Origin of the sequence: Actinomycetospora chlora (assembly GCF_039542135.1) — a bacterium.
GTDB lineage: Bacteria > Actinomycetota > Actinomycetes > Mycobacteriales > Pseudonocardiaceae > Actinomycetospora > Actinomycetospora chlora.
The window spans coordinates 1-110,474 of the sequence record NZ_BAABHO010000004.1 but is presented as its reverse complement, the minus strand read 5'-3'; the positions used below and the strand labels follow the sequence as shown (position 1 = coordinate 110,474).

The following is a 110,474-nucleotide window of genomic DNA, read 5'->3' as shown; positions in this document are numbered from 1 at the left end:
CAGCACCGACGCGATCTCGGCCTGGGTCTTCTCGTGCACGAACCGCAGGGCGAGCATGGTGCGCTCGCGCTCCGGGAGGTCCCGCACCAGCGCCCGCACCATCGAGCGCACCTCGACGCGGTCGAGCTCGCCGTCGGCGACGCCGAGGATGTCGACCAGCGCCGAGTCGTCCCCGTCGCCGAGCGACTCGTCGAGCGACGCCGGCTGGTACGACCCGTGCGCGGCGATGGCCTCGGCCACCTCGTCGCGGGTCATGCCGAGGTGCTCGGCGAGCTCGTGGGCCGTCGGCGCGCGCCCCAGCTTCTGGGACATGGACGCGGTGGCCGAGCCGACGGCCACGTAGCGGTCCTTGACGCTGCGCGGCGTGCGGACCGACCAGGCGGAGTCGCGGAAGTGCCGCCGGACCTCACCCATGATCGTCGGGACGGCGTAGGAGAGGAAGTCGCGCTCGCGGCCCGGGTCGAACCGTTCGAGCGCGTGGAGCAGGCCCAGGGAGGCCACCTGCTCGAGGTCGTCGGTGGGCTCGCCGCGGCGGGCGAAGCGCCGCGCGATGTTGCGGGCCACCGGCAGGAAACCGACGACGAGCTTCTCGCGCACGGTCTCCCGACGCGGGTGGTCGTCGGGCAGGGACGCGTACTCCTCGAGCAACGGGACGTACTCGTCGTAGTCGCTGCTTCGGCCGGCCATCGGACACCCCCAAGGGGCCCCGGTGCACCAGAGCACTGACTCCGGACCAGGCGGGGCGCTCGTTTCGCGTGAGCTGACCGGCTGGTGTCTGAACCGGAGTTCCTTCGCAGACTGTCAGGTGCCCCGTACGCGGAGCAACCACACCTCCCCCGCCGTGAGGGGCCGCACCCTTGACGGCGTCAGCGGTGACGCAACCCGTCCACCAGGTCGAGCAGCGCCGCGTCTACGACCGCGTGGTGGGTCTGGTTGACGGCGTGGCCGGCCCCCTCGACCAGCACCAACCGTCCGCGCGGGCCCAGCTCCTCGGCGATGCGGCGGCCGTGGGCGGCCGGGGTGAGGCGGTCGTCGGCGGCCGCGACGACCGTCGTCGGCACCCGGGTGAGGGCGGGCAGCGCCCCGGTCTCGTCGTGGGCCAGCAGCGACGACGAGAACGCCGACGTCACCTGCAGCGGCACGCTCTCGGTGACCGCCTGCAGGCGGCGGACCTCCTCGTCGGTGGCGCCCGGGGTGAACGCGATGCGCCGCACGAGCCAGCGCCCGAGCGCCGAGTCCCGCCACGGCAGCTGGTCGGCCAGCGGCGCGGCGAGGCGCGCCCCCTGCAGCACGGCGGGCAGCAGGCCCGCCCGCCGGGCGGCCGCGTGCAGGACGCCGAGCGGCCCGTCCGAGACGAGGTCGCCCGCCGAGGTCGCGACGAGGAAGACCCCGGCCACCCGCGTGCCGAACCACTCCGGGTGCTGGCGGGCCAGCGCGAGCACGCACATGCCGCCCATGGAGTGCCCGCCGAGCACGACGCGGCCGTTCGGGGCGACGGCGTCGACGACGGCGGCGAGGTCGCGGCCGAGCTGGTCGATGGTCGCGTGCGCCGGGTCGCCCCAGCCGGAGCGGCCGTGCCCGCGCTGGTCCCAGGTCACGACGCGGGCGCGCCCGGCCAGCGCGGCGATCTGCGGCGTCCACTCCGCCGAGTCGACGGTGAAGCCGTGGCTGAGCACGACCACCGGACCCTGGTGGCCCCGGATCTCGACGTGCAGGGGCACGCCGTCCCCGGTGCGGACACCGTGGACGGGGCGGGGGCGCGGGAGGCGCCACGGGGCGGGCGCGGGCGCGATCGGCTCGGCGGTGGTCCGCGCGGTCGACAGGACGGCCATGCCCCGAGCATCGACATCGCGGGCGGGCCCACCACCCCGGAAGGCGGTGATGTCGACCAGGGGCACCCCGGCGCCGACGGGCGGTGTGACCCGTCTGCCACCGCGCGACCGCGTCTCACCGTGACGGAGCAGCGGGCCCCCGCTCACCCCGCCGGCAGGACCGCCAGCGTGACGCCGGTGGGGTGGGCCGCGTCGTGCAGGACGTCGCGCGGCTGGCGCACGAGCGTCGACGCCTCGCCGAGCGCCTCGCCGCTGCCGGTGTTGCGGGCGTAGCGGGGGTGGGCACCGCCGGAGACCTGGACGCGCAACCGGTGGCCCGCGGCGAAACGGTGCCCGGTGGGCCACAGCTCGACGGTGACCGCGCGGGTCCCGTCGCCGGCGCGGGCCGGGGCACCGGGGGCCAGCCGGACGAGCCCGTCGGTGACGTTGACCGAACGCCCCGCGGGGTCGACGTCGCAGACCCGGACGAAGACGTCGAGGTGCTCGACCTCGGCCCGCAGGTGCACGGTCGCCGACACCGGGCCGAGCGCGTCGACGTCCTGCTCGAGCACCGCGGAGGTGAACACGGCGACGTCGGCGCGGGCCTCGAGCGCGGCCTGGTCGCGCGGGCCCGAGCGGCCGTCGAGGATCGGCCCGCCGACGGCGGGCGTCGGGTGGGCGGGGTCGTACACGACCGACGTGCCGGCCTGCCGGCCGCCGGCGTCGGCGCGGTCGGGGGGCGCCTCGGTGGTCAGCGTGTGGTCGGCGCGCAGGTACCAGGTGCGGGTCGCGGCCCCGGGCGGTGGCCAGTCGGCGAGGTGGCGCGTGCCGCCGCCGCCCGAGAGCGTCACGGCGACCGGGACGTCGTCGCTGGTCGCGGCCACCGCGGCGTCCCCGGAGCCGTCGCCGAGGGCGCGGTCGAAGGCGGCGAGGGCCTCGCGGATGCCGGCCGCGGTGCCGGGCGGCGACGTGTGCACCCACGGCCCGACGACCAGGCGCGGCCGGGCGCCGGCGGCGCGCAGCGCGGCGTGGTCGGCGAGCTGCCAGGGCAGGAAGATGTCCTGCCAGCCGCCCAGCATCGTCACGTCGACGCCGGCGCGGGCCACCTCGGCGACGCCCGCGGTGTAGTCGCGGCGGGCCCAGTAGGCGGACGCGGGATCGGTCTCGCGCAGCCAGTGCTGGTACCAGTCGACCTCGCCGCCGGTCGCCGCCGTGTCGCCCCCGCCCAGGGGCAGGGCGTCGAGGGCGCGGTGCAGGGTGCCGCGCCCGCCCAGCAGCCGCGCGGTGCGGGCGACGGGCCCGGCCGCCATCGCGCGCATCATCGAGGTCCACGACAGCGCGTTGTCCAGCGAGAACGACCCGCCGGCGTAGGTCTGGTCGCGGAACGACGCGGCGGTCACGAGCAGGCCCATCGCCCGCAGCGCGCCGCCCGCGGCCGGCGCGAGCGCCCACTGGGTGAGGCCGAGGTAGCTGGGGCCGAGGGTGCCCAGGCGGCCGTCGCACCACGGCTGGTCGAGCACCCAGGCGACCGTCGCGCGCCCGTCGGCGCCCTCGTCGAACGGCGAGAGCTCACCGCCCGAGCCCGCCGTGCCGCGCACCGACTGGACGATCACCTGGAGGCCGCGCTCGGCGACCAGGCGCCCGAACACCGTCCCCACCCATCCGGCGCGGCCGTAGGGGCTGCGCACCAGGACCACCGGGCCGCGGTGCACCCCGGCGGGCCGGTGGTGGTCGTGGCGCAGGACGGCGCCGTCGGGCATCGGGACCGCGATGTCGCGGTCGACCGTCACCCGCGTCGTGCGCGGCGGCGGCAGGTGCAGGGCCCGGCGGAGGACCGCCGTCGCGAGGCTCACGGGACGCCAGTGTGCGCTACGCGCAGGTGAGCACTTCGGCGTGCTCCGGCACGCAGAAGTGCTCACCTGCCGGAGGCACACCGTTCACCCCCCGGCCTGGCGCCACGCCCCGGGGGAGGCGACGCTGCCCCCTCGTGACGTACACCCCGCGCGGCGGCGCGCCCGACGTCGGCGTCCCCGCGGACCTCGCCGTGTCGATGACCGTGGCCGAGCAGCACGAGTGGCTCACCTCGTACCTGCGCCGGCACCCGATCAGCCGGCGGACCGCCCTGCGCGGCGGGACCGGGGTCGTCGCGGCGCTGGGGCTGGCCTCGGCGCCGTGGACGCTCGCGGCCTGTGCGCAGGCATCGCAGGCGCCGGTGGCGGTGGTCGGGCGCCACCTCGCGTTCGGCGCCGACCCGCAGCGCCAGATGGCGTTCGGCGGCGAGCTCACCGCCGCGCCGCCGCCGGGCGCGCTCGTCGTGGACCTCGGGCGCGACGGCTCGTTCGGCACGACGCTGCCGGTGGAGGTGCGCCGGCTGGTCTCGCAGGTCCCGCAGGCCGACGGGTCGATCCGCGGCAGCGAGCAGTTCTTCGTGCACGCCCGCGCGGACGGGCTGGCGCCCGGCGAGCGCTACCGCTACCGCTTCCGGCTGCCCGACGGCACCACCACCGCCGAGGCGGACTTCACCACCGCACCCCCGGCGGGCGCGACGGCGCCGTGGAGCTTCACCGCGTTCGCCGACCAGGGCGTCGACACCGTCCCGCCCAGTGGGCTCGGCGGCTTCACCAACGGCTACTACGAGCCCGCCGACACCCGCCGCACGCCGACGCCCGCGACGACGATGGTCGACCGCGTGGCCGCCCAGCGCCCGGCGTTCCACCTGCTCGCGGGCGACATCTGCTACGCCGACCCGTCCGGCGAGGGCCGCGTCGTGCGCAGCAACGGGACGCGCAAGGCGCCCACGGGGTTCGACAGCTTCGACCCCACGGTGTGGACGACCTACTTCGGGATGATCGAGCGCAGCGCCGCGTCGACGCCGTGGATGTTCGCCACCGGCAACCACGACATGGAGGCGCTCTACGACGACAACCGCAGCCCGGGCGGGGCCGCGCACGGCTACGGCGGGCACGCCGCGCGCCTGGACCTGCCGGGGAACGGGCCGTCGGCCTGCCCGTCGGTGTACACGTTCCGCCACGGCAACGTGGGCGTGATCAGCCTCGACGCCAACGACCTCTCGACCGAGATCCCGACCAACGCGGGCTACTCGGGCGGGGCGCAGGCGGCGTGGCTGCGGCAGACGCTCACCGCGCTGCGCGCGGACCCGTCGGTGGACTGGGTCGTCGCGTTCTTCCACCACTGCGCGTTCGCGACGTCGAAGGCGCACGCCTCGGACGCCGGGGTGCGGGCCGCGGTGGCGCCGCTGTTCGACGAGTTCGGGGTCGACCTCGTGCTGCAGGGCCACAACCACCAGTACGAGCGCACGAATCCGATCCGCCGCGGCCGGTCGGTCGTCCAGGCCCCCGACGGGGCGACGGTGCGCCCCGAGACCGACGGCACGACCTACGTCTGCGTGGGGTCGGGCGGGCGGCCGCGCTACAGCTGGCAGGACGGCGAGACCGACCGCTACCGCGGCTTCGCGGGCCCGGACAGCGGGACGGCCGTGGCGAGCTACGTCGCCCTCGGCGAGGAGGACCACCAGCCCGAGCAGGTCGACTGGTCGCAGGCCCGCTACCTCGACTACGCCTACGTGACGGTCGACGTCACCCCGCCCCAGGGGCCGGCCCAGACGACGCGCCTCACCGTCCGCGCCACCACCGACACCGGCCAGGAGATCGACCGCGTGGTGCTGGAGCGCCGGTCCCGTACGTGAGTACTTTCGTGCTCTATAGGGGACGAAAGTACTCACGTGGCCCGATCGGTGGAACGCGCGTGAAGCGGGCATGATGCGCGCGTGCGTGCCCACCCCGTGCTCGACGTCCTCGCCGCCCGCCGCGCCGAGGGCACGGGACCGCGAGACCGCAGCGACCCCTACCGGGTCGCGCTCGCCGTCGAGGGCGGCGGCAGCCGCGCGACCTACTCCAGCGGCATGGTGCTCGCGCTCGAGGAGCTGGGGCTCGCCGAGTGCTTCGACGCCGTCTACGGCGCGTCGGCCGGGGCGCTGGCCGGGAGCTGGCTGGTCGGCGCGCAGGCCGCCCACTGCTGCGCGGGCTGGTACCGGCCCGGGCTGATGGAGCGCGTCACACGCCCCGGGCGCGGGCTGCGCGGCCAGCCCGTCGTCGACGTCGAGTACCTCATCCACACCGTCGGCGAGTCGATCGTCGTGTTCGACTGGCAGCGCGCGGTCGACGCCGAGGTCCCGCTGCACCCGGTGGCCACCGACGTCGAGACCGGCAAGGCCGTCGACCTCCACGACACGATCGTCGACAAGGCCTCGCTGCAGCTCGCCCTGCGCGCCAGCGCCGCGGTGCCGCTGCTCGCCGGGCTGCCGGTGGAGATCGACGGGCGCCGTTACGTCGACGCCGCCGTCGCCGAGCCGATCCCGTTCCACACCGCGCTCGACCAGGGCGCGACGCACGTGCTGGTGCTGCGCACCCGCCGCTCCGACCAGACCGCCATCGACGCCACGCGGCTGGAGAAGGCGCTGGTCTCGCGCCTCGGCGCGGTGAACGTGCCGGGTCTCGTGCACGTGCTCGGCAACCGCCTGGAGAACCGGCGCGCCGACGACCGCCGCCTCGCCCACGCGACGGCGTCGCCGACCGACGAGGCGCCGTTCCTGTTCGAGGTCCGCCCGCCCTCCGGCGCCGACACCATCAACCCGCTCGAGACCGACCCCGACGTCCTGCGCCGCGGCATCGAGACCGGCCAGCACGCCCTGCGCGAGGCGCTGGACCTCGAGGAGCCCGAGCCGGAGCCCGCGACCGCCTGAGCCGGTTACTGGCCCGTCTCGCTCGCTGGGCGAGGGAGACCAGCCGGTGACCCGGGGTCGGGGGCGAGGCGCAGGGGCAGGCCCGCGACGATCCGCGCTGCGTCGGCGCCCACGGTGCGCCGGGTGGCCGGCGGCGCGTCGGCGTCCAGGGTCAGCACGGCGTCGCCGACGAGCGCGTGCCGGACGACGACGCTCCCGTCGCTCCCGACGCCGACGCCCACCGACAGCCGGGACTCCCCCGCGGCGTGGCGGCCCGCCGCGTCGGCGTCGGGACCAGCCGTCAGGATCGCGGTCGGGATGCCCTGCTCCTCGGCCCCGGCGCAGACCTCGCGCACGACGTCGGGCGGCGCGTCGTCGGGCACGGCCACGAGCACGGACGGCGGGAGCGCGGGGTCAGCCAGATCCCGGATCGAGAGAGGGCGGTCGATCCGGCCGTGGCACCCGGGGCCGACCGACGTCGAGACCCCCGACAGCGGGCTGGTCACGACACCGCGACGCGCTCGGGCGCGGGCCCGGCCGACGTGCCCGCGAAGGCGTCGACGAGCCCGGCGGCGACGGCGTTGCGCGGGCCCTCGGTGCCGTGGACGTTGCCGATCCCGCACACGACGCCGTAGGGCGCGAGCGCGTCGGCGACCATGCCGGGGATCTCGAAGTCCAGCGCCGACCCGCCGAGCAGCACCACCGAGCCGAGCAGCCGCAGCGAACCCTGCGGGGCCACCTGCGCCAGCGCCCGCAGCGCGTTGACGACGAACACCCGCCGCTTGGCCGCGCGGCGGACCTCCCGCACCGACTCCAGCGACCCCCGCACCGGCACCACGGCGAGCCCGTCGGGCGTCACCGTGACGACCTTGGCGAACACGTGCGGCGGCAGCGGCTCGGTGAAGAACTGCACCGTGCCGTCCTCGTGGCGCACGTGGAAGAAGCTCTCGACCTTGGCCAGCGGGTGGCGCTTCACCGACTCGGCGGCGTCGCGGTCCTCCAGCCCCAGCTCGGAGTCGATGAGCTTGGTGACGAGCTCGCCCGCCCCGGCCACGTGCACCGCCGAGACGCTGCCGTCGCGGTCGAGCAGCGCCGCGTCGGTCGAGCCACCGCCCATGTCGATGATCGCGATCGGCACCGACGAGCCCGGCGTCGTCAGCGCGCCCCGCACCGCGACCTCGCCCTCGACACCGCCGATGATCGTCCGGCAGCCGAGCTCCTCGGAGAGCGCGTCGGCCACGGCCTGCATCCGGCTGCGGCTGGTGCGCACCATCGCCGCGAGCGCGACGGCGTTCTCCTGCGAGACCTCGCCCGCGAGCCCGCCGGTCACCGTCGCCGGGACCAGCGTGTCGACGGCGAGCACGTCCCGGATGCGGATCTCCGAGGCCGGCTGCCCGGTCACGTCGGTCATCGTGTCGCGGACGGTCGCGAGCATGCCGCCGACGTGCGTGCCGGACTCGCCGTGCACGTCGTCCAGGGGCGCGACCCGCCCGATCGCCTCCATGATCGCGTCGGCCCCGCCGTCGACGCCGACGTCGAGCGAGCGCCCGGAACCCGAGAGCGTCAGCGTGCCGACGGGGATGCGCCGGTCGGTGACGTCGCCGGCCGGCGTGCGGACCACGACGGCCGACCGGTTGCCCGACAGCGCCCGCGCCACCGGGGACACCTGCCGGGTCTGCTCGGCGTCGAGGTCGAACGTCGACGCGAGGCCGTAGGAGTCCGACAGCGTGCGGATGGTGCGCCCCGGCGGCGCGACCTCGACGGCGGCGAGCATCCCGAGCGGCACCCGGTCCACCGCCGACACCTCGTCGACCACGGGGATGCGCCGGCGGAGCCGGTTGACCACCAGCACCGCGTCGTCGCCGTGCATCACCGCCGCGACGACGTCGACGCCCCGGTCGAGCGCCCGGTTGATCAGCTCGGCGACGTCGTCGAAGTCCGCGCCGGCGCCGACCACGACGACCACCGGCGTGCTCTCCTCGACGTCGGCGGCCTCCTCGAGCGTCACGGTCATCCCGACGCCGAGGCCGTCGCCGCCCGGGGTGTCCGGGTTGTGGCCGATCATCGTGGACTCGGTGATGATCGTCTCGGTGATCGTCTCCATCGCCAGGCCGCTGATCACCGGCGTGGCCTCGTTGAGCAGCACCGTCGCCAGCGACCCGGCCGGCCGCCCGGCGGCGTCGAGCGCCTTCCGGACGGCCGTGACGGCCCCGGCCGTGTTGGCCGGGGTGCCCTTGACGCCGGTGGTCGGGGTGAGCGAGGACGCGAGCCTCGCCACGTCCCCGGCCGCCACGTCGGCGATGCACGCCTCCGTCGTCGAGTTGCCGATGTCGACGCCGATGACGAGCTGCACTAGTCCACCCGCGTGATGACGGGCTCGACCTCCACCGCGTTGCGGGAGTGGTCGATGCACTCGAACTCCTTGAGGTGCAGCAGCGCCGCCTTCGCCTGCCAGCGCGGGCGGGCCATCTGGTCGTTGCGCGTCGGCACCGGCCGCGGCGACTGGCCCTGCGCGTACTGGGCCGCGTTGGCGCCGATCATGCGGAACACCTCGGCGTCGAGCAGCGGGGCCTGAGGGAAGAGCTCGAGGTTGCTCAGCCGGGCGAGGTCGCGCTGGTGGAGCACCGTCGTGCCCCGCGACAGCACGCCGACGGCGATGCCCGACCCCGAGATCTTGGCCCCGAAGTGCGCGATCGCCGCCAGGTCGGCGGTCTTGTAGACCTTGATGACCCGCGCCGAGCCGCCCCGCTCCTCGATGCCCGCCAGCAGCTGGCGGATCACCTCGGCGTGCGGGACGTCGACGATCGTCTTGGTGAACGGGTCGCCGAACGCCGGCGAGAGCGCGATGACGACCTCGTCGGCGCGGGTGCCGCGCTCGGCGGGCCCGACCTCGCGCAGGGACAGCGTCCGGACCGGGTCCTGGGTCGGCGTGCTCACGAGACCTCCTCCTCGGGGTTCTCGGCGGAGGTGACGTGGCGGAGCTTCTTGAGCTCCTCCCACCGCTCGCCGGACAGCCGGTAGCCGGTGCCCGGGCCGGCGTAGTCGTTCGCGTCGTTGATCGCCGCGAGCGGCACGAAGTCGGGCGTGAAGATCGCCGCGGTCTGCAGCAGGTCGCCCGAGACGCGCTGGCGCAGCACCTGCAGGTAGCTCTCGGCGACGTCGCCGAAGCCGGTTCGCTCGAGGATCTTCACGAGGTCCAGGCCGGTGACGCCGCGGTCCATGACGCTCTTGGCGCCGTCGAGGTCGGCGAGCACGTCACGGTCGGGGTAGTCGTCGCTGGAGTCGGCGTAGGTGGCCGCCTCCACCTCCTCGTCGGTGATCGCCGGGAGGTCGAGCTCGGCGAACACCGCCTGCAGGGCGCGGGCCGCCTTGTTGCGGACCTGGAGGATCACGTCCTCGCGCACGTGGCGCAGCCCGCCGTCGATCTGCATGTCGCGCTGGATGGTGTTCCAGTCGTCGTAGTCCTCGGTGTCGAGGTTGGAGCCCGCGAACATGTTGTCCTTGTTCGGCACGCCGGAGTAGCCGGAGCACACGAAGTCCGTGCCGGAGAACAGCTGCGGGACGAGACGGCTGGTGCGGCGCATCGCGGAGTGCGAGAACGACTGGTCGTTGCCCGAGGCGCACTCCAGGTCCATCCAGCTGGCGACGAGGTTCTCCGCCGCCACCGCCCGGATGCCGCCGGGCACCGCGCCGGGCACGCCGATGCAGGAGATCGAGCCGTTCTGGAGGCCCTGCACGCCCGCGCCCTTGGCCATGAGGATGCAGCGGATCTCGAGGAACAGCATCGAGCGGCCCTCGGCGTTGCCCATCTGCACCTCGGAGCCGGTGCCCGAGGTGAAGCGCATCTTGATGCCGCGGGAGGCGTACGCCGAGGCGAGGAACGCCTTCGACCAGGGCGTGTCGTCGCCGTCGACGAACACCGACTCGGTGCCGTAGATGGAGATCGTCTCGGCGTAGGCGGTGATGCCGCGCATGCCGAGGTCGAGCTCGGTGGCCTCCTCCAGCGCGCACTGGGTGAGCACGCCGCCGCGGCCGACCTGGCCGCCGACCTGCAGGCCGATCGCCACCAGCGGCGCGTAGCGGACGACGCCGAGCGTGGTCTCCAGCTCGGCGAACCCGCGGACGGCGGCCTCGGCCGCGTCGGCGGCGACCTGGATCGGGTTGTCCTTGGCGCTCGTCGAGTGCGCCTGGTTGGCCGGCGTGCGCCGCGACCGGACCTTCTGCATCGCCATCATGATCTCGACGACGTTCATGAGCTTGACGACGTCGAGGATCTTCGCCGGAGTGAGGCCGCGGCCCAGCGCGACGACCTCGGCGCGGGTCGCGCGCGGGTCGACGAGCATCCGCGCGATGTCCACCGACGGCGTGGCCATGGCCGACTCGCAGGCCTCGATGTCGATCGCGTGGTCGGCGATGTAGGTGTCCATGAAGTCGAACTCGTCGCGCGTGCGGCCGTCGAGCTCGACGATCCGGCCGTCCTCGACGCGCACGCTCGGCTGCGGGTCGAAGTCGGACTCCATCGCCACGAGGCCCTTCTCGGGCCACTCCTCGACGAAGCCGTCGAGGTTCACCGGGCGGTTCTCGAGGACCTCGGTGCGCTTGGAGGCCTGGACGCTGCTCGCGGAGCGGGGTGCCACGGCGGTCATGTCAGTCCTCTTCCGCGAGCAGGTTGCGGGCCGCGTAGACCTGCGCGGCCTCGCGGACCAGGGCGGCGCAGGTGGCCGCGTCGTACGTGCCCTCGAGCCGGGCGGCCATCTCCTCGAGCTGCGCGCCCGTGGAGGCGCGCGGGCGCAGCGCGTTGTACATCGCGAGCACCTCCTCGTCGGGGATCGCGGTCATCTCCGCGGCCCGGCGGCAGTTCTCCCCGAGCTGGCGGCGGCCCACCGACTCGGCGATCTGGCCCTGCAGCACCAGCGTCTCGGGCCGGACCCGCAGGTCCTCGTTGGTCACCTCGCCGGCGACGACGGCGGACATCGTGATGTCGGACAGCGCCCGGCCGGTCGGCGTGGTCAGTAGGTCGGGGCGGTTGATCGAGAGCGGGTAGTCGGCGGGGGTGAGCTCGACGCTCATCGTGGGTCCTTCCCGGGAGGGGGGCTCAGTCCTTGAGCGCCGCGACGGCGGCCTCGGCGACGCGGACGTCCTGCTCGACGGAGCCGGCGCTCACGCCGACGGCGCCCACCAGCTCGCCGTCGCGGTGCACCGGGATCCCGCCGCCGAAGATGACCATCCCGCCGGCGGTCTGCTCGAGGCCGTAGAGCTCGGCGCCCGGCTGCACCAGCGGCATGAGCGCGCCCGTCGGGGCCTCCATGAGCACCGACGTCATCGCCTTGCGCTGCGAGATGTCGATGCTCGCGCGGATGGCGCCGTCCTGGCGGGCGAAGGCGAGCAGGTGCCCGCCGGCGTCGACGACCGCGACGTTCATGGGCTGGCCGATGGCGTCCGCCTCGGCCAGTCCGGCGTCGAGCATCCGGCGGGCCTCGGCGAGGGTCAGTCCCGGCATGCGGGCTCCTCCGCGGCAGTGGGGGTGGACGCCCGCGCCGGTCACCGGGGGGCGGCCGGGCCACCGCCCGGCGCGCTGGACGCTAGGAGCGCCCCCGGCGCCGGGGCCACGGGGACTCTCCCCACCCCGGGGTGTGGGGGATTTCCCGTAGGCCCTTCGGCGGGCGGTCTACCGGCCCACGATGGCAACGCGGGTGGCGTCGAGGTGGACGCGCAGGCGGTGGCGGGCCTCGTCCGCGTCACCGGCGTCGAGCGCGGCGACGATCGCCTCGTGCTGGGCGAGGATCGCGTGCGGCCGCGCCGGGCCCCGCTCGAGCGAGCCGAGGTTCATCCGCAGCTGCCGGTCGCGCAGCGAGGCGTAGAGCTCCTGCAGGATGGCGTTGCGGTTGCTCTCGACGACGGTGATGTGGAAGCGGCGGTCGGCCTCGGCGAACGCGGGGTCGTCGCCGGCGGCCTGGGCGGCACGCTGGACGTCGAGCACCTCGCCGAGCGCGCGCGAGACGGCGGCGCGCTCCTCGTCCGCCGCGCCGCACAGCTTCGCGAGCGCGTGCCCCTCGACCAGCTCGCGGGCCTCGAGCACGGCCTCGACCTCGGCCGGGGACACCGCGACGACCAGCGCGCCGCGCTTGGGGAACAGCCGCAGCAGCCCTTCGGCCTCGAGCCGCAGGAAGGCCTCGCGGACCGGCGTCCGGCTCATCGCGAGGGTCTCGGCGACCTGGCCCTCGGTGATCAGGTCACCGCCCGGGAGCGACCCGTCGAGGATTCGGGCCTTGGTGTCGCGGTAGGCGCGCTCCTTCGCCGACAGCCCCGCCACCACACCGCCCGTCACCGCACCACCCTTGCCCTCGGTCCCGCGTGACCCTACTCTCACTGCATCGATGCATCTTGTATGCATCGGGTGACGATCGTCGAGGAGGGCGTCTGGTGGTCGCCGCGGCAGCCTCGGGCAGGACCCCCGTCGAGGACGGGGAGGCCGACCCGCTGCTGCGCCGCATCGCCGACCACCTCGCGACGCTCACCGGCGGGGCCGGATGGGTCGCGCGCGTCGACGAGGCCGGGGGCTCGTGGGCGACGCTGGTCGCGACCGACGACGACGTGCCCCTCCCCGCCGACGTCGTCGCCCGGCTGCTCGCGACGCGGGCCGCGGTGCGCGACGGCGACGTGCTCGCCGTGCCGGTGCGGCGCGGGCCGCGGGTGGTCGGCGCGTGCGTGGTCGCCGGCGGCGCCCCCGCCGACCAGCACCTCGTCGAGCTGTTCGCCGACCACGCCGCGCTCGCCCTCGCCGACGGCGGCGTGCTCGCCGGCCGCACCCTCGAGCAGGCCGTGCGCCAGGAGCTCGCCTGGGTCGCCGCACGCGCCGACGTCCGCACCGACCTCGTCGCCGTCGGCGCCGGCACGATCCCCGACGGGCTCGGCGACGAGGTCCTGCGCGTCGTCCAGGAGGCGCTGCTCAACGCGACCGTGCACGCGGACGCGGCGTGCGTGCGCGTCGGGGTGGTGCACGGGCCCGGGACGCTGACCGTGCTCGTCGAGGACGACGGGCGCGGCTTCGACGCGGCGGCGGGCACCCGGTTGCACGTGGCCACCGCGGGCGCGCGGCTCGGCCTGCGCGCGATGGCGGCCCGGGCGCGCCGCCTCGACGGCGAGCTCGAGATCGACAGCGCCCCCGGCCGCGGCACCCGCCTGCGCCTGACCCTGCCGTGCTCGGCCGCCCCGCCGCCCGCGCCCGGACGCGCCCGCACCGGCGTGCTCGTCGCCGCGGCCCGTCCCGTCGTGCGGGCGGGCGTCGTGCGGCTGCTCCAGCTCGGCGAGCCGGGGCTCGGCATGGTGTCCGAGGTGGCCGGCGGTGGCGCCGACGACCTCGCCAGCGCCTGCCGCCTCCTCGCGCCCGACGTGCTCGTCGTCGAGCACCGGCTGCTCGGCGACGACCTCGCCGTGCTCGAGCGCCTCGCGGCCCTGCCCAGCCCGCCCGCGGTCGTGCTGCTCGCCGAGGACTGCGCCGACGAGCGCCTGCGCGCCGCGGTCGCGGCCGGGGTGAAGGGCTGCGTCGACCCGGACTCCGACCGCCTCGTCGCCGTCGTCGCGGCCGCCGGGCGCGGGGAGACCCTGCTGGCCGACGACCAGCTCGGCCGCCTCGCCGCCCCCGCCCGTCCCGGCGACCGGGCCATCACCCCGCGCGAGCAGGAGGTCCGCCGGCTCGTGGCCCGCGGCCTCACCGACCGCCAGATCGCCCGCGCCCTGGCCATCTCGGCCAAGACCGTCGAGAAGCACGTGGGCTCGTTGCTGCGCAAGACGAACTCGCGCAACCGCACCATGCTGGCGCGCCTGGCCTGAGCGCGCCCCCTCCCGCAGCGAACGTGCGGTTCGCTGCCTCTACGCGCGCGAACTCCCCGGTGATCAGTACCGGGCGACGGCGTGTCTCAACGACGCGCCGCACTGTCCGCAGAAGGCGCCGCCCGGGGTGTTCGGCCGGCCGCACTGCGAGCAGAAGCGCGCGGGCACGACGACGTCGGCCGGGGTCAGCGGGAGACCGAGCGCCGGGGTGGGGAGATCGTAGGGCGACGGCGCGGACGACCGGGGCACGTCCTGGGGCAACGGCTCGTCGCCGAAGAACCGGCGCGCCGAGCGGGTCACCCAGAGCAGGCCCAGGACCAGCAGCGCCCACGGCACGGAGACGACCAGCAGGACGAGGAACTGGCGGTCCACGGCCACGCCGAGCACGACGCCCAGCACCCGGTCGGCGAGGACGACGGCGGTGAGCAGTGCCCGGGCCGTCCGATCGCCGCGCCCGAGGCGGGCCACGCAGAGGAAGTCGAGCGCCGACAGCACGAGCAGCAGGAGGCCGATCACGACGAGCCAGCCCGCGAGGCCCCCGAGCGTCGTGACGCCGAACGCGCCGAGCTCGTCGGACCCGAGGTCGTTCCCGCTGATGCCGGCGGAGCGGCTCCAGGAGAGCGCGAGGAGCCCGACGCCGACCGCGACCAGCCCCCACAGCACGCCGCTGACGCCCGACAGCGCGATCAGCACCCGCGCCGCCGTGACCGGACCCGGCACCCCCGCGCGCGGTGCCGTCACCGGGCACCCCGTCACGTGGGCCGACTCCCCACCGCAGCCGTAGCACCGCCCCACGGCGTTCCCCCTCCTCGCCGCGGGCGGCTGCCGCCGCCCCGGCCAGGATCGGTCGGGGCGTGACGGCCGTTACGGCGCGCCGGGGTCAGCCGACGCCGAGCTGGGCCCGGGCCACACCCGCGACGGCGGCGAGGCCCCCGACCGGCCGGAACGACTCGGCGGCGGCGGTGAGCGCGGTGTACTCGTCGTCGGCGAGGGTGATCTCGGCGGCGGCGCAGTTGCTCTCGAGCTGCGCCACGCTCGACGCGCCCGGGATCGCGACGACGACGGGGTGGTGGATCGTCCACGCGAGCGCGACCTGCGACGGCGTCGCGTCGTGGGCGTCCGCGACGGCGCGCAGCGTCTCGATGAGCGGGGTCGCGCGGCGCAGGCTCTCGGGCAGGAAGAGCGGGTTGAGCGAGCGGACGCGGTTGGCCGGCCGGTGCTCGGCGTCGAACTTGCCCGACAGCAGCCCCTGCGCCAGCGGGCTGTAGGCGAGGATCGCCCGGCCCGTGGTGCGGGCGTAGGGCAGCAGCTCGCGGTCGGGCTCGCGGGCGACGAGGCTGTACTGCACCTGGTTGGAGATCACCTGGGTGCCGAGCGCCGTCTCGGCGCCCTGCCAGCGGTCGAGGCCGTAGTTGCTGACCCCGACCTCGTCGATCACCCCGGCGGCCTGCAGCGTGCGCATCCCGGCCATGGTCGTGCGGTCGCCGACGACCGGGTTGGGCTGGTGCACCTGGTACAGGTCGATCTTGCGACGGAGACGCGCGGCGCTCGACGTCCCGCGCTGGACCACGACCTGGTCGACCGGCAGCACCGGGAAGATCTTGGTGGCGACGACCGTGGTCGCCGGGTCCGCGTCCGCGCGGTCGAGGGCCTCGCCGAGGATGCGCTCGCTGCGCCCGAAGCCGTAGGCCTCCGCGGTGTCGAAGACGGTGACGCCGAGCTCGACCGCCCGCGCCACGATCTTGGCGGCCTCGCTGTCGGGCCCCTGGGCGTAGTCGGAGCCGTAGCCCCACTCGCGGGAGCCGAACTGCCAGGTGCCCAGGCCGATGGCCGACCACTTCTTCGCCGTCGGGAGCTCGAGGTAACGCATGTCCCCGTTCTACCCGCCGGCGAGCACCTGCTCCCGCACGCGGTCGACGGGGAGATCGAGCAGACACGCGGGCTCGGTCGCGAGCGGGCAGCGGGCGTCCCACCAGCAGACCTGCTCGGTGATCGCCAACGGCTCGCGGTGCGGGCAGCCGGGCAGGCCCTGGAGGTTGGTGCCCTCCTCGAGGCCGTAGCGGGACGCGGCGGTCGGCCCGAAGAGCGCGATCGTACGGGCGCCGACGGCGGCGGCCAGCCGGACCGGGCCGGTGTCCGGGCCGACGACGACACCCCCGACCTCGCCGACCGCGGCGAAGCGGGCCGCCAGCCCGCGCAGGTCGGTGGGCGGGAGCTCCGTGGCGCCCTCGACCGGCCCGATCGAGAACACCGGTCCGGGCAGCGACGCCGCCAGCGCCGCCCAGCGGTGCGCCGGCCAGCGCTTCACGGCCATCCCGGCGTCGGGGACGAGGACGGTCGGCGTGTCGCGCGAGCGAGGATGTGGCGATCCTGGTGCCTGGTGCCAGCAATGCCGCGTTGCTCGCACCAGTGCGTCTCGTCCCGCCGCGCGCTCGTCGTCGCCGAGGACGAGGCGCGGGGGGTGGACCTCGTCGGCGATGACGCCCTCGGCGGCGAGGATGCGCTGGTAGCGCTCGCCCACCAGCTCGTCGATCGGCGGCGAGCGCCAGAGGTTGGCCACGGCCCGGGTCCCGCGGGCGGCCGCGTCGGCCTCGACGAGGTCGCCGATGCCGTCGAAGCGCGTGGTCGTCACCGTCAGGTCGGGCGCGAGGTCGGCCAGGGCCGCCTTGACCGCAGCGCACTCGTCGTGCTTTTCGGCGGTGCGCACGGCGGCGACGGCCGGGTCACGCGCCAGCAGAGGGGCGCCGGAAGCGTGGGTGAGGACGGTCAGCTCCGCGCCGGGGTGCGCCCGCGCGAGCGCGTGCACGCTCGGCAGCACCATGATCAGGTCGCCCAGACCGCCGAGCAGGTCGATCACGAGGATCCGGCGCACGGTCAGCCCACGACCTCGCGGTACACGCCCACGTGCTCGGCGGCCAGCGTGTCCCAGTCCCGCCCGTGCACCAGGGCGTGGCCGCCGGCGGCGACGCGGGCGCGCAGCGCGCCGTCGCCGAGCAGCCGGCGCAGCCCCTCGACCAGCACACCGGCGTCGCGCACCTGGCGGGCCACGACGACGGTCTCGCCGTCGACGAGGTCCGGGTCGTCGGGCGCGTCGGGGCGGCGCGTGACCAGCGTCGGTAGCCCGTGGTCGAACGCCGCGAGCACGGCCCCGCTCTTGAGCGTCGCCCCCGCGGTGAAGGGGAACGCCGCGACGTCGGACGCCTGCAGCGTGGCCGAGACCTCCCGGGCCGGGCGGTGCCCGGTGATCGTCACGCGGTCGCGCGCCCCGGCGGCGTCGATCTGCCCGCACAGCTCGTCGCGGAACGCCGCCGCCTCGTCCTCGGGCAGCGCCAGCGACGTGAACCCGCCGAGGACCAGCAGGTGCGCCCGCGGGTGCTCGGCGGCCAGCCGGGCGACGGCGTCGGCCAGGTAGCGCAGGCCCTTGACCGGGTGCACGAACCCGAAGAACACGATCAGCTCGGCGTCCTCGGGCACCCCCAGCGCCCGCCGCACGGTGGCCCGGTCGGGGGCGTCCGGGTCGACCGCGACGTTGGGCAGCAGCGGCGCGCGCCGCGACGCCACGTCCCACCGGTCGCGCAGGACCGCCGCGTGCTCGCCGTTGGTGGTCAGCACCGCAGCGCTGCGCGGGACGAGCCGCCCGGTGTCGCGGTCGGCGAGCCGGCGCTCCTCGAGGAACGACCACACCGCTCCGGGCACCCGCGGCGCGCAGGACCACCCGCCGTACTCGTGCAGTGTCGTCACCAGCGGCATCCCCGCGAGGTCGCCGAGCAGTCCCGGCGCCCCCGAGAAGCCGAACGCCGAGGGCGCGAACTGGACGTGCGCCACGTCGGCGCGGCTGGAGCGCAGCATCCGCGTCGCGCGCAGCAGCCCGCGCGGGCCGGGGTCGACGGGGACGTCGACGACGTCGAGGCCCTGGCGGTCGAGGGCGTCGGCGAGGTGGAGGGTGTAGTCGGCGACGCCGTCGTGCGCGGGGTCGGCCCGCCCGTGGACGAGGGCCACGCGCAGCGGGAGAACGGGCCGGGCGGTCACCCGGCGCCGTTACCCGATCGCGACCTGCGGCAACCGTGCGCTCAGGACGACAGGTAGATCGAGCAGGCGTCGAAGACCGCCTCGCGGACCGGGTCGTCGTCGCAGTCCCGCGCCGGGCGCAGTACGACCTCGCCGGCCCGCAGCGCGGCGAAGGCGTCGGCGACGTCGCGCAGGTAGGCGCCCTCGGCGACGCCGCGCCCGAAGTGGCACATCAGCACGAGGTGGACGTCGTCGGCGAGGGCGGCGAGCCGCGCGGTCGAGGCCGCGAACGCGTCGAGGTCCGCCTCCGGCGCCTGGGCGTAGATCGGGCCGGTGTTGACGGTGTCGCCGGCGAACAACAGGCCGGCGTGCTCGTCGAGGAAGCAGAGCGAGTCGGGCGTGTGGCCGGGGGTGTGCAGCACGCGCAGGGCGCGCCCGCCGAGGTCGACGACGTCGCCGTCGACGAGCGGGTCGGGCTCCGGTGCCGGGCCCGGCGCCCACGTCCCGTCGACGCCGTCGGGCAGCGGGCGGGGGTCGGCGTCGGCGGAGAGCAGGTGGAAGAACTCGGCGTCGAGCGCCCGGTAGGCGGGCGCGGCGTCGAGCAGCCGCCGGGCGTACGCGAGGTAGCGGCGCCGCTCGGCCGGGTCGGTGCCGGCCCGCAGCGTCGCGGCCCCCGCGGGGTGGATCGCGACGCGCTCGAACTCGGCGTCCCCGCCGACGTGGTCGACGTGCGCGTGGGTGTGGACGACGTCGACGGGCCGGTCGGTCAGCGCCTCGACCACCGGCCGGATCGGCACCATCCCGAGCCCGGAGTCGACGAGCACGGCCCGGTCCGCGCCCTCCACCAGCCACGAGTTGACGTGCCCGGGCTCGGCGACGAGCCAGACGCCGCGCGCGACCGGGCGTGTGCGGAACCAGTCGGACCACTCCACCCGGGTGAGCCTGCCAGCGGCGACGGGTACTCGCGGCCGTGCCCGCCGACCTGCCCGACCTCCGCCACCCCGCCGCCCACCGCCCGGGCCACGGCGACCCGGACTGGTCGGCCATGCGGCGCGTCCTCGTCGTGCGCCCCGACAACGTCGGGGACGTCCTCATGACCGGCCCGGTGTTCCGGGCGCTGCGGGCCGCGGCGCCGCACGCGTCCCTGGACCTGCTCGCGTCCCCCGCGGGCGCCGCCGCCGCCGCGCTGCTCCCGGAGATCGCCGGCGTCGTCACCGCGTCGGTGTCGTGGCAGCAGCTCGATCTCGTGCCGGGCGACGACCCCGACGCCGCGCTCGTCGCCGACCTCGCCGGACGCGGCTACGACGCCGCCGTCGTGCTCACGTCGTTCTCGCAGTCGCCGTGGCCCGCCGCCGAGGTCGCCCGCCGGGCCGGCATCCCGGTGCGGGTGGGCACGTCGAAGGAGTTCGGCGGCGGGCTGCTCACGCACTGGGTACCGGCGCCGCCGGACGAGGAGCACCAGGTCGACCGCATGCTCGGCCTGCTCGCGGCCGCCGGCGTGCCGTCGCGGGGGCACACGCTGCACGCCCGGATCCCCGACGACGCCGCCACGCCGCTGGCCGTCGTCGGCACCCGCTACGCCGTCGTGGCCCCGGGCGCGAGCTGCCCCTCGCGGCGCTGGCCCGCCGCGCGGTTCGCCGCGGTCGTCTCCGCGCTGGCGGCCGACGGCCTGACCGTCGCCGTCACCGGCACGGCGAAGGAGGGCGACCTGGTCGAGGCGGTGGCGGGCACCGCCGGCGTCCCGCTCGCCGGCGGGCTCGGGCTCGGCGACCTGGCGGCGCTGCTCGAGGGCGCCGAGGTGGTCGTCGCCAACAACTCCGGCGGCGTGCACCTCGCCGACGCCGTCGGCGCGCCCATTGTCGAGCTGTTCGCGGGCACCGAGACCGTCGACCAGTACCGGCCGCGCTCCACCCGAGCCGAGGTGATCACCCGGCCCGTGGCGTGCTCGCCGTGCCGCCAGCTCGTCTGCCCGTTCGACCAGGAGTGCCTGGCCGTCGGGCCCGAGGAGGTCGTCGCGGCCGCCCGGCGGCTGCGGACCGTCGCGGTCGGCTGATGGCCGGGCGCCCCGTCGAGCACACCGACGACGGCCGCTACGTCGTGATCGACGGGCGCCGCTGGCGGGCCACCGACCCGGCCATCCCCGAGGGCGACGCCGCGGTCCTGCGGCGCTGGCTGATGGCCGCCCGCCGAGACGTCGGGACGACGAAGCGGGCCGCCGACGGCGACGGCGAGTCGGCCGCTCGGGCGCGGGTCCACGCGGCCAAGACCGCGCTGGGCGAGCGCGGCCCCGCCTGGTGGGACCAGACCGACGAGGAACGCCGCGCGCGCTGGACCGAGGGGCTGCGGCACGCCGAGCAGGAGGGGTTTGCGCCCCGGCCCTGAGTGGGTGCCCCGTGACCCTCCCGAACCCGAAGGAGCGATCGAGACCATGACCACCCCGCCGATCCAGGGCGACGAGAACCCGAACGACCCGAACCCGGCGAACTCCAGCGCGACGCTGGCCGCCTTCAGCGGTCAGGTACAGCGACGCCTCGGGCTGGAGACGCCGTCGGAGGCCGAGGTCCTGGTGCGCAGCACGCTGAACGAGCTCGGCAAGGCGGTCAGCAGCGGCCTGGCGCAGGAGCTGACGGTCAGCCTCCCGCCCGAGCTGTCGGCGGAGCTGCGCGCCCAGCGCCCGAAGGACGACGCGGCCCGCTCGATCACCAAGGACGCGTTCGTCGACGCCGTCTCGGGGCACGTGACGTCGGTCGACGCCGAGACGGTGGAGCACCAGGTCGAGCAAGTGCTGCGGCTCCTGCGCGAGTGGCTGCCCGAGGACCAGGTCGACCGGACCCTCGAGCAGCTGCCGGGCGACCTCGTCGCCCTCATGCGCTAGCCGCTCCCCTCACGGACGGCGGACGGACCAGTCCGCGCCGCCGTTCGCGCACGCCCTCCGGAAACGAACGGCGCTTTCGCTGCTACCGACGCAGCGAAGGCGCCGTTCGTTCGTCCGGGACGGGTCAGCTGGCGCTCGTGGCCACCTCGGTCTGCCGGCCACCGCCGCCCTGGCCGCCACCACCGTTCCCGCCACCACTGTTCCCGCCGCCACCGGTCGGCGGGTCCGGGTCGGGCTGGGGCTGCGGCTGGGGCTCGGGCTGCGGTTCGGGTCGCGGCTGGGGCTGCGGCCGCACCACGACCGGCGGCGGGGTGACGACGCGGGTCGGGCGGCGCGTCGTCGTCGCCTCGGTGCTGCGTCGCGTCGTGCGCGTCGTGGTGCGCGTCGTCGTCCGCTCGGTGGTGACCGTCGTCGCGGTGATCGCCGGCGGCGGGGCGGCCGCGGGCACGAGCGGCGGCGGCACCGCGAGCGCGGCCGGCGGCGGGGCGGCCGTGACGGTCAGCATCGGCGTCGCGCCCGTCGCGACGCCGACCCCGAGCACGCCCGCCACGGCGGTGGACACCCCGAGCGTCGAGCGCACGAGGACCCGTGGCCACGTCCGCGGCGCCCGGGGGGCCGGCGGCCGCAGCGCCGTGGTCGGGCCGGCCACCGTCACGGCCTCGTCCTCGTTGGTCACCTCGGACCAACGACACCACCCGTCCGGGGGTCACGGGTGATCGAACGAGTACCCACCGTCAACGTCGTTACGGCAGCGGTGACCAGTGCACCACCTTGGTGGTGGTCATCTCGTCGAGGAGCTCGGGGCCGTAGCCGAACCCGCTGCCCGAGGCGCCGCGGGGCTCCGCCGCGCCGCCCGGGGCGCCGCCGAACACCGCGTTGATCTTCACGGTGCCGACGGGCAGCTCGCGCCACGCCTGCTGGGCGTGCGCCATGCTCCCGGTGAGCACGGTGGCGGCGAGGCCGTGCGGGTCGTCGACGGCCTCGGCCAGGCCCTGCGCGAAGTCCTGCACCACGCGCACCGGCGCGACGGGCCCGAACGTCTCCTCGCGCAGGATCGCCATCGCGGGCGTGAGGCCCGAGAGCACCGTCGCGGGGTAGAACGCGCCCTCGCCGTCGGGCACGAACGCCCCGGCGTGCACGGTCGCGCCGTCGGCGACCGCGGCCGCCACGTGGCCGTGGACGTGCTCGCGGTGGCGGCGGTCGACCAGCGGGCCGAGGGCCTTCTCGCCGGGCTGCGACGGCCGGTACACCCAGCGGCCGGCCTCCTCGGCGAGCGCGTCGAGGAACGGCTCGGCCACCGCGGCGGCGACGTAGATGCGCTCGACCGAGACGCAGACCTGCCCGCCGTTGGCGTACGAGCCCAGCGCGGCCTGCCCGGCCGCCCATCGCGGGTCGACGTCGGCGTCGACGACGAGCGCGTCGTTGCCGCCGTTCTCCAGCAGCACGTGCGCCCCGGTGCCCGCGGCGGCCTGGCGGATCGCGCGGCCGGCACCGATCGAGCCGACGTGCGCGATGAGGTCGACGTCCGCGTGACCGGCGAGCGCGGCACCCGTCGGGCCGGCCCCGTCGACGATCTCCAGGACGCCCTCGGGCAGGAACGACGCGACGAGCTCGGCGAAGCGCCGGCCCAGGTGCGGGCAGCGCTCGCTGGGCTTGTGGACGACGGTGTTCCCGGTGACCAGCGCGGCCCCGATGAGGCCGCCGGCGACGGCGACGGGGTCGTTCCACGGGGTGATGACGGCGGCGACGCCACGGGGCTCGGGGACCATGAGGTCGGTCGCCGACCACGACCCCTGCAGCGACCGTCCCCGGTGCACCGGGCCCAGCTCGGCGTACTGCTCGAGGGTGCCGGCGGCCGCCAGCACGCCGCCCAGGCCGTCGTCGTACGGGCGGCCGGTCTCGGTCTCGTTGAGCCGGGCGAGCTCCTCGGCGACCGCGCGCACGGCGCCGGCGGCGTCGCGGACCAGGCCCGCGCGCTCGGCGGGCGCCGTGCGGGCCCAGCCGTCGCGGGCGGCACGGGCCCGGGCGACGGCGGCGTCGACCTCGTCCGGATCGGCCGGCCGGACCCGTCCCACGAGCTCGCCGGTGGCCGGGTCGTGGACCTCGATGCTGTCGGTGTCGAACGCGGTGCTCACGGGGCCGGGGGTTGCCCCTCGGGCCCCGTGGTACGCCTACCGTGCCGACAGTCTCGGGGGGAGGACCGTGTGGGCGGACAGCTGGAGGGCACGACGGCCGTGGTGACGGGCGCGTCGAGCGGGATCGGCGCGGCGACGGCCCGGGCGCTGGTCGCCGAGGGTGCCACCGTGGCACTGCTCGCCCGCCGCCGTGACCGGCTCGAGGAGCTCGCCGCCGAGCTGGGCGGGCGGGCCGCCGTGTACGAGGTCGACGTCACCGACGAGGCCGGGGTCGCCGACACCATGAGCGCGGTCGCCCGCGACCTCGGCGCCATCGACGTCCTGGTCAACGACGCCGGCTACGGCTCGATGGTCCCGGCGCTCGAGGCCGACATCGCGGAGTGGCGGACGATGGTCGACGTCAACGTCAACGGCGTGCTGCTCACCACCCACGCCGCGCTGCCGCACCTGCTCGACGCGGCGCGGGGTCCCCGCGGGATCGCCGACGTCGTGACCATCTCGTCGGTGGCCGGGCGCAAGGTGGCCTCGCCGGGCGCGGGCGTCTACGCCGCGACGAAGCACGCCGTGAACGCCTTCTCCGAGGCGCTGCGCCAGGAGCTGGGCGGCCGCCACGTCCGCGTCGGGCTCGTCGAGCCGGGCCTCGTGCGCAGCGAGATGACCGAGCACAGCGGCGCGGCCGCGGACGCCGAGGAGCGTCTCGAGCTCGGCCTGATGGAGCCCGAGGACATCGCCGACGCGGTGGTCTACATGGTCACCCGCCCCCGGCGGGCCGCCGTCAACGAGATGCTCGTGCGGCCCACCGAGCAGACGCGCTGACGACCTCGCGCGACCCACCGAGCAGCGCGGCCGAGCCGCCCTCGGGGGCCGGCCCCGGGTAGGTTGCCGGGGCCGGACCGGCTCGTGGCGAGGAGGCGTCCGTGGCCCTGGACCGCCTCGACGACCCCGACCACCCCGTCTACTCGATGGGGCAGGCCGCGGAGCTGCTCGGGGTCACGCCCGCGTTCCTGCGCAGCCTCGACGCTTCCGGCCTGCTGAGCCCCGGCCGCTCGGGCGGCGGGCACCGGCGCTACTCCCGCCACCAGCTCGACCGAGTCGCCGAGCTGCGCGAGCTGACCGAGCACGGCCACACCCTCACCAGCGCGGCGGAGATCCTCGACCTGCGTGCCGACCTCGACGGGGAGCGCGCCCGCCACGCCGCCACGACCGAGGAGCGCGACCGGGCGGTGCAGGAACGGGACACCGCCCGCGACGAGCGAGATACCGCCCGCCGGGAGCGCGACACCGCCCGCCGCGAGCGCGACGACGCCCGCGGAGGGGCTTGACCCCGCCGAAACCTCTTCCTACAGTTGCAGATATTCCGCGAGTCCACGGCAGGATTTCTGGGTGACCGGAGGAGGTGTCCACCGTGACCGTCGACGTGGTCGACCAGGCGGTCGTCGACGCCGAGTTCGTGGCCATCGTGCTGGCCGAGCACCCGTGGGACGACGGCCAGGGCGAGCCCTCGCCGCGCACCCCGCCGCCGACGGCTCCCACCCGGACCCGCCGCGAGCCGCCGCCGTCCGGCCGGGGCCCCGGGTCCGCAGGCCCGACGCGCCGGGTGCCGACGGTCGCCGCGACGCCGCAGGTCCGGCGACGAACCGGCCCGGGGCCGCGGTCCCCTCCGTCGCGGGTGGTCCCACCGCCCCCGTCCACGAGGAGGTGACCGCCGAGCGCGACGACGACCGGGGGTGGACCCGGTCCCCCCACACCACCCATCCACCGACCCGGCCCGGGGCCGAGCGGGACGACCGACGCAGCGGCCGGACGCCGCACGCTGACGCACGAGACGGTGCCGGTCCTGCTCGGTCCCGGGCCCTCGTCCGTGCGGTGCGCGACAGCTGCACGACAGCTGCACGACAGCGGAGGTACGACGCCATGGGACTGACCCGAGTCTGGATCGAGACGCTCGACGACGGCCTGGTCCGCGCCGACCACGTCGTGGAGGTCCTCGCCCACCGCACCGCGGCCTTCGCGGGCAAGCCCGCCCGCTGGCTGCTCGACGTCGTGCTGCCGGTCGGTCAGGGCGCCGGGACGACCGCGCAGTGGAACCTCGGTGCGTCGCACCGCACGCTCGCCCAGACCGCCGACGAGCCGCGGGGCGCCGCCGAGCGGCTCGTCCGCCTGCTGTGCGAGCTCGACGACTGCGACGCCGCGGGGGTCGTCACCGTCCGCCGGGACCCGGACGGGCTCCACCTGCACTTCCGGCCCTTCGCGTCGGCCGACGCCTCAGCGGCCCCGCCGACGCCCGTTCACGCCTGAGCCCCGAGGGCGAGCACCAGCACGAACGAGATCAGGTTGAACGACGCGTGGGCCGCCGCCGGCGGCCAGATCGAGCCGGTGCGCTCGTAGAGCACGGCGTTGACGACGCCCAGCACGAACGCGGCGGCGAACACGACGTTGAGCCCGTGCGCCAGCGCGAAGACCGCCGCCGTGAGGAGCACCGCGGCCACGCGGCCGAGCCGCCGCAGCACGCCGTAGCCCAGGCCCCGGAAGAGCAGCTCCTCGCCGAGCGGGACCACGAGCCCGCCGATGAGCACGACCAGCGCCGCCGCGACCGGCCCGCTGAACAGCGTCAGGGCCTCCTGCGGGTCGGACGTGTCCCCCGTGACGGCGACGTAGACGATGATCAGGACGCGGCTGAGCAGCCAGACCAGCACACCGAGGCCGACGCCGGCCGCGACCTGCCGCGCCCGCGGGCGCACGAGCCCGACCGCGGACACGCGCCGCACGCGCAGGGCCAGGGCGATCGCGACCGCCCCGAACGCCGACGCCGCGGACACCGCGACGAGGACGGGGCTGGCCGGCGTGCCCTCCGAGAGCAGCCCGACGGCGACCAACAGCGCGAGCTGCAGCACCACGTAGGCGACCGCGCCCACCCCGAGCTCGAGCCAGCCGAGCTCCCGGCGGGGCGCCGGGGCCGGGGCGGGATCGACCGCCGGCTCGGTCACGTCTCCCGGGCCTTGCGGGTCTCCCGGTCGTTGGCCTTCTGCACGGCGTCGACGAGCTCGTCCTTGTCCATCTTGCTGCGGCCCTCGACGCCGAGCTGCTGGGCACGCTCGTAGAGGTGCTCCTTGCTGGCGTTGGCGTCGACGCCGCCCGCGGTCTCACCGCTCGGGTCCGGCCCGCCGCTGCGCGCCCGCGAGTCCGAGGGGCCCTTCTCCTCCTTGGGCTCCCAGTGGTCGCCGACCTTCTCGTGGGTGTGCTTGAGCGCGGAGTACGCCGTCCGGCTGGCGCGCTCGCCCTTGCCGTAGGTCTCCTCCGCCGACTCCTTGGCCTGCGCGTAGGTGTCGCGTGCCTTCTTGTCCGAGCGCTGCAGCGTGGACGGCAGGTCCTCGTACTCGATGGTCGAGCTCCGCTCCGCTTCGTCTCCTGTATCCGACGGCATGCCGTCGAGGTACCCCCTCAGCCGCGCACGCCCACTTCCAGCTCCGCCACCGAGCTGACCACCTGGTTCGGCCGGTACGGGTACCGGTCCATCTCCGCGGGGTCGGTGACGCCCGAGAGCACGAGGATCGTGTGCAGCCCGGCCTCCATGCCCGCGACCATGTCGGTGTCCATGCGGTCGCCGATCATCGCCGTGGTCTCGGAGTGCGCGCCGATGGTGTTGAGCCCGGCCCGGATCATCAGCGGGTTCGGCTTGCCCACGAAGTACGGGTCCTTGCGGGTGGCGTGGGTGATGAGCGCGGCGACCGAGCCGGCGGCGGGCAGCGTCCCCTCCGGCGACGGGCCGGTCGCGTCGGGGTTGGTGACGATGTAGCGCGCGCCGCCCTCGATCAGCCGGATCGCCCGCGTGATCGCCTCGAAGGAGTAGGTCCGCGTCTCGCCGATGACGACGTAGTCCGGGTCGCGGTCGGTGAGGATGTAGCCGACGTCGTGCAGCGCGGTGGTCAGCCCGGCCTCGCCGACGACGAACGCGCTGCCCCCCGGGCGCTGGTCGTCGAGGAACTGCGCGGTGGCCAGCGCCGAGGTCCACAGGTGCTCGGCCGGGATGTCGATGCCGCTGGCCTGCAGCCGTGCCCGCAGGTCGCGCGGCGTGTAGATCGAGTTGTTGGTCAGCACGAGGAACTGCTTGCCGGCCTCGCCGAGGCGACGGATGAAGTCGCCGGCGCCGGGCAGCGCGTTCTCCTCGTGGACGAGCACCCCGTCCATGTCGATGAGGTAGTGCTCGAGGGGCTCGTCACTCACGCGGCCTCCTTCAGGTGCGTCGCGAAGAACCCGAGGATGCGCCGCCACGCGTCGTCGGCGCTGGGCCGGTGGAAGCCGAAGCCGGCGAAGCGCACGAGCAGGCCGTTGGCCGGGAGGTGCTCGAAGAAGCTGTGCCCGGCCTCGGGGTAGGTGCGCACGTCGTGGTCGACGCCCAGGCTCGTCAGCGCCGCCTCGAGCCGCTCCGGGTGCCCGCGCAGCGCGGGGTCGCGCGCGCCGAAGCTGGCGACGACCGGGCAGATGCCGGCGAGGTCGGTCTCGGCGTCGTCGGGGACCATGCCGTAGTTCGGGGCCGCGGCGGCGTAGTCGTGCCGGGCCGCCGAGAGCAGCGCGAACGTGCCGCCCTGGCAGAACCCGATGACGCCGACGCGCCCGGTGCAGTCGTCGCGGTCGGCGAGCCAGCCGCGCGCCGCCTCGATGTCGTCGAACACCGGGCCCTGGCCGGAGTTCATGGCCCGCAGCGTCGCCGCGACGCACGCCGGGCCGCCGCCGCGCGCGGTGTAGATCGCCGGGGCGACCGCCACGTAGCCGGCCGCGGCGAGCCGGTCGGCGTGGTCCTTGATGTTCTCGCCGACCCCGAAGGCGTCCTGCAGGACCACCACGCCCGGGAACGGGCCGTCCCCGACCGGCGGGACGGCCAGGTAGGCGGACTGGTGGCTGCCCGCGGACGCGGGGATGTGCAGGTCGGGCACGTCGGACACCCCAAGGATCATCGACCGGTACTGGCGGCCCCCGAGCCTGGCAGCATCCGCGGGGCGGTGCCGCATCGGAAGGAGCTGTCGCATGGGTGATCCCGCACGTATCCGGGTCGAGCAGGCCGACGGGGTGTGCCGGCTGGTGCTGGCGAGCCCGGAGCGGCACAACGCCGTCGACCACGCGTTCGGCCGGCAGTTCCTCGCCGCGACCACCGGTCCGGCCCGCGACGCGCGCTGCGTCGAGATCGTCGCCGAGGGCGCGAACTTCTGCGTCGGCGGCGACATCGGCGGGTTCGCCGCCGAGCCCGACCGCAGCCTCTCCGAGCTCGCCGACGCCTTCCACGCCGGCGAGCGCGCGCTGCTCGACCTCGCCGTCCCCGTGGTCGTCGGCGTCAACGGCTGGGCGGCGGGGATCGGGCTGTCGCTGGCGCTGTGCGGCGACGTCGTCGTGCTCGGCGAGGGCGCGCGGCTGCGACCCGCCTACACCGCGATCGGGCTGACGCCCGACGGCGGGATGACGGCGACCCTGCCCGCGGCGGCCGGGCGGGCGCGGGCCATGGACATGTTCCTCACCAACCGCCCGATGGGCGCCGCCGAGGCCCTTGCGTGCGGCCTGGCGTCCCGGGTGGTCGACGACGACTCCCTGCGTCTCGCCACCGACGGCGTCGCCGAGCAGATCGCGGCCGGGCCCACCGCGGCGCTCGCCGCGACGAAGCGGCTGGTCCGGCAGGCGAACGGCGTGCTCAGCGCCGAGCACCTCGACGCCGAGTCCGCGAGCATCGGCGAGCGCGGCAAGTCCGCCGAGGGACGCGAGGGCATCACGGCCTTCCTGGGCAAGCGGGCGCCGCGATGGCCGTCGGCGTCGTGAGTGATGTGGGTCGCCATCACGACCCGAATCGCTCACGTGGGTACGCCCACCCCATGGACATCAAGTACACCGCGGAGGCCGTGTCGTCCGGTGACGCGCGCAACGGCCACGTCCGCAGCTCGGACGGCGTCATCGACCAGGACATGACGATGCCGACGGAGCTCGGCGGCCCCGGTGGGGGCACCAACCCCGAGCAGCTCTTCGCCGCCGGCTACGCCGCCTGCTTCCACCAGGCGCTCAAGCTCGCCGGCGGGCAGTCGGACGTCGCCATCGACGACACGAGCGTCGAGGCCCGCGTCGGCATCGGGCCGGACTCCGGCAGCTTCGGGCTCCAGGTGTGGATCACCGCGACGGTGCCCGGGGCCGACCAGGAGACCGCCGACCGGCTGGTCGCCCGCGCCCACGAGCTCTGCCCGTACTCCAAGGCCACGCGCGGCAACATCGAGGTCGACGTCACGGCGAAGATTTGACGGTCGTGGGCCAGGCTGCAGGCGTGCGCCTGCCCCTGTCCCTGCGCCTCGTCGGCGCGCTGCGCCGCCGCCTCGGCGGCTCGGTCGCCCACCTCGACCCCGCCGACGTCCCCGCCGCCCGGGCGGCCGTGCTGCGCCTGCAGCACGGCCTGCTCGGGCGCGCGATCATCGGCACGCCGCCGCGGGACGTCGTCGTGGAGGACGCCCGCCTGCCCACCGCGGCCGTCCCCGACGGGCTGCCGGTGCGCGTCTACCGGCCGCCGTCGACGGACGCGCCGGCGCCGGTCGTGGTGAACGTCCACGGCGGCGGCTTCGTGCAGGGCGACCTCGACCAGTCCGAGTGGTTCTGCGCGCACGTCGCGCGGGAGGCGTCGGCCGTGGTCGTGTCGGTCGACTACCGCCTCGCCCCCGAGCACACGTTCCCGGTACCGGTGCAGGACTGCTACGACGCCGTGGCCGCGCTGGCCGCCGCGCCCGGGCGCTTCGGCGTCGACCCCACCCGGCTCGCGGTGATGGGCGACAGCGCGGGCGGCAACATCGCCACCGTCGTCTGCCTCATGGCGCGCGACCGGCGCCGCGAGGGCCGCGACGCCCCGGCGATCGCCGCCCAGGTCCTCGTCTACCCGGGCGTCGAGATCGTCGACGTGCTGCCCTCGGAGCGCGCGATCCCGGTCGCGCCGATCCTCTCGGCCACCGACATCCGCGGCTTCCACGCGCTCTACCTCGGCGGCGCCGACGGCACGCACCCCTACGCCTCGCCCCTGCGCGCCGACCTCACCGACCTGCCGCCGGCCCTGGTCCAGACCGCGGAGCACGATCCCCTGCGCGACCACGGCGAGTACTACACCGCCGCGCTCGAGGCCGCGGGCGTCCCGGTGCGGCACACCCGCTGGCTGGGCGCGGCGCACGGCTACGTCGCCACCGGTGGGCTGACCCCGCGCACGTCGCGGCAGGCCGTGGCCGAGGTGGCGACGTTCCTGCGCGGCTGGTTCGCCACGGTCCCCGACCGGCACCCGGCGTCACCGGGTTAGCGTGGAGCGCCGTGACACCGGATCGAGCCTCGGCGCCCCGCGCCCTGCTGCTCGGCCTGGTGGCGGCGCTGCTGGGCGCGGCGGCGCACGGCGCGGCCGGGGGCGCGCTCGTCGCCTCCCCCGTACCCCTGGGTACGGCGCTCGCCGTCCTCGCGACCACCGCCCTCGTCGGCGTGCGCCCCCGCGCGGTCGCCACGCTCGTCGCCGTCCTCGCCGGTGGTCAGCTCGCCCTGCACCTGAGCCTGCCGGTGCGCGCGGAGCCCGTGATGCACGCGCATGACCACGGCCCGCCGGTCGACGACCCGACGATGCTCGTCGCGCACCTCGCGGTCGCCGCGCTCGTCGCGGCCGGGCTCGCCCACGCCGACCGCGCCCTCGGGCACGTCGCCCGCCGGGTCGTCACCTGGGCCCGCCGGCTCGCGGGCCCGCCGCCCGCGGCGGCACGGGACACGCCGCCGGCGCCCCGTCCGAGCACGGCCGGGCGCCCCCGCCCGGCCGCCGTCGGCCACCACCCGCGTCGGGGACCCCCGTCGCCGCACCGGACCGGGCACCGCCCGGTCCCCGCCGCGACGCCACCCCGACCCGGAAGGACCCTGCCGTGCACGACCGACCATCCACCCCCGCGCGCCCTGCCCGATCCCGCCCGGCCGGCCTGCTGGCCGTCCTGCTGACCGGCCTGCTCGCCCTCGGCGCGCTCCTGCTCACCACCGGCACCGCCAGCGCCCACGACGTGCTGACCGGCAGCGACCCCGCCGACGGCGCCACCGTCCCGAGCGCCCCGCGGCAGGTGTCGCTGACGTTCGACGAGGCCCCCCAGGCCGAGGGCGCCGCCGTCACCGTCGTCGGCCCCGACGGCGCCCACCACGAGCAGGGCACCCCGACCCTGAACGGGGCCGTGCTCACCGCGGGCGTCGGCGCGCTGCCGCAGGCCGGCCGCTACGAGATCGGCTACCGCGTCGTCTCCGACGACGGGCACCCGGTCAGCGGCTCGGTGGCCTTCACGCTGACGACGCCCTCGCCCGCCGCGGGCGGGGCCGCGTCGCCGAGCGCGCAGGCCGCGGGCCCCAGCACCGCGGGCCCGAGCACCGCGCCCCCGTCGCCGGCCGCCGCGGCCGGGCCCGACACCTCGGGCGGCGGCGTGCCGGCCTGGGTGTTCGTGGTGATCGCGATCGTGGTCGTCGGCGGCGCGATCGCCCTCGTCCTCCGTCGCCGGGCCTGAGGGAAGGCCGGACGCCGGACGGGGCGAGGGGCATCCCCCTCGGATGCCCCTCGCCCCGACGCGCCCGGCCGGACCGGACCAGCTGCGGTCCCCGACTAGGGAACGATCTGCGCGCGGTCGTTCGGGTTGAGGTAGTCGAAGAACGTCTTCGCGTCGTCGGTGGAGAGCCGCACGCAGCCCGCCGACTCGCGGTCGGTGCCGCCGCCGTGGAAGGCGCGGCCGTTGCCGTCGAAGAACACGGAGTACGGCATCGAGGCGCCGTTGTACTCCTTGCTCTTGTGGTACTGGTCCTTCCACTGGATCACGAAGTCGCCGGTCGGCGTCTCCTGACCCTCGGCCCCGTGGCTCACGCGGTAGGGCCCGCTCGTGACGTTGCCGGCACCGTCGAGCAGCCAGGCGCGGTTCTCCGAGAGGTCCACGCACACCTTGATCCGCGCGTCCGTGCACGACGTCCCGCCGACGCCGGCGGCCCCGGCCGGGGCCGCCGACGCGACGCCCGTCAGCTGCAGCGCCCCGAGGCCGACCGCGGCCACCCCGACCGCCAGCCGACCGGACGACACCCGCGTCGCCCCTCTGCGATGCCTGCCCGCCATGCGTCCTGCCCCTCGCTGTGCCGAACCCGCTCTGCCGGACCGTCCCCCCGACGGCCGGGACGGGAACGGCAGGCCCCACGGCGCCGTCCGCCGGTCACAACGAGCCGGTGACGGACAGGTCACGGAGGGTGGACGTGGTCCGGCGCACGTCACCGGGACCGGTTCGGAGCACAACCGGTGTGGGTTTGCAACAACGGGTGGAGGAGGTCCCGGACGTAGTGGGACGATTCACCCAGACGATGCGACCGCTCGGGCGAACGCGTCGTAGACCTCGTCGCTGAAGAGGACGAAGCGAGCCTCACGAACAGCACTGTCCGTGGTCCGCACCGTCGTGACCGCGATCCGGGCCGCGTCGCCGAGCGGCCATCCGTACACGCCGGCCGACACCGCGGGGAACGCCACGGTCCGCGCGCCGAGCTCGTCGGCCACCCGCAGCGACTCGCGGTAGGCCGAGGCGAGCAGCTCCGAGCGGTCCTCGTTCTTCGCGTGGACCGGACCCACCGTGTGGATCACCCATCGCGCGGGCAGGTCACCGGCGGTGGTGGCGACGGCCTGCCCCGTCGGCAGCCCGTCGGGCAGGGAGGTCCGGCGCAGTTCCCGGCAGGCCTCGAGGATCGCCGGCCCGCCCCGGCGGTGGATCGCGCCGTCGACACCCCCGCCGCCGAGCAGCCCGGAGTTCGCGGCGTTGACGACGGCGTCGACCTCCGCCGTCGTGATGTCGCCGCGCTCCAGGGTGATCTCCGGTGTCCCCATGCGCGCGGAGTACCCGCCGCGCGGGCCGGCCACCGGCGCCCCTGGGACGATCGGGCGGTGAGCGACACGCAGATCTCGGTGACCGGCACCGTCGACGCCCCCGTGGAGCGGGTCTTCGCCCTGCTCGCCGACCCGGACCGGCACCCCGACCTCGACGGCAGCGGCACCGTCCACGCCTCGCACACCCACCTCGCGATCACCGAGGTCGGCGACGTGTTCGTCATCGAGATGGAGCACCCCGCCCGCGGCCGCTACCGCGTCGAGAACCACGTCGTGCGCTACGAGCCCGACCGCGCGCTGGCCTGGATGCCCGCCGCCGTCGGCAAGCCGCCCTCGGGCCACGTCTGGGGCTGGGAGCTCGAGTCCACGGCCGACGACCGGACCGCGGTCCGGCACTACCACGACTGGGCGGACGTCACCGACCCCGAGCTCCTCGCCCGCGTCCGCGAGGTCCCGCCCGAGGCGATGGAGGAGACGATCGCCAACCTGGCGGCGGCCCTCGCCTGATGTGCGCCACGCGCGCTGGTGACACTCTGGAGAGATCGTTCTGGAGAGGTGCTCGCCGGTCCGTCGGTGGCGATCCGGCCGCGGCCGACCGGCGAGGGTCGAGCGCTCGGGCAGCTCTCCATTTCGATCTCTCCAGAGTGCCGCCAGCGTCGCGAGCGCCGAGTCACGGCGCGAGGGCGCGGAAGTCGTCGCCCGGTGGGGCCTCGAGGTCGTGGCGGGTGCCGTCGGGGCCGGTGAAGGCCAGGCGCCAGGCGTGCAGGCCGGTGCGGGTGTCCGGGTTCTTCGTGAACAGCGGATCGCCGACGAGCGCGTGGCCGATCCACGCCAGGTGCACCCGGATCTGGTGGCGGCGGCCCGTGGTGGGGGTGACGGCCAGCAGCGTCCGGTCGGTGCCCTCCCCGAGCCGCTCGAACGTCGTCGTCGAGGGGTAGGTGTCGCCGGGCAGGACGGCGTCGGCGGGCACCGACCACACGCCGTCGGCGACCGTGATCGCCTCGCGCGGCGCCGCGATGCGGACGCGGTTCTTGCGCCCGACCGACAGCGGCAGCTCGATCGTGCCCCGCGCGGGCAGGCCGGTGCCGGCGGCGACGGCGAGGTAGGTCTTGGCCACGGTGCGGTCGGCGAACTGCCGGGTCAGGCCGCCGTGGACCTCGAGGCGCCGGGCGAACAGGACGACGCCCGAGGTCACCTTGTCGATGCGGTGCGCCGGCCACAGCTGCTCACCGGCGTCGGCGGCGACGCGCACGAGGTCGGTGTCGTGGCGCTCGCCCATCACCGACCAGCCGGCGGGCTTGTCGAGGACGAGCAGATCGTCGTCGCGCAGCAGCTCCCGGCCGGCCCTGACCTCGTCCCAGGTGCTCACGCCTCGTCGCAGGTGCTCACGCCTCGTCGAGGCCGAGCGCGTCGAGCAGCGTGCGCAGCTTGACGCCGGTCTCGGCGAGCTCGTCGGCCGGCCGCGAGCCCGGCACGATGCCCGCGCCGGCCCAGAGCCGCACGCGCTCGCCGCGGACCTCGCCGCAGCGCAGCGCCATGACCCACTCGCCGTCGCCGCGCGCGTCGGTCCAGCCGACGGCACCGGTGTAGAAGCCGCGGTCGAACGGCTCGATCTCGGTGATCGCCGCGTGGGCGACCTCCCGCGGGACCCCGCACACGGCAGGGGTCGGGTGCAGCGCCTGGGCCAGGTGCAGGGCCGAGACGTCCCGGCCCGCCACGCGGCCGCGCACGGTGGTCGACAGGTGCCACAGCGTCGGCGTCGCCACCAGGCACGGGGCGTCCGGGACCTCGAGATCGTCGACGAGCGGGCGCAGCCGGGCCGCGACATCGGCGACGACGAGGGCGTGCTCGTGGCGGTCCTTGGCCGACGCGAGCAGGGCCTCGCCGCGACGGCGGTCCTCGTCGGGGTCGGCGGCGGCCCGGGCCGCGGAGCCGGCCAGCGGGTTCGCGGTGACCTCGGTGCCGTGGCGGGACAGGAGCAGCTCCGGGCTCGCGCCGAGCAGGGTGCGGGGCGTGCGCAGGCCGTCGGTGGGCAGGTCGACGGCGAACAGGTAGCTGCGCGGGTCGCGACGGGCGAGCTCGCGCAGCATGGGCACCGGGTCCACCGGCGCGTCCGCGACCACGTCCACCGCCCGCGCCAGCACCACCTTGTCGAGCCCGCCGGCCGCCATCCGCGCGAGCGCCTCGGCGACCATCCCCTCGTACGCGGCCGGGGCCGGGTCGGGGCGCAGCTCACCGGTCGGCGGGCTGGTCACCGGGTCGGCCACGAGGACCGCGCCGAGCGGGTCCGCCCGCTCGACGTCCTCGGGCACGACGAGGTGGGCGGGCGCCGCCGGGTCGAAGGGCAGGGCACCGACGGCCAGCGCGTCGTCACCGAGCTCGCGCAGCCGCCGCAGCACCGCGTCGGCGTCGGTGGACGGGAGACGCAGCCGCGTGCCGCGGGCCAGCAGGGCGCCCCGCGGGCCGGAGAACCACGACCCGCTCCCGGGCGTCCACGCGCGCAGCAGACGGACAGGGTCCGGAGCGACCGGGAGAGGGGTGGCCGGGCTGGTGCTGGTCACGTCCCGCTCCTCGTCTCGCGCTCGGCGGCTCCGCGGCCCGGTGTCGGCCGCGATGGCATCGTGGTCCGTACGGCCACCTCGCGCCCGTCGGACCCCGACACCCACCCTCCGCGCCGGGTGCCGCCCGGTCCAGCGCAGCGAACGTGACGCGCCGCACCGAGCACGACACCGTGACGAACGGGAGGACCAGGACGTGACGCCGATCCTGCCGCGGTGGCGGGCCGACCTGCGCCTCGGCACCCGGATCGCCGTGATGCGCGCGGGTGGCCTCGCGCTCGCCCTGCGCGGCGACCCCGTCGCCCGCCTGATGCACCGGCCGTGGCGCCTCGACCCCTACCCGACGTACGCCCGGCTGCGCGCCGACGCGGCCGCCGCCGGGGGTGTGGCCCGCAGCCGCACCGGGATCAGCGCCGTCGCCACCCACGAGACGTGCACCGCGGTGCTGCGCGACCGCCGGTTCGGGGTCCGTCTGGCGGACGGGCGGATGCCGTTCGACCCGACCAGCGACACGGAGCGCAGCGGAGCTGGAGCCGACGGAAGGGACGCCTCGACGCCGACGTCGGAGCAGGACCCGACCGACCCCGGCACCGCGCTCATCGAGCCCATCGACCTGTCGCTGCTCGCGCTCGACCCGCCCGACCACACGCGGCTGCGCCGCCTCGCCCAGCCGACGTTCGCGCCGAAGCGGCTCGAGCAGTACCGGCAGTCGGCGCGGAAGGTCACCGGCCGTCTGCTCGACGACGCCGCCGCCCGTGGCACGTTCGACCTCACCGCCGACCTCGCCGCCCCGCTGCCGATCAGCGTGATCGCCGAGCTGCTGGCGATCCCCGACGTCGACACCCCGCGCTTCGCCCGCTGGGGCCGGGCGCTGGGCGCCGCGCTCGACGGCGTGCGGTCGGTGCGCCACGCGCACGCCCTCGCCCGCGCCACCGCGGACCTGCGGCTGCTGTTCGCCGACCTCGTCGAGCGCCGCCGCGCCGACCCCGGCGAGGACGTCATCTCCCAGCTCGTGCACGCCCTCGACGAGGAGACGGTGACGCTCGGCGAGCTCGTGTCGCTGGCGCAGCTGCTGCTCGTCGCCGGCTTCGAGACGACCACCAACCTCGTCGGCAACGCGGTCCGCGCGCTCCAGGCGTCGGGGTCGTGGGACGACCTGGTCGCCGACCCCGGGATCGCCCCCGCGGTGGTCGAGGAGACGCTGCGGTACGACCCGCCGGTGCAGCTCACGGCCCGCTTCGCCCACGAGGACGTCGAGATCGGCGGGCGGCGGCTGCGCAAGGACTCGGGGGTGCTGGTGCTGCTGGCCTCCGCCGGGCGGGACCCCGCTGCCCACGCCGACCCCGACCGCTTCGACGTCCACCGCGAGCAGACCACCGCGCACCTCGCGTTCTCCGGCGGGGTGCACTACTGCCTCGGCGCGGCCCTGGCGCGGATGGAGGGCGAGGTGGCCCTGGAGATGCTCGCGGAGCGGATGCCCCGCCTGCGTCCGGCCGGTCGGATGCGCCCGCGCGTCGCCACCGTCCTGCGCGGACCGCAGCGTTTCCCCGTCCGGGTGGGCTAGCGTGCCCGCGTGCCCGAGCTCCCCTCGATCTCCCACGTCGCGCTGTCGGTGACCGACCTCGGGGCGAGCCTGCCCTGGTACCAGCGCCTGTTCGACGTCGAGCCGGCGATGACGCTGTCCGACGGCCCGTTCGAGCGGAAGGTGTTCGCGCTGGCCGGCGGGCAGCTCTTCGGGCTCACGGCCCACGACACCGCGCGCTCCGGCGACCGGTTCGACGTCGTCGCCCCGGGACTCGACCACGTCGGGTTCGCCTGCGCCGACCGGGCCGCCGTCGCCGCCTGGCAGACCCACCTCGACCAGATCGGCGTGCCGCACAGCGGCATCGTCGAGGCCGACTACGGCTGGGCGCTCTCGTTCACCGACCCGGACGGGAACGCGCTGGAGTTCTTCGCGCTGGCGTCCTGAGGGGCGCGCCGGGCCCACACCGGCGCGTGCTCGGGAAGCACCCCGACGCCCACGAGCCGGGCCGGGACGACCTGCAGGGCCGGCAGCCGCCGGAGCAGTCGCAGCGGCGCCGGCAGCCGGTCGCGGCCGAGCGCCCCGCCGCCGAGCGCGGCCCGGACCACGACGCGGTGCGCGAGGCGCTGCGCGGTCTGGGTGGCGACGGTCGGCAGCCACCGCCGGCGCTGCACCCGCGCGGCGGCGCGGTCGACGGTCGCCGGGTCGGGCGGGGCGGCCGCGAGCACCGGGCCGAGGGCGCGAGCGGTGGCGACGGCGTCCTGCACCGCGAGGTTGATACCGACCCCGCCGATGGGTGACATCGCGTGCGCGGCGTCGCCGATGCACAGCAGCCCCGGCGCCGACCAGCGCCGCAGCCGGTCGAGCGTGACGCGCAGGAGCTTGACGTCGTCCCAGGACCGCAGGCCGTCGACGCGGTCGCCGAGCCAGGGCAGCAGCTCGCGCAGGTCGTCGCGCAGCACCTGCACCGGGCGCCCGCGGTACTGCGCGTCGCGACCGCGCGGGATGAGGTAGGCGACCTGGTAGTGGTCGCCCCGGTCGAGCATGACGACCATCCGGCCGTCGCTCACGCGCCCGAGCCCGCCCGCCGGGTCCTCGCCGTCGCCCCGGGGGAGACGGAACCACCACACGTCCATCGGCACCGCGAAGTCGCGCCGCGGCAGGCCCGAGAGGGCGCGCACCCGCGAATCGCGCCCGTCGCAGGCGACGACGAGGTCGGCGGCCAGCTCGTGCTCGCCGCCGTCGGTGTCGCGCCAGCGGACCTCGGTGACGCGGCCGTCGCGGCGCAGCAGGTCGGTGACCTCCGCGTGCCGGCGCAGCGTGAACGTCGGCTCCTCCTCGGCCGCCCCGGCGAGCATGTCCAGCAGGTGCCACTGCGGCACCATCGCGACGAACGGGTGCGGGACGTGCAGGCGCCGCAGGTCGCCGACCTGCGCCGGCCCGGCGTCGAGGACGACCCGCACGGTCTCGATCGCCTTCCACGGCAGCCGGGCGAAGCGGTCCCACAGCCCGAGCTCGTCGACCAGCGTCATCGTCGACGGGTGGACGGTGTCGCCGCGGAAGTCGCGCAGGAAGTCGCCGTGCTTCTCCAGCACGGTGACCGCGACGCCGGCGCGGGCCAGCACCAGCCCCAGCACGATCCCCGCCGGCCCGCCGCCGACCACCGCGCACGTCGTCCGCTCCACGGGCCCATCCTCCCCGCCCGACGCCACCCGACCCAGCACGTTCCCCTCGTTGCCGCACCCTCCTTTCGGCCAGGAACCGGTTGTCGCAGGAGTAGTGCGACAACGCAGCGCCTGCGACAGACTCTGGCCCGTGGAACCGCACACCGACCTCGTGGCGATGCACATGAGCGACGGGATCGTGGACGCGCCGACGTCGATCATCTTCGGCGTCGTCGCCGTGCTCGGGCTCGCCGTGTGCGTGGCCCGCGCGCGCCGCGACCTCGACGACCGCACCGCGCCCATGGCGGGCCTCGTGGCCGCGTTCGTGTTCGCCGTCCAGATGCTGAACTTCCCGATCCTGCCCGGCGTCAGCGGCCACCTCCTGGGCGGCGCGCTCTGCGCGATCCTCGTCGGTCCCTACGTCGGCGCGATCTGCGTGTCGATCGTGCTGCTGCTCCAGGCGCTGCTCTTCGCCGACGGCGGCCTCTCCGCGCTCGGCACCAACATCACCAACATGGCGCTGATCGGCACGTTCACCGGCTACGGCGTGGCCCTGCTGCTGCGGCGCGTGGCCACCCGCAGCCGCGGCGGGCTGGTCCTCACCGCGTTCGTCGCGGCCTGGGTCAACACCGTCGTCGCCTCGCTCGGCTTCGTGCTCGAGTACGCCATCGGCGGGCAGGGCCTGGCGCTCGGCACGGTGTTCGGGCTGATGACGGGCTTCCACGCCCTCATCGGCATCGGCGAGGGGATCATCACCGCGCTCACCGTCGGCGCCGTCGCCGCGGTGCGCCCGGACCTGGTCTACCTGACGCGCACCGCCACCCCGTCGCTGGAGATCAAGGGGGTCCGGGCGTGAAGAAGCTGCCGCTGGCCTTCTACGCCGGCTTCCTCGTCGTCGCCCTGCTGCTGGCCGGGGTCGTGTCGTACGCCGCGAGCAGCAGCCCCGACGGCCTCGACGCGGTGACGCAGACCGGCTGCCAGCTCGACGAGGCCGGCGAGCCGGTGGGCGGGCAGTGCATCGCCCAGAACGCCGGGGAGCACGCCACGGGCGGCAGCCCGCTGGCCGACTACACCGTCGGCGGCTCCGAGGGCACGACCGGCCTCGCCGGGGTCATCGGCGTGCTGGCCACGCTGGTGCTCGCCGGCGGGCTGTTCTGGGTCCTCAGGAGGCGGTCGCGCGACGAGACGCCGAGCAGGGTCGAGTAGCGGTGGGCGCCGGTCACGCGCACGCGCTGCACCGCCCCGGCGACTCGGTGGTCCACCGGCTCCCGGCGCACGTCAAGATCGTCGTCGCGTTCGTCATGGTGCTGGCCGTGGTGGCGACGCCGCGCGACGCGTTCGCCGTGTTCGGGCTGCACTTCCTGCTGCTCGTGGGCATCTGGGTCGCGGCGCGCATCCCGCCGGGCTGGCTCGCCGCGCGGGCGCTGATCGAGGCGCCGTTCGTCGTCCTCGCGGTGCTGCTCCCGTTCTTCGCCGCCGGCCCGCGCACCGAGTGGTGCGGCATGTCCCTGTCGGTCGACGGCCTGCTCGCGGGCTGGAACATCCTGGTCAAGGGCACGCTCGGCGTCCTGGTCTCGGTGACGCTCGCGGCCACCACGCCGCTGCGCGACCTCGTCTCGGGCCTCTCGCGGCTGCGGGTGCCCTCGATGGTCTGCGTGATCGCGACGCTGATGCTGCGCTACCTCGAGGTGATCGGTGCCGAGGCACGGCGCATGCGCCTCGCGCGCCTGTCGCGCGGCCACGACCCGCGGTTCGTGTGGCAGCTCGGAGCCACGGTGCGCTCCGTCGGCGCGCTCTTCCTGCGCTCCTACGAGCGCGGCGAGCGCGTGCACCTCGCGATGCTCTCCCGCGGCTACACCGGCACCATGCCGGCGTTCACCACCGCGCCCGCCTCGGCGGTGACGTGGTCGGTCGCGCTGCTGCCCGCGGTCGCGGGGGTGCTGCTGGCGGCGTCGGCATACTGGGCCTGGTGACCGCGTCCCTGGAGGTGTCCGGCCTCGCCTTCGCCTATCCGGACGGCCACCAGGCGCTGTTCGGGGTGGACCTGCGCATCGAGCGCGGCGAGCGGGTGGCGCTGCTGGGACCGAACGGCGCGGGCAAGACGACGCTCGTGCTGCACCTCAACGGCGTGCACCGGCCCGGCGCCGGCCGCGTCGCGGTCGGCGGGCTGGAGGTCACCCGCGAGAACCTGCAGGAGATCCGGCGCCGCGTCGGCATCGTGTTCCAGGACCCGGACGACCAGCTGTTCATGCCCACCGTCGGCGACGACGTCGCGTTCGGACCGGCGAACTTCGGGGTCACCGAGCCGGAGCTCTCGCTGCGGGTCAAGGAGGCGCTCGACGCCGTCGGGGTCGCCGACCTCGCCGACCGCTCCCCCATGCACCTCTCCGGCGGACAGCGCCGGCGCGCCGCGCTGGCGACGGTGCTGGCCTGCGACCCCGAGATCCTCGTGCTCGACGAACCGTCCACCCACCTCGACCCGGTCGCCCGCCGCGAGCTCGCCGAGGTCCTGCTGGGCCTGGACCGCACGATGCTCATGGTCACCCACGACCTGCCCTACGCCCTGCAGCTCTGCCCGCGCTCGGTGGTGATCGACGGTGGCGTCGTGGTCGCCGACGCGCCGACCCGCGAGATCCTGGCCGACCCGGACTTCCTCGCCGCCCACCGCCTCGAGCTGCCGTTCGGCTTCGCGCTGGGCTGAGCGGGGAGTCCCCGGACGCGATCGTGCTGGCCATCTCGGGCCCGTCCTGGTTCGCTCGGACGTCAAGACGGGCGGCTCCGCTCCGACTCCTCGACGGAGGCCCGATCCCGGGCCGTCGATCCGGAGGAGACACCGATGAAGTTCCTGCTGGTGCTGCACAACAACCCCGCCGTCCTCGAGGCGCTCGGCCCGGACGAGCAGCAGAAGCTGATGGACGGTCACGGCGCGTTCATCGAGGCGACCCAGGCGTCGGGCGAGCTGGTGGTCACCCAGGCCCTCGGCGATCCGTCCCAGAGCGCCGTCGTCCGGGTGCGCAACGGCGTCCCGGTCGTCACCGACGGGCCGTACCTCGAGGCCAAGGAGTTCCTCGGCGGCTACTACCTCGTCGACGTCGCCGACCGCGACCGGGCGCTCGAGCTGGCCGCACGGATCCCCGACGCGAGCATCGACCAGCTCGGGGTCGAGGTCCGGCCGGTGATGTTCGAGGCCGGCCTCGAGATGTGACCGACGCTGGACGGAGGAGCAGGACGATGCGGGTCGAGGACCTGGTGCGCGACCTGGCGCCGCAGGTCCTCGGCGCGCTCGTCCGCCGTCACGGCCAGTTCGACGCCTGCGAGGACGCCGTGCAGGAGGCCCTGCTCACGGCGTCCGAACGCTGGCCCGTCGACGGCGTGCCGGACAACCCGCGGGCCTGGCTGACCACCGTCGCGTCCCGGCGGGTGGTCGACGACGTGCGCAGCGCGACGGCCCGCCGGCGGCGCGAGGAGACCGCGGCCGCCCTGGCCGGCCTGGCCCCCGACACGCCGGCGCCGGAGCGGGCGCCCGGCGTGGACGACAGCCTGGTGCTGCTGTTCCTGTGCTGCCACCCCGCGGTGACGCCGGCGTCCCAGGTGGCGCTGACGCTGCGCGCCGTCGGCGGCCTGACCACCGCAGAGATCGCCGCCGCCTTCCTCGTGCCGGACGCCACGATGGGCGCGCGGATCAGCCGCGCGAAACAGCAGATCCGGGCCGCGGGCGCCCGCTTCGCGATGCCGCCCGCCCCGGAGCGGTCGGCGCGCCTCGCGGTCGTCCTGCACGTGCTGTACCTGGTCTTCAACGAGGGGTACACCGCGACGTCCGGCGACGCCCTGGTGCGGACGGACCTCGCGAGCGAGGCGATCCGGCTCACCCGGATGCTGCACCGGCGGCTCCCCGACGACGGCGAGGTCGCCGGCCTCCTGGCCCTGATGCTGCTGACCGACGCGCGTCGCCCGGCCCGCACCGGGCCGGAGGGCGACCTGGTCCCGCTCGCCGAGCAGGACCGCAGCCGGTGGGACCACGACCTGATCGCCGAGGGCACGGCGCTCGTGGGTGCCGCGTTGACCCGGCCCCCGCTCGGGCCGTACCAGCTGCAGGCGGCGATCGCCGCCCTGCACGACGAGGCGGCCGACACCGACAGCACCGACTGGCCGCAGATCGCGGCGCTCTACACGGTCCTCGACCACATCGCGCCGAACCCCGTCGTGAGCCTCAACCGGGCCGTCGCCGTCGCGATGACCGACGGCCCGGAGGCGGGGCTGTGCCTGCTCGACGAGCTCGACGACGGTCCCCTCGCCACCCAGCACCGCCTGCCCGCGGTGCGTGCCCACCTGCTCGAGCTGGCCGGCGACGCCGACGCCGCCCGCGGGTACTACCGCCTCGCCGCGCAGCGCACGGCGAGCAGCCCGGAACGCCGCTATCTCCTCGCCCGGGCCGCCACGCCCGGGGGACACGGACCACCCACGACCCCGAAGGGCACGACATGACTCTCGAGCAGTTCCGCGAGCGGGCCGCCGGCGAGCACGGGCTGGTGGTCGTGTCGACGACCCGCGCCGACGGATCGGTGCAGTCGAGCGTCGTCAACGCCGGCGTGATGGACCACCCGCGGCACGGGACACCGATCGTCGCGCTCGTGGCGGCGGGCGGCTCGGTGAAGCTCCGCAACCTGCGGGCCCGGCCGTGGATCACGATCACCGTCCGCACGGGCTGGCGCTGGACGACCGTCGAGGGCTCCACCGAAATCGCCGGGCCGGACGACGCGCTCCCCGCGGTGCCCGACGTCCCGGCGTTCCTGCGCGAGGTGTTCACCGCCGCGGGCGGCACGCACGACGACTGGGCCGAGTACGACGCGGTGATGGCGCGCGAGCGGCGCGCGGCCGTGCTCGTCACCCCGACGCGGGTCTACGGCGTCTGAGTCGGCTCCGGGTCCTGCGGCGCGCCGGAGAGCGCGGCCAGGGTGCGCACGACGTGGGCCTCGACGGCGTCGCGGGCGAGGCCGAGACCGGTGAGCGTCCCGGCGCCGTCCTCGTGCTCGAGCAGGGCCAGCAGGATGTGCTCGGTGCCGACGTAGTTGTGCCCGAGGCGCAGGGCCTGCCGGAACGTCAGCTCCAGCACCTTCTTCGCGTCGGCGTCGAACGGGATGAGCGCGCCGATCTCGGCCGACGCCGGGGGCAGGTGGCCGACGAGCGTGCGGCGCACGGTCTCCGGCGACACGTCGAGGGCCCTGATGGCCTGCACCCCCAGCGACTCGGGCTCGTGGAGCAGCCCGAGCGCGAGGTGGACGGGGCCGATCTCGGCGCTGCTCGCGCTGCGCGCCTCCTCCTGGGACTTCACCACGACGTTGCGGGCGCGCGGGGTGAAGCGCCCGAAGCCGTCCGCCATGTCGATCTCGCCCGAGCCCTTGGGCACGAACCGCTTCTGGGCCGCCTGCTTGGTGACGCCCATGCGCTTGCCGATCTCGGTCCACGACGCGCCCGAGCGGCGGGCCTGGTCGACGAAGTGGCCGATGAGGTGGTCGGCGACCTCCCCGAGGCTCTCGGCCGCGAGCACGGCGTCCTGCAGCTGCTCGAGCGTGTCGGAGTGGACGGAGGTGATCGCCGCGATGAGGTCGTCGAGGCGGACGGGCTGTGCGGGTGTCGGTGGCATGCGTCCACTCTAGGTTGACGATGGGGCTGTTCGTCAACCTCGGGTGGACGGCGGTCGAGGTGTCGACGACGTCGGCGTCGGTCAGAGCTCGAAGGTGAACCCCCACCACGGCGAGGCCGGTCCCGCGGTCCCGTCGGGGCCGACGGGGGTGACCCGCCAGCGCCCGGGCTGCGACCCGCCGAAGGTGTGGCGGACCGAGGTGCTCGTGATCCCCGCCGTGATGCCGTCGGCTGGCTCGAGACGCCAGTCCGGGACGGGGCTGCTGCTCCCGTTGAGGAACTGGACCTCGACGGTGTAGCTCGCGGCGCCGGCAACCGGCGACCAGCGGAGGTCGAGGTCGCGGGGGTAGTGGGTGAACGCGGACCCGTCGGAGGGCGCGAGCTGCTGCGGCGTGGCGAGCGCGCTCGACCCGTCCGTCGCCCGTCCGAGCACGAACCCGCCGCCGGCGCCGAGCACGAGGAGCAGGGCGGCGGCGAGGACCAGGAGCGCCGTCGAGCGCGGCCGCCGGGGTGCGGGCGCCGCCACGGTCGCCTGCTGCGGCGGCGCCGGCGCGGTGGCGACGCCCCGGGCGGGAGACAACAGGGGGGCCGGGGACGGCGGCGGGACGGGCGGCGGGGGACCCGCCGGGGCTCCGCACGTCGTGCAGAACCGCTCGGCCCCGAGGCGCGCCCCGCAGCGCCGGCACACACCCACGTGGTTCCCCCTCGCCCGGCGGCACGCGCCACCGGTCGGTCCGTCGCGGCGCCCGTCGGCCGCGTTACGGCGTCAGGCGATCCAGAACCGCAGGGTCGGGGCGGTGTCGGCGCCGTGCGGGCCCGACGACGGCCACGCCTCGTCGAGGCGCCCGCCGCAGTGCTCGATCACGGCCAGCGACGCGGGGTTGTCCTCGCGGCACGTGACGAGGAAGGGGCCGACGCCGCGGGCGCGCAGGTGCTCGACGCTCTGCCGCAGGATCGCGGTGGCGTAGCCCCGGCCGCGCTCCGCGGGCACCACCGCATACCCGACGTGGCCACCGACCACCGTGAGCGTGGCGGTGAGCGTCTGCCGGATCGACGTGCGCCCGACGACGCGGCCGTCGACCTCGGCGTAGAGGAACGTCATCGGCACGCGGCCGGGCGGCAGGTCCTCACCGCGGTGCTCGCGGCCGAGACGGTCGAGGTAGGCGAGCCACGGCTCGCCGTCGGGCCAGAGCCCGAAGTCGAACCCGTCCGGGGCGAGCGCGGCCTGCGCGGCGCGGGCGACCTCCTCGTCGGACGGGCGCGGCGGACGCAGCAGGACCTCGGGCACGCCCCCACCCTCACCCCGCCGCACCTCGACACGCCCCTGTGATCCACCGCACACTCGACGTCGATGGCGGTGATGCGGGCGGGCGACCGGTGGGCGGCGGCGGTGGAGGCCGACGTCGGTCCGTGGCTGCGCGATCAGGGCGCGCACTACGGCTGCAGCTGCGTCGAGCCCGACGGCACCCACACCGTCTCGTGGTACGTCGAGCCCGGTTCCCCGCACGCCGCCCGCCGCCGCGAGCGGGTGCTGGTGTTCCGCGCCGGCGACGACGTCGCCGGGCCGTGGGAGATCGAGCTCGCCGAGCGCCGCGCCACCGAGCCCGGCGTGCGCCCGCGCGAGACCGCCGGCGTCGCGACCACCACCGACCGGGCCGGGCTCGCGGCGGCCGTGGCGGCGCTGCTGCGCGGCGGTCTGGCGGGCCATCGTCGGCGGCCGGCGCGGGCACCCCGCGAGGCCGTGGACCTCGGCTCGCCGGTGCTCGGGCTCGTCCTCGGGGTGGCGATGCTGCTCGGCGCCCGGCTCGACATCACGCTCGCCCCGGGGATCGTCGCGCTCGCCCTGCCCCTGCTCGGCGTCAGCGCGTGCCGCGTCGTGGCCCGGGTGCTGCGCGCGGCCGCCCGACCCGGGAGGTGAAGTCGCCCACGCCGGGACGAGGAGGGCCCGCCCGGCGGGGACGATGGAGGTCCCGACGAAGGAGCCCCGTGGTGCCCGCCTCGCGCACGGACCAGCCGACCCCGAGCCCCGCTGCGATCCCCACCCCCGCCTCCGTCCCTTCCCTCGCGAACCTCCGCGACCTCGACGGCCTGCCCACCACCGACGGCGGCCGCACCCGTCCCGGGGTGCTGTGGCGCAGCGACGCGCCCCTGCCCGGCGACGCGACGACCCACGGTCCCGGCGGGCTGGCCTGGCCGCCCCCGACCGTCGTCGACCTGCGCAACCCCGAGGAGCTCGAGGGGCACCCGCACCCGCTGCCCGCCCTCGGGTCGCGGCTCGTCGAGCTGCCGCTGATCCGGGCCCTGGCCCCGGATGTGCTCATGCGCGGCGCCCCGCCCGAGCGCGAGCAGCGCCGCACCCTCGACGAGCTCTACCTGCTGCTGGTGCGCATCGGCGAGGCCTGGCTGCCCGAGCTCGTCCGCCTCGCGGCGCACGCCCCCGGCCCGCTGCTCGTGCACTGCGCTGCGGGCAAGGACCGCACCGGGGTCGCCGTCGCGCTGCTGCTGCGCGCCGCCGGCGTCGAGCGCGCGGCGGTGGCCGCCGACTTCGCCGCCACGAACTCCCACCGCGTCGCGCTGCGCGACCGTCTCGCCGCCCAGAACAGCGTGCCCGCGGACGCCGACCCCGCCCGCATCGGCGTGGACCCGGCCCACCTCGAGCCGGTGCTCGACCTGCTCGACGCCGACCCGCGCGCCCCGTTCCGCGAGGCCGGCGTGCCCGAGGCCGACCTCGACGCGTGGCGCGCTCGTCTGGTCGACGGACGCTGACGGGGCATCCGGCGCAGCCGCCGGCGCCCCCTGTGGGGGGCCACAAGCAGGCGGTCGCGATCTCTGTGGGCGGGCACAGTGCCCGGGGGCGGACGCTCGCGAACACTGGGGAGCGGAGCGGGTCGACCAGGAGCCCGTGGAGCGCCGACCCCCCCGAGGTGACGACGATGGACGCCCCGACGACGTGCCCCTGCTGCGGGGTCGTGGTCATGCCCCGCGAGATGTCCTACGACTTCGACGGCGAGACGATCGCGTCGCTGACGCGCGAGGTCGCCTACCTGCGCGCGACCGTCGCCCGGCTGCGCGGCGGCCCGGCTCCCGTCGTGCGCCGCGGCCACCTCGACGCGGTCCCCGCCGTCAGCGCCTGACCCCGGCCGGACGGCCGCTCCCCGCCCCGGCGGCGCGCAGACGCGCGACCGCCGTGGCCGGGTCGAGGGCCGGGCCCGACCAGCGGACGACCACGCCGTCGACCGCGTCCCTCGCGCCGGCCACGAGGTCGGCGGCCAGCGCGAGCCCCGTCCGCGCGGCCTCGGGCCCGTCGCCCGCCGCGCGCATCGTGTCGACCACGGCGTCCGGCACGACGACGTCGGGGACCTCGTGGCGCAGGTGCTCGGCGTGCCGGTAGCCGGTCAGCGCCCCCACCGAGGCGAGCACCGGCACCGCGTGCCCGGCCGCGCGCAGGGCGTCGACGATCGCGCCGAGCCGGTCGAGCTCGAACACCGGGCGGGAGACGAGGAACTCCGCCCCGGCCGCGACCTTGGCCAGCGCCCGCTCGATCTCGTGGGCGAGGTCGTCGGAGCCGGGGGTGAAGCGCGCGCCCAGCCGGAACGCGGTGGCCTCCCCGAGCTCGACGCCGTCGGCGTCGACGCCGCGGTTGAGTCCGGCGGCGAGCTCGAGCAGCTCCGGCCCGTCGACCTCCCACACGCCGTCGCGCACCGCCTGCTCGGCGTGCACGGGCGGGTTGCCGGTCTCGCACACGAGCGTGCGCAGGCCCAGCGCGTGCAGGCCGAGCAGGTCGGCCTGCAGGGCGAGCAGGCTCGTCTGCCAGCTCGTGACCGTCAGCGCGGTGTCGACCTCGACGCGGTCGTGCAGGTGCCGGGCGAGCCCCGCGGGCGTCGTGGTGCCACGGCGGGTCCGGGGGCGGCTGACCCAGAGCACGCCGGCCCCGCCCGCGACGGCCCGGCGGGCGCGCGCCAGGTGCTCGTCGGGCGTGCCGGCGCCGGCGACCTCGGCGGCGACGAGGAAGTCCCGCCGCCGCAGCCAGCGGTCCACCGCCCCGCGTCCCGGGCCGGGGCCGTCCTCGTCGTGGGGCGCCGGCTCGGCCACGGGCCCGACGACCCGGACCGGCCCGGTCGGGAGGCTCTCCACCGGCTCGCCGCGGTGGCCCGACCACGCGTCGTGGGTGGTCAGGGCGGTGGCCGCGGCCGCGATGTCCTGCGGGGTCGTGCCGCAGCAGCCGCCGACGAGCCGCGCCCCGGCCTCGACGTAGCGCAGCACGTAGCGCGCGAAGTGCTCGGCGTCGCCCGCGAAGCGCACGCTGCGGTCGGCGACCACGTGCGGCAGCCCGGCGTTGGGCTGCGCCGACAGCGGCGGTCCGTCGGTCGGCCCCATCCGGCGCACGACGTCGAGCAGGCCCTGCGGCCCGAGCGTGCAGTTGCTGCCCACGGCGACGACCCCGGCGTCGGCCAGGCGCGCGACGACGTCGGCCGGCGACTCCCCGGTGGCGGTCAGCGGCGTGCCGTCCTCGTCGACGAACGTGGCCTGGGCGACGACGGGCAGGTCGCTCACCTCGCGCACGGCGCGGACCGCGGCGACGAGCTCGTCGGCCCGGCTGAAGGTCTCCAGCAGCACGACGTCGACGCCGCCCTCGGCGAGGGCCTCGACCTGCTCCCGCACGGCCGCGGCGGCGCGGGCGGCGTCCACGGGCGTCCCCTGGCCGGGCGGGGTGGCCGGCGACACCGAGCCGGCGACCCACGCCGGGCGCCCGGCGCCGTCCCGGGCCGCGGCGGCCAGGCGGGCCCCGGCCAGGTTGATCTCGTGGGTGCGGCGGGCGAGCCCGTGACGCTCGAGGCGCGGGCGCGAGGCGCCGAACGTGTGGGTCTGCAGGACGTCCGCGCCCGCGGCGAGGTAGCGCTCGTGCAGGGCGGTGACGAGCTCCGGGGCCACCACGCAGAGCTCGACGCCGGGGCCCTCGACGCGGCCGCCGCTGGCCCGCGCGAGGGTGCCCATGGCGCCGTCGCAGAGCAGCACGCGGCGCGCCAGCGCGTCGGCGAACGCCTCGCTCACGTCTCCATCTCCCCGAGGATCTCCAGCGCGACCTGGGCGGCGAGGCGGTCCCGGTGGTTGTCGAGGCGCAGGCCGCTCTGCTCCTCGGCGCGGCGCAGCCGGTAGCCGACGGTGTTGGGGTGGACGTTGAGCGCCCGCGCGACGCGCTGCGGGCTGCCGTCCTCGAGGAAGTAGCGGGCGAGCGTCCGCAGGAGCTCGGTGGTGCGCTCGGAGCGGTCGGTCGCGAGCCGGCCCAGCACCTCGCGGGCGAAGGCGCGGGCGGCCTCGGGGTCCGGGATCTGGAGCAGCAGGCGGTGCACGCCGAGGTCGTCGAAGCGCAGCACCCGGCCCGCCCGGCCCAGGCGGCGGGCGGCCTGCAGGGTGCGGCGGGCCTGGTCGTAGGAGCGGGCGATCTCCTGCGCCGCGCCGACGGGTCCGCCGACGGCGACGGTCACCGGCCAGCGCGCGTCCGGGTCGGGCACCCGGCCCCGCGCCAGGCGCCGGGCGCACGCCGCCCCGACGGCGACGGGGTCGGCCGGCTCGGGCACGACGGCGACGGTCTCGGTGTCCCGGACGACGGTCAGCGCGCCGGGCGCGGCGGCGACCAGGTGCTCCTCGGCCTCGCCGAGCAGGCTCGCGGGGCCCGCGCCGTAGGCGTCGTCGTCGTCCGGGGAGACGACCACGACCCGGTGGGCGACGCCGGCGTCGAACCCGACGTGCTCGGCCCACTGCGCGGCCTGGTCGGCGTCGCGGGCGCGGTCGAGCAGCAGTCCCGAGACGAGGTCGCCGCGCACCTGCCCGGTCGCGGCGGCGAGCACGCGGTCGCGGCCGGCGAGCACCCCGACGACGGTCGCGGCGTGCTCGGCGACCAGCAGCAGGACGTCGTCGCCCGCGAGGGCGTCCGGCCGGTCCCGGGCCGCGGTGTCCTCCTCGGCCAGCAGGAACGCCGGCACCTCCCGCCCGAGCAGCACCGGCGCCACCACCTGCACGCGCGTGCCCGCGCCCGGCACCCGCAGCGCGCGGGCCGCCCCGGCGGCCACCTCGAGGGCGCGCGACCAGGCACCGTCGTGGGCGTCGGCGAGCACCCGCGCGGCGACCTCGGCGGCCCCGAGCCCCAGCGCCGCGGCGTCGAGCACCTCGCGGTGCGGGCCGACGACGGCGGCGAGCACCCCGAGCTCGCCGGCCATCACCGCTGCCACCGCCTGCGCGTCGGCCGACGGGGCGGCGACGAGGCCCGAGAGCCGGCGGTAGAGCGCGACCAGCCCGCGGGGGCCGCCCGCGTCCGGGCGCGGCACGGCCCCACCCGTCCCGGGCTGCCGCGTCGTCGTCACCCGCCCAGTCTCCCCCGCGCCGCGGTGCAACGCCCGGATCGTCGTCACCCCGGACGGGTCGGCGTCCCGCGCGCGAGACATGATCGGGGCATGCCCGATCGCGCGCCACGCATCGCCGTCGTCTTCTACTCCGCGACGGGCAACGTCGCGAAGCTCGCCGAGTCGCTCGCCGAGGGCGCCCGGGAGGCGGGGGCCGAGACCCGGGTGCGCCCGGTCGCGGAGCGCGCGCCCGTCGAGGCGATCGAGGCCAACCGGCGGTGGAAGGCCTGGGTCGAGGACAACCCGTACGACACCGTCGCCTCGCTCGACGACCTCGAGTGGGCCGACGGTCTCGCGCTGGGCAGCCCCACCCGCTTCGGCAACAGCGCCGAGCAGCTCAAGGCGTTCCTCGACACCACCGGCGGGCTGTGGGCGCAGGGCAAGCTCGCGGGCCTGGTCGGCACGTCGTTCACCAGCGCCTCGACGGGGCACGGCGGCCTGGAGGCCACGATCCTGTCGATGAACAACGTGCTCTACCACTGGGGCGCGCTCGTGATGCCGCTCGGCTACGCCGCCGACCCGTCGCTGATGTCGTCGGGCAACCCGTACGGCGCGTCGTGGGTGTCGCGGAAGTCGGCGGCCCCCGACGACGGTGCGCTGCAGGCCGCCCGCGTCCAGGGCACCCGTCTGGCGCAGGTCGCGGCCAAGCTCATCGCCTGACCACGGCGCCCTGGGGCACGATCGGCGGCGTGCTGGAGGCGTACGCGGACGCGGCCGAGACGGTCGCCGGGCTGGTGGGGCGGATCCCGGACGACGCGTGGGAGCGCCCCGGGCTCGGGGAGTGGGACGTGCGGGCGCTGGTCGGGCACACCAGCCGCGCGTTCGTCACCGTGCTGACGTACCTGGAGCGCCCAGCCGAACGTGAGGACGTCGACTCGCCCGAGGCGTACTACGCGCTGCTGCCGGCCTCGTCGGGCGGCGGCGTCGACCAGGCGGCGGTGGCCCAGCGCGGGCGCGACGCCGGCGCGGCGCTCGGGGACGACCCGGCGGCGACGTTCGCCGACCTCGCGCACCGCGCCGTCGCGGCCGCGCGCGCCGCCGACCCGGACTCGGTCATCACCACCATCGCGGGCGGGATGCGCGTCGCGTCCTACCTGCCGACGCGCACCGTCGAGCTCGTGGTCCACGGCCACGACGTCGCGGCGGCGACCGGCCTCGACGTGGCGTTCCCCGAGGCCGTGACCGCCGACGTGGCGGCCCTGCTCGCCCGCGTGGCGGTCCGGCAGGGCCAGGGCTCCCTGCTCCTCCCGGCCCTCACCGGCCGCGCCCCCCTGCCCCCGGACTTCTCGGTCGTCTGACCCCCACGTGCGTGATCTTCGGAGCTATAGCTCCGAAGATCACGCACGAGCCGTCAGCGGCGGGTCCAGGTGCAGTCGCCGGAGAAGTGGACGGCCTGGTCGGAACTCCGCACGGTCATGGTGGAGGGGCCGGTGATCGCGTCGTTGGCGATGATCGCGGAGAACTCGCCGGACGTGTCCCGGAGCCGTTCCCAGTAGCAGGAGCCCCCCGATCCGTCGGTGCGGTAGGTGCCGGCGGCGAGCTCGCTCCCGACCAGGTAGGTCCCGTTCCCGAACGGCCCGTTGACGGACGGCATCGCCGACGTCGTCGCCGGCGCCGCCGCCGAGTAGCTCGGGTAGCTGGAGGAGCTCGACGAGGAGGACGAGTAGCTCGGTGTGCCCGACCGCGAGGACACCGCGTTGCTGAACGCCGACGCCCACAACATGCAGATGAGCAGGCCGACCGCGCCGAGGATCGCCCCTGCGGTGCCGAGGCCCCGTCCCTGTCCGCGCGGGATCCGGTTGAGGCCGACGAGCGACAGCACCAGACCGAGCGGGCTGAGCACCCACGAGACGATGCCGAGGATCGGGATCAGGGCGAGCACGGCGCCGACGAGGGCCACGACGAACCCGCCGGTCGCGAGCCCACCGTTCGGGCGCGGAGGCGGCGGCAGGTAGGGCTGCTGCGGCGCGGGCGGCGGTGCGAACGACGAGCTCATGGCGGTGATCCCCCCGACGAGGCGGCGCGGGCCGGCGACTCCGGCGCGCTCGGAGATCTCTCGCGCACTGCTCACACGGCGTTAACCCCTCGTCCGAGCGCTCCCTCAGCTTTCGCTCGAACGGGCTAGCGAGGGGCCTCCGACCCTCGTGAGTGATCCGGGTCGTCACCACGACCCGGATCACTCACCTGCCGAGCATCACCCGGCCGAGCCCACCGCGGCGACGGCGTCGTCGAAGCGCGCGGCGAGGTCGAGGTCGATCGCCGTGACGACCTCCTGCTTCTCGTTGCGCGCCCGCACCGTCAGGGAGGTGGGCGTGCGCTCCACGATCCGCAGCCGCTGGCCCGTGTCGCGCTCGACGCCGCGCATCCGGTCCAGGAGCAGGTCGAGGTGCTCCGAGGGCAGCGAGACGGTGCGCTGGATGCCGGAGAGGTCGCCCGACCACTCGGTGAGCTCGCGGCCCAGCACGCGCTCGAGCTCGTCGGACTCCACCGGCTGCGGGCGGCCCTGCGCGCCCTCGGAGGCGGCGTCGGGCGGCAGGGTCGGGCCGGTGCCCCGCAGCTCGGCGGGCAGCACGCGGGCGATGCGGTCACCGAGGTCGCTGTCCTCCGCCGCCAGCTGCCCGGTGACGGCGGTCAGCGCGTAGCGGGCGCGTTCGGGGGTCCAGCCGGTGCGGCGGACCACGGCGTCGACGAGCGCCGCGTCCGTCGAGGCGCCGCCCCGGCTCGGGTGGTCCACCCCGGACTCCTGCTCGAGCAGGTTCGGGACCGCCGCGGCGAGGGCACGGCGGTCGTCGTCGGACAGGTGATCGGCCAGCGTGGCGAGCACGGCGTCGGCGGCGCGGCGGGCGTCGTCGTTGTCGAAGCCACCTCGGGTGGCCACCCCCGCGAGGAACTCCTGGTATCGCATGGGTCGGGGCCTACCCGACGATCCGCCCGGGCACGCCCGCCGATCAGCAGAACGCCGACGGGGTGGCGACCTCCCCGGTCCACACGTACGCGAGCAGGGCCGGACGCTCGCCGGTGGTCATCGCGTGCGGCTGCCACGACGCGTGGTGCACGACGACGCCGGCGGGCCGCACGCCCTCCAGCCAGCCGATGGTCGCGCCCGGCAGGTAGAACTCCTCGGCGGGGTGGTGGTGCGGCGGGTAGTGCAGGTGCGGCCCGAGCAGCAGGAGCCCCACCGCGACGTCGTCCCCCTCGGCGAGCGTGGCGTGCGCGTAGCCGTCGAGGAAGCCCGCCGACGGCGGCTCCCGCACGTACGACGGGGTCTGCGTCCAGCGCGCGCCCGCCGCGAGGGGATCGACGACGGCCGCGAAGGCGTCGTCGACCTCCTCCGCGGCCCTGGCCACCGCGGCGTCCCGGTGCGCGAGCACGGGGAACCCCGGCCCGGGCCCGCCGGGTACCGGCGCGGCACGGTTGAGCGCGGCCGCCGCGTCGGCGTGGTCGGCGGCCAGCGCCGACCGCAGCCGGGTGATCAGCGCGTCGAGCACGGACTCAGTCCAGCGCACGGCGCACGAAGCCCTGGATCCCGATCGTCCCGAACAGGACGCAGGAGAACACCAGCGCGAGCAGGCAGATCCACATCGGGAGGTGCGGGACGGCCGGGGTCAGCGCGCCGCGCAGCCCCTCGGAGACGTAGGTGATCGGGTTCAGCGCGCAGATGACCTGGAACCAGCGCAGGTTCCCGAGCTGCAGGAACGGGAACTGCGTCGAGCCCGTGAACAGCAGCGGCGTGATCACCAGCGCGAACACGACGTTGATCTTCCGCGGCGACACCAGCGTGCCCAGGACCAGCCCCGCCGCCCCGCCGGCGAGCGAGCCGAGCACCAGCAGCACGGCCGCGATCGGCAGGCCCGACAACACCCAGTTGACCTCGTCGAGCACGATGTAGCCGACGGGGATCATCACCAGCGAGCCGAACAGGCCCCGCGACGCCCCGAACACGATCTTCTCGACCGCCACCAGCCGCGTGGACAGCGGCGCGAGCAGGCGGTCCTCGATCTCCTTGGTGTACGAGAAGTCGATCACCAGCGGGATCGCCGTGGCCTGCACCGCCACGAAGAAGGCGTTGAGCGCCAGCAGCCCGGGCAGCAGCAGCTGGGCGTAGCCCGGCGTCACGTAGCCGAGCTGGCCCAGCACCACGCCGAACACGAAGAGCAGGAAGAACGGCTGCATCAGCACCTGGCTGATGAAGCTGCCGAACTCCTTGCCGGTGACCGCGAGGTCGCGACCCAGCACGCCGAGGAACGCGCGGCCCTGGCTCGGGCCGACCCGCGCCGGAGCACTCACCGCAGCCCCCTCCCCGTGAGATCGATGAACACGTCCTCCAGGGTCGGCTCACCGAGCTCGACCTGCGAGACGGTCGCCCCGGCCTCGGCCACCGTGCCCAGCACCGGCGCCAGGGCGGCGCCGGCCTCGCCGTCGACGCTGACCCGCAGGTGGGTGGCGTCGGCGCCGTCGGCGGTGAGGTCCTCCACGCCGGCGACGCCGCGGCGGGCACCGAGGCGCCCGCGCAGCGCCTCGACGTCCGCGCCGGTGAGCACCAGGTCGATCGTCGCCTCGCCAGGCAGCCCCGCCACCAGCGCCGACGGGGTGTCGAGCGCGAGCAGCCGCCCGTGGTCGACGATGCCGACCCTGTCGGCCAGCTTGGCCGCCTCGTCCATGTCGTGGGTGGTGAGCACGACGGTGACGCCGGAGGCCGCCAGCTCGGTGACGCGGTCGTGGACGAACAGCCGCGCCTGCGGGTCGAGCCCCGTCGACGGCTCGTCGAGGAACAGCACCTGCGGGTCGTGCATGAGGCCCCGCGCGATGATCAGGCGCTGGGCCTGGCCGCCGGAGAGCTCGTCGGGGTTCGTCGAGGCCTTCTCCGACAGGCCCATGCGCTCGAGCAGCTCGTCGGCCAGCGCGCGGCGCCGGGCCCGGGGCACGCCGTGGTACGCGGCGTGCCAGACGAGGTTGCCCCGCGCGTCGAGCGAGCGGTCGAGGTTGGGCCGCTGCGGCACGACCCCCAGCACCGCCCGGGCCCCCACCGGGTCGGCCGTGACGTCGATGCCCGCCACCGTCGCCAGCCCCGCCGTCTTGGTGACGCGCGTGGTGAGGATGCCGACCGTGGTGGTCTTGCCCGCGCCGTTCGGGCCGAGCAGGCCGAACACCTCGCCGCGGCGCACCGCGAAGCTCAGCCCGTCCACGGCGGCCGTCCGGCTGCGCCCGTAGCGCTTGACGAGGTCGCGCACCTCGACCGCCGGCGCCGTGCCGTCGGTGCGGTCGCGCGCCGGCGGCGCGGCGGTCTGCGTGCTCACCCGTGTCCTTTCCGGCCGCCGACCCCTGCGGCGGACGCCCGATCGACGCTACGCCGGGGGGTCCGACAGCCTTCTTGTTCATTTCCGACCGTGCTCCCTCGACATTGGTCGAGGTCAAGCGTCGGCCGGGGGCACCGGCACGTGCACCAGCCGCGGCCCCGGCCCGGCGAGCCCGCGGCGCACGGCCGCGCGGAGCTCGTCGACGGTGCCGACGCTCTCGGCGGGGACGCCGTAGGCCTGGGCCAGCGCGAGGTGGTCGATCGCGGGCAGGTCCAGGCCCGGCACCTTCGGCGTCTGCTCCCGCGCGGCGAACCACTTGAGGATCGCGTACTCCCTGTTGTCGAGCACGATGATCGTCACCGGCACCTGCAGCGACGCCGCGGTCGCCAGGGCCTGCACGGAGTACTGCAGCGAGCCGTCGCCGATCGTCGCGACCACCGGGCGCGACGGGTCGGCCAGGGCGACGCCGACGGCCGCGGGCAGCCCGAAGCCCAGGCCGCCCGAGGCCGTGAAGTAGGAGCTGCCCGGGCGGTCGATCGGCAGCCGCGCCTGCTGCACCGCGCGGTGCGAGGGCGACTCGTTGACCAGCACGCCGCCCTCGGGCCACTCCTGCGCCAGCGTCGCGAACAGCTCCTCGGCCGACACCCGCCCCTCGCCGCCCGGCGTCGGCGCCCCGAGCTCCTCCCGCGCGGGCGGTGTCACGCGGTCGGCAGGCCCCGGTCCGACGCGGTCGAGCAGGGCCCGCACGGTGAGGGTGGGGTCGGCGACGACGGCGTCACCCATCGGCGCGCGGGCGGCCTGGTCGGCGTCGGCCGTGACCTGCAGCAGCCGGGTCCCGGCGGGCAGGAACGCGCCGGGCACGTAGGGGTAGTAGCGGAACACCGCGGCGCCGAGCACGAGCACGACGTCGTAGGCGGCGAGCGCCTTCGCCACCGGGTCGATGGCCATGGGCAGCGGCCCGCGGAACAGCCGGTGGCCCGTCGGGAAGCCGACACGGCCCTCGACGGGCGGGGAGTGCACGGCGGCGCCGAGGCGCTCGGCGAGCGCGACGGCGTCGTGGAAGCCGCCGGTGGCGTCGACGTCGCCACCGACGACCAGGGCCGGCGCGCGGGCGCCGTCGAGGGCCTCGACGAGCACGTCGAGCCCGGCCGGGTCGGGCGCGGCACGCTGGTGCACCCGCCGCGCGGTGACCAGGTCGACGGCCTCGGTGACCGGGTCGATCTCGGCGCCCCAGTCGTCCATCGGGATCGAGACGAACACCGGGCCCCACGGCGGGCTGGTCGCGGCGTGCACCGCCCGGGCCAGCACGGCGGGCACGTCGGCCGGCCGGGCGGGCTCGAGGGAGAGCTTGACGGCGGGCCGCGGCAGGACCGTGGCGTCCGGGTTGGTGAGCAGCGCCTCGAGGTTGAGCATCGGGCGCACCTGCTGGCCGGCCGTGACCACGAGCGGGGCTCCGTTGGCCGCCGCGTTGACCAGCGCGCCGACCGCGTTGCCCAGCCCGGGCGCGGTGTGCAGGTTGACCAGGGCAGGCCGCCCGGTGGCCTGGGCGTAGCCGTCGGCGATGCCCACCACCGCGGCCTCCTGCAGGCCGAGCACGTAGCGGAAGTCGTCGGGGAGCTCGGAGAGCATCGGGAGCTCCGTGGAGCCCGGGTTGCCGAACACGGTCGTCATCCCGTGGGCCCGGAAGACCTCGAGCGAGGCCTCCCGCACCGTGCGTCCGCTCCCCATGCCCGCGCCCTCCCGTCGTCGACGTCGTCGTCGTGCGACGGCGGGGGTACCCCGGCCGCCGAGGACCATCCCGGTGGGGGGGCTCCGGGACGGCGCTCGGCGGTCAGCGAGGTCGGTGGAGACGCGAGACGCGGATGTGCACGTCGCGCAGCCCGTCGTCGTCGAACTCGCGCCGCATCTCCTCGGCGCGGAGCGTGGCTTCGACCCCTTCGTAAGGGCCGTGGGCGTCGAGCTCGCCGGTCTCCGGGTCGAACACCAGCACGACGTAGCCGTCGCACTCGTCCAGATCCGCAGCCGCGGCGAGCAGGGCCGCCGACCGATCGTTCAGCACGCTGATCACCTCCACCTCGTGCATCGCCACCATGCGGCCCGGTGTGACACCTCGGGGCGAAGTTGGCTCGTTCGGGTCACGAACACCAGCCGTCGGCGTGTCGCGCTTCCACCGGAACGGAGCCGTTGACGCGCGATCGCCGGGCGCACCCGTCCGCGGGTGGTTACGGTGCCGCCGTGGCCGCCGACGTGCCCCTGCCCGCCCGGGATCTCTCCGCCGAGGTCGTGCCGTTCGTGCTCGACGTGCCCGAGGAACAACTCGCTGACCTGCGGGAACGCCTGCGCCGGGTGCGCCTGCCCGAGCCGGCCACCGACCCGTCGCAGGGCCTGGGGCTCGATGCGGTCACCGAGCTCTGCCGGGCCTGGCTCGAGGAGCACGACTGGCGCCGCGTGGAGGACGAGCTCAACCGCCGCGGCGGTTTCCGCACCGCGATCGACGGTCTCGGCGTCCACTTCCTGCACGTACGGTCACCAAGAAGTGACGCACAGCCACTGATCGTCACCCACGGGTGGCCCGGGTCGGTGATCGAGTTCCTCGACGTCCTGGACGCCCTCACCGACCCCGGCGACGACTCCCTGCCGGCCTTCCACGTGGTCGCCCCGTCGCTGCCGGGCTACGGGTTCAGCGACAAGCCGACCGGTCCCGGCTGGGGGGTCGAGCGCATCGCCGACGCCTGGGCCGAGCTGATGGGCCGCCTCGGCTACGACCGCTTCCTCGCCCAGGGCGGCGACTGGGGCGCGATGATCACGACGGCGCTGGCCGTCCGGCACCCCGACCGTGTGGCGATGATGCACACGACGATGCCGCGCGCCCGCCGTCCCGAGGGCTTCGACGACGACCGGCTCGACGCCACCGAGCGTGGGTGGCGGGAGCAGGCCGAGGAGTTCCGGCGCACGGGTGCGGGCTACTCCGCCCAGCAGCGCACCCGCCCGCAGACGCTCGGCTACGGCCTCGTCGACTCCCCCGCCGGGCAGCTCGCGTGGATCGCCGAGAAGTTCGTCGTCTGGACCGACGGCGACGGCTTCGGCGGCGTGCCCCGCGACCGCGTGCTCGACAACGCGACGATCTACTGGCTGACCGCGTCCGGGGCGTCCTCGGCGCGGCTGTACTGGGAGAGCTTCGGCGGCATCGACGTCACCTCGCCGGTCACCGTCCCCAGCGCGGTGTCGGTGTTCCCGGCCGAGATGGACAAGGTCCCCCGCGCCTGGGTCGAGTCCCGCTACGTCGACCTGCGGTACTGGAACGTGCTCCCGACCGGCGGGCACTTCGCCTCGCTCGAGGTGCCGGGCGACTTCGTCGACGAGCTCCGGGCCGCCTTCGCCCTCGCCCCCTGATCCGCAGCGAACGGCCTATCGGCGTGCTCCGTTGAATTCGCCGCTTGTAGGCGTCCGATGTCCCCGTTGATCACGGGATGACGACGATCTTCCCGACGTACCCGGAGGCCGCGAACTCCTCCTGCGCCGCGTGGATGTCCGCGAGCGCGTAGCGCGCCGCGATCCGCGGACGGATGCGTCCCGCGACGGCGTCGGCGACGAGCTCGGCGAAGTGGGTCCGGGTGTGCATCGACGACCCGACGAGGCTGATGTTGTGCAGGTAGAGCCGGCGCAGGTCGAGGTCCACGCTGTAGCCACCGACCGCCCCGGCGATCACCCACCGGCCGCCGTCGCGGTTCCGGTCGAGCAGGGCCGGCAGCAGCGGTCCGCCGACGACGTCGACGACGGCGTCGAGCGGTGCGCCCGCGGCGTCCGCGACCGCGTCGGCGACCGCGCCCGGCTCGGGGCCGCGCAGCACGACCTCCGCGGCGCCGGCCTCCCGCAGCGCCTCCTCCTTGCCCGGCGCGGTCAGCGCCACGACGCGCGCGCCCCGGGCGGCCGCGAGCTGCACGGCCGCGAGCCCCACGCCGCCCGAGGCCCCGGTGACCAGCACCGTCTCGCCCGCCGTGACGCGTCCGCGCGCGAGCATCCCGGCCGCGGTGCCGTAGGCGATCGGGAGGCAGGCGAGCTCCTCGTCGGACAGCGGTGAGGCGCCGACGTCGTGAGCGCGCGCGTCGAGGCACACGACGTACTGCGCGAAGCCGCCGTCGGCCTCGCTGCCCAGCAGGCCGACCGGGCCGGCGTCGGGGCCGTCGCCCTCGTAGAACGCGTTGTCGACGACGACCCGCCGGCCCTCGCGCGCGGGATCGACGCCCTCGCCCACGGCGGCGATCTCGCCGGCGATGTCGCCACCCTGGATGCGCGGGAAGGTGATCGGCCCACGCCAGCCGGAGAGCGCGTCCGGGTCGCCGGGCAGCCCGTAGGCGCCCTGCCGGGTCCAGAGATCGGTGTTGTTCAGCGCGGCCGCCGTCACCCGCACCAGCACCTCGCCGGCCCCGGGGTGCGGCACCGGCACCGTCCGCAGCTCGAGCGCCTCCGGCCCGCCGTGCCGTGTCAGCACGGCCGCGTCCATCGTCTCCGGGATCATGCCCACCTCCGACTACACTGGTCTGTGAAGTCCGACCGTAGGTTCACAGACCTGTGAAGGCAACCATGACGACGCTCACCCCCGGCGCCCGGCGCATCCTCGACGTCGCCTCGGAGCTCTTCTACGCCCACGGCATCCACGCGGTCGGGGTGGACACGATCGCGGCCGAGTCCGGCGTCACGAAGCGGACGCTCTACGACCGCTTCGGCTCGAAGGACGAGCTCGTCGCCGCCTACCTGCGGGCGCGCGACGAGCGCTGGCGCGCGCGGGTCACCGCCGCGGTCGAGGCCGCCGACGACCCGATCGGGCGGGTCCTGGCGCCGTTCGCCGTCCTCGAGGAGTGGACCGCCGAGAGCGACCGCGGCTGCGCCTTCGTCAACGCCTTCGCCGAGCTCGACGACCCCGCGCACCCGGGCCGCGCCGTGATCGCCGACGAGAAGCACTGGCTGGAGGAGCTGTTCGCCGCGGAGCTGGCGCGGGCCGGGATCGACGACGCCGACCTCGCCCTGCACCTGCTGCTGCTCCACGAGGGGGCCCTGGTGACCTACGCCGTCGCCGAGCGGCCCGCCGCGCTGCGGATCGCCCGCGAGGGTGCGCTGCGCGCATGTGAGCAGAAATCGGTGCCGGAGCACTGATTTCTGCTCACCTGCCGAAGGCACCCAGCGGGTCGGCGCGGGTCAGGTCCGGGTCGTCGGCGCGGAACGTGCGGGCCCGGCCGGGTCCGGTCGTCGCCGTCTCGAAGCGGACGGTGACGCGGCCGTGCCCGCTGCCCTGCACCCAGCCGTGGCCGTGCGCGGGGTGGGCGACGTCGTCGCCGGTGCGCCACTCGCGTCCCCGCGCGGGCTCGGTCTCCGGCTCCGGGTCGGGCAGGGTCGGCGTCTCGACCACCGGCGCCGGCGTCCCCGGGAACAGCGCCTCCTGCACGGCGGTGGTCAGCCCGGCGAACGAGACGCCGACGAGCCGCACGCCGGCGTCCGGCAGGGCGGCGACGGCGAGGCGCTGGGCGGTGTCGGTGAGCGTCGCGAGGTCGGTGGTGGCGTCGGCGTGGGTCTCCGAGCGGCTCGTCGTCCCGAACGAGGCGCTGCGGATCTTGACGGTCACGGTCCGCGCCGCGCGGTGCGACGCCAGCAGGCGCCGGTGCGCGCCCTCGGCCAGCTCGGCGACGGCCGTGCGGACCGCGCCGAGGTCGGAGAGGTCGGCGTCGAACGTCGTCTCGGCGCTGACCTGCTTGGCCTCGCCGCGCTCCACCAGCGGGCGGTCGTCCACCCCGCGGGCGAGCCGGTGCAGCCCGGTGCCGACCGCGGAGCCGAGCAGGGCGGTCACCTCGCCGGTGTCGAGGGCCGCGAGCTTCGCGACGGTGTCGACCCCGGCCCGGTGCAGGGTGGCCTCGGCGACCGGCCCGATGCCCCACAGCGCCCGCACCGGCAGCGGGTCGAGCAGCGCGCGCTCGCCGCCCTGCGGCACGACGAACACCCCGTCCGGCTTGGCCCGCCCCGACCCGATCTTGGCGACCTGCTTGCCCGACCCCGCCCCCACCGACACCGCCAGCCCCGTGACCTCGCGGACCTCCGCGCGCAGCCGCTCGGCGAACGCCCGCACGTCGTCGGCGTCCGCGTCGGCGAGCGCCTCGGGCTCGGCGAACGTCTCGTCGTAGGCGATCTGCTCGAGCACCGGCGCCCACGCCCGCACGACGCCGAAGAACCGTTCCGAGAGCACCCGGTACAGCGCGGTGCGCGGCGGCAGCGCCACGGCCTGCGGGCACAGCCGGCGCGCCTGGCCCATCGGCATCGCCGACCGTGCCCCGCACGCCTTCGCCTCGCCGCTCGCGCCGGCGACGATCCCCCGCGGGCCGAGCCCGCCGACCAGCACCGGGCGCCCGCGCAGCGTGGGGCGGGTGAGCTGCTCGGCCGACGCGAAGAACGAGTCGAGGTCGAGGTGCAGGACCCAGCGGGGCACGCGTTCAGGATGCCCGCAGCGACCACAGCTCGTCCGGGTGCCCGAGCACCGCGACGGCCCCGGCCGCCCGCAGCTCAGCCGCCGACGCGCCGCCCCACGCGACCCCGACCGGCCGCAGGCCGTGCGCGGCGGCGGCCTCCAGGTCGGCCGGCGCGTCCCCGAGCATCACCGCACCCGGCTCGGCGTCGGTGATCCCGAGACCGAGCAGGGCCTCCCCGACCACCGCCGCCTTGCCGCCGTAGCGCCCGTCGATCCCCCGGCCGGCGACGCTGGCGAAGCACGGCGCGAGCCCGAGGTCGTCGAGCACCCGGCGGGCGCTGCGCACCGGCGCCGACGTCGCCACGGCCAGCGGCACCCCGGCCCGGCCGAGCGCCTCCACGAGCGCGACGACGCCCGGCGCGGCCCGCGGCGTGCCGGGCACGGTGAGCGTGCCGTCGAGGTCGAACACGACGGCCGGGAACGGGGGCGCCACGGACGGGAGTGTCCACGGTTGCCGCGGGGAGCGGTTGGCTACCCGCGACCCATGGGTTACGACGTCACGCAGGTGCAGAAGACGCTCGCCGGATTCCAGTACCCGGGCGGTCCGCAGGAGCTCGCCGACCACGCGAGCCAGAACGGGGCGGACGACCAGCTGGTCGACACCCTGAAGGGCCTCGACAAGGAGCAGTTCGACGGCCCGAACGCCGTCATGGCGAAGCTCAGCGAGGCCGGGGTGCTCGGCCGCAGCTGACCGTCCCGGACGAACGAACGGCGAGCTCGCTGCCTCGGTAGCAGCGAGCTCGCCGTTCGTTTTCCACGGGTCCGCGCGTCCGGGCGAGCGGCGCCCTCCGGATGGCCGTGTCAGTGCGGGAGCGTCGGGAGCCCCCGCTGGACCATCTCGCGCGCGCCCTCGATCGTCCCGTCGCCGACCCACGTGTTCGGGTCGAGCTGCGAGACGTTCCAGCCGCCCGGGCGCACGCGGGTGGAGTACAGGAACGTGTCCTTGTTCTCCACCCACTGGATCTCGTAGTCGATCGGCTGGGCCCCGCGCGTGCTCCACCGCCAGGCGGCACCGGACCCGCGCGACGTCTCGTTCAGCTCGACGCCGTCCACCTCGATGGCCATGCCCACCCCTTCCGGCCCGCGATGAGCCGATCGGAGCATCAATCTACCGGCCGTCCGGGCGGCTCGGCGCGAACTCTCAGGCGACCGAGCGAGGCGCCCAGCCCTCCCGGGTGAGGGCCCCGACGATGCGCAGGGCGTCCGGGCGGTGCCGTTCGGACCGGTGGGTCGTCCAGCTCCACTGCTCGCACTCGGCGTGCAGCAGGTGGGCGACGACGGTGACGGCGTGCTCGCGGTCGTCCGGCGCGATGTCCGCCGGTCGGGCCTGGCCGCGGGGGCGCAGCAGTGCGGCGAGGGGTGAATGGGCGGGGACGGCACTCATGACGACCTCCCTGCGGTGGCCGGGATCGGCACCCGGGCGGCGCGCGGCGGCGTCGGCGCGTCCTGACCACCCGAGGGTGACCGGCCGTCGCACCGGGGGAAACGGCGCGGGGACGCGGGCCACACCCCGGCGACCGGGACGTTCACCACAGCTCGCGGCACCCGTCGGACCCCGCCCGGCCCGGCATGATGTCCGCCATGGCCACAGCGAGGGAGCCGGCGGCCGGCTGGACGGTGGAGCTCGACACGACCCCGGGGCGGCGGCAGTCGCAGGAGGAGTTCCTCCTGCGCCACCCCGACGGGACCGAGGAGCGGATCACCCTCCACGACTACGGGCGCGTGTACTCGGTGCCCGGGCTCTACGAGGAGGTCGTGCAGCACCGCCTCGAGTGCGCCTCCCCCGCCACGGTCGCCGGTGCCCTCGTCGAGGCCGCCACCGCCGAGGGCCGCGCGCCGGGCGAGCTGCGCGCGTTCGACCTCGGTGCGGGCAACGGCGTGGTCGGCGAGGAGCTGGCCGCGCGGGGCGTCACGGTCGTCGCCGGCGCCGACGAAGTGCCCGAGGCCCGCGACGCGGCACACCGCGACCGTCCCGGCCTCTACGACCACTACCTCGTCGGCGAGCGCCTCGACGTCGCGGAGGTGCAGCGGCTCGTCCGCGAGGAGCGGCTGACCGCCCTCGTCGCCGCCGGCGCGGTCGGCGAGGGCCACGTGCCCGTCGACGCCCTCGCTCAGCTGTGGGACGCGTTCCCGCCGGGCTCGTTCCTCGCGCTGACCCTCGCGGGCGCCGACGACGGGCGCGACGTCACCGACGTCGAGGCGATGGTGGCCGCGACGGCGGACGGCGAGCACCCGTCGCGGACGCTCGTGCGCCGGCGCTTCCGGCACCGCGTGAGCATGGCCGGGACGGAGCTGTTCTACCTCGTCCTCGTCGCCGTCAAGGACTAGTCGCGGACGACGGTCAGCCGCGGCCGGATCGACGGCGGCGCGACGGCCGGCCGGCTGGGCTGGGGGCCCGGGCGGCCGGCGGGGTGCGGGCCGGTCGGGCGGGGACGCGAGCGGCGGGGCCGCGCGCTGCCGACGAGTCCCACGAGCTCGTTGACGAGGTCGTCGGCGAGCTGCTCGGACAGCACGCCACCACCGGCGTAGTCGTCGAGCACGTCGATGCCGCGGCGCCACGGACCACCCGCCGGCGCCTGCGCATCGTCGGGTGCACCGACCTCGTCGCTGATCATCAGGGCGGACGTTAGCCCTGGTGACCGAGCATTTTCGCGCTCGGTGATCCCATGGAGTGACCACTCGACCGGAGCCCTCCGGGGCCACGCCGCACATCGGGATCACTCGTCCGACGGCGTGTCGCGTTCGGGCGTGGCGTGTGCGGTTCCTGCTCCGGACGGGTGCGCCCGGCGGCCGGGTGGGCCACGATGATCCGCGTGGAGAATCACACGGCGCGATCCCACCACGTCGCGATCGTCGGTTCCGGACCGTCGGGCTTCTACGCCGCGGCCGCGCTCCTCGACGCGGCCGACTCGGATTCCGGGCTCGACGTGCGGGTGGACATGTACGACCGGCTGGCCACCCCCTGGGGTCTCGTGCGCGCGGGCGTCGCGCCGGACCACCCGAAGATCAAGTCGGTGAGCTCGCAGTACGACAAGACCGCCGAGCGCGAGGGCTTCCGCTTCTTCGGGCACGTCAGCCTCGGGGAGGACGTGACCCGCGACGAGCTGCTCGAGCGCTACGACGCGATCGTCTACGCGGTCGGCTCGCAGACCGAGCGCCGGCTGGGCATCCCCGGGGAGGACCTGCCCGGCAGCATCGCCTCGGTCGACTTCGTCGGCTGGTACAACGGCCACCCGGACTTCGTCGACCTCGCCCCGCCGCTCGACACCGAGCGGGCCGTGGTGATCGGCGCCGGGAACGTCGCCCTCGACGTCGCCCGCATGCTGCTGCTGCCCGAGGCCGACCTGCGGGCCACCGACACCGCCGACCACGCGCTCGACGCCCTGGTCGGCTCGGGCGTGCGCGAGGCGCTGATCTGCGGGCGCCGCGGGCCGCGCGAGGCCGCGTTCACCACCACCGAGCTGCGCGAGCTCGCCGACATCGACGACCTCGCGGTCGTCGTCGACCCCGAGCAGGTTCCGGCGGGCATCGCCGACGACGACACCCTGCCCAAGGGCACCCGGCGCAACCTCGACATCCTGCGCGGGTTCGCCGAGAACGGCCCGGACCCCGACGCGGGGCACCGCATGGAGTTCCGCTTCTACCGCTCGCCGGTGGAGATCCGTGGCGACGGGAAGGTCGAGGAGATCGTCCTCGGCATCAACCGGCTCGAGACCGGCGAGGACGGGCGCACCCGCGCGGTCGACACCGGCGAGCGCGAGACGGTGCCGACCGGGCTGGTGCTGCGTGCCGTGGGCTACAAGGGCCTGGCGCTGCCCGACGTCCCGTTCGACGAGTCGTCGGGCACGGTGCCGCACACCGAGGGCCGCATCGACGGTGACGAGCACACCCGCGAGTACGTCGTCGGGTGGATCAAGCGCGGGCCCACCGGGATCATCGGCACCAACAAGAAGGACGCCAACGAGACCGTCCGGCACGTGCTGGCCGACCTCGCCGAGCGGGAGCCGATCGAGCACGCCGACGACATCGAGGCGTGGCTGCGCGACCGCTGCCCCGACCTCGTCGACCAGGCCGGGTGGCGGGCCATCGACGAGCACGAGCGCGGCCGCGGCGAGCCCCACGGCCGCCCACGCGTCAAGGTCGTCAGCCGCGACGAGCTGATCAAGCTCTCCCGCCCCTGACTCCACGTGCGTGATCTTCTGAGCTATGGCTCAGAAGATCACGCACGTAGACCGGGTCAGGCGACCTCGATGCGGCACTCCGCGACGGCCTCGGGGGTCGCGAGGAGGGTCGAGACGTAGACGCCGACGTGGTGGCGGATCTCGGCGTCGAGGTCGCCGAGCCGGCGCAGGAACACCCCGCCGACGCCGCGGGTGCGCACGTCGGCGTCGATGTCCTCGGGCCGGATCGGGTCGACGTCGATCTCCACCGCCCCGGTCGCCGCGCGGCCGGTGAGCCCGACGCGCACGACGAGGTCGACCTCGGCCGGGATGCGGCGCGAGCCGACGGTGACCGTGACGTCGAGGGAGACCGGCGCGCACACCACCACCCGGGTCAGCCCGTCCCGCCAGGCGGTCAGCCGCCCGACGGTGCCGGTGGCCGAAGCGGTGGCCATGTCGTGCGGTCCGGCGGGCACCGGCCCGAACTCGACGGTGGTGCCGATGAGGCCCGCGATGACGCGGACCGCGCGCTGCGGGGTGGCGACGGAGAGGACCGTGTCGAGGTCGAGGCCGTGCGCGGCGGCCTGCTCCTCGGCGATCTCGCGGCCTTCGTCGAGGGCGGCCATCAGCTCGCCGTCTCGAGTTCGCCCGCCGACTCCACGGCGAACGGCGGAGTGGACGTACCCGCGAGCCGATAGCGGCCCCAGGGGTCGACGTCCGAGAGCTCGCCGTCCGCACTGCCGACGGCGGTGGTGACACGCGCGGGGCGCTTCTTCCCGCCGAGGGCGGCGTCGAGGTCGGCGTGGGCGGCGACGCGCCCGTACCAGTGGTACCGGCCGTCGAGGGGCTCGAAGTGCCCGACGAGCGTGACGTCGACGGCGTACTCGGTACCGTCGACCTCGAGGATGGCCGGACCGGTCCAGCCGTCCTCTTCGTGGTCGTGCCCGTGATCGTGCTCGGGTGCTGCCTCTGGCGTCATCGCTCGGGGCTCCTCACTGCTCGATCGGTACTCGCTCCGGTGCCGGTGCGGCCGCCTGCTCGACCGTCTCCGGGCCGGGGCACAGGGCCCCGGTCACCGCCCGCCCGCAACTGGACGACCTTGTTGATCTCGAGCGGGACGTTGGGGTCGATCGTGACGCCGTGCTGGCGGGCGAAGCCGTCGATCGCCGCCCACACGAGCATCGTCAGGTACTCGGTGACGCTCTCCCGGCTCATCGACTGCCGGTCGAGCCACCACTCCGCGGTGTTCTGGACGAAGCCGACGACGCCGTAGGCCCACGGTTCGGCCGGCCCCGAGTCGAGCCCGAAGGCCCGCAGGTAGTCGCCGAGCATCGCCGACAGCGCGGTGGCGATGATCTCCTTGTCCTCGCGGACGACGTCCTGCCCGCGGCCGTCGATCGGCGTGTGCCGGGCGAGGACCCAGTAGAGGTTGGGGTACTCCTGGAGCGTCCCGAAGAAGGCGTCGATCGACTTGCGGATGCGCGGCAGCGGCGCTTCCTCGCTGTTCAGCGCGGGGATCAGCCGGTCGAGGAGGATCTCCGTCGCCCGCTCGCCCATCGCCTCGACGAGGTCGGCCTTGTCGGAGAAGTGCCGGTAGAGCACCGGCTTGGTGACGCCGGCCTCGACCGCGACCTGCTCGATCCCGAAGTCCGGTCCGACGTCGCCGAGCACGTGCATCGCGGCCTCGACGAACTCCGCCCGCCGCTGCGCGCGGTGCTTCTCCCACCGGGTGCGACGCCCGTCACGCGGAGGGGCGTTCCCGGGGCGGTTCGGCTTGACGTCGTCCGGCACGGGCCGCACGCTACCACTGGTTACAGTTACCAGCGGTAAGACGTACACCAGGTGCGGGTTACCGGATGTACGGGTCAGTTCCGGCGAGCAGGAGGACACCCCGAGATGAGCGCCCCCACGGCCGAGCGTCAGACCGCCGACCGTCACCAGACGGCGGAGCGTCTCCTCAAGTCGTCCGCGAAGAAGTCCTACGACCCCGCCGTCGACATCGACTGGGACGCGCCGCTGGTCGAGGGCGGGATCTGGGTGCCGGAGCACCGCGTGTCGCTGTACGGCACCGAGCTCTGGGAGCGGATGACGCCCGAGCAGCGCGTCGAACTGGGCAAGCACGAGGCGTGCAGCGTCGCCTCGGTGGGCCTGTGGTTCGAGGTCCTGCTCATGCAGCGCCTGCTCAAGGACTTCTACGCCGAGGACCCCACCACCCCGCGGGCGCAGTACGCGCTCACCGAGGTGGCCGACGAGTGCCGGCACTCGCAGATGTTCGCCCGCATGGTGCGCACCGCCGGGGTCGAGCCCTACGGGCCGCAGGAGTCGATCCGCCAGCTCGGCAAGCTGTTCTCGGTGGTCAGCTGGGGGCCGGCCGCCTACGGCGCCATCCTCGTCGCCGAGGAGGTGCTCGACCGGCTGCAGCGCGAGCAGGCGAACGACGAGCGCATCCAGCCGCTGATGCGCCAGGTCAACCGCATCCACATCATGGAGGAGGCGCGCCACGTCTCCTTCGCCCGCGACGAGGTCACCCGCGGGATGGCGCAGCTCTCGCGCACCGAGAAGGCCTACCAGCAGTTCATCATCGCCTACATCTCGATGTTCGTGGTGCGCAGCCTGATCAACCCCAAGGTGTACGCGTCGGTGGGCATCGACCCCGCCGTGGGTCGCCGCGCCGCGCTGGGGAATCCCCACCACCGGGAGATGATCCGGTGGGCCGGCGAGAAGATCATGCCGTTCCTCGACGAGGCGGGGCTGGTCGGGCGGCCGGGCATGACCTGGTGGCGCCGGTCGTTCCTCCTCGGGGAGCCCGGGGACCGCTAAGGAGGACACGTGCAGGAGCGAGTCGACCGCTTCACGGCGCCGGACGGCACGCGGCTGCGGGTCGGGGACGCGGGTGACGGCCCCGGCCCGACGCTCGTGCTCGTGCACGGGTGGTCGCAGGACCTGCGCACCTGGGACCGGGTCGTCGACGACCTGCGCCGCACCGGCCTGACGTCGCGGATCGTGCGCTACGACCACCGCGGCCACGGCGGCTCCGACGCCGCGCCGGAGGGCACCGCGACGATCGGCACCGCCGCCGACGACCTCGCGGCGCTGCTCGCCGACCGCGTCCCCGACGGCCCGCTCGTGCTCGCCGGCCACTCCATGGGGGGCATGACGCTCATGGCCCTGGCCGAGCGCCATCCGCGGCTGGTGGCCGAGCGGGTCGTCGGCGTCGCCTTCGTCGCCACGGCGGCCGACGGCATGGACCGCCTGGACCTCGGCATGCCGGGCCGGCGCGGGGAGGTCGTCGGCCGCATCGAGCACGCGCTGGGCCCGCAGGTCGCCCGGCTCGGGCACCGGGCCCCGGCCGGGGAGATCGGTGACGTCGGCCGGGCCGGCGGCGCCCGGCCCCGCGCGCGGGCCACGCTGCTCGCGCCCACCGTGCGCGCGCTGGTCTTCGGTCACCACCCCCGGCGGGCCGACGTGCTCTCGGTCGCCGAGCAGGCGCTGGCCGCCCACCCGCCCACGGTCGCCGCGTTCCGCGCCTCCATCGGCGAGCACCGCCGTCGCGCGGCGCTCGCCGTGCTGGCCGGCACGCCGAGCGTGGTGCTCGTCGGCGACCGCGACCGGCTCTGCCCGCAGCGCCACGCCCGCGCGATCGCCGCGACGCTGCCCGACGCCCGGATCGTGCTGCTGCCCGGCGCCGGCCACATGATCAACCTGGAGCGGGCCGACGAGGTGGCCGCGCACGTCGCGGGCCTGCTCGCCACGCCCGCCGGCCCCATCGACGTCATCCCGCAGGAGGACACCGCCCGTGTCGGCGCCAGAGCCTGAACCAGAGCCCGACCAGCACGTGCACGAGGTCGTCGTCGTCGGCTCCGGGTTCTCCGGCCTCGGGCAGCTGCTCGCCCTGCGGCGGGCCGGGATCCACGACGTCGTGCTGCTCGAGAAGGCCGACGCCGTCGGCGGCACGTGGCGCGACAACACCTATCCCGGCTGCGCCTGCGACATCCCGTCACACATGTACTCGCTGTCGAGCGACCCGAACCCCGACTGGTCGCGCTCGTACTCGCCGCAGCCGGAGATCCGCGCCTACCTCGAGCGGGTCGCCGCCGAGCACGACCTGCGCGGCCACGTCCGCTTCGGCCAGGAGATGACCGGGGCGACGTGGGACGAGCAGCGCCGCACGTGGACGGTGCACACCCGCGGCGGGACGTCGTGGACGGCACGCTTCCTCGTCTCCGGCGTCGGCGCGCTGCACGTCCCGAAGACCCCCGACCTCCCCGGCGCCGGGACGTTCACGGGCGCGGCCTTCCACTCCGCGCGCTGGGACCACGACGTCGACCTGCGGGGCAAGAAGGTCGCGGTGATCGGCACGGGCGCGAGCGCGGTCCAGTTCGTTCCGCAGATCGCGGGCGTGGCCGCGGAGGTGCAGCTCTACCAGCGGACCCCGGCCTGGGTGCTGCCCAAGGGCGACCGCCCGCTCTCGGACCGGCGGCGGCGCTTCCTGGGCCGCCACCCGCACCTGCACCGCGCCTACCGGGCGGCGATGTACGCGGCGCTGGAGTCGCGGGCGGTCGGCTTCCACGCGAACCCCGCCCTGCTGCGCCCCGTCGAGTGGCTGGCCACGAAGCACATCGAGGCCCACGTCGACGACCCCGCGCTGGTCGCGGCGCTGACCCCGGACTACTCGATCGGCTGCAAGCGGATCCTGGTCTCCAACGACTACTACCCCGCCCTGGCACGCCCCGACGTCGAGGTGGTCACCGGCGGCGTGCGCGAGGTCCGGGCGTCGTCGATCGTGGACGGCGACGGCACCGAGCGCGACGTCGACGTGATCATCTACGCCACCGGGTTCCACGTCACCGACGCCTACGACGCGCTCGAGATCACCGGCCGCGGCGGGCGGACGCTGCGCGAGGTCTGGGCGCGCGACGGCATGGCCACCCACCTCGGCATGACGGTGTCGGACTTCCCGAACTTCTTCTTCCTGCTCGGCCCGAACACCGGCCTCGGCCACAACTCCGTGGTCTTCATGATCGAGTGCCAGACCCGGTACGTCGCGCAGGCGGTCCGGACGGTCCACGCGACCGGCATGGGCGGGCTCGACGTGCGCGCCGAGGTGCAGCAGCGCTCGAACGCCGCGGTGCAGCACCGCCTGCGCCGGGGCATCTGGACCCGGGGTGGGTGCACGAGCTGGTACCTCGACGCCACCGGCGTCAACCGCACCATCTGGCCCGGCTTCACCGTGCGGTACTGGCTCGAGACCCGCCGCTTCGACCCCGAGGACTTCGAGTTCTTCGGCAGCACCGCCGACGCCGCCCAGGACGCTCCGATCGACGCGGGGACCGACGCAGGAACGGTCCGGGCCGCGACCCCGGTGGGCTGACCCGCCCGGCCCTAGGCTCGGCGACCGTGCCGCCCTCACGCCGGATCGCCCGCCCGCTGGTGGCCGCAGGGGCGGTGTTCCGCGACGCGCGCGGCCGGGTGCTGCTGGTGCACCCGACCTACAAGCCCGGCTGGGAAGTGCCCGGGGGCGTCGTCGAGCCCGGCGAGTCGCCGGCGGTCGCGTGCCGCCGCGAGCTGCGCGAGGAGCTCGGCCTCGACCGTGCGCCCGGTCCCCTGCTCAGCGTCGACTGGACCGAGGGCGACGGCCACGACCGGCTGCTCTTCCTCTTCGACGGCGGCGTGCTCGGCGACGACGAGGACCGCATCGTGCTCGGGGCCGACGAGCTCGACCGCTGGGCCTGGGTGGCACCCGCCGACCTCGCGGCACACCTGCCCCCGCCGCTCGCCCGCCGCGTCGGCAGCACCGTCGCCGGCGCCGGGCCGTACCTCGAGCACGGCCTGGCGGTCACGACCGACGCCGGATGAGTCCCTCCTGCACGACGGACGCCACGAGCACGCCCTCCTCGGTGTAGAAGCGGCCGGACGCGAGCCCGCGGCCACCGCCCGCGCTGGGCGACTCCTGGACGTAGAGCAGCCACCGGTCGGCCCGGAACGGCCGGTGGAACCAGACCGCGTGGTCGAGGCTCGCCAGGCTGACCTCGCCGGACGCCGCACCGCCGGTGACGTGCGGGAACACCGCCGCCTCGAGCAGCGTGAGGTCGCTGGCGTAGGTCAGCACGCAGACGTGCAGCAGGCGCCCGGCGGCCGACTCGGGGTCGGGCAGCTCGCCGTCCGCGCGGACCCACACCCGGTTGCACGGGTCGCGGTCCTCCCCGGTGTCCCAGGGCGAGTGGTCGACGTAGCGCACGTCCAGGGGCCAGGTCAGGCGCCGTCCCGTGGTGGTGAACGCCGGGCGGTCGCCGGGCACAGGGGCCATGTCGCGGCGCGGGAAGCCGTCGGGGTCGGGGGTGTCGGGCTTCGGCGCCTGGTGCTCGACGCCCTTCTCCGGCCGCTGGAACGACGCGGACATCGTGAAGATCGTCTCGCCGTGCTGGACGGCGGTGACGCGGCGCGTGGTGAAGGAGCGGCCGTCGCGGGTGCGGTCGACCTCGTACACGATCGGCGCGAACGGGTCGCCGGGCCGCAGGAAGTACCCGTGCAGCGAGTGCACCCCGCGGTCGTCGTCGACGGTCCGCCCCGCGGCGACCATCGCCTGACCGGCCACCTGACCGCCGAACACCCGCAGCAGCGACTCCCGGGGGCTGCGGCCCCGGAAGATGTCGCGCTCGATGCGCTCGAGGTCGAGCACGTCGTCGACGAGCTCGCGCAGCGCCTGGCCCACACCCACCGCCTCCCGGTCACGGAACCCCGGCCATCGTGCCGCACGACCGGCCCAGCGTGCGGGCGCCGTGACGTCACCGACCGCGAGGGTGGCGGTCATCGCTTCGTGACCCCCGATCGGGTGAGCAACGGGGGGCCGCCATCGACGCGCCGCCGACCGAGTGCTCCGACCGGGACGGCCGGGCCACTCGGCCGATACCGACGCCGACGACGTCAGCACCGCCGAGTTCTCACTCACCGTCACCAAGATGGTGCTTCTGATTTCTCTGCGTAACCGGCCCGTGACCCCCTCGTTGAGACCTGCGACGTCACCCCCGGGGCCCATCAAGTCCGGGTGGTGGCTCCTCGGGGACACGACCGCGTCCCTGCCCGCGACAGGCGGGCGGACCCCTGACGTGTCCCGCTCCCCCGACAAGCTCTTCGAGGAGTACATGTGATCAAGAAGCTGGGTGTTGTTGGCGTCGGTATCGCCGCGGGTCTCGTGGTCGCCGCCCCGTTCGCGTCCGCGACCGAGTCGCACGGCGGTCACGGCCACGGTGGCCACGGCGGCCACGAGAGCTCGGGCTCGTGCAACGTCAACGGCGGCGAGGCCGAGGCCAACGGCGGCATCGACGGCGACTCGTTCGCCGGCAACCTGCTCGCGCAGGCCCCGATCGGTGGCAACAACATCCTCAACATCACCTGCAACGACATCCTGAACGACAACCTCAGCGGCAACGACGTGGCCGTCAGCGTCCTGGGCGACGCGCTGCCGGGCCTGCCCCTCTGAGGTCCCTCTGCGGGTGGGTCGCCTCGACGGGGCGGCCCACCGCCGGCGTTCCGGCCCTGCCGGGTCGCCACCACGAACGACCATCGAGCAGTACCAGCACATCCCCTGGGGGAACCTTGTTCAAGAAGGTCAGCATGGTGACCGTCGGCATCGGCGCGGGTCTGCTGGTCGCAGCCCCGTTCGCCTCGGCGGGCGAGGCGCACGACCCGGGTCACGGCGGGCACGGCAACCACGGCGAGCACCACGGCCGCGGCGGGTCGGACTGCAACGTCAACGGCGGCAGCGCCGAGGCCAACGGCGGCGTCAGCGGCGACTCCGTGCTCGGCAACGCCGTCGCGCAGCTGCCGGTGGGCGGCAACAACGTCGGCAACATCGTCTGCAACGACATCCTGAACGACAACGTCAGCGGCAACCACGTCGCGATCAGCGTCCTCGGCTCGGCGGTCACCCCGAGCTAGGCGCCCCGCGCACCTGAAGGCCCGGCCATCCGATCGGTGGCCGGGCCTTCGTGCGTCCGGGGCCGGACCCGCGCGTGTGTCCCTCGATCGGGGGCTTCCGGTCTCGCGGAGGTAACACCCGCACCACACGCTCGTTGGGCCCTCCGAGTGTGGGCGCTGCGCGAGACACCTGTCCGGCCCACGCCGCTCCCCGACACAACATCAGGAGTTCCCGTGCTGAAGAAGCTGGGTGTCGTCACCCTCGGCGTCACCGCCGGCCTCGTGGCCGTCGCCCCGATCGCCTCCGCCCACGAGTCCGACTCGCACGGCCACGGCGGCCACGGCGGCCACGGCTCGTCGTCCGACTGCAACGTCAACGGCGGCAGCGCCGAGGCCAACGGCGGCATCGACGGCGACTCGTTCCTGGGCAACGCCCTCGTGCAGGCCCCGATCGGCGGCAACAACGTCGCCAACATCGTCTGCAACGACATCCTCAACGGCAACCTCAGCGGGAACGACGTCGCCGTGGCCATCGGCGGCGACGCCGGCTCCGAGGTGCCGATCGAGCTTCCCGAGGCGCCCGGGGGCGCCCCCGAGGTCTCCTAGTCCTCACCGCTGGACGACGGCCCGGTCACCGCACGGTGGCCGGGCCGTCGTCGTCCTCGGCCGGGAGTTCCCCGGAGTTGATCGCTCGTTCGGGTGTGTCTCCTCCTCGGGGGTCACGAGGACGTCACGTCGTCGTTGGGCCCTTCGGGGCTCTCGGTGCCGCGCCGTCTCCCCGGTCGGCTCCGCCGTCCCCTGCTCCCCCGACACACCACTGGAGTTTCCGTGCTGAAGAAGCTGGGCCTCGTGTCCGTCGGCGTCACCGCCGGTCTCATGGTCGCCGCGCCGTTCGCCTCCGCCCACGAGTCGCACACCGGTGGCGACTGCAACGTCACCTCGGACAGCGAGGGCGGCAACAACTACGGCGTGTCGAAGTGCAACGTCGCCGGCCAGGGCAACGGCCAGGGCAACACGTTCAACGGCGTCGAGGTGCCCGGCTTCCCGGACGCGCCGGAACTGCCGGACTTCCCGGGCGTGAGCGACCTCTTCGCGGGCCTGCCCGGCCAGGTCGCCATCCCGGGCATCCCCGGCTGAGACGCCGCAGCAGCGCAGCGGGCCCGGTCCACCGCCACGGTGGACCGGGCCCGTTCGCGTGTGCGGGGTCAGCGCCCGGCGGGCACGGCCGCCGCCGCCGCCAGGACGACGTCGTGCACGACCTCGCCGTCGAGGGCGACCGGGACGACGGTCGGCTCGGCGTGGCCGTAGGTGTCGTCGCGGCTGCGGGCGAGGAGCAGGCCCGACCCGGTGCGACCGCCGGCCACGGCGAGGCGGAACGCGCCGTCGGGACCGGCCTCGGTGCGGCCGAGCTGGTGCCCGTCGGCGTCGATGAGGGTGACGACGGCCCGGCGCGGGTGGCCCTCGCCGTCGCGCACCTGCCCCCGCACCGACGGTCCCGGAGTGTCAGCGGCGTGGCGTCGCAGACGCTGAGTGTCCGTCTCGCCACGTCGATCACCGGGCTCGGCGGGCTCGGTGCCGTCGGGCACGACCACGACCGGGCAGGGCCCGCTGGTCCACAGCGCGCGGTCGGCGCTCGGCGCGACCAGGGCCGCGAGCGCCCCGCTGCGGGGACGGCCGACGACGATCGCGCGGGCGTGGTGGCGTCGCGCGACCGCGACGAGCTCGGCGCCGACGTCGCCGTGGCCGCCGGCGGGGGCGAGCGTCTCGGTGCGCACCGCGCCCGTCGCGGTCGCGCCGGCGGCCGCGACCACACGGTCGAGGTCGAGGTCGGTGTCGTCGGCGGCCGCGGCGTCCACCACCGCGGACTCCGGCACGTGGACGATCACCAGCGGCGCCCCCAGCAGGTTCGCCAGCCGGGCCCCGGCCGCGGCGACGGCGGGCGCGTGCGGTGCCACGTCGACGGCGACGAGCACCGGACGGTCTCCGGGCTCTCCGGCGGCCGGCTCCGTGACCTCCGTGACCTCCGCGGCCGGGTCCGCCTCCGCGGTCTCCACCGAGCGCAGGAGCCGGTGCGCCGTGGCCAGCACGAGGATGCCGACCGCGACCACGGCGGCACCCACCCAGAACGGGGTGTTCGGCAGGAAGGCGTCGGCGATGATGCCCGCGACCCACGGGGCGAGGCCGCCGCCGAGGAAGCGCACGAAGCTGTAGGACGCCGACGCGACGGGCCGCTCCACCGGCGCCACGGACATGACGGCCTGCGTGACCAGGGTGTTGTTGAGTCCGATCATCGCGCCCGCGACGATCACCGCCCCGATCACCACGGCCGGGGTGTCGTTCCAGTACGCGATGGCCGCGAGGTCGACGGCGAGCAGGCCGAGGACCCAGTACAGGACGCGGACCGTGCCGAACCGCCGCTCCAGCGCGGGCGCCACGAACACCGCGAAGATCGCGACGAGCACGCCCCACCCGGTGAAGACGGCGCCGAGCTGCAGCTCGTCGAGCCCGCCCATGGAGTACGGCGAGTAGGCGAGCAGGGTGAAGAAGCCCCAGTTGTAGGCGAACGCCGTGAGCGCGATCGTCGCCAGGCTGCGGTGGCGCAGCGCCTTGATCGGGTCGAGCAGACTGATCTTCTTCGCCGGCTTCGGTGTCTTGTCCAGCAGCACCAGCGTCGCGATCAGCGCGATCGCCATGAGCACGGCGACACCGAAGAACGGGGCCCGCCAGCTGACCGACCCGAGCAGCCCGCCGACGAGCGGGCCGAGCGCGATGCCGACGCCGAGCGCCGTCTCGTAGAGGATGATCGCCCCGGCGAAGCCGCCGCTCGCGGACGCGACGATGACCGCCAGCGAGGTGGCGATGAACAGGGCGTTGCCCAGGCCCCAGCCGGCACGGAAGCCGACGATCTCGCCGATCGAGCCCGACGCCCCGGCCAGGGCGGCGAACACGACGATGATCGTCAGGCCGGTGACCAGCGTGGCCTTGGCGCCGATGCGGCTGGAGACCCAGCCGGTCACCAGCATCATCACCGCGGTGATCAGCAGGTAGCTGGTGAACAGCAGCGAGACCTGCGCCGGCGTCGCCGACAGCTGCTGGGCGAGCGCGGGCAGGATCGGGTCGACCAGGCCGATGCCCATGAAGCTGATGACGCAGGCGAAGGCCACCGCCCAGACGGCCTTCGGCTGGCGGAACGGGCTGCCGGTGTCGCTGCCGGCGTGTGCGGTGCTCACGATGCTCCTCGAGCGGACTGGGTGAGGCGGGACAGGGCCCCGGCCGCGGCCTCGACCGCGGCGCGGTCCTCGGGGTCGAGACCGTCGAGCAGGTCGGCGAGGCGCGCGGCGCGCCTGGTGCGCCGGCTGACGAGGACCTCGCGGCCCGCGTCGGTCAGCGTCACGACCACGGCGCGCCGGTCGGCCGGGTCGTCGCCGCGCACCGCGAGGCCGTCGCGCTCCAGGCGCGTGACCAGCGCGGTCATGCTCGGCTGCGTCACCCCCTCGCGCGCGGCGAGGTCGGAGAGGCGCTGGGGCCCGTCGCGGTCGAGCGTCGCCAGCGTCGCGGCCGTGGTCAGGCTGAGGTCACGGCCGGCGGTGGAGCGGATCGCCCACGCCGCGAACGCGTCGAGCGCGGCCGCCGTGGCCAGGCGGGCGTCGGTCGGTGCGGTCACCCGACCGTTGTATCACCGAACTATATAGATGGTCGATGTGACGATCGGGTCAGGTGCCGCGGGAATCCCTCAGGAGCCGAAGGACAGCACCGACGGCGAGGAGCCGCCGAACGAGAGCAGCGACGAGGCCCCGGACACCGTCGAGTTCAGCGTCGAGCCGACCCCACCGACGACACCACCGACGAGACCGCCCCCGCCGCCGGACCCGCCGGAGCCACCCGAGCCACCCGACCCGCCCGAACCCCCGGAGCCGCCCGAACTCCCGGAGCCCCCGCCCGTCGACGACCCGCCACCGTCGCCGCTCGCCGAGCCCCCGCCGGACCCGCCGCCCGCACCGCCCCCGGTCGCCGCCGGGGTGCCGCGGGAGCCCGTGGCCCGGCCGGCCGTGGTCTCGCCGCCCGCCGGGGTGCGCGTGGCGCGCCGGACCGTGGTCGCGTCGCCGCCGCCGGAGCCACCGGAGCGGGCGGTGCCGATCGTGCTGCCGGGCACGCCCTGCCGGTCCGTCACCGAGCCGCCCGTCGCGGCGAGGTCGAGCACCTGGACCGGCGCCGGGGCCAGGGCCGGCGGCGGCACGGTGAGCGGGGGCGCGAGCGCGCCACCGGGAGCCCCGCCGGACGGCGCCTCGAGGGGTCCGTCCGAGCTGGCGGGACTCATCACCGCCGACCCGATGCCGATGGCGCCGACCGTCGCGACGAGCGGGAGGGCACCCAGCGCGACCCGGGCGCGCGCCGAGGACGACGCCATCTGGTGCCTGCCCATGCCCGGGTCTCCTTCGCCGCGTGAGGATTCGACACCTGATCGGGTGAACCCTCGTCCGGAACGCTCAACGGCCCGGGCGGCCGGAGGTTACGCACCACGCTCGGCCCAGCTTGAGTCCGACGATCTGGTGAACCTGCGGCGTCCGGCTGCTCCGCGTGGGTCAGGTGGACCAGGCGGCCGTCCGGCCACAGACTGGGCACCCGCCACCGGCGTCGACGAGGGGATCACGGAGTGAAGCAGCTGTCGGGTCTGGACTCGGCCTTCCTGGACCTGGAGGACGACCACCAGTTCCTGCACGTCAGCCAGCTGCTGATCCTCCAGCGGCCCGACGACCCCGACTTCGCGCCCTACCCCGCCTGGCGCCGGCAGCTGGCCGACCGCCTCCACCAGCTCGAGCCGCTGCGCCGCCGGCTGGTCCCGGTGCCGTTCGGGCTCGACCACCCGTACTGGATCGAGGACCCGGACTTCGACCTCGACTTCCACGTCCGGCACAGCGCCGTCCCGCCGCCCGGCTCCGACGACGACCTCGACGAGCTCGTCGGGCGCCTCGTCGCGGCGCCGATGGACCGCGACCACCCGCTGTGGGTCTCGCACGTCATCGAGGGCCTCGCGCCGGAGGAGGAGGGCGGCGCCGAGCGGTTCGCGATCCTCACGATGATCCACCACAGCACCATCGACGGCGCCGCGGGCGCGGACCTGCTCGAGCTCATGCTCGACGACGTACCCGACGCCGAGCCGCCGGCGCACGCCGGGCAGTGGCGGGCCGAGGAGCCCCCGTCGACCGCCCAGGTGCTGGCCCGCGCGGCCGCCAACGGCGTGCGCCGCCCCGCGCGCGGGCTGCTGCTCGCGGCCCGGGCGGGGCAGGAGGTGGCCCGCGCCAGCCGGAACCCGGCGGTCATCGACCTCGCCGACCGCGTCCGCGGCAGCCTGCGCGGCCCGCTGGGCTCGTTGCTCAACGCCGGCCGCGAGCGCGACCCCGACCAGGACGTGCCGCGCCTGCCCCCGCTGGTGGCGCCGCCGACGCCGTTCAACAGGCCCGTCAGCCGCTACCGGCGCTTCGCGCACCGGGCGCTGCCGCTGGCCGAGGTCAAGGCGGTCGGCAAGCACGCCGACGCGACGATCAACGACGTCGTCGTGGCCCTCTGCGCGGGCGGTCTGCGGCGCTGGCTGCTCGGGCGCGGGGAGCTCCCCGACGCCCCGCTGACGGCGATGATCCCGGTGTCGCTGCGCGAGGGCGACGAGGACGAGGTGTGGACCAACCGCGTCTCGGCGACGGTGGCGGCGCTTCCGACCGACGTCGACGGCCCGCTCGCGCGGTTGCACGCCGCGCACGACGCGCTGCGCGTCGCCAAGCAGGTGTTCGCCGCGCTGCCCGGCGACCTCACCCCCGACGCGGCCGGGCTCGGCGTCCCGGCGACGGTGACGGCGGTGAGCCGCGCGCTGAGCCGGTGGAGCTCGGTGACCCCGGCGCCGTTCAACACCGTCGTCTCCAACGTGCCCGGCCCGCGGGAGCCGTTGTGGCTCGGCGGGGCACGGATGACCCACTACATCCCGGTGTCGGCCATCGCCGACCCGGTCGGGCTGAACATCACCGTCCAGAGCTACGTCGACCAGCTCGACATCGGCCTGCTGGGCTGTGCCGGGCTGCTGCCCGACCTCCCCGACCTCGCGGACGCGGTCGCCGAGGAGTTCCCGGCGCTGCGGGCGGCCGTGGAGGGCACCGAGGACACCGAGGAATGACGGCGGCCGACCGGCTCGCCCCGCTGCTCACGGTCCCGGTGCCCGCGTCGATCGGCCCGTACCTCGACCTCGTCGAGGGACGGCCCGGCTCGCGGGGCCGCATCCAGGACCTGTGGGAGTCCGGCGGCGGCGCCGGGGCCTACGACCTGTTGCTGGCCGCGGCCGACCGCCTGCACACCCGCATCCCCGCGTTCGCCTACGGCGCGGTGATGCGGGACTTCTACGACGTCGCCCGGCGGCTCGACCTCGTCGGCGGCGAGACCGTGCTCGACCTGGCGTGCGGGCCGGGCACGCTGACCCGCCGCCTGGCCGACGGCGCGGGACCGGACGGGCTCGTCGTCGGCGCGGACCTGTCCCCGGCGATGCTCACCCGCGCGGCACGGTCGGTGCCGGCCGAGAACACCGTGCTCGTCCGCGCCGACGCGATGGACCTGCCGCTGCGCGACGCCTCGCTCGACGCCGTCTGCTGCTCGCTGTGCCTGCAGCTCGTGCCGGATCTCGACACCGCGCTGGCCCAGATCGCCCGCGTGCTGCTCCCCGGCGGCCGGCTGGCCGCGGCCGTCCCCGCGCACGGGCGCGGCCCGTTCCGTCTGGGCACCGAGCTGGTCGCGCGGGGCGGTCAGGCCCGGCTGTTCGGACGCGGCGAGCTCGCCGACGCGCTGGTGCGCCACGGCTTCGTGCGCGTGGTGACACGGTGGGACACGGTCATGCAGATCGTCGACGCCGTCGCGCCCGGAGCAGCGCCGCCGCGAGGGTGACGACGCCGGTGGTGGCCGCGACGACGCCCAGGGCGGCGACGACGTCGCTGGGCCGGTGCCAGCCGGCGAGCATCACCGCGACGCCCGCGAAGGCGGTGACGGCCACGGCGGCCAGCGCCGCCACCGGCGCGAGCAGGCGCGGCGCCACCAGCACGAGGGCGACGCCGAGCGAGGCGACGAGCGTGACGTGGCCGCTGGGCAGCGAGTTGACGTCGGCGGAGTCGGGCCGGGGCAGCAGCGCCTTCGTCACCTGGGTGACCACCTGGGCGCCGAGCACGAGGGCGACCACGGCCACCGCCCGGTCGGCGCGGCCGCGCACCAGGGCGAGGCCCGCCAGCACCACCACGGCGAGCGCGACGGACGGGATGCCGACGTAGTCGAGCAGGTCGAGCGCCTCGCGGCGCAGGCCGAGCCCGAAGGCGTCGCGCAGGACCGCGTCGTCGATCGCGCGGCCCCGGCGGTCGAGCACCCCGACGACGTAGGACACGACCACGGCGGCCGTGCCCGCCACGATCGCGAGCACGCTCGCCGCCGTCGCGCCCGTCCCGATCCGGCGCCGCGGGACGTCCAGGAAGGGCACCGTGGGCGCGGTCGCGAGCGGCGTCATGGCCACCACGCTGCGCCCGGGCGGTGTGCTCCCGCTGACCGGCGACTGTGCAACGGCTGAGAACGCGCAACGGCCGGAACCACTGGACGCGCCGCCGCACGCCGGCGCCTCACGCGACGGAGGAGCGTGAGGCGCCGGACCGGCTTGGCGCGAAGCTAGGCCCGGAAGGCCTCGACCGCGTGGCCGTACACGACGACGTTGTCCTCGTAGCTGCGCACGTCGGGGTCGAACTCCCCGCCGCAGGTGATGAGGCGCAGCTCGGGACCGGCGGTCGGCCCGTAGACCGACGCCGTCGGGAACGCGTTCTTGGGGACGGTGTCCACCCGGTCGACCGTGTAGACGACGGTGACGCCGTCGGTGCGGTCGAGGAGCACCTGGTCACCGGCCTCGACGTCGGCGAGGCGGGCGAAGGCCCCGTCCATCCCGTGGTAGTTGACGTGCGAGGCGTAGATCGCCGGGCCGCGCTGGCCGGGCGCCGCGGCGCCGCGGTAGTGCCCGACGGTCGTGGCGTCGCGCGGCACCTCGAGGCGGCGGTCCTCGGTCTGGCCGAGCTCGCGCAGCTGGCGGGTGTCGACGCCGATGGACGGCACTCGCAGGTCGGTGGTGCCGGCCGGCTCGAGCGGCAGGCTGACCGCCGTCCGGGCCGCGGGCAGCGCGACGCTCGCCGGGCCGGTGCGCTGCGACGGGGTGCCGGCCAGGTACGCGACCACCGCGAGGAGGCCGAGCACCAGCAGGATGCCGATCGTGGCGCGGGTGGTGGCCCTGCTGCTGCCGCCGGGCTTCTGGTCCGGGCGGTCGATGACGGTCGCCACGGCGTCAGCCCTGCCGCGCGAAGCGACGGACGAGGACTAGGCCGGAGAGGCCGAGCCCTGCGAGCGTGGCGGCGGCCAGCGCGACCTCGACGCCCGAGGCGCCGGTGCCGGTGCTGCCGTCGCCGGTCGCGACCCCGCCGACGGGGTAGCCGACGTACTCGACGTAGGCGACGCCGTCACCGTGCGCGTTCTCCTCGCAGGCCACGCCGTCGTGGTCGCCGTCGAGGCGGAAGGGGTCGGACGGGTCCGCGGCGAGGATGGCGTTGGCCTCCTCGTACGTCAGCTCGGGGCAGTCGACGTCGTACTGGTGGTACCAGTAGCCCCAGTAGACCGACGACACCGTGTGCGGCGGCTGGTGCGGGATGGTCGCCGGCGGCGTCGGCAGCGACGGGATCAGACCCTTGAGCAGGTCGATCAGGTCGCCGAGGAGGCCGGTCAGCGTCGTCGGGTCGAGCGCGGTGCAGAAGCCCTGCAGCTGCGAGCTCAGCGTGTCCAGGCCGCTCGTGCCGGCGGGGAACTGCAGCTGGCTGACGGCGTTGAGGCACGCGTCGTTGACGTTGTCGAAGTTCCCGTTCGTGTCGGGCTGCGGGATGACGTCGGGCAGGCCCGGGAGCCCGATGCCGTCGACGATCGTGCCGACGTCGAGGGCGTCGGCGACCTGCTCCTGCACGTCGGGGAGCTGCCGCGTGAGCGCGGCGCCGGAGATGGCGGGCGCCGCGCCGGTGTCCGGGGTCGTGGCGTCCTGCGGCGTCCCGGTGGTCTCCTCGGTGGTGGTGGTCGAGGTCTGGCTCGACGGGTCGGCCTGGCGCAGAGCCGGCCCGGTGGCGCCGGAGCCACCGGCGCCGCCGGTCTCCGTGGCGCCGCCGCCGACCGCGGTGCCGGCGGTGCCGGTCTCGGTGGGCGTGGTGGTCGTCGTCGTGCGCTCGCTGGTCTCGCCGGCCCCCGGGGTCGCGGCGGAGCCCGTCGAGCCGGAGCCTTCCGAAGCCGGCTGCTCGCAGGAGCCCGACGTGGCGTCGTACACGTAGCTCGCGCCGAACTGCTGCACGCAGTCCGCGGTGCTGCTCGGCGGCTCCGCGGCGAGCGCCAGGCCCGGCGCCATCACCGCCAGCCCCACGCAGCCGGCCAGCACGACCGCGGCGCTGCGGCTGCCCCGTCGACCCCTCATCCTCGCTCCTCCACGGCTCCGTGCGGCCGAGTCCCTGCGGCCGTCACGCCGATGCTTCGTACGCAGAGTGACCGTCGTTACCGACGCTTGGTGATCGGCGGCGACAACACCCGTTCGGGTGCACGCGGCCCCCGATGCGCCGGGCTGCGACGGGCCGGACCGTGTGCTGGGCTCGCCCGATGACCGTCGACGCGACCGACGCCGGATCGATCCGCCTCGCGGGCCGGGACGTCCCGCGCCTCGGTTTCGGGGCCATGCGCCTGCCCGGTCCCGGGGTGTGGGGGCCGCCGCCGGACCGGGACCGCGCGATCGCCGTGTGCCGGCGCGCGGTCGAGCTCGGCGTCCGCGTGATCGACACCGCCTGGTACTACGGCACGCCCGACCAGGACGTCGCCAACGAGGTCCTCGCCGAGGCGCTGCGGCCCTACCCCGAGGACCTGGTGTTCGTCACCAAGCTCGGCGGTCGCCGGACCGACGACGCCGGCTGGGCGCCCGCGCTCCGCCCCGAGCAGCTGCGCGAGGGCTGCGAGCGGGACCTGCGGGTGCTCGGCCTCGAGCAGGTACCGGTCGTGCACTTCCGCTGGCTCGACGAGGGCGGCCCGGACGCGGTCCCGTTCGCCGACGCGCTGGGGACGATGCTCGAACTGCGCGACGAGGGCAAGATCGGCGCGATCGGCCTGAGCAACGTCGACGTCGACCAGATCCGCACGGCGAGCCGCCTGACCGACGTCGCGAGCGTCTCCAACCCCTACAGCCCGCTGCAGCGCGACGACGAGCCCGTCGTCGAGCACTGCGACGCCGAGGGCATCCCGTACCTGCCGTTCTTCCCGCTGGCGATCGGCGCGGTCGCCGACCCCGGAGCCGTCGCCGACGTGGCCGGCGAGGTCGGGGCCACGCCCGCCCAGGTCGCGCTGGCGTGGCTGCTGCACCGCTCGCCGCGGATGCTGCCGATCCCGGGCACCGGCGACCCCGCCCACCTCGAGGAGAACGTCGGCGCCGGCGCGCTGCGCCTGCCCGACGAGGCGCTCGCCCGCCTCGACGCGGCCGGCCGGACGACGGACAACTAGGACGTCCGTACCCATCCGTCGGCGCCGGCGTTAGGTCGTTCGGGGGACGTCGAGACGCCGGCGCTCCCGATCGACGTCGGGCGAGAAGATCGGGTCGGGACACATGGCGAACGGGCGTCGGCGCATGGCGAGTGCGCTGATCGGGCTGGTGGCGGCGGGGACGATCTCCACGGCGGGGGTCGCGCTGGCCGACGAGGGCGACGACGGCGGCTCCTCCTCGAGCAGCTCGTCGGACGGCGGGCTCGGCGGCCTGCTCGGCGGCCTGGTCGACGGGCTGTCCGGCCTGCTCGGGGGCGTCACCGGCGGCACCGTGCCGGGCGTGGGCCAGACGACCCCGCCCACCTCGTCGTCGACGACGACGCCGTCGACGTCGAACCCGCACACGAACCGCTCGGACTACGACGACGCGGTGCGCAACTACCACCCGTACGTGCCGCCGGTGTACTACGGCCCCGGCAGCCCGTACTACCACTACGTCGTCCCGAGCTACATCCACGACCTCAACTGCTGGGACTTCGCCGACCCGGCCGACGCCCAGGCCGTGCTGCTCGCGGACCCGTCGGACCCGAACAACCTCGACGGCGACAACGACGGCCGCGCGTGCGAGTACGGAGTCGGCGGCGTGCGCTACTACACCGGCTACCCCGTCGGCGGCGTCGCGGCCGGCGACGGCTCGGACAGCGGCCCGACGCCCGGCGAAGTGATCTTCCTGGCGATCGCCGGCATCGGGGCGGCCGCCGGCGTCGTGCGCGGCGGCCAGCTCGTGGCCGCGCGGCGGGAGACCGTCTGACGTGGCGGCGCCGACCGAAACGCCGACGGAGGCACCCTCCGGGGCCTCGCCGCGGCGGAGGGGCATCCTCGACCGGGTGACCGGCCGCCTCACCGCGTTCGTCCTCGCCGTCCTCGCCGTCGGCGTGCTGGTGGCGTTCGTCAGCGGGAGCGGCGACGAGGCCGCGGACGGGCCGCGCGCCCACTCGCTGCCGGCCGCCGAGCGCGTGGCCGTGCCCGTGCCGCTGCCGGCGTCGACGATCACCGGCATCGACGCGCCGTCGATCGGGCTCTCCACCGACGACACCACGAGCCTCGACCTGCGCGACGACAACTCGCTCGACGTGCCGCGCAGCGCGTCGACGGTCGGCTGGTACCAGCGCAGCGCCAGCCCCGGCGAGGTCGGCCCGGCCGTGCTCGCGGCGCACGTCAACTACCGCGGCGATCAGGGCGCGTTCGTCCACATCGGGCGGATGGCGGCGGGCGACACCGTCGAGGTCCACCGCGACGACGGCACCACCGCCGTCTTCGCCGTCGACCGCGTCGACCAGGTCGTCAAGGACGCCTTCCCCACCGAGGCGGTCTACGGGCCGACACCGGACAGCCAGCTGCGCCTCATCACCTGCGGCGGCGTGTTCGACGAGCGCAAGCGCAGCTACGAGGACAACATCGTCGTCTACGCGCACCTCGTCTCGGCCTACCGCGCGCCCTGACCCCTCGGGGCCCGGGGCGAGGGCCGCGCGGTCCCGGGGGGTGGGGTCCGCGCGGCCCTCGCGGGGCCACCGGCGGCGCCGGCGGTTCAGCGGGGAGCGGCCAGGTCGTACACGGTCCGCCCACCGACGTCGATCGGTGTGAAGTGCTGGATGACCCAGGTGTGGATCGCTCCCGCGGTGCCCCGCGACCCCGGCCCGCCGGAGCGACCGGCGACGGGGCCGCCCGGCATCCCGCCCCCGGGACCGCCGCCCTCGACGTAGTAGCGGACCTGGCCGGCGGCGACGTCGGCCTGGAACGCGGCGAGCGTCGGCGCCGGGTCGCTGCCCGCGAAGCCGCCCAGCGCCATCACCGGCACGCCGGTCGCGAGCTGCAGCGGCGCCTGGCTCATGGCGCCCGTGGTCGCCGCGGCCCAGCGCGTGCCCGCACCCCGCACGAGGGCGACGAGCTGCGGTGACGGGGTCTCGCCCTCCGGGCCACCCCCGGGACCACCGCGGGAGCCGTCCCGCGTGCCGTCGCGGCGGCCGGCCGGCGCCCCGCCGCGGCCCGACGAGCTCTCCGCGCCGGCGCCGACGATCGACCCGTGGTGCGGGGTGACGGCGGTCTGCGCGGCGACGGCCGTCGAGGCGCCGAGCACCGCGACGAGCGCGGCCAGCACCCCGACCGTCGCCACCCGGCCCCACCGTGCGGGTGGGACGACCAGCGCGAGCGTCCCGAGCAGGCCGGCGACGAGCAGCACCCAGCGGAGCCCGAGCAGCTCGTCGTGCTGGGTGAGCACGACGGCGCTCCACACCGCGGTACCGGCGACGACGCCGGCGAGCACCCCCCGCGCCCACCCCGCGGCCCTCGCCCGCCACAGCACCGCGGCGCCCGCGGCCACCGTCAGCGCGATCCCCGGCGCCATCGCGAGCGTGTAGTACGGGTGGATCGTGCCGCTCATGGCGCTGAACACCACGGCGTGCACCAGCGTCCACGCGCCGCCGAGCACCAGCAGCGCGCGGGTGCGGTCGGTGCGGGGGTCCCGCCGCAGCGCCCACAGACCGGCGACGAGCAGCACCAGCGCGGCCGGGAGCAGCCACGAGGCGTTGGCGGAGAACTCGGCCGTGAACAGCCGCGAGACCCCGGGCGCGCCACCGAAGCCGCCGGGGCCGCCCGGTCCGCCGGGTCCGCCCGGGAACCCTCCCGGGGGGCCACCCCCGCGCTCGCGGCCGACGATGCGGCCGAGACCGTTGTAGCCCAGGGCGAGCTGGAGCAGCGAGTTGTCCGTCGAGCCGCCGATGTAGGGCCGCGACGACGCCGGCCAGAGGTCGACGAGCGCGACGTACCAGCCGGCCGCGACGACGATCCCGAGCCCGCCGGCGACGAGGTCGCCGATCCGGCGGCGCAGCGTGGACGGTGCCGCGACGAGGACCACGAGGGCGAGCGCGGGCACGACCAGCATGACCTGCAGCTGCTTGGTCAGGAACCCGAGGCCCACGAGCGCGCCCGCGCCCACGAGCCACCAGGTGCCGGCGCGGCGGCCGGCGGCGTCGACCGCGCGGGCCGTCGCGTAGGCCGCGGCGACCATGGTCAGCACGAGCATCGCGTCGGGGTTGTCGAACTTGAACATCAGCACCGCCACCGGCGTGGCGGCGAACAGCGCCCCGGCGGCCAGGGCGGTGCGCGGGCCCGACCAGCGCCGCGCGGTCAGGTAGACCAGGCCGACCGTCGCCACGCCCATCAGCGCCTGCGGCACGAGCAGCGACCACGGCCCGAACCCGAAGAGGCGCCCGGACAGGGCCATGACCCACAGCGACGCCGGCGGCTTGTCGACGGTGATCAGCGCGTTGGCGTCGAGCGCGCCGAACAGCCACGCTTTCGGGGACTGCGTCCCGGCCTGCACGGCGGCGGCGTAGAAGGTGTTGCCGTAGCCGGTGGCGCCGAGGTCCCAGAGGTAGGTCACCGCGGTCGCGCCGAGCAGCCCGAGCAGGGCCGGGCGCACCCAGCGGGGATCGTCGGCCCGACCGCGCCAGGCGCGGCGCACCCACGGCGTGCGCGGGGGCGGGCCCGGCGGACTCGGCGGTGTCGGTGGGGCGACCACGTCGGGGTCGGTCGCGGTGGTCATCGGCGCTCCGGTTCCTTGATCGAAGTACGGATACGGACGCTGAGCGTCAGCGACGGCACTTCGCTGACATCCCCTCACGCGCGCTGGCGGCGGGGGTGGAAGACCCAGGCGCGGTAGGCGACGAAGCGCAGGAGGGTCGCGACGAGGTTGGCGACGACCAGCACCGCCAGCTCGACCGCGTGGCTCGCGGCCGGGGCGAGGACGCCGAGCAGGGCCAGGGAGCCCGACGTCAGCACCAGCCCCAGGCCGAACACCACCAGCCCCTCGACCTGGCTGCGCCCGGCGTGGCGGCGGCCGCGGACGCCGAAGGTCAGGCGGCGGTTGGCCGCGGTGTTGGCGATCGCGGTGATCACCAGCGCGAGGAGGTTGGACGGCTGCGGGCCCAGCACGCCGCGGAACAGCGTGTAGAGCAGCAGGAAAGCCAAGGTCGAGACGACGCCGATGGCGGCGAAGCGCACCACCTGCCCGGTCAGGCCCGGGGTCACGCCGGCCATCTCGTCCGGCGACGGCTCCGCGGCGAGCGGTTCACGCCCGAACTCCTCCCGCAGTCGCGCGACGGGGAGCGCCCCGGTCGCGAGGGCCCGCCCGACCCGGACCACGCCCTTGAGGTCAGCGACCGCGGTGGCGATGACGTCGACGCGCGAGTCCGGGTCGTCGACCCAGTCGACGGGCACCTCGTGGATGCGCAGCCCCGAGCGCTCGGCGAGCACCAGCAGCTCGGTGTCGAAGAACCAGCCGGTGTCCTCCACCAGCGGCAGCAGCCGGTGCGCCACGTCCGCGCGGATGGCCTTGAACCCGCACTGGGCGTCGGAGAACCGCGCCCGCAGCGTGCCGCGCAGCAGCACGTTGTAGCAGCGGGAGATCACCTCCCGCTTCACCCCGCGCACCACCCGCGACGCCGGCGCGAGCCGGGACCCGATGGCGAGGTCGGAGTGCCCGGAGATCAGCGGAGCCACCAGCGGGAGCAGGGCGTTGAGGTCGGTGGAGAGGTCGACGTCGGTGTAGGCGAGGACCGGGGCGTCGGACGCCGACCACACCGCGTGTAGTGCCCGCCCGCGGCCCTTCTCGTCGAGGTGGACGACCCCGACCTCGGCGAACTCCGCCGCGAGCCGGTGCGCGACGGCCAGCGTGCCGTCGGTGCTCGCGTTGTCGGCGATCGTGATGCGGAAGGCGTAGGGGAACTCGTCGGTGAGGTGGCGGTGCAGCCGTCGCACGCACGGGCCGAGGTCGCGCTCCTCGTCGAACACGGGGACGACGACGTCGAGCACGGCGCCCCCGGTCGCCTCGATCGGGAGGCGGGTGGTGGCGGGGGCGCGGAGCGGGGTCGCTGCGGTCATGATCGAAGGTTCGGGCCGCGGCGTGGAGGGCTCGTGTGCCGGACCTGTGGAGGCGCTGTGTCCGCGGACGCGGGACGTGGGGTCGGTCACGACACGGACGCCCGGACGGCGGGAGCAGGTCGCGCAGGGGCCACGGCCGGCACGGTCGTCCGCCGGGCTGTCCCGTCGCTGGACGCCACCTGTGCGCGAGCTGTGCGGGCTGGTTGCACCCAGCAAGCACTTCTGCTTGGCTACCGGTTGCAGATCGCAACCGGAAGGAGCGGCACGTGGAGATCGAGGTCCCGGACGGCAGCCGTCTCGCCGTCGAGGTGCTCGGCCCGCCCGACGCGCCCGCCCTGCTGCTGCTCGGCGGGGGCGGCTGGTCGAGGGACTGGTGGGACGACGACCTGTGCGCGCTGCTCGTCGCGCGCGGCCTGCGCGTCATCCGCTACGACCCGCGCGACACCGGCGCGTCGACCACCTGGCCCGCGGGCGCCCCGGGCTACACCGGCGCCGACCTGCGCGCGGACGCGATCGCGGTGCTCGACGCCCTCGGGGTCGCGCGGGCGCACCTGGTGGGGCTGTCGATGGGCGGCGGGATCGCGCAGTGCCTCGCCCTCTCCCACCCCGAGCGCGTCGCCGCCCTGACGCTCGTCGCCACCAGCCCCGTCGACCCCACGGTCGGCGACCTCCCCGGGCCGGACCCCTCGACCGCCGCGGCGTTCGCGCAGGACGCCCCGGCCCCCGACCCGGCCGACCCGGACACCGCGGTCACCGTCCTCGTCGAGGCCGAGCGTCCCTTCGCGGGCCCGGGCTTCGACGAGGCGCGCCTGCGCCGGATCGCGACGCGGGTCGTCGCGCGCAGCCACGACCTCGCCGCCGCCGGCAACCACTTCCTGGCGGACTTCGTCCCGCCCCCGCGCACCGACCTGCGCGCGCTGGCCGGCCTGTCCGTGCTCGTCGTCCACGGCACCGCCGACCCGCTGTTCCCGGTCGAGCACGGCCGCGCGCTCGCCGCGGCGATCCCGGGCGCCCGCCTGCTCGAGATCGAGGGCATGGGTCACCAGCTGCCGCCCGAGCCGGCGTGGGACCGTCTCGTCGACGCCCTGCTCGCCCAGCACACCGACGCCGCGGGAGCCACCGGATGGCGCTGATCTACTCCGCGACCACGTCGCTCGACGGCTTCATGGCCGGACCGGGCGGGGACATGTCGTGGCTGACCGAGCACCTCGGCGGGGAGGACGAGGTCGCCGATCGGGTGCTCGCCCGCACCGGCGCCCTGCTCGTCGGCCGGGTCACCTTCGACGGTGACGACCCGAACGCCGGCACCGCCGCCGAAGGCGCCTTCGGCGGCGAGTACGACGGTCCCGCGGTGGTGCTGACCCACCGCCCGCCGGCCGATCCGGTCGCGGGCGTCGAGTTCGTCACCGACCTGACGACCGCCGTCGCCCGGGCCCGGGAGCTCGCGGGCGACCGGGACGTCAACGTCCTCGGCGCCGACGTGGCGATGCAGTGCCTCGAGGCCGGGCTGCTCGACGAGATCCTCGTGCTCGTCGCCCCGGTGCTGCTCGGCGAGGGGACACGGATGTTCCCGCGGCGCCCCGGCGGTCGCGTCCGGCTCGAGCCGCTGCCGGGCGAGACCGCCCACTGGTACCGCATCGTGTCCTGAACGTCCGGTTCGGTGCAGGTTCCTGGCCACCTCTCAGCAACCGCGCAGGAACGGCGCAGCACCGCCACAGTTCGCGGTCCGACCCTGGACGGCGTGAGCGACAGCAGCCCCTCCTCCCCCACCGACCCGGCACGTCACGGGTCCGGCGCCGGGACGATCCCCCACGGTCCCGCGGGGGAGCGGTCCGGCGGCTACCCCACGGCGCCCTACGGCTCCGGCCTCGGCGCCCCCGGCCAGCACGGCGGCCCGGTGCCCGACGACCCCTGGCACCGCTACCCGCCCCGGGACGACGCACCCGCCGGGCCGCCCGGACCGCCCGGCACGCCCGGCCCGTCCGGCGCGTTCGAGGTGCCGCCGCCCGGCCCGCGCCGTCGCCGCCCGGTCGCGCTCGTCGCGGGCGGGCTCGACGCGATGCTCGTCGCCGGCGGCGTCGGCGGCGCCGTGGGCTACGAGGCCGCCTCGTCGGGCGGTGCGGGTGGCGGCACCTCGGTGCTGTCGTCGGCGCCCACCGGCTCCGGTCAGGCCCCCGCGTCCGCGGCCCCGGCCGGTTCGGTGGAGCAGGTCGCCGACACCGTCCTGCCGAGCGTCGTCCAGCTCGTCGGCCCCTCCGGCGAGGGCTCCGGCGTGATCATCTCGGCGGACGGCCTCATCCTCACCAACGCCCACGTGCTGGAGGCAGGCCAGGCCCAGCAGCAGCAGTCGCCGTTCGGCGAGGGCGGGCAGGGCGGCCAGCAGGGCGGCCAGCAGGGCGGCCAGCAGGGCGGCCAGCAGGGCCTGACCGCGGTGTTCCAGAACGGCAACCGCGCACCCGTGCAGGTCGTCGGCACCGACACGAGCGCCGACCTCGCCGTCGTCCGGGCCCAGGGCGTCTCCGGGCTGACCCCGGCGACCATCGGGGACTCGTCGCAGCTGCAGGTCGGCCAGGAGGTCGTGGCCGTCGGGTCGCCGCTGGGCCTGTCCGGCACGGTGACCACCGGCATCGTCAGCGCCCTGCAGCGCCCGGTCGCGAGCGGCGGCGCGCAGAGCGGTCAGGCGACCGTGCTCGACGCCGTCCAGACCGACGCCGCGATCAACCCCGGCAACTCCGGCGGCGCGCTCGTCGACATGCAGGGCCGCGTCATCGGCATCACCTCCGCGATCGCGTCGCTCGGCGGGTCGCAGGGCGGGCAGGGCGGCCAGTCCGGGTCGATCGGCCTCGGCTTCGCCATCCCGATCAACCAGGCCTCGCGCATCGGCAACGAGCTCGTCAGCCAGGGCTTCGCCACCCGCGCGGTGCTCGGCGTCAGCGTCGCCGACGGCCCGGGCGGCGCCACGCTCGGCCAGATCACGCCGGGCGGCCCGGCCGCGGCCGCCGGGCTCCAGCAGGGCGACGTCGTGACCCGCGTCAACGACCGCGTCATCCCCGACGCCGACAGCCTCGTCGCCGCGATCCGCTCCCAGCCGCCGGGCGCGCAGGTGACGCTGACCGTCACCTCCGGCAACGGCCAGCCCCGCCCGGTCCCCGTGACCCTGGGCTCGGAGCGCTCGAGCTAACCCGCACCCCTCACCCCGCCACCGACGGAACGAACGGCGCCCTCGCTGCTACGGAAGCAGCGAGGGCGCCGTTCGTGTCCCCGGCGGGTGGGCGAGCGGCGGCACCGCGTGCGTCAGTTGACGCAGCCGGGCGCCGCGGCGGTGATCGGGGGCGTCCGGGACACCGGCGGCGTCGGGGTGGACGTCGACGACTCCGGCGAGTCCTCGCCCTCCTCGCTGTCCTGGCCGTCGCCGTCCTCCTCGTCGGACGACGACACGAGGCGGTCCTGGCCGCTGGTCACGGACGCGTCGGAGGACCCGATCGAGGGCGGCGGGACGAGCGCCGCGAGGGCGGCGGGGTTGCCGGCGTCGGCGGCGATCGCGGTGCCGACGAAGGCGCGCACGCCACGGGGGTCGACCTGCACCGCGGTGCCGTCGTCGGGGGTGCCGAGGTCCGTGGACCCGGTCGGGATGGTCCGGAAGGTGACCGCACCGGTGGAGAGGCCCTGCATCTGGCGGGCGAAGCCGAGCACGTCCCAGCCCGCGTCGAGCGTCACCGAGCGGGAGACCGCCCGCGCGATGTCGGCGACGGCGAACGGATCGGTGAGCGTGCCCGTCGAGAGCAGCTTCGCCGTCGCGCCGGCGAGGAACACCTGCTGGCGGGAGATGCGGTCGAGGTCGCCGTTCGGCAGTCCGTGGCGCTGGCGGACGAAGGCGAGCGCCTGCACGCCGCTGACGAGCTGGGGGCCGCCGGGCAGCGCGAGCCCGGTGTAGGAGTCCTGCACGGGCGCCCGCAGGCACACCGGCACACCGCCGATGGCGGCGCTGACGTCGGCGAAGCCCGCGAGGTTGACCGCGGCGAAGTGCGAGATCGGCAGGCCGGTGAGCTGCTGCACCGCGCCGATCGTGGCGCGGGCGCCGGCCGCGGAGGCGGCGCGCACGACGGCGGGGTCGTTCGGCGCCCGCGAGCCGGCGGCCTCCGCGGCGAACAGGCTCGTGGTGCCGGTCGGGCCGGAGCCGGTGATCGCGTCGGTGGCCTGCGCCGCCGCCCGCGACCACGCCGAATTGATCTTGTGGCGGCCCAGCCCCTGCCCGAGGTCGACGTAGGAGTCGCGCGGGATCGAGATGGCGGTGGCCCGGCCCCCGCCCGCGGGCACGTGGACGACCGTCAGCGAATCGGCCGTGCCGCCGCCCGAGTCGCCCGCGCCCGCGTTCAGGGCGGCCAGCACGTCCTCGGGCAGCGGGTTGCCCTGGGCGTCGGTGCGGTTGTCGAGGCCGACCAGCAGGATGTTCTGCTCCCCGGTCGGCGGCGGGGCGGGCCCGTCGATGACGGCGGCGGCCGGCGTGGATCGATCCAGCGTGCGCAGCTGGACCCACCCGAGCGCCGAGACGGCGATCACGGCCACCGAGAGCGCGCCCACGGCGAGGCGTGCGACCCACCGCACACGCCGCGAGCGCACCCAGGAACCGATCACGGGTCCAGCGTTCCCGGTCCGGGACCCCCCGTCACCTCCCAGTGCAGGGCATCTCACCAGGTAACACCCGTCCGGACCCTCGACAGCGACCGGGCGGGCGGATCCCGGAGGCGTGGCACCGGTGTCAGGGGCGGCCCGGCGCTCACAGGCGGCACACAAGCACGGCCCACGGGCCCGACAGCCGTCGCCACCACCGTCGTGACCATGACGGTCCACGACGCTCCGACGACCGAGCTGCGGATGCCCCGCCACGCGGCCCCACCGACCACGGTCCGCCCGGCGACGGTCGCGCGCGGCCGCGTCGCCGACCCCCGCTGGGTCCGGCCCGCCCTGCTCGCCCTGCTCGCCGCGACGGCGCTGCTGTACCTGTGGGACCTGGGCGCCTCCGGCGACGCCAACACCTACTACGCCGCGGCCGTGCAGGCCGGGACGCAGTCGTGGAAGGCGTGGCTGTTCGGCTCGCTGGACGCGTCGAACTTCATCACCGTCGACAAGCCCCCGGCGGCGCTGTGGGTCATGGGCCTCTCGGGGCGGATCTTCGGGTTCAGCACCTGGTCGATGCTCGTCCCGCAGGCGCTCATGGGCGTCGGGTCCGTCGGGCTGCTCTACGCCGCGGTGCGGCGCTGGGCGGGGCCGGGCGCGGGGCTCCTGGCCGGGGCCGCGCTGGCGCTGACGCCGGTGGCGGTGCTGATGTTCCGCTTCAACAACCCGGACGCGCTGCTGGTGCTGACGCTCGTCGCGGCGGCCTACGCGGTGGTCCGTGCCGTCGACGCCGGGGCGGCGCGGGCCGGCACGTGGTGGACGGTCGCCGCGGGGACGCTGATCGGGCTGGGCTTCCTGACGAAGATGATGCAGGCCTTCCTGGTGCTCCCGGCGCTCGTCGCGGTGCTCCTGCTGGCCTCCGCCGCCCCGCTGCGGCGCCGTCTCGCCCAGCTCGCGGCGGGTGCGGCGGCGCTCGTGGTGTCGGTCGGCTGGTACGTGCTGCTGGTCGACCGCTGGCCCGCCGAGGCCCGCCCGTACATCGGCGGCTCGACGGACAACACGCTGCTCGACCTGGTCCTCGGCTACAACGGCCTGGGCCGCATCCTCGGGGGCGAGGGCAACGGCGGCGGGGGCGGTCCGGGCGGTGACGGCGGCGGGGGCACCGGCTTCGGCGGCAGCACCGGGCTCGGGCGGATGGTCAACGACGCCTTCGGCGGCCAGATCAGCTGGCTGCTGCCGGCCGCGCTCGTCGCGCTGGTCGCCGGCCTGTGGCTCACGCGCCGCGCCCCGCGCACCGACCGCGCCCGCGCGGGCCTCGTCCTGTGGGGCGGGTGGCTGCTGGTCACCGGGCTCGTGTTCAGCTACATGGGCGGCACCATCCACCCGTACTACGCCGTGGCCCTGGCTCCCGGGCTGGTCGGGACGCTGGTGGTCGGGGGCCGCGAGGTGTGGCGCCGGCGCGGGGTGCTCGCCGCCGACGCGACGCTCGCGCTGATGGTCGCGGCGACCGCGGGCTGGAGCGTGGTGCTGCTGCGCCGCACGCCGGAGTTCCTGCCCTGGCTGCGCTGGGTCGTGGCGGTCGCGGGCGTCGTCGTCGCGGTGGCGCTGCTGGTGCCGGCGCCGTGGCGCCGGGGCCTCGGCCGGTGGGTGGTGCCCGTGCTGCTCCTCGGCGCCCTGCTGGCCGGGGCGGGCGGCGCGACCGCCTACGCGCTGCAGACGGCGGCGACGGCCCACCAGGGCTCGATCGTCAGCGCCGGACCCACGACGGGGCAGGAGATGGGCCCCGGCGGCCCGGTCGGCTCCGGCGGTCCCGGCGGCGGGCGGCCCCCGGCGGGCGCGATGCCGCCGGGCGGGGGTGCGGGTCCCGCGACCACGTCGAGCGAGCTCACCGCCCTGCTCCGGGCCTCGACGACGCGCTGGGCGGCGGCGACGGTGTCGGCGCAGGGCGCGTCGGGCCTCGAGCTCGCGAGCGGCTCCGCGGTGATGGCCATCGGCGGGTTCACCGGCTCCGACGCGGCGCCGAGCCTCGCGCAGTTCCAGGCCTACGTCGCCGCCGGCGACGTCCACTACTTCGTCGACGGCGGCCAGGGCGGCCCGGGCCGCGGGGGCCCCGGTGGCGGGCAGGACGGCGTCGGCACCCAGATCCGCGCGTGGGTCGCCGCGCACTACACGGCCACCACGATCGGCGGGACCACGGTCTACGACCTGACCCAGCCCACCTCCTGAGCCGGTTACTGGCTGGTATCGCTCGCCTGGCGAGCGATACCAGCCAGTAACCCGTGGGTTGGGCGCCGCGAGGTCTCAGGCCGCGCGGGGCTCCGACACCGGCGCGTCCCCGGGCGCGGTGGCGTCGAGGGGGTGGGCGAGCTCGTCCGGACCGAGGCGGCCGAGGAGCAACGCCGCGGCCCCGAACACCACCGGCACCAGGCCTGCGGCGAGGAACACCGGCGTCAGCCCGACGACCTCGCTGACCGGCCCCGCCAGCGCCATCGACACCGGCATGAACGCGAGCGAGACGAAGAAGTCGAGGCTCGTGACGCGCCCGAGCAGCGCGGGCGGGACGCGGCGCTGCAGCAGCGTCCCCCAGATCACCTGGGGCGCGCTGAACAGCCCGCCGACGACGAACCCGGCGACCACCATCGGCCACAGGGTGTCGACGAGACCGAACACGACCATCGGCACGCACGCCGCGGTCCACATGCTGATCATCACCGTGAGGTAGCGCCGCGGGAGACGCAGCGACGACACGAGGACCGACGCGATCGCCCCGCCCGCGCCGTGGGCGAGCAGCACGAGCGAGTGCCCGCCGGGCCCGCCGCCGGTCCGCTCGATGATCGCGAAGGGCACGAGCACCTCGAGCGGCCCGAGCACCAGCAGGATCATCAGCGACGCGAAGAGCAGCGTCACGAGCAGCCAACGGGTGGTGAGCACGTACCGGAAGCCCTCGACGAGGTCGCGCGCGACGGCCGCGACCGGGTGGCCCCGCACCTCGCCCGACAGGTCGCGACGCAGGGGACGGGCGGGCAGCGCGAGCACCGCGACGAGCGCCGCCGCGCACGTCACCGCGGTGGCGGCGAGCGCGGCCGCGGGCGAGATCGCGGCGACGAGCGCGCCCGCGAGCGCCGGCCCCGCGCCCTGCAGCAGCACCGGGCGCACGACGCCCTCGAGTCCGTTGACCGCGAGCAGCTCGTCGTCGTCGACCAGGGCGGGCACCAGCGCCGAGTACGCCGGGAAGAACAGCCCCATCGACAGCCCGATCACGCCCGCCACGACGATCAGCAGCGGCACCCCCAGCGCCCCGACCGCCGACAGCGCGGCCACGGCGCCGATCGACAGCGCGAGGACGGTGTGGACGCCGGCGAGGATGCGCTTCTGCGGCACGCGGTCGGCGAGCACGCCGCCGGCCAGGGCCGTGACGACGACCCCGAGCGCGAGCGCCCCGGACACCAGCGACAGCTCCGTCGGCCCACCGCCGAGCTCGACGACCTGCCAGACCACCGCGAGCGTCCACAGACCCTCGGCGAGCACCGAGAGCGCGAGGGCGGTGGCGAGGCGCCGGTAGGCGGAACGGCGGAGCGGGCGCAGCGCGCGGGGCAGCGCGGGCATCGTCGTCGACCTCCTCCCCGGTCCGCGGGGCACCGTAGGCCGCCGACCGGGGTCGGGGTCCAGGCATTTCCGGCACGGGTGCCCGCGGCAGCATGTGCCACCGGGCGACCGGTTGTTGCCCCGACCGGCGCCGTCGAGTACTCCCCACGTGTGCGCAAGCAGCGGTGGGTCGCGGAAGTCGGGGCGGAGAACGCGGCGTTCCTCGCCACGCGCAGTCGGACGGCGGTGCTCGCGTCGGAGTACCGGCCGCGGGATCTGGGCGACGGGCGCGTCGCCTACGACGAGCGTTCGCTCGGCGCCGCCCGCGAGCTCTCCGAGGAGGAGGAGGGCGCGATCAGCGACGACGGCGAGGGCCTGCGCGTGTGGGTGGGCGACGACGCCTTCGACCTCGAGGAGCAGGCCGTCGGGTAACGACCGCCGTCCGACCCGGGGACGCCTGGGTCAGGCGACCGGCGTCCGCGGCGCCGGTCCCCGCACCACCTGGCGCGCGGCCGGCGCGACCGCTGCGGGGCGGCGGTTGGCGACGACGCGCGGGGTGCGCCGCGGACCCAGGTGGCCGACGGCGGCGACGGGGCGGCCCGTGAGGACCGCGGCGAGCACGCCCGCGACCTCGCCGAGCCCCTGGTAGCGACGTTCGGGCAGGCGCTCGAGCAGGCCGCGCGAGACGGTGTCGACGCCGTACATCTCGGCCGCGGTGAGCACCTGCCAGCGGTGCGCGGGGAACACGAGGTCGCCGAGCACGGCGGCGAGGCGCTCCGGGAGGCCGGCGAGATCGGCGGCGGACGGGCCGGGCCGGTCGAGGTGTGCGGTCATCGGTGTCCTCCGGGGGGAGCGCCTGGTCGCGCAGTACAGGAGTGCCCCGAACGCTCGTTCGTCAATCCGGGGCGTCACCGGTGCGTCCACGATCGTGCAACTCTGCACCATTCCGGAGGGGTTGCTACCGCCCGGTAACCTCTGCGGCGTGAGCACTCCGAGCGTGCTGGGCACGTGGCGCCGCTTCTCCGGCTCGTGGCCGGGCCGCCTGCTGGTCAGCGCGGCCGTGTGGCTGCGCGCGCCGTACTTCCTCACCGCCGCGCCGGTCATCCGCCGCCTCGAACCGGGCCGCGCCGAGGTGTCGCTGCGCAACTGGTGGCTGGTGCACAACCACCTCGGCACGGTGCACGCGATCGCGTCCTGCAACCTCGCCGAGTACGCGATGGGCGTGCTCGCCGAGGCGACCGTGCCGTCGTCGCACCGGTGGATCCCGCGCGGCATGAGCGTGCAGTACCTCGCAAAGGCCGAGACCGACCTGCTCGCCGTCGCGACCTTCCCCGAGCCGCCGGCGTTCTCGGACGCGCGCGAGGACGTCGACGCCGAGGTCACGCTGACCGACGCCCACGGGACCGAGGTCGTGCACGCGACGATCACGCTGCGCATCTCCCCGCGCCCCGCCCGCACGGCGATCGCGGCCTGATCGACCCGGCGTTCCGACGCCGAGAAGCAGCGAACGCGCCGTTCGCTGCTCCCGAAGGGCCACCCCGGACCGGCGTCGCGTGCCACGATCCGCGACGACATGGCACCGCCGACCACGACCTCCGACCAGGTCCACGCCCACCGCTTCGGGCTGCGCCGGCTGCAGTCCGCGCTGGTCGGGCGGCAGCCGGTGCCGGGCGCGGACCGGGTGCGCGCGCAGGGCCGGGCCACGCTCGCCGGGGTGCTGATCGCCGCGCTGGCGCTCGGCGTCGCCACGGTGTGGGGGCTGCTGGACGGGCCGGCCGACTGGCGCAGCGCCGGCGTGGTGGTGGCCGAGGGCTCCGGCGCGCTCTACGTGGTGATCCACGATCCGGACCGCCTGGTGCCCGTGCCCAACCTCGCGTCCGCCCGCCTGGTGCTCGCCGGGCTCGCCGCGGCGGGCGGCACCGCCGGTGACCCCACCCCCGTCGAGGTGGGCGAGGCCGAGCTGGCGACCGCCCCCCGCGAGCGCGGGGTCGGCATCGTCGACGCGCCCCCGCTGCCGCCGGCGGGCGCGCCGGTGCCGCCGGTCTGGTCGGTGTGCGACACCGGCAGCCCCCAGCCCGGCGCCGCCCGCCCGTGGGAGCAGCCGCGGGTGTGGACGACGGTGCTGGCCGGCCCGGCCGTCCCCGCCCGCCCGCTCGACCCCGGCCGCGGGCTCCTGCTGCGCGACCGCTTCCTCGGCACCTGGCTGGTGCACGACGGGGTCCGCTCCCGGCTGGACCTGCGCGACCCCGCGGTCGTCCTCGCCTTCGGCCTCACCGGGCAGCTCCCGCGCCCGGTGAGCACGAGCCTGCTCAACACGCTGCCCGAGGGCCCGCCGATCGTCGCGCCGGCGATCCCCGGCCGCGGCGAGCCGCCGCCGACCGGGCCCCTGGTCGGCGAGCCGGTGGGCGGCGTCGTGCGGCTCGTCGGGCCCGGCACCCCGGACCGCTGGTACGTCGTCCAGCGCGAGGGCGTGCAGGAGGTGCCCGAGGTCGTCGCCCGGCTGGTGCGGCTCTCCGACCCCGACCCGGCCCGCGCGCAGGCTCCGGTGCCGGTCGTCTCGCCGGGCCAGCTGCGCCCGCTGGGCACGGCCCGCGGCATCGCCGTCGGTGCCTACCCCGACCCGGTGCCGGCACCCGTCCCGATGGCCGACGCGCCCACGACCTGCGCCAGCGCCGAGGGCGGCGGCCCCGTCGTGCTCACCGTCGGCACCGACCCGCCGGCCACCACGACGCCCCCGACGACGCTCGCCCAGGCCGACGGCTCCGGCGAGCGGGTGGACGCCGTTGCCGTGCCGGGGTCCGGCGTCACCGTGCGGGCGGTCCCGGCCGGGCGTCCGGACGCGCCCGGGAGCCCGATCGTCGTGTCCGGTTCCGGGACCGCCTCGGCCGTTCCCGACCCGGGGACCGCGGAGACGCTCGGCCTCGGCACGGCGTTCCCGCCGGCCCCGCAGGCGGTGGTCGGCCTGCTCCCGGCCGGGCCGGTGCTCTCGATCGCCGACGCGCTGACCCCGCTGCCCGCGGGGGGCTGACCCCACGTCAGGGCTGGCGGCGGTTCCCCAGCGTCGTCGTGGTCGTCGTGGTCGGGGGCTCCACCACCGGCGGCACGACCACGGGGGGCGGCACGGTCGTGGTGGTGGTCGTGGTCGTCGTGGTGGTCGTGCGCCGCGTCGTCGTGGTGGTGCGCCGCGTGCGGGGCGCGGTCGCCTCCTCGGTCCGGTCCTGCGTCGTGGTGACCTGCGGGGCGACGGGCAGCGGCGGCGGGGGCGGGGCGAGGGTGGCCGACGGCACCGGCGGCGGCAGCGGCCGGTCGTCGGAGAGCACCGCGTACGCGACGGCCGAGCCGGCGACGAGCAGCACGGCGGCGGCGGCGGCGCGGGCCGCGGCGAGGCGGCGCCGGCGGCGGCCGACCACGGGCTCGGGGCGGGCGAGCGGGGACGCGCCGGTGGGCGTCAGCTCCGGGGCGAGCGTGGCGACCGGCTGGGCGGCGAGGGGCCCCGACCCGCCGACCACCGCGGTCGGCGCGGTCATGAGCACCGGCGACAGGACGGTCTCGGCCTCCATGCCGACCTCGCGGGACACCCCGCGCAGCGCGGCCACGACCTCCTCGGCGGTCGGGCGGTCACCGGGATCGTCGGCGGTCATGGCCGTGAGCAGCGCCTCGAGGCCCACCGGCAGGCCGGTGGGCACGACGGGACGGCGGTGCAGGCGGGCGACGGCGGCCTCGAGGGCGTTGCCGGGGTACTCGCGACGACCGGTGAGGCACTCGATGAGCACGAGGCCCAGCGCGTAGATGTCGACCGCGCCGTCGATCGGCTCGCCGCGGACCTGCTCGGGACTGAGGTACGACGCGGTGCCGATGACCATGCCGGCCGCGGTGACCGGGGCGGCGTCGTGGACCGCGGCGATGCCGAAGTCGGACAGGTGGGCGCGGCCCTCGGCGTCGAGCAGGACGTTGCCGGGCTTGACGTCGCGGTGCACGACACCGCGGCGGTGCACGTAGGCCAGGGCGTCGGCCAGGGCCGCGCCCAGGGCGACGACGTCGACCACCGGCAGCGGGCCCGCCCGCACGCGCTGGGCGAGCGTGTCGCCCTCGATGAGCTGCATGACGAAGTAGGCGCGGCCGTCCTCGTCACCGACGTCGTAGACCGTGACCAGCCCGGGGTGCGACAGCCCGGCGAGCGTGAGCACCTCGCGGCGGTGGCGGGCCTCCTGGCCCTCCTCGATGTCGCCGATCTTCTCGGCGGGGTCCGCCGGGTCGCCCGGCGACGCGTCGCTCGCCACGGCGGAGCCGGCGGCGTTGAACATCTTGATGGCCACGTCGCGGCCCAGGAGCTCGTCACGGGCCCGGAAGACGTCCGCCGCCCCGCCGCGACCGATGAGGTCGCCGACGGTGTAGCGGCCGCCCACCGTCGCGGGCGGACCGGTGTCGGTGCTCAACAGCCCGCCCTCCTCCCGTGGGGTCGGCCCCGATCATCCCTGACGACGGGTCCCTCGTCTGCGTGACGTCCCGAGCGGCGCGTCGCCCGAACGGCGGGTTGCCGGTCGTGGTCGTCACCGATCTCGGTGACGTCCCCCGTGGAGAACACGGGCGGCCCCTGCCCGGTGGTTCGACCCGCGGGGTTGCGGCGTTACCCGCTCAGACGATCGAGCACGGCCGGTAGGGCGTCCGGGTGCACGACCACCAACGACCGGGTGGCACGGGTCAGGGCCACGTAGAGGTCGTTGAGCCCGCGGGGCGAGGCGTCGACGATCCCGGCCGGGTCGACGAGGACGACGGCGTCGAACTCGAGGCCCTTCGCGTCGGCGACCTCGCTGACGACGACCTCGGACTCCAGGTCCACCTCGGCACCCGGCCCGGCACCGCCGCCCAGCGCCGCGGCCAGCGCGTCGACCCGCTCGCCGGGGGCCAGGACCGCCACGCGGCCGGCGCCCTCGGCGTCGACGACGTCCGCGCGGGCCGCCCGCGCCCGCGCCGCCGCCTCGGTGACGAGCGCGGCCTCGTCAACGGCCACGGCCGTGGGCGCGATCCCGGACTCGCGCACCGAGTCCGGGGGTGTGGCCGACGGGTCGATCGCGGCGAGGACGTCGGCGGCGACCGCCATGATCTCCGCGGGCGTGCGGTAGTTGACCGTCAGCACCTCGCGGCGCCAGCGCGACGCCACGTAGGGCGAGAGCACCTCGCCCCACGACGACGCCCCGCCGCGCGCGCCGGTCTGGGCCACGTCGCCCACGAGCGTCATCGACCGGCTGGGGCAGCGGCGCATGAGCACCCGCCAGGCCATCGGCGAGAGCTCCTGCGCCTCGTCGACGATGACGTGCCCGAACGTCCAGGTGCGGTCGTCGGCGGCGCGCTCGGCGGCCGAGGCGTAGGTGGCCTCGCGGGTGCGGTCGGCCAGGACGCTGGCGTCGACGACGTCGGTGGGCCGCAGCAGCTCGGGGTCCCAGTCCTCCTCCATCGCGAGGATCTCGAGCACCCCCGCCGCGTAGGCCTCGTCGGCCTCCCGCTTGCGCTCCTCGGCCTCGCGGGCGGCGGTGTCGTCCTCGCCCAGCAGCTCGGCGACCTCGTCGAGCAGCACCGCGTCCGCCGGGCTCCACCAGGAGCCGTCGAGCAGGTCCTCGGGCGGCCCGCCGGCCCGCGCCAGCAGCGCGCGATCGGAGTCGCTCCACCCACGGGTGACCGCGCGCAGGCGACGGTCGTCGGTGTAGAGCTCGGCCAGCAGCTGCGGCGGTGTCAGGGTGGGCCACAGGGCGTCGAGCGCCGCCCGCAGGTCCGGGTCGGCGCGCAGGCCGGCGCGGACGTCGGCGAGGTCGCCGCGGTCGAGCAGGTTGCTGCGCCCGTCGAGGTCACGGCCCACCCGGTCGACCTCCCGGCGGGCGAGCTGGTCGACCGCCTCGCGGATGAACGTCCTCTTGGCGTCGTTGTGCGGCCGGCGGGTGCGGCGCGCGCGGGTGCGGGCCTGCGCCACGAGGTCGCGGTCGAGCACCACCGGCTCGCCGTCGACGACGAGCCGGATCGGCCGCCGCGGCAGCTCCTGGCGGTCGCGCACCGCGGTGGAGAGCACCTTGGTCATCTCGGTGCGGCCCTTCAGCGCCGCGGCCGCCGCCGGCTCGTGGCGGTGCGCGGCGAGGCCGGGGTAGAGCTCACCGACGGTCGAGAGCAGCACGCTGGTCTCGCCGAGGGAGGGCAGGACCTGCTCGATGTAGCGCAGGAACGTCGGGTTCGGGCCGACGACGAGCACGCCGCGGCGGGCCAGCTGCCGCCGGTGGGTGTAGAGCAGGTACGCCGCGCGGTGCAGCGCGACGGCGGTCTTGCCGGTGCCCGGCCCGCCCTCCACCACGACGACGCCGTTGGCGCTGGAGCGGATGACGCGGTCCTGCTCGCCCTGGATGGTGGCGACGATGTCGCCCATCCGGCCGGTGCGCCCGGCCGACAGGGCCGCCAGCAGCACGGCCTCGCCGGTCAGCCCGGTGCGCTGGGTGACGCTCGCGCCGAGCCGCGCGGCCTCCTCGAGGTCGAGGATCTCGTCGTCGACGGCGGTGACGCGGCGGCTGCGCGAGCGGATGTGGCGGCGCCGGCGCACGCCGTCGGGCGACGCCGCGGTGGCCGTGTAGTACGGCCGGGCGGCCGGGGCCCGCCAGTCGATCAGCAGCGGCTCGTAGTCGTGCTCGTCGTCGAGCAGGCCGAGGCGCCCGACGTAGAGGACGTCCTGGTCGAGCCCGTCGATCGGCCCGGGCTCGCCGTCGACCGGCGGGGGCGGCGGGCGGTCCGGGTCGAGGTCGAGCCGGCCGAAGCACAGGCCGTTCTCGACGGCCGAGAGCGTCGCGAGCTGCTCGGAGTACATCTGGGCGGCGGCGTCGCGCTCGGAGACCGCCTGCGGCGTGCCCGTCGTCTCCTCGCGCAGCACCCGGGCGAGCAGGGCCGCCGTCTCGGTGCGGCGCTCGTCGAGCTTGCCGTAGAGCATCGCCACGTAGGGCTGCTCGGCGGCCACCGGGTCGGCGGCGGCGTCGTCGCCCTCGGCGAGGGCGGCGGGACGGGCGCTGCGGGCGGGGTCGGCAGCGGGCTCGGTGGACGAGGACGTACGGGTCACGCAGGCCTTCCCCAGCGGGACGGTCCGGCGCCGGTGTGCCGGGACGACCATCCACGGTAGCGCCGCACCCCGACGACGTGCCGTCCTCACACCGACGGGCGGTCACCCCGTGGCGCCGGAGCGGCCCGGCGTCCCCCGCCGGTGTCCCGCGTGCGAGGCCGTCGTCCGGACGGCGATCCCGTCAGGCGGGCGCGTTCCGCACGACGGTCGTGCCGTCGGACTCCCCGTCACGCCGCACGCGGCCCTGCGCCGCGAGCACCTCGAGGTGGGCCTCGGTCTCCAGCACCGCCAGCATCCGGTTGAACGGCTCCATCTCGTCGAGACGGAGCTCGCGGCGGGTCCAGCGCAGGGCCTCGGCGACCTCGGCGGCCGTCGTCAGCCCGCGCTCGACGCCCCCGGCGATCTCGTCGAGGCGCTGCTCGTGGTGGGCCAGCAGCTCGTCGACGCGGGCGTGGACGCTCGGCGCCACCGGGCCGTGCGCGGGCAGCAGCAGGCGGTCGGGCTCGGCGCGCACCGCGGCCAGCGACGTCAGGTAGCGGGACAGCGCGCCGGGCGTCGCGGCCGGCTCGAAGCCGATCGAGGGCGTGATGTGGGGCAGCACGTGGTCACCCGCGTAGAGCATCGACGCCACCCCGGGCGTCTCGTCGACGAACACCACGTGCCCGCGGGTGTGGCCCGGGGTCTCGCGGACCACCAGCCGGCGCCCGCCCGCGTCCAGCGCCTGCCCGTCGGTGAGCCACTCGTCGGGGTCGGCGAAGTCCTCCTGCGGCGGCGGCTCGGCCTCCTCGAGCCAGCGCCGGATCGTGGCGGCCAGCTCGGGCGCGCCGGCCCGCTCCAGGGCGACCACCTGCGCGTCCAGTCCGGTGTCGCGCCCGCGCACCCGCTGCAGCGACTCCGCCTCGCCCGCGCCCAGCGCCACCCGGCCGCCGTGGGCGCGGCGCAGGGCGACGGCCTGGCTGTAGTGGTCGCGGTGGACGTGGGTGACGAGGAAGCGCCGCACGTCGCCGGGCTCGGCGCCGATCCCGCCGAGCAGCCGGCGCAGCTGGTCGCGCGACGTGTCGATCGCCCAGCCGCCGTCGACGAGGGTGAGCTCCCCGTCGCCGTCCGGCGGCACGAGCACGTAGACGTTGACCGCCCGCAGCGCGTCGTTGGGCAGGGGCAGCGGCAGGCGGTGGACACCCGGGGCGACCGTCTCGAGCTCGGGACGGCTCCACGCGTGCCGGTCGGTGATCACTCCCCGGAGGATGCCCCTGCGCCCGCCGTCGCCGCACGTCGGGGGGCGTCGCCGGTGCGGTCGTCCTCGTCACCCCCGGCGTCACGCCCGCCCGGCGCGGCGGCCTCGGCGTCCGCGGCGGCACGCCGCGCGGCGGCCACCCCGAAGTGGTCGCCGCCCTTGCGGCGCACGTCGTCGGTGCCCCAGTCGCGCGTGCGGTCGACCGGGACGAGCCGCGGGATGTGCTTGCGGCAGTGGACGTAGGCCTCCTCGACCGTGACCTCCACCCACATCTCCGCGCGGCGCCCGGGCACGGTCTCCACCGGCAGGTCCGGGTGCTCGCGGCGCAGGTCCGCGTCCTCGACGAGGCGGGCCGAGCCGTTGACGTGCAGGCCGATGAGCTCGTCGGTGAAGTCGACCATCAGCAGCCCGACGTGCGGGTTCTCGCTGATGTTGCCCAGGCTCGCCATGACCCCGTTGCCCCGGTACTCCGGCCAGGCCATGTGCCGCTCGTCGAGCACCCGCAGGAACCCGGGCGGGCCGGCCCGCAGCGTCGAGTCGCACTCGCCGCCGGCGTCGGACGTCGCCACGAACGCCATCGTCATCCGCGCGATGAACTCCCGCATCGACGGGACGAGCACGTCGCAGGTCTGGTCGTCGTGGAAGCGCTGCGCCCGCGCCGCGGTGCCGAGCGCCTCCTGGAGGGCGTGCTCGCCGGCGGAGCCGGGTCGATCGGGACGGGGATCGGGCACCCGGTCGGTCATCGACGCCTCTCTCGCGGCCGTGGCGGGCCGCCGGGTCGGCGTGGCCGCGCGAGCATGGGTGGGGGAGCACGCGGGGTCACGTCGGTCGGGGGACGAACCCGATGTAACGCTCTCGTCCGAGCTGTGTCGAGCCCGCTGCGTACCGCGACGCTCACCCGGAGCAACCGCTCGCGCAGGTCGCGCAGTGGACCGTGCTCCGAACAGCCGCACTTCACTGTGACGTGCGTCACGCCGTGATCGGGCCGAGACCTCCGCGCGGCGGCGTCGTGACCCGGGGCGGGTGGCCTGAGCAGCCCGAACCCCCGGTGTCGCTGCGTGCGCCCGCCACCGCGGCGGGTGACCGGGGAGCCCGGGGGGCTTCCCCCGGTCCCTAGTGTGGCTGCCGTCCGGACACCCGTGCAGCTGGTGCCGGACCCGCGTTCGTCCCGCCCGGGCCTGCCCGGCGAGCGCGGCCCCCGAACCCAGCGTGGGCAGGCCGAGAACGTCGGGCGCCGGACTCCCCACCGGCGGCCCGGCACCTGGTTCGCTCCCCCTCGGCCAGGTCGACGCGGCGGCGCGACGGAGACCGCGCATGGCTCGACACCGAGCGGCGCCCGCCCGAGCGGCGACGCCTCCCGCCAGCCCCGACCCGGCGATCCCGACCGCCCGGGCCACCACCGCCACCGCCACCGCCGTGGCCGACCCGCCCGGCCCCCTCCTGCCCCGCCAGGGGCTCACCGAGGCGCACCCGTCGGGCCCCCTGCCGCGGGCGCGCTCGCGGCGGTCCGACGGCGCACGGCGCGCGCACGACCCCCACACCTCGCCGCTCGACCTCGCCGCCATCGCGCTCGCGGCGGCCAAGGAGCGCCGCTCGGCGTTCCCGGCGACGGGCAGCTCGCCCGCCACGGCGGCCCCCGTGGCGCGCACGGCCGCCGACGAGCCCCTCGACGGGGTCACCACGGGCGGCACCCCGCGCCCGGCCTACCCCGCGGCCGTGCCGAGCGGGATCGCGCCCCTGACGCCGTCGCACGCGGTACCGGCGGTCGGCGGTCGTCCCGCGCCGCGGCGCCGGGTGGCGCTGCCGACCCGCACGGCCGGGGCCCTCGCCCTGGTCGGCGCCCTCGACGGCGGCGGCGACGCGATCGTGGGAGGCGGCACGATGATGGCCGCCGACACCACCACCGACACCGGCCAGATCGCGGCGCCCGACCTCGCGGCGGGCAGCGCGCCCGCCGCCGCGGCGGCGGCGTCGGTGGCGCCGGACCGCGACGAGCGGCCGCAGGGCGGGCGCCACCGCGCCGACGGCACCGGGGCGTCGTCGGCGGCGCCCTCGGCGGCACCGTCCCGCGTCACGCCCGACGCGGACGGCGACGCGGACGGGAGCTCGTCCGGCTACTGAGCCGGGCCCGGACACACGACGGGGCGGGTGGCGATCCCGGAGGATCGCCACCCGCCCCGTGTCGTGCGTGCGCTCAGCCGAGCGCGCTGACCAGCGCCTCGCGCTGCCGGGATCCGAGGCCGGCGACGCGCCGGTCCTCGGGGATGCCGGCCTGCTCGAGCACGGCGGCGGCCTTGGCGGGGCCGTAGCCGGGCAGCGCCCGGACGAGCTGGGAGACCTTCGTCTTCCCGGCGATCGGGTCGCTCTTGCCCCGGTCGAGCACCGCCGGGATCGTCTCGTCGCCGCTCTTGATGCCGGCCAGGAGGGCCGAGCGGGCCTGGCGGGCCTCGCGCGACTTGGCCTGGGCGGCCTCGCGCTGCTCGGGGGTCAACGTCGGGAGGGCCATCGCGGTGTCTCCCCTCTCTGTGGTGCAGGTCGTCGCGGGCGGGCCGCGACGGCGGTCGGACCGGTCGCACAGACGGTCACACGGACTCCTCGGTCGAACCGCACGCCACGCCGCGGTGGCGCCGCGATCCGGACGTCCGGGCCGATGGTTGCGGGACCGTACACCAGCGCGACGGGTGACCCGTCCCTGACCTGGGCGGATCAGGTCGCGGCGGTCCCCGCGGCGATCGCGTGGGGCACCTCGGTGACCGCGGGGAGGGCCGCCGTCACCCACGTGCACCTCCTCCCGTCGCGGCGGGGCCGCCGCGGTGACGGGCGGTCAGCGTCGGGGACCCACCGCGCGGTGGACGACCGCGGGCGGGAGGTTCCGCCAGACCACCGGCGACGTCGTGACCTCGGCGAAGCAGGCGCCGAGCTCCGCGCGCAGCGCGCGCGCCGGCGCCGCCCAGGACGTCCACGTGTAGCCGAACTGCACGAACACCCCGCCGTCACCGAGCGCGCGGGCCACCACGGGCAGCAGCGAGTCCTCCCGGCCGGGCCGCGTGGCCGACCAGCCCAGGCCGCTGACCACCACGTCGGCGGCGGCGAGACCGCGCAGCGCGAGCAGGGTCGGGAGCTCGGCGACGTCGGCGGGGACGACCTCCACCGACGGCAGGCGCTCGGCCAGCCGGTGGGCGAGCACCGGGTTGATCTCGACGGCGAGCTGGCGGCCGTGGCCGGCGAGGCGGTCGGCGAGCAGGCCCGTGAACGCCCCGCTGCCGGCGCCGAGCTCGACCACCACCGGGTCGGGCGGCGCGCCGCGCAGGGCGGCGTCGGCCATCGTCCGGGCGAGCGCGGTGCTGCTCGGCCAGATCGAGGCGGTGGCGACGGGCGCGCGCACGAACTGCGCGGCGAACACCGCGCGGTCGGACAGCGAGGCGTGACGGTCGGGCTCAGGCGGCATGGGCGAGCTCCGGGACGGCCCGCACCGGGGCGGCGGGCGCGGCGGGGTGCGCGGCGGGGTG

General features: G+C 76.0%; 121 protein-coding genes (1 of these 121 running past the window's edge). 56 read left to right on the top strand and 65 right to left on the bottom strand.

Annotated features, from left to right (window positions below; genetic code table 11):
* From ABD994_RS03815 to ABD994_RS03805, 3 genes are all read right to left on the bottom strand, one after another.
* Nucleotides 1-687, bottom strand: the 5' portion of a protein-coding gene (locus ABD994_RS03815) for a SigB/SigF/SigG family RNA polymerase sigma factor (protein WP_345411077.1). The gene continues 105 nt to the left of window position 1, outside the view; the window shows 687 of its 792 coding nt (coding positions 1-687); it begins with the start codon at nt 685-687; its stop codon lies off the left edge, out of view.
* Nucleotides 688-866: 179 nt separating this feature from the next.
* Nucleotides 867-1,832: an alpha/beta fold hydrolase gene (locus ABD994_RS03810; protein WP_345411076.1), complete on the bottom strand. Its 966-nt coding sequence runs from the start codon at nt 1,830-1,832 to the stop codon at nt 867-869.
* Nucleotides 1,833-1,975: 143 nt separating this feature from the next.
* On the bottom strand, nt 1,976-3,664 hold the full coding sequence (locus ABD994_RS03805; RefSeq protein ID WP_345411075.1) for a CocE/NonD family hydrolase: 1,689 nt from the start codon (nt 3,662-3,664) through the stop codon (nt 1,976-1,978).
* Between the two features lie 134 nt (nt 3,665-3,798).
* On the opposite strand from ABD994_RS03805, the gene ABD994_RS03800 reads away from it, so the two are divergent.
* Nucleotides 3,799-5,517 (top strand): metallophosphoesterase, encoded by a 1,719-nt coding sequence (locus tag ABD994_RS03800; protein ID WP_345411074.1) that lies wholly within the window; start codon nt 3,799-3,801, stop codon nt 5,515-5,517.
* 81 nt (nt 5,518-5,598) lie between these two features.
* Nucleotides 5,599-6,573: a patatin-like phospholipase family protein gene (locus tag ABD994_RS03795; protein WP_345411073.1), complete on the top strand. Its 975-nt coding sequence runs from the start codon at nt 5,599-5,601 to the stop codon at nt 6,571-6,573.
* 5 nt (nt 6,574-6,578) lie between these two features.
* Here the strand turns inward: ABD994_RS03795 and ABD994_RS03790 are convergent, their stop codons facing one another.
* The 7 genes from ABD994_RS03790 to ABD994_RS03760 form a co-directional block, all read right to left on the bottom strand.
* Entirely contained in the window at nt 6,579-7,058 is a 480-nt protein-coding gene (locus ABD994_RS03790) for a glycerol dehydratase reactivase beta/small subunit family protein (protein WP_345411072.1), read from the bottom strand.
* Nucleotides 7,055-8,905 carry a diol dehydratase reactivase subunit alpha gene (locus ABD994_RS03785; RefSeq protein ID WP_345411071.1) on the bottom strand — a complete coding sequence of 617 codons (1,851 nt, stop codon included), beginning with the start codon at nt 8,903-8,905 and terminating at the stop codon, nt 7,055-7,057. The genes ABD994_RS03790 and ABD994_RS03785 overlap by 4 nt, the downstream gene beginning before the upstream one ends.
* Entirely contained in the window at nt 8,905-9,489 is a 585-nt protein-coding gene (locus tag ABD994_RS03780) for a propanediol/glycerol family dehydratase medium subunit (RefSeq protein ID WP_345411070.1), read from the bottom strand. The genes ABD994_RS03785 and ABD994_RS03780 overlap by 1 nt, the downstream gene beginning before the upstream one ends.
* Entirely contained in the window at nt 9,486-11,198 is a 1,713-nt protein-coding gene (locus tag ABD994_RS03775) for a propanediol/glycerol family dehydratase large subunit (RefSeq protein ID WP_345411069.1), read from the bottom strand. Before ABD994_RS03775 ends, ABD994_RS03780 begins: the two co-directional genes overlap by 4 nt.
* 1 nt (nt 11,199) lies before the next feature.
* Nucleotides 11,200-11,622: a diol dehydratase small subunit gene (locus ABD994_RS03770; RefSeq protein ID WP_345411068.1), complete on the bottom strand. Its 423-nt coding sequence runs from the start codon at nt 11,620-11,622 to the stop codon at nt 11,200-11,202.
* Between the two features lie 25 nt (nt 11,623-11,647).
* On the bottom strand, nt 11,648-12,052 hold the full coding sequence (locus ABD994_RS03765) for a GlcG/HbpS family heme-binding protein (RefSeq protein ID WP_345411067.1): 405 nt from the start codon (nt 12,050-12,052) through the stop codon (nt 11,648-11,650).
* Between the two features lie 168 nt (nt 12,053-12,220).
* Nucleotides 12,221-12,880 (bottom strand): GntR family transcriptional regulator, encoded by a 660-nt coding sequence (locus ABD994_RS03760; RefSeq protein WP_345411066.1) that lies wholly within the window; start codon nt 12,878-12,880, stop codon nt 12,221-12,223.
* A gap of 95 nt (nt 12,881-12,975) precedes the next feature.
* On the opposite strand from ABD994_RS03760, the gene ABD994_RS03755 reads away from it, so the two are divergent.
* Nucleotides 12,976-14,385, top strand: coding sequence for a LuxR C-terminal-related transcriptional regulator (locus ABD994_RS03755; RefSeq protein ID WP_345411065.1), 1,410 nt, complete (start codon nt 12,976-12,978; stop codon nt 14,383-14,385).
* A 63-nt stretch (nt 14,386-14,448) separates the two neighbouring features.
* On the opposite strand, the gene ABD994_RS03750 is transcribed toward ABD994_RS03755, so the two are convergent.
* The 5 genes from ABD994_RS03750 to ABD994_RS03730 all read right to left on the bottom strand — a co-directional run bounded on the left by ABD994_RS03750 (nt 14,449) and on the right by ABD994_RS03730 (nt 19,325).
* Nucleotides 14,449-15,126 (bottom strand): zinc ribbon domain-containing protein, encoded by a 678-nt coding sequence (locus ABD994_RS03750; protein WP_345411064.1) that lies wholly within the window; start codon nt 15,124-15,126, stop codon nt 14,449-14,451.
* 139 nt (nt 15,127-15,265) lie between these two features.
* On the bottom strand, nt 15,266-16,255 hold the full coding sequence (locus tag ABD994_RS03745) for an aldo/keto reductase (protein ID WP_345411063.1): 990 nt from the start codon (nt 16,253-16,255) through the stop codon (nt 15,266-15,268).
* 9 nt (nt 16,256-16,264) lie between these two features.
* Nucleotides 16,265-17,257: a glycosyltransferase family 9 protein gene (locus tag ABD994_RS03740; RefSeq protein WP_345411062.1), complete on the bottom strand. Its 993-nt coding sequence runs from the start codon at nt 17,255-17,257 to the stop codon at nt 16,265-16,267.
* 2 nt (nt 17,258-17,259) lie between these two features.
* Nucleotides 17,260-18,414: a glycosyltransferase family 4 protein gene (locus tag ABD994_RS03735; RefSeq protein WP_345411061.1), complete on the bottom strand. Its 1,155-nt coding sequence runs from the start codon at nt 18,412-18,414 to the stop codon at nt 17,260-17,262.
* Nucleotides 18,415-18,455: 41 nt separating this feature from the next.
* The gene (locus ABD994_RS03730; RefSeq protein ID WP_345411060.1) at nt 18,456-19,325 is read right to left on the bottom strand and encodes an MBL fold metallo-hydrolase; all 870 of its coding nucleotides are present in this window, start codon (nt 19,323-19,325) and stop codon (nt 18,456-18,458) included.
* A gap of 38 nt (nt 19,326-19,363) precedes the next feature.
* Here ABD994_RS03730 and ABD994_RS03725 point away from each other — a divergent pair, with 38 nt between their 5' ends.
* The 3 genes from ABD994_RS03725 to ABD994_RS03715 are packed head-to-tail and all read left to right on the top strand — an operon-like array spanning nt 19,364 to nt 21,268.
* Entirely contained in the window at nt 19,364-20,446 is a 1,083-nt protein-coding gene (locus ABD994_RS03725) for a glycosyltransferase family 9 protein (RefSeq protein ID WP_345411059.1), read from the top strand.
* Complete coding sequence (locus ABD994_RS03720) at nt 20,446-20,775, top strand: hypothetical protein (RefSeq protein WP_345411058.1); 330 nt, start codon at nt 20,446-20,448, stop codon at nt 20,773-20,775. The genes ABD994_RS03725 and ABD994_RS03720 overlap by 1 nt, the downstream gene beginning before the upstream one ends.
* Before the next feature lie 46 nt (nt 20,776-20,821).
* Nucleotides 20,822-21,268 carry a DUF2267 domain-containing protein gene (locus tag ABD994_RS03715; RefSeq protein ID WP_345411057.1) on the top strand — a complete coding sequence of 149 codons (447 nt, stop codon included), beginning with the start codon at nt 20,822-20,824 and terminating at the stop codon, nt 21,266-21,268.
* Between the two features lie 124 nt (nt 21,269-21,392).
* On the opposite strand, the gene ABD994_RS03710 is transcribed toward ABD994_RS03715, so the two are convergent.
* Nucleotides 21,393-21,944 carry a hypothetical protein gene (locus ABD994_RS03710; protein ID WP_345411056.1) on the bottom strand — a complete coding sequence of 184 codons (552 nt, stop codon included), beginning with the start codon at nt 21,942-21,944 and terminating at the stop codon, nt 21,393-21,395.
* A gap of 67 nt (nt 21,945-22,011) precedes the next feature.
* Nucleotides 22,012-23,403, bottom strand: coding sequence for an aldehyde dehydrogenase family protein (locus ABD994_RS03705; protein WP_345411055.1), 1,392 nt, complete (start codon nt 23,401-23,403; stop codon nt 22,012-22,014).
* Nucleotides 23,404-23,472: 69 nt separating this feature from the next.
* Between ABD994_RS03705 and ABD994_RS03700 the strand changes: the two genes are divergently transcribed.
* From ABD994_RS03700 to ABD994_RS03685, 4 genes are all read left to right on the top strand, one after another.
* Entirely contained in the window at nt 23,473-24,219 is a 747-nt protein-coding gene (locus ABD994_RS03700) for an SDR family oxidoreductase (protein ID WP_345411054.1), read from the top strand.
* 101 nt (nt 24,220-24,320) lie between these two features.
* On the top strand, nt 24,321-24,725 hold the full coding sequence (locus ABD994_RS03695) for a helix-turn-helix domain-containing protein (protein ID WP_345411052.1): 405 nt from the start codon (nt 24,321-24,323) through the stop codon (nt 24,723-24,725).
* Nucleotides 24,726-24,808: 83 nt separating this feature from the next.
* Nucleotides 24,809-25,105, top strand: a complete 297-nt coding sequence (locus ABD994_RS03690) for a hypothetical protein (RefSeq protein WP_345411051.1) — start codon at nt 24,809-24,811, stop codon at nt 25,103-25,105.
* A 212-nt stretch (nt 25,106-25,317) separates the two neighbouring features.
* Nucleotides 25,318-25,701, top strand: coding sequence for a hypothetical protein (locus ABD994_RS03685; RefSeq protein WP_345411050.1), 384 nt, complete (start codon nt 25,318-25,320; stop codon nt 25,699-25,701).
* On the opposite strand, the gene ABD994_RS03680 is transcribed toward ABD994_RS03685, so the two are convergent.
* The 4 genes from ABD994_RS03680 to ABD994_RS03665 are packed head-to-tail and all read right to left on the bottom strand — an operon-like array spanning nt 25,692 to nt 28,346.
* The gene (locus ABD994_RS03680) at nt 25,692-26,390 is read right to left on the bottom strand and encodes a CPBP family intramembrane glutamic endopeptidase (protein ID WP_345411049.1); all 699 of its coding nucleotides are present in this window, start codon (nt 26,388-26,390) and stop codon (nt 25,692-25,694) included. The two genes, ABD994_RS03685 and ABD994_RS03680, sit on opposite strands and share 10 nt — an antisense overlap.
* The gene (locus ABD994_RS03675) at nt 26,387-26,827 is read right to left on the bottom strand and encodes a ChaB family protein (protein ID WP_345411048.1); all 441 of its coding nucleotides are present in this window, start codon (nt 26,825-26,827) and stop codon (nt 26,387-26,389) included. The genes ABD994_RS03680 and ABD994_RS03675 overlap by 4 nt, the downstream gene beginning before the upstream one ends.
* A gap of 17 nt (nt 26,828-26,844) precedes the next feature.
* Nucleotides 26,845-27,591: an HAD-IIA family hydrolase gene (locus ABD994_RS03670; protein WP_345411159.1), complete on the bottom strand. Its 747-nt coding sequence runs from the start codon at nt 27,589-27,591 to the stop codon at nt 26,845-26,847.
* Between the two features lie 32 nt (nt 27,592-27,623).
* On the bottom strand, nt 27,624-28,346 hold the full coding sequence (locus tag ABD994_RS03665) for a dienelactone hydrolase family protein (RefSeq protein ID WP_345411047.1): 723 nt from the start codon (nt 28,344-28,346) through the stop codon (nt 27,624-27,626).
* Nucleotides 28,347-28,428: 82 nt separating this feature from the next.
* Between ABD994_RS03665 and ABD994_RS03660 the strand changes: the two genes are divergently transcribed.
* The 5 genes from ABD994_RS03660 to ABD994_RS03640 are packed head-to-tail and all read left to right on the top strand — an operon-like array spanning nt 28,429 to nt 31,928.
* The gene (locus ABD994_RS03660; RefSeq protein ID WP_345411046.1) at nt 28,429-29,208 is read left to right on the top strand and encodes an enoyl-CoA hydratase/isomerase family protein; all 780 of its coding nucleotides are present in this window, start codon (nt 28,429-28,431) and stop codon (nt 29,206-29,208) included.
* A 53-nt stretch (nt 29,209-29,261) separates the two neighbouring features.
* On the top strand, nt 29,262-29,678 hold the full coding sequence (locus tag ABD994_RS03655; protein WP_345411045.1) for an organic hydroperoxide resistance protein: 417 nt from the start codon (nt 29,262-29,264) through the stop codon (nt 29,676-29,678).
* 23 nt (nt 29,679-29,701) lie between these two features.
* On the top strand, nt 29,702-30,709 hold the full coding sequence (locus ABD994_RS03650) for an alpha/beta hydrolase (protein ID WP_345411044.1): 1,008 nt from the start codon (nt 29,702-29,704) through the stop codon (nt 30,707-30,709).
* Nucleotides 30,710-30,720: 11 nt separating this feature from the next.
* Nucleotides 30,721-31,380, top strand: coding sequence for a hypothetical protein (locus tag ABD994_RS03645; protein ID WP_345411043.1), 660 nt, complete (start codon nt 30,721-30,723; stop codon nt 31,378-31,380).
* Nucleotides 31,308-31,928, top strand: a complete 621-nt coding sequence (locus ABD994_RS03640) for a copper resistance CopC family protein (protein WP_345411042.1) — start codon at nt 31,308-31,310, stop codon at nt 31,926-31,928. Before ABD994_RS03645 ends, ABD994_RS03640 begins: the two co-directional genes overlap by 73 nt.
* A gap of 95 nt (nt 31,929-32,023) precedes the next feature.
* On the opposite strand, the gene ABD994_RS03635 is transcribed toward ABD994_RS03640, so the two are convergent.
* Together ABD994_RS03635 and ABD994_RS03630 are read right to left on the bottom strand one after the other, a co-directional pair.
* Nucleotides 32,024-32,488: a L,D-transpeptidase gene (locus tag ABD994_RS03635; protein ID WP_345411041.1), complete on the bottom strand. Its 465-nt coding sequence runs from the start codon at nt 32,486-32,488 to the stop codon at nt 32,024-32,026.
* A gap of 261 nt (nt 32,489-32,749) precedes the next feature.
* Nucleotides 32,750-33,274: an O-acetyl-ADP-ribose deacetylase gene (locus tag ABD994_RS03630; RefSeq protein ID WP_345411157.1), complete on the bottom strand. Its 525-nt coding sequence runs from the start codon at nt 33,272-33,274 to the stop codon at nt 32,750-32,752.
* A 57-nt stretch (nt 33,275-33,331) separates the two neighbouring features.
* Between ABD994_RS03630 and ABD994_RS03625 the strand changes: the two genes are divergently transcribed.
* Entirely contained in the window at nt 33,332-33,781 is a 450-nt protein-coding gene (locus tag ABD994_RS03625) for an SRPBCC family protein (protein ID WP_345411040.1), read from the top strand.
* A gap of 163 nt (nt 33,782-33,944) precedes the next feature.
* Here ABD994_RS03625 and ABD994_RS03620 read toward each other — a convergent pair whose 3' ends face one another.
* Entirely contained in the window at nt 33,945-34,643 is a 699-nt protein-coding gene (locus ABD994_RS03620; RefSeq protein WP_345411038.1) for an RluA family pseudouridine synthase, read from the bottom strand.
* A gap of 16 nt (nt 34,644-34,659) precedes the next feature.
* On the bottom strand, nt 34,660-35,835 hold the full coding sequence (locus ABD994_RS03615) for an isochorismate synthase (protein ID WP_345411037.1): 1,176 nt from the start codon (nt 35,833-35,835) through the stop codon (nt 34,660-34,662).
* 193 nt (nt 35,836-36,028) lie between these two features.
* Here ABD994_RS03615 and ABD994_RS03610 point away from each other — a divergent pair, with 193 nt between their 5' ends.
* A complete protein-coding gene (locus ABD994_RS03610; RefSeq protein ID WP_345411036.1) occupies nt 36,029-37,396 on the top strand; it encodes a cytochrome P450 in 1,368 nt (455 codons plus the stop codon).
* A gap of 9 nt (nt 37,397-37,405) precedes the next feature.
* Nucleotides 37,406-37,801 (top strand): VOC family protein, encoded by a 396-nt coding sequence (locus tag ABD994_RS03605; RefSeq protein ID WP_345411035.1) that lies wholly within the window; start codon nt 37,406-37,408, stop codon nt 37,799-37,801.
* Here the strand turns inward: ABD994_RS03605 and ABD994_RS03600 are convergent.
* A complete protein-coding gene (locus ABD994_RS03600) occupies nt 37,732-39,039 on the bottom strand; it encodes an FAD-dependent oxidoreductase (protein ID WP_345411034.1) in 1,308 nt (435 codons plus the stop codon). The genes ABD994_RS03605 and ABD994_RS03600 overlap by 70 nt on opposite strands.
* A 157-nt stretch (nt 39,040-39,196) precedes the next feature.
* Between ABD994_RS03600 and ABD994_RS03595 the strand changes: the two genes are divergently transcribed.
* The 7 genes from ABD994_RS03595 (at nt 39,197) to ABD994_RS03565 (ending at nt 43,931) form a co-directional block, all read left to right on the top strand.
* Entirely contained in the window at nt 39,197-39,874 is a 678-nt protein-coding gene (locus ABD994_RS03595) for an energy-coupling factor ABC transporter permease (RefSeq protein WP_345411156.1), read from the top strand.
* Nucleotides 39,871-40,224, top strand: coding sequence for a PDGLE domain-containing protein (locus ABD994_RS03590; protein WP_345411033.1), 354 nt, complete (start codon nt 39,871-39,873; stop codon nt 40,222-40,224). Before ABD994_RS03595 ends, ABD994_RS03590 begins: the two co-directional genes overlap by 4 nt.
* Before the next feature lie 2 nt (nt 40,225-40,226).
* A complete protein-coding gene (gene cbiQ / locus ABD994_RS03585; protein WP_345411032.1) occupies nt 40,227-40,991 on the top strand; it encodes a cobalt ECF transporter T component CbiQ in 765 nt (254 codons plus the stop codon).
* Nucleotides 40,988-41,719: an energy-coupling factor ABC transporter ATP-binding protein gene (locus tag ABD994_RS03580; protein ID WP_345411031.1), complete on the top strand. Its 732-nt coding sequence runs from the start codon at nt 40,988-40,990 to the stop codon at nt 41,717-41,719. The genes cbiQ and ABD994_RS03580 overlap by 4 nt, the downstream gene beginning before the upstream one ends.
* 135 nt (nt 41,720-41,854) lie before the next feature.
* Nucleotides 41,855-42,223 carry a YciI family protein gene (locus ABD994_RS03575; protein WP_345411030.1) on the top strand — a complete coding sequence of 123 codons (369 nt, stop codon included), beginning with the start codon at nt 41,855-41,857 and terminating at the stop codon, nt 42,221-42,223.
* Nucleotides 42,224-42,249: 26 nt separating this feature from the next.
* On the top strand, nt 42,250-43,503 hold the full coding sequence (locus ABD994_RS03570; RefSeq protein WP_345411029.1) for an RNA polymerase sigma factor: 1,254 nt from the start codon (nt 42,250-42,252) through the stop codon (nt 43,501-43,503).
* Nucleotides 43,500-43,931, top strand: coding sequence for a TIGR03618 family F420-dependent PPOX class oxidoreductase (locus tag ABD994_RS03565; RefSeq protein WP_345411028.1), 432 nt, complete (start codon nt 43,500-43,502; stop codon nt 43,929-43,931). Before ABD994_RS03570 ends, ABD994_RS03565 begins: the two co-directional genes overlap by 4 nt.
* Here the strand turns inward: ABD994_RS03565 and ABD994_RS03560 are convergent.
* From ABD994_RS03560 to ABD994_RS03550, 3 genes are all read right to left on the bottom strand, one after another.
* Complete coding sequence (locus ABD994_RS03560; protein WP_345411027.1) at nt 43,919-44,662, bottom strand: Clp protease N-terminal domain-containing protein; 744 nt, start codon at nt 44,660-44,662, stop codon at nt 43,919-43,921. The two genes, ABD994_RS03565 and ABD994_RS03560, sit on opposite strands and share 13 nt — an antisense overlap.
* A gap of 81 nt (nt 44,663-44,743) precedes the next feature.
* Entirely contained in the window at nt 44,744-45,187 is a 444-nt protein-coding gene (locus ABD994_RS03555; RefSeq protein WP_345411026.1) for a hypothetical protein, read from the bottom strand.
* Between the two features lie 240 nt (nt 45,188-45,427).
* Nucleotides 45,428-45,949 carry a GNAT family N-acetyltransferase gene (locus ABD994_RS03550; protein WP_345411025.1) on the bottom strand — a complete coding sequence of 174 codons (522 nt, stop codon included), beginning with the start codon at nt 45,947-45,949 and terminating at the stop codon, nt 45,428-45,430.
* A gap of 63 nt (nt 45,950-46,012) precedes the next feature.
* Here ABD994_RS03550 and ABD994_RS03545 point away from each other — a divergent pair, with 63 nt between their 5' ends.
* The 3 genes from ABD994_RS03545 to ABD994_RS03535 all read left to right on the top strand — a co-directional run bounded on the left by ABD994_RS03545 (nt 46,013) and on the right by ABD994_RS03535 (nt 47,795).
* A complete protein-coding gene (locus tag ABD994_RS03545; protein WP_345411024.1) occupies nt 46,013-46,579 on the top strand; it encodes a hypothetical protein in 567 nt (188 codons plus the stop codon).
* A 71-nt stretch (nt 46,580-46,650) separates the two neighbouring features.
* Nucleotides 46,651-47,427, top strand: a complete 777-nt coding sequence (locus ABD994_RS03540; RefSeq protein WP_345411023.1) for a tyrosine-protein phosphatase — start codon at nt 46,651-46,653, stop codon at nt 47,425-47,427.
* Between the two features lie 167 nt (nt 47,428-47,594).
* Nucleotides 47,595-47,795, top strand: coding sequence for a hypothetical protein (locus ABD994_RS03535; protein WP_345411022.1), 201 nt, complete (start codon nt 47,595-47,597; stop codon nt 47,793-47,795).
* On the opposite strand, the gene ABD994_RS03530 is transcribed toward ABD994_RS03535, so the two are convergent.
* Together ABD994_RS03530 and ABD994_RS03525 are read right to left on the bottom strand one after the other, a co-directional pair.
* A complete protein-coding gene (locus ABD994_RS03530) occupies nt 47,785-49,713 on the bottom strand; it encodes a homocysteine S-methyltransferase family protein (protein ID WP_345411021.1) in 1,929 nt (642 codons plus the stop codon). The genes ABD994_RS03535 and ABD994_RS03530 overlap by 11 nt on opposite strands.
* Complete coding sequence (locus ABD994_RS03525; RefSeq protein ID WP_345411020.1) at nt 49,710-51,023, bottom strand: PucR family transcriptional regulator; 1,314 nt, start codon at nt 51,021-51,023, stop codon at nt 49,710-49,712. Before ABD994_RS03525 ends, ABD994_RS03530 begins: the two co-directional genes overlap by 4 nt.
* A gap of 90 nt (nt 51,024-51,113) precedes the next feature.
* Between ABD994_RS03525 and wrbA the strand changes: the two genes are divergently transcribed.
* Both wrbA and ABD994_RS03515 read left to right on the top strand, forming a co-directional pair.
* Entirely contained in the window at nt 51,114-51,722 is a 609-nt protein-coding gene (wrbA, locus tag ABD994_RS03520) for an NAD(P)H:quinone oxidoreductase (RefSeq protein WP_345411019.1), read from the top strand.
* A gap of 29 nt (nt 51,723-51,751) precedes the next feature.
* On the top strand, nt 51,752-52,360 hold the full coding sequence (locus ABD994_RS03515) for a maleylpyruvate isomerase family mycothiol-dependent enzyme (protein WP_345411018.1): 609 nt from the start codon (nt 51,752-51,754) through the stop codon (nt 52,358-52,360).
* 53 nt (nt 52,361-52,413) lie between these two features.
* Here ABD994_RS03515 and ABD994_RS03510 read toward each other — a convergent pair whose 3' ends face one another.
* From ABD994_RS03510 to ABD994_RS03480, 7 genes are all read right to left on the bottom strand, one after another.
* Nucleotides 52,414-53,133 carry an Rv1352/Rv1906c domain-containing protein gene (locus ABD994_RS03510; protein WP_345411017.1) on the bottom strand — a complete coding sequence of 240 codons (720 nt, stop codon included), beginning with the start codon at nt 53,131-53,133 and terminating at the stop codon, nt 52,414-52,416.
* A 123-nt stretch (nt 53,134-53,256) separates the two neighbouring features.
* Nucleotides 53,257-53,967 carry a DUF2267 domain-containing protein gene (locus ABD994_RS03505; protein ID WP_345411016.1) on the bottom strand — a complete coding sequence of 237 codons (711 nt, stop codon included), beginning with the start codon at nt 53,965-53,967 and terminating at the stop codon, nt 53,257-53,259.
* Nucleotides 53,968-54,010: 43 nt separating this feature from the next.
* A complete protein-coding gene (locus tag ABD994_RS03500; RefSeq protein ID WP_345411015.1) occupies nt 54,011-54,550 on the bottom strand; it encodes a dimethylsulfonioproprionate lyase family protein in 540 nt (179 codons plus the stop codon).
* A 4-nt stretch (nt 54,551-54,554) separates the two neighbouring features.
* Nucleotides 54,555-55,349: an ABC transporter permease gene (locus ABD994_RS03495; protein ID WP_345411014.1), complete on the bottom strand. Its 795-nt coding sequence runs from the start codon at nt 55,347-55,349 to the stop codon at nt 54,555-54,557.
* Nucleotides 55,346-56,359, bottom strand: coding sequence for an ABC transporter ATP-binding protein (locus ABD994_RS03490; protein WP_345411013.1), 1,014 nt, complete (start codon nt 56,357-56,359; stop codon nt 55,346-55,348). The genes ABD994_RS03495 and ABD994_RS03490 overlap by 4 nt, the downstream gene beginning before the upstream one ends.
* A gap of 114 nt (nt 56,360-56,473) precedes the next feature.
* Complete coding sequence (gene mdlC, locus ABD994_RS03485) at nt 56,474-58,087, bottom strand: benzoylformate decarboxylase (RefSeq protein WP_345411012.1); 1,614 nt, start codon at nt 58,085-58,087, stop codon at nt 56,474-56,476.
* A gap of 103 nt (nt 58,088-58,190) precedes the next feature.
* Nucleotides 58,191-58,451: a hypothetical protein gene (locus tag ABD994_RS03480; RefSeq protein WP_345411011.1), complete on the bottom strand. Its 261-nt coding sequence runs from the start codon at nt 58,449-58,451 to the stop codon at nt 58,191-58,193.
* Nucleotides 58,452-58,594: 143 nt separating this feature from the next.
* On the opposite strand from ABD994_RS03480, the gene ABD994_RS03475 reads away from it, so the two are divergent.
* Nucleotides 58,595-59,752: an epoxide hydrolase family protein gene (locus ABD994_RS03475; RefSeq protein WP_425550011.1), complete on the top strand. Its 1,158-nt coding sequence runs from the start codon at nt 58,595-58,597 to the stop codon at nt 59,750-59,752.
* A 70-nt stretch (nt 59,753-59,822) separates the two neighbouring features.
* Here the strand turns inward: ABD994_RS03475 and ABD994_RS03470 are convergent, their stop codons facing one another.
* On the bottom strand, nt 59,823-60,878 hold the full coding sequence (locus ABD994_RS03470; protein ID WP_345411010.1) for a zinc-binding dehydrogenase: 1,056 nt from the start codon (nt 60,876-60,878) through the stop codon (nt 59,823-59,825).
* Between the two features lie 65 nt (nt 60,879-60,943).
* Here ABD994_RS03470 and ABD994_RS03465 point away from each other — a divergent pair, with 65 nt between their 5' ends.
* Nucleotides 60,944-61,513, top strand: a complete 570-nt coding sequence (locus tag ABD994_RS03465; RefSeq protein ID WP_345411009.1) for a TetR/AcrR family transcriptional regulator — start codon at nt 60,944-60,946, stop codon at nt 61,511-61,513.
* Between the two features lie 7 nt (nt 61,514-61,520).
* On the opposite strand, the gene ABD994_RS03460 is transcribed toward ABD994_RS03465, so the two are convergent.
* Together ABD994_RS03460 and ABD994_RS03455 are read right to left on the bottom strand one after the other, a co-directional pair.
* Nucleotides 61,521-62,834 (bottom strand): DNA polymerase IV, encoded by a 1,314-nt coding sequence (locus tag ABD994_RS03460; protein WP_345411007.1) that lies wholly within the window; start codon nt 62,832-62,834, stop codon nt 61,521-61,523.
* Nucleotides 62,835-62,838: 4 nt separating this feature from the next.
* The gene (locus ABD994_RS03455; RefSeq protein WP_345411005.1) at nt 62,839-63,306 is read right to left on the bottom strand and encodes an HAD family hydrolase; all 468 of its coding nucleotides are present in this window, start codon (nt 63,304-63,306) and stop codon (nt 62,839-62,841) included.
* Nucleotides 63,307-63,357: 51 nt separating this feature from the next.
* Here ABD994_RS03455 and ABD994_RS03450 point away from each other — a divergent pair, with 51 nt between their 5' ends.
* Complete coding sequence (locus tag ABD994_RS03450) at nt 63,358-63,564, top strand: DUF2795 domain-containing protein (protein WP_345411004.1); 207 nt, start codon at nt 63,358-63,360, stop codon at nt 63,562-63,564.
* A gap of 110 nt (nt 63,565-63,674) precedes the next feature.
* Here ABD994_RS03450 and ABD994_RS03445 read toward each other — a convergent pair whose 3' ends face one another.
* On the bottom strand, nt 63,675-63,938 hold the full coding sequence (locus ABD994_RS03445) for a hypothetical protein (protein WP_345411003.1): 264 nt from the start codon (nt 63,936-63,938) through the stop codon (nt 63,675-63,677).
* Between the two features lie 76 nt (nt 63,939-64,014).
* On the bottom strand, nt 64,015-64,257 hold the full coding sequence (locus ABD994_RS03440) for a hypothetical protein (RefSeq protein ID WP_345411002.1): 243 nt from the start codon (nt 64,255-64,257) through the stop codon (nt 64,015-64,017).
* 197 nt (nt 64,258-64,454) lie between these two features.
* Between ABD994_RS03440 and ABD994_RS03435 the strand changes: the two genes are divergently transcribed.
* Nucleotides 64,455-65,201, top strand: a complete 747-nt coding sequence (locus ABD994_RS03435) for a class I SAM-dependent methyltransferase (protein ID WP_345411001.1) — start codon at nt 64,455-64,457, stop codon at nt 65,199-65,201.
* On the opposite strand, the gene ABD994_RS03430 is transcribed toward ABD994_RS03435, so the two are convergent.
* On the bottom strand, nt 65,198-65,488 hold the full coding sequence (locus ABD994_RS03430) for a hypothetical protein (RefSeq protein ID WP_345410999.1): 291 nt from the start codon (nt 65,486-65,488) through the stop codon (nt 65,198-65,200). The genes ABD994_RS03435 and ABD994_RS03430 overlap by 4 nt on opposite strands.
* A gap of 198 nt (nt 65,489-65,686) precedes the next feature.
* Between ABD994_RS03430 and ABD994_RS03425 the strand changes: the two genes are divergently transcribed.
* Complete coding sequence (locus ABD994_RS03425; protein ID WP_345410998.1) at nt 65,687-67,054, top strand: FAD-dependent oxidoreductase; 1,368 nt, start codon at nt 65,687-65,689, stop codon at nt 67,052-67,054.
* Between the two features lie 56 nt (nt 67,055-67,110).
* Here ABD994_RS03425 and ABD994_RS03420 read toward each other — a convergent pair whose 3' ends face one another.
* From ABD994_RS03420 to ABD994_RS03410, 3 genes are read right to left on the bottom strand one after another with little or no spacing between them, the layout of a single operon-like run.
* The gene (locus ABD994_RS03420; RefSeq protein ID WP_345410997.1) at nt 67,111-67,659 is read right to left on the bottom strand and encodes a hypothetical protein; all 549 of its coding nucleotides are present in this window, start codon (nt 67,657-67,659) and stop codon (nt 67,111-67,113) included.
* Nucleotides 67,659-68,012, bottom strand: a complete 354-nt coding sequence (locus ABD994_RS03415; protein ID WP_345410996.1) for a DUF4873 domain-containing protein — start codon at nt 68,010-68,012, stop codon at nt 67,659-67,661. The genes ABD994_RS03420 and ABD994_RS03415 overlap by 1 nt, the downstream gene beginning before the upstream one ends.
* Entirely contained in the window at nt 68,009-68,833 is an 825-nt protein-coding gene (locus ABD994_RS03410; RefSeq protein WP_425550010.1) for a TetR/AcrR family transcriptional regulator, read from the bottom strand. The genes ABD994_RS03415 and ABD994_RS03410 overlap by 4 nt, the downstream gene beginning before the upstream one ends.
* Before the next feature lie 96 nt (nt 68,834-68,929).
* Here ABD994_RS03410 and ABD994_RS03405 point away from each other — a divergent pair, with 96 nt between their 5' ends.
* Genes ABD994_RS03405 through ABD994_RS03390 form a run of 4 tightly spaced genes read left to right on the top strand, consistent with a single transcriptional unit; the run spans nt 68,930 to nt 72,889 of the window.
* A complete protein-coding gene (locus ABD994_RS03405) occupies nt 68,930-69,853 on the top strand; it encodes an AurF N-oxygenase family protein (protein WP_345410993.1) in 924 nt (307 codons plus the stop codon).
* A 9-nt stretch (nt 69,854-69,862) separates the two neighbouring features.
* Nucleotides 69,863-70,849: an alpha/beta fold hydrolase gene (locus ABD994_RS03400; protein ID WP_345410992.1), complete on the top strand. Its 987-nt coding sequence runs from the start codon at nt 69,863-69,865 to the stop codon at nt 70,847-70,849.
* The gene (locus ABD994_RS03395) at nt 70,830-72,404 is read left to right on the top strand and encodes a flavin-containing monooxygenase (RefSeq protein ID WP_345410991.1); all 1,575 of its coding nucleotides are present in this window, start codon (nt 70,830-70,832) and stop codon (nt 72,402-72,404) included. The genes ABD994_RS03400 and ABD994_RS03395 overlap by 20 nt, the downstream gene beginning before the upstream one ends.
* A gap of 26 nt (nt 72,405-72,430) precedes the next feature.
* The gene (locus ABD994_RS03390) at nt 72,431-72,889 is read left to right on the top strand and encodes an NUDIX domain-containing protein (protein WP_345410990.1); all 459 of its coding nucleotides are present in this window, start codon (nt 72,431-72,433) and stop codon (nt 72,887-72,889) included.
* Here ABD994_RS03390 and ABD994_RS03385 read toward each other — a convergent pair.
* A complete protein-coding gene (locus tag ABD994_RS03385; RefSeq protein ID WP_345410989.1) occupies nt 72,870-73,844 on the bottom strand; it encodes an acyl-CoA thioesterase in 975 nt (324 codons plus the stop codon). The genes ABD994_RS03390 and ABD994_RS03385 overlap by 20 nt on opposite strands.
* Before the next feature lie 333 nt (nt 73,845-74,177).
* Between ABD994_RS03385 and ABD994_RS03380 the strand changes: the two genes are divergently transcribed.
* From ABD994_RS03380 to ABD994_RS03365, 4 genes are all read left to right on the top strand, one after another.
* Nucleotides 74,178-74,513, top strand: a complete 336-nt coding sequence (locus ABD994_RS03380; RefSeq protein ID WP_345410987.1) for a hypothetical protein — start codon at nt 74,178-74,180, stop codon at nt 74,511-74,513.
* A gap of 134 nt (nt 74,514-74,647) precedes the next feature.
* Entirely contained in the window at nt 74,648-74,971 is a 324-nt protein-coding gene (locus tag ABD994_RS03375; RefSeq protein WP_345410986.1) for a hypothetical protein, read from the top strand.
* A 213-nt stretch (nt 74,972-75,184) separates the two neighbouring features.
* Nucleotides 75,185-75,556 (top strand): hypothetical protein, encoded by a 372-nt coding sequence (locus ABD994_RS03370; protein ID WP_345410985.1) that lies wholly within the window; start codon nt 75,185-75,187, stop codon nt 75,554-75,556.
* 222 nt (nt 75,557-75,778) lie between these two features.
* On the top strand, nt 75,779-76,087 hold the full coding sequence (locus ABD994_RS03365; protein WP_345410984.1) for a hypothetical protein: 309 nt from the start codon (nt 75,779-75,781) through the stop codon (nt 76,085-76,087).
* A gap of 68 nt (nt 76,088-76,155) precedes the next feature.
* On the opposite strand, the gene ABD994_RS03360 is transcribed toward ABD994_RS03365, so the two are convergent.
* The 3 genes from ABD994_RS03360 to ABD994_RS03350 all read right to left on the bottom strand — a co-directional run bounded on the left by ABD994_RS03360 (nt 76,156) and on the right by ABD994_RS03350 (nt 79,373).
* Complete coding sequence (locus ABD994_RS03360; RefSeq protein ID WP_345410983.1) at nt 76,156-78,180, bottom strand: MFS transporter; 2,025 nt, start codon at nt 78,178-78,180, stop codon at nt 76,156-76,158.
* Entirely contained in the window at nt 78,177-78,614 is a 438-nt protein-coding gene (locus tag ABD994_RS03355) for a MarR family winged helix-turn-helix transcriptional regulator (RefSeq protein ID WP_345410982.1), read from the bottom strand. Before ABD994_RS03355 ends, ABD994_RS03360 begins: the two co-directional genes overlap by 4 nt.
* Before the next feature lie 69 nt (nt 78,615-78,683).
* Nucleotides 78,684-79,373 carry a hypothetical protein gene (locus ABD994_RS03350; protein WP_345410981.1) on the bottom strand — a complete coding sequence of 230 codons (690 nt, stop codon included), beginning with the start codon at nt 79,371-79,373 and terminating at the stop codon, nt 78,684-78,686.
* Nucleotides 79,374-79,604: 231 nt separating this feature from the next.
* Between ABD994_RS03350 and ABD994_RS03345 the strand changes: the two genes are divergently transcribed.
* Nucleotides 79,605-81,113 (top strand): WS/DGAT/MGAT family O-acyltransferase, encoded by a 1,509-nt coding sequence (locus tag ABD994_RS03345; RefSeq protein WP_345410980.1) that lies wholly within the window; start codon nt 79,605-79,607, stop codon nt 81,111-81,113.
* On the top strand, nt 81,110-81,871 hold the full coding sequence (locus tag ABD994_RS03340; protein WP_345410979.1) for a class I SAM-dependent methyltransferase: 762 nt from the start codon (nt 81,110-81,112) through the stop codon (nt 81,869-81,871). The genes ABD994_RS03345 and ABD994_RS03340 overlap by 4 nt, the downstream gene beginning before the upstream one ends.
* Here the strand turns inward: ABD994_RS03340 and ABD994_RS03335 are convergent.
* The 3 genes from ABD994_RS03335 to ABD994_RS03325 form a co-directional block, all read right to left on the bottom strand.
* Nucleotides 81,819-82,478 carry a phosphatase PAP2 family protein gene (locus tag ABD994_RS03335; RefSeq protein ID WP_345410978.1) on the bottom strand — a complete coding sequence of 220 codons (660 nt, stop codon included), beginning with the start codon at nt 82,476-82,478 and terminating at the stop codon, nt 81,819-81,821. The genes ABD994_RS03340 and ABD994_RS03335 overlap by 53 nt on opposite strands.
* A gap of 155 nt (nt 82,479-82,633) precedes the next feature.
* Nucleotides 82,634-83,290 (bottom strand): sortase domain-containing protein, encoded by a 657-nt coding sequence (locus ABD994_RS03330; protein ID WP_345410977.1) that lies wholly within the window; start codon nt 83,288-83,290, stop codon nt 82,634-82,636.
* Between the two features lie 4 nt (nt 83,291-83,294).
* Nucleotides 83,295-84,455, bottom strand: coding sequence for an excalibur calcium-binding domain-containing protein (locus ABD994_RS03325; RefSeq protein WP_345410976.1), 1,161 nt, complete (start codon nt 84,453-84,455; stop codon nt 83,295-83,297).
* A 179-nt stretch (nt 84,456-84,634) separates the two neighbouring features.
* On the opposite strand from ABD994_RS03325, the gene ABD994_RS03320 reads away from it, so the two are divergent.
* The 3 genes from ABD994_RS03320 (at nt 84,635) to ABD994_RS03310 (ending at nt 87,003) form a co-directional block, all read left to right on the top strand.
* On the top strand, nt 84,635-85,522 hold the full coding sequence (locus tag ABD994_RS03320) for an aldo/keto reductase (RefSeq protein WP_345410974.1): 888 nt from the start codon (nt 84,635-84,637) through the stop codon (nt 85,520-85,522).
* Nucleotides 85,523-85,646: 124 nt separating this feature from the next.
* A complete protein-coding gene (locus ABD994_RS03315; protein WP_345410973.1) occupies nt 85,647-86,312 on the top strand; it encodes a hypothetical protein in 666 nt (221 codons plus the stop codon).
* A 76-nt stretch (nt 86,313-86,388) separates the two neighbouring features.
* Entirely contained in the window at nt 86,389-87,003 is a 615-nt protein-coding gene (locus ABD994_RS03310) for a class F sortase (RefSeq protein WP_345410972.1), read from the top strand.
* An 86-nt stretch (nt 87,004-87,089) separates the two neighbouring features.
* Here the strand turns inward: ABD994_RS03310 and ABD994_RS03305 are convergent, their stop codons facing one another.
* Both ABD994_RS03305 and ABD994_RS03300 read right to left on the bottom strand, forming a co-directional pair.
* The gene (locus tag ABD994_RS03305) at nt 87,090-89,105 is read right to left on the bottom strand and encodes a glycosyltransferase family 39 protein (RefSeq protein WP_345410971.1); all 2,016 of its coding nucleotides are present in this window, start codon (nt 89,103-89,105) and stop codon (nt 87,090-87,092) included.
* A gap of 74 nt (nt 89,106-89,179) precedes the next feature.
* Nucleotides 89,180-90,442 carry a bifunctional glycosyltransferase family 2/GtrA family protein gene (locus ABD994_RS03300; RefSeq protein ID WP_345410970.1) on the bottom strand — a complete coding sequence of 421 codons (1,263 nt, stop codon included), beginning with the start codon at nt 90,440-90,442 and terminating at the stop codon, nt 89,180-89,182.
* Between the two features lie 266 nt (nt 90,443-90,708).
* Here ABD994_RS03300 and ABD994_RS03295 point away from each other — a divergent pair, with 266 nt between their 5' ends.
* The 3 genes from ABD994_RS03295 (at nt 90,709) to ABD994_RS03285 (ending at nt 93,623) form a co-directional block, all read left to right on the top strand.
* Nucleotides 90,709-91,575: an alpha/beta fold hydrolase gene (locus ABD994_RS03295; protein WP_345410969.1), complete on the top strand. Its 867-nt coding sequence runs from the start codon at nt 90,709-90,711 to the stop codon at nt 91,573-91,575.
* On the top strand, nt 91,566-92,090 hold the full coding sequence (locus ABD994_RS03290) for a dihydrofolate reductase family protein (protein WP_345410968.1): 525 nt from the start codon (nt 91,566-91,568) through the stop codon (nt 92,088-92,090). Before ABD994_RS03295 ends, ABD994_RS03290 begins: the two co-directional genes overlap by 10 nt.
* A 93-nt stretch (nt 92,091-92,183) precedes the next feature.
* On the top strand, nt 92,184-93,623 hold the full coding sequence (locus tag ABD994_RS03285; RefSeq protein ID WP_345410966.1) for a S1C family serine protease: 1,440 nt from the start codon (nt 92,184-92,186) through the stop codon (nt 93,621-93,623).
* Between the two features lie 113 nt (nt 93,624-93,736).
* Here ABD994_RS03285 and ABD994_RS03280 read toward each other — a convergent pair whose 3' ends face one another.
* Nucleotides 93,737-95,077, bottom strand: a complete 1,341-nt coding sequence (locus ABD994_RS03280; RefSeq protein ID WP_345410965.1) for an LCP family protein — start codon at nt 95,075-95,077, stop codon at nt 93,737-93,739.
* A gap of 204 nt (nt 95,078-95,281) precedes the next feature.
* Between ABD994_RS03280 and ABD994_RS03275 the strand changes: the two genes are divergently transcribed.
* On the top strand, nt 95,282-97,285 hold the full coding sequence (locus ABD994_RS03275) for an ArnT family glycosyltransferase (protein WP_345410964.1): 2,004 nt from the start codon (nt 95,282-95,284) through the stop codon (nt 97,283-97,285).
* A 75-nt stretch (nt 97,286-97,360) separates the two neighbouring features.
* On the opposite strand, the gene ABD994_RS03270 is transcribed toward ABD994_RS03275, so the two are convergent.
* On the bottom strand, nt 97,361-98,665 hold the full coding sequence (locus ABD994_RS03270; protein ID WP_345410962.1) for an MFS transporter: 1,305 nt from the start codon (nt 98,663-98,665) through the stop codon (nt 97,361-97,363).
* A gap of 150 nt (nt 98,666-98,815) precedes the next feature.
* Here ABD994_RS03270 and ABD994_RS03265 point away from each other — a divergent pair, with 150 nt between their 5' ends.
* The gene (locus ABD994_RS03265) at nt 98,816-99,076 is read left to right on the top strand and encodes a hypothetical protein (protein WP_345410961.1); all 261 of its coding nucleotides are present in this window, start codon (nt 98,816-98,818) and stop codon (nt 99,074-99,076) included.
* 30 nt (nt 99,077-99,106) lie between these two features.
* On the opposite strand, the gene ABD994_RS03260 is transcribed toward ABD994_RS03265, so the two are convergent.
* Entirely contained in the window at nt 99,107-99,478 is a 372-nt protein-coding gene (locus ABD994_RS03260; RefSeq protein ID WP_345410960.1) for a DUF2795 domain-containing protein, read from the bottom strand.
* A 148-nt stretch (nt 99,479-99,626) separates the two neighbouring features.
* Here ABD994_RS03260 and ABD994_RS03255 point away from each other — a divergent pair, with 148 nt between their 5' ends.
* Nucleotides 99,627-100,118, top strand: a complete 492-nt coding sequence (locus tag ABD994_RS03255) for a hotdog fold domain-containing protein (RefSeq protein WP_345410959.1) — start codon at nt 99,627-99,629, stop codon at nt 100,116-100,118.
* Between the two features lie 99 nt (nt 100,119-100,217).
* Entirely contained in the window at nt 100,218-101,672 is a 1,455-nt protein-coding gene (eccB, locus tag ABD994_RS03250; protein WP_345410958.1) for a type VII secretion protein EccB, read from the top strand.
* A 7-nt stretch (nt 101,673-101,679) separates the two neighbouring features.
* On the opposite strand, the gene ABD994_RS03245 is transcribed toward eccB, so the two are convergent.
* The 4 genes from ABD994_RS03245 to ABD994_RS03230 all read right to left on the bottom strand — a co-directional run bounded on the left by ABD994_RS03245 (nt 101,680) and on the right by ABD994_RS03230 (nt 107,708).
* Complete coding sequence (locus ABD994_RS03245) at nt 101,680-103,080, bottom strand: serine/threonine-protein kinase (protein WP_345410956.1); 1,401 nt, start codon at nt 103,078-103,080, stop codon at nt 101,680-101,682.
* Between the two features lie 191 nt (nt 103,081-103,271).
* Entirely contained in the window at nt 103,272-105,782 is a 2,511-nt protein-coding gene (locus tag ABD994_RS03240; RefSeq protein WP_425550009.1) for a HelD family protein, read from the bottom strand.
* A 130-nt stretch (nt 105,783-105,912) separates the two neighbouring features.
* Nucleotides 105,913-106,965 carry an MBL fold metallo-hydrolase gene (locus tag ABD994_RS03235; protein WP_345410955.1) on the bottom strand — a complete coding sequence of 351 codons (1,053 nt, stop codon included), beginning with the start codon at nt 106,963-106,965 and terminating at the stop codon, nt 105,913-105,915.
* Entirely contained in the window at nt 106,962-107,708 is a 747-nt protein-coding gene (locus ABD994_RS03230) for a pyridoxamine 5'-phosphate oxidase family protein (protein WP_345410954.1), read from the bottom strand. Before ABD994_RS03230 ends, ABD994_RS03235 begins: the two co-directional genes overlap by 4 nt.
* Nucleotides 107,709-108,279: 571 nt before the next feature.
* Here ABD994_RS03230 and ABD994_RS03225 point away from each other — a divergent pair.
* A complete protein-coding gene (locus ABD994_RS03225; RefSeq protein WP_345410953.1) occupies nt 108,280-109,086 on the top strand; it encodes a hypothetical protein in 807 nt (268 codons plus the stop codon).
* Nucleotides 109,087-109,159: 73 nt separating this feature from the next.
* On the opposite strand, the gene mihF is transcribed toward ABD994_RS03225, so the two are convergent.
* Nucleotides 109,160-109,471 carry an integration host factor, actinobacterial type gene (mihF, locus tag ABD994_RS03220; RefSeq protein ID WP_274203977.1) on the bottom strand — a complete coding sequence of 104 codons (312 nt, stop codon included), beginning with the start codon at nt 109,469-109,471 and terminating at the stop codon, nt 109,160-109,162.
* Between the two features lie 318 nt (nt 109,472-109,789).
* Nucleotides 109,790-110,413 (bottom strand): class I SAM-dependent methyltransferase, encoded by a 624-nt coding sequence (locus ABD994_RS03215; protein ID WP_345410952.1) that lies wholly within the window; start codon nt 110,411-110,413, stop codon nt 109,790-109,792.
* Between the last annotated feature and the right edge of the window lie 61 nt (nt 110,414-110,474).

Coding starts and splice junctions, on each gene's coding strand:
- ABD994_RS03745 (WP_345411063.1), bottom strand. CDS start 16,255: ATGCGTTACCTCGAGCTCCCGACGGCGAAGAAGTGGTCGGCCATCGGC.
- ABD994_RS03765 (WP_345411067.1), bottom strand. CDS start 12,052: ATGCCGGGACTGACCCTCGCCGAGGCCCGCCGGATGCTCGACGCCGGA.
- ABD994_RS03775 (WP_345411069.1), bottom strand. CDS start 11,198: ATGACCGCCGTGGCACCCCGCTCCGCGAGCAGCGTCCAGGCCTCCAAG.
- ABD994_RS03810 (WP_345411076.1), bottom strand. CDS start 1,832: ATGGCCGTCCTGTCGACCGCGCGGACCACCGCCGAGCCGATCGCGCCC.
- mdlC (WP_345411012.1), bottom strand. CDS start 58,087: ATGGGGAGCGGACGCACGGTGCGGGAGGCCTCGCTCGAGGTCTTCCGG.
- ABD994_RS03415 (WP_345410996.1), bottom strand. CDS start 68,012: ATGACGCCAGAGGCAGCACCCGAGCACGATCACGGGCACGACCACGAA.
- ABD994_RS03440 (WP_345411002.1), bottom strand. CDS start 64,257: ATGAGTGCCGTCCCCGCCCATTCACCCCTCGCCGCACTGCTGCGCCCC.
- ABD994_RS03420 (WP_345410997.1), bottom strand. CDS start 67,659: ATGGCCGCCCTCGACGAAGGCCGCGAGATCGCCGAGGAGCAGGCCGCC.
- ABD994_RS03720 (WP_345411058.1), top strand. CDS start 20,446: ATGGCCGGGCGCCCCGTCGAGCACACCGACGACGGCCGCTACGTCGTG.
- ABD994_RS03350 (WP_345410981.1), bottom strand. CDS start 79,373: ATGGGCAGGCACCAGATGGCGTCGTCCTCGGCGCGCGCCCGGGTCGCG.
- ABD994_RS03435 (WP_345411001.1), top strand. CDS start 64,455: ATGGCCACAGCGAGGGAGCCGGCGGCCGGCTGGACGGTGGAGCTCGAC.
- eccB (WP_345410958.1), top strand. CDS start 100,218: ATGGCACCGCCGACCACGACCTCCGACCAGGTCCACGCCCACCGCTTC.
- ABD994_RS03770 (WP_345411068.1), bottom strand. CDS start 11,622: ATGAGCGTCGAGCTCACCCCCGCCGACTACCCGCTCTCGATCAACCGC.
- ABD994_RS03570 (WP_345411029.1), top strand. CDS start 42,250: ATGCGGGTCGAGGACCTGGTGCGCGACCTGGCGCCGCAGGTCCTCGGC.
- ABD994_RS03660 (WP_345411046.1), top strand. CDS start 28,429: ATGGGTGATCCCGCACGTATCCGGGTCGAGCAGGCCGACGGGGTGTGC.
- ABD994_RS03450 (WP_345411004.1), top strand. CDS start 63,358: ATGGGTTACGACGTCACGCAGGTGCAGAAGACGCTCGCCGGATTCCAG.
- ABD994_RS03240 (WP_425550009.1), bottom strand. CDS start 105,782: ATGGTCGTCCCGGCACACCGGCGCCGGACCGTCCCGCTGGGGAAGGCC.
- mihF (WP_274203977.1), bottom strand. CDS start 109,471: ATGGCCCTCCCGACGTTGACCCCCGAGCAGCGCGAGGCCGCCCAGGCC.
- ABD994_RS03545 (WP_345411024.1), top strand. CDS start 46,013: ATGGCGGTGATGCGGGCGGGCGACCGGTGGGCGGCGGCGGTGGAGGCC.
- ABD994_RS03575 (WP_345411030.1), top strand. CDS start 41,855: ATGAAGTTCCTGCTGGTGCTGCACAACAACCCCGCCGTCCTCGAGGCG.
- ABD994_RS03405 (WP_345410993.1), top strand. CDS start 68,930: ATGAGCGCCCCCACGGCCGAGCGTCAGACCGCCGACCGTCACCAGACG.
- ABD994_RS03300 (WP_345410970.1), bottom strand. CDS start 90,442: ATGACCGCAGCGACCCCGCTCCGCGCCCCCGCCACCACCCGCCTCCCG.
- ABD994_RS03315 (WP_345410973.1), top strand. CDS start 85,647: ATGGCGAGTGCGCTGATCGGGCTGGTGGCGGCGGGGACGATCTCCACG.
- ABD994_RS03445 (WP_345411003.1), bottom strand. CDS start 63,938: ATGGCCATCGAGGTGGACGGCGTCGAGCTGAACGAGACGTCGCGCGGG.
- wrbA (WP_345411019.1), top strand. CDS start 51,114: ATGCCCGATCGCGCGCCACGCATCGCCGTCGTCTTCTACTCCGCGACG.
- ABD994_RS03470 (WP_345411010.1), bottom strand. CDS start 60,878: ATGATCCCGGAGACGATGGACGCGGCCGTGCTGACACGGCACGGCGGG.
- ABD994_RS03715 (WP_345411057.1), top strand. CDS start 20,822: ATGACCACCCCGCCGATCCAGGGCGACGAGAACCCGAACGACCCGAAC.
- ABD994_RS03305 (WP_345410971.1), bottom strand. CDS start 89,105: ATGACCACCGCGACCGACCCCGACGTGGTCGCCCCACCGACACCGCCG.
- ABD994_RS03480 (WP_345411011.1), bottom strand. CDS start 58,451: ATGGTGGCGATGCACGAGGTGGAGGTGATCAGCGTGCTGAACGATCGG.
- ABD994_RS03275 (WP_345410964.1), top strand. CDS start 95,282: ATGACGGTCCACGACGCTCCGACGACCGAGCTGCGGATGCCCCGCCAC.
- ABD994_RS03535 (WP_345411022.1), top strand. CDS start 47,595: ATGGACGCCCCGACGACGTGCCCCTGCTGCGGGGTCGTGGTCATGCCC.
- ABD994_RS03565 (WP_345411028.1), top strand. CDS start 43,500: ATGACTCTCGAGCAGTTCCGCGAGCGGGCCGCCGGCGAGCACGGGCTG.
- ABD994_RS03595 (WP_345411156.1), top strand. CDS start 39,197: ATGCACATGAGCGACGGGATCGTGGACGCGCCGACGTCGATCATCTTC.
- ABD994_RS03670 (WP_345411159.1), bottom strand. CDS start 27,591: ATGGACGGGGTGCTCGTCCACGAGGAGAACGCGCTGCCCGGCGCCGGC.
- ABD994_RS03270 (WP_345410962.1), bottom strand. CDS start 98,665: ATGCCCGCGCTGCCCCGCGCGCTGCGCCCGCTCCGCCGTTCCGCCTAC.
- ABD994_RS03375 (WP_345410986.1), top strand. CDS start 74,648: ATGGTGACCGTCGGCATCGGCGCGGGTCTGCTGGTCGCAGCCCCGTTC.
- ABD994_RS03225 (WP_345410953.1), top strand. CDS start 108,280: ATGGCTCGACACCGAGCGGCGCCCGCCCGAGCGGCGACGCCTCCCGCC.
- ABD994_RS03430 (WP_345410999.1), bottom strand. CDS start 65,488: ATGATCAGCGACGAGGTCGGTGCACCCGACGATGCGCAGGCGCCGGCG.
- ABD994_RS03260 (WP_345410960.1), bottom strand. CDS start 99,478: ATGACCGCACACCTCGACCGGCCCGGCCCGTCCGCCGCCGATCTCGCC.
- ABD994_RS03230 (WP_345410954.1), bottom strand. CDS start 107,708: ATGACCGACCGGGTGCCCGATCCCCGTCCCGATCGACCCGGCTCCGCC.
- ABD994_RS03465 (WP_345411009.1), top strand. CDS start 60,944: ATGACGACGCTCACCCCCGGCGCCCGGCGCATCCTCGACGTCGCCTCG.
- ABD994_RS03320 (WP_345410974.1), top strand. CDS start 84,635: ATGACCGTCGACGCGACCGACGCCGGATCGATCCGCCTCGCGGGCCGG.
- ABD994_RS03655 (WP_345411045.1), top strand. CDS start 29,262: ATGGACATCAAGTACACCGCGGAGGCCGTGTCGTCCGGTGACGCGCGC.
- ABD994_RS03630 (WP_345411157.1), bottom strand. CDS start 33,274: ATGGGGACACCGGAGATCACCCTGGAGCGCGGCGACATCACGACGGCG.
- ABD994_RS03290 (WP_345410968.1), top strand. CDS start 91,566: ATGGCGCTGATCTACTCCGCGACCACGTCGCTCGACGGCTTCATGGCC.
- ABD994_RS03505 (WP_345411016.1), bottom strand. CDS start 53,967: ATGCGATACCAGGAGTTCCTCGCGGGGGTGGCCACCCGAGGTGGCTTC.
- ABD994_RS03215 (WP_345410952.1), bottom strand. CDS start 110,413: ATGCCGCCTGAGCCCGACCGTCACGCCTCGCTGTCCGACCGCGCGGTG.
- ABD994_RS03335 (WP_345410978.1), bottom strand. CDS start 82,478: ATGACGCCGCTCGCGACCGCGCCCACGGTGCCCTTCCTGGACGTCCCG.
- ABD994_RS03560 (WP_345411027.1), bottom strand. CDS start 44,662: ATGCCACCGACACCCGCACAGCCCGTCCGCCTCGACGACCTCATCGCG.
- ABD994_RS03685 (WP_345411050.1), top strand. CDS start 25,318: ATGGGACTGACCCGAGTCTGGATCGAGACGCTCGACGACGGCCTGGTC.
- ABD994_RS03340 (WP_345410979.1), top strand. CDS start 81,110: ATGACGGCGGCCGACCGGCTCGCCCCGCTGCTCACGGTCCCGGTGCCC.
- ABD994_RS03675 (WP_345411048.1), bottom strand. CDS start 26,827: ATGCCGTCGGATACAGGAGACGAAGCGGAGCGGAGCTCGACCATCGAG.
- ABD994_RS03325 (WP_345410976.1), bottom strand. CDS start 84,455: ATGAGGGGTCGACGGGGCAGCCGCAGCGCCGCGGTCGTGCTGGCCGGC.
- ABD994_RS03385 (WP_345410989.1), bottom strand. CDS start 73,844: ATGACCGCCACCCTCGCGGTCGGTGACGTCACGGCGCCCGCACGCTGG.